This window comes from Bacillus sp. GW823-FHT06A10, from assembly GCF_058795375.1.
On sequence record NZ_JBXAHT010000001.1, the window covers coordinates 1,362,035 to 1,477,377 of the forward strand.

The window sequence follows — 115,343 nt, forward strand, 5'->3', positions numbered from 1 at the left end:
TAACGAAAGTTCGTAGCCAAGGCCAAATTGTAAAAACATTAGCTAAGTTATTTGAGCAAGATACAGCTGGAAAAGTTGTAAAGGCTGTTGCAATTCCGCATGCGAAAGCAATTCCTTTAGCTGAAAGTATGAAAGCGGCGGTTGAAAAAGTGAGTGGGTTTGCTCAATCAGAAATTTTCTATACAACGCCTATAATTAGTACTCATACAGGTCCAGGTGCAATCGGATTTATGTATTTAGCAGAGTAATAAAAAAGCTACTTGAAAATATATTTCAAGTAGCTTTTTTATGTAAATAGAAAGTAAGAAATAAGAAGAGCTATACAGGCACTACCGCTAATGATATAGCGAGTCTGTAAATATTCATTCATAGATAACACCCTTTATCCTGCTATTTGCGGACAGTAAAACTCCCACCTCAAAATTTAGCTGGAGCAAAGAGGTTAGGTGGCGGGCTGTCCGTAAAAGCCCGATTGGTGAAGGTTAATAATCAGTGGGGATAAAGAAACTCCCACTGATTAAAATTTCATTATAGGATTTTCTATATTATATGTTGGATATAGAAAATCAGTCGTTACGTTACACATGTAAAGTTTCAATTTTTTCATTTACTTGCTTATCATTTGTTGCGTTACTATAAATAAAAGTTTGGCCTAAAAAGAGTACATGCAGTTGTTCCCATGGTAACATGCGCAAATTCCAATTATTTCGAAGTCTAGTTATTGCTTCACGAGGTGTTTCATCGGCGAGTGCAAAAGCTCCGTAATGCATCGGTATAAAATGCGTAGCGTTTAAATCTAAATAAGCTTGCACAGCTTCTTCAGGTGAAACATGAGATACTTTCATAAACCATTCTGGTTCATAAGCGCCAATGGGCATAAGAGCAATATCAATTAAAAAGCGTTCACCGATTTCTTTGAAACCTTGGAAATAGCCACTGTCGCCACAAAAATATATGGTTTCCATAGTCGTTTCATTATCAATAATCCATCCGCCCCAGTGAGACGTATTCATATCAAATAAGAATCTTCTCGTCCAGTGCTGAGCAGGTACGAAGTGAAAAGAAACTTCGTTAATTATCGTACTTTCCCACCATTTATACTCTTCTACATGTTTAAATTTCTTACGAGTAAATAATTTTTTTAATCCGATAGGTACAAGATATAGAACATCATCATTCAACTGACGAAGAGTTGAAAAATCTAAATGATCATAATGACCATGTGAAATAAGGACAATATCAATTTTAGGCAGTGCTTCTATAGAGAGTCCAGGTTCTGTAAGTCTTGTAACTAGCTTTAATTTATTGGCCCATACTGGATCTGTTAATATATTAAGTCCATTCGTTTGGATAAGAAAAGTAGAATGCCCAATCCATGTGACAGTCGTTTTTTTTACATTACTTTGCAAAAATGCACTTTGTTTAACGGGTGATTGTTCTACTAAGAAAGAAAAATCTTTTTTGTTTTGCTTTCGTTCTTTACGCCAGCGTAAAAAAGAGCGAATTGATTTTTTTGTACTAACATTATCCATATTTTCATAGCGCTTTGCCATGAACATCACCTCATTTACAATCGTTGTATTTGTATTGTACCGAAATGTTGTTAAGGAATACAGTGTAAAACATGGATTAATGTTTAAGGAATTGTTAAAAAATAGGGAGAGGTATTTACAAAAGTAACAATAAAATTAGTTTTATCAATTCTATTTATAGAAATAATAGTAAAAAAATATATTTTGTCTAGTAATTCGCTTGAAAGAAAGAAGTAACATACGTAAATTCGTACGATTTCGTGAACAAATGTAGTAAACAATTTTCTCGTAGTGTTAACTTTTGTTATTATAAACATAACCTATTTAAATTTAGGATAGAGAAAAGAGGTTTATAAATGAAGCGTTATCAAAAAATAATTGGTCTTATGGTTGTATTTTGTCTCTTTGTACTTGCTGGATGTAGTGAATCAGGTTCAAAGCTTCGTAAACCATTAAATTGGGATTTAGAAACTTTCCAATTTACAAATCAAGATGGAAAGCAATTTGGTACAAAAGATTTAAAAGGGAAAGTTTGGGTTGCAGATTTTATGTTCACAAATTGTCAAACAGTTTGTCCACCAATGACTGCAAATATGGCCAAGCTGCAAAAGATGGCAAAAGAAGAGAAGATAGACGTTCAGTTTGTTTCATTTAGTGTAGATCCAGACCTTGATAAGCCGGAAAATCTGAAAGCTTTTATTCAAAAGTTTACAGAGGATACTAGTAACTGGAATTTATTAACGGGATATTCGTTAGAAGATATTACGAAGTTTTCAAAAGATAATTTCCAATCACTTGTAGATAAGCCGGAGAATGGTCAGGTCATGCATGGTACATCATTTTATTTAATTGATCAAAACGGAAAAGTAATGAAAAAGTATAGTGGAATTAGTAATACGCCATATGAAGACATTATACGTGATATGAAGCGATTAGTGGATTAAAAATAAGGGTGCTATGCACCCTTATTTTTTTGCATTAGTCTATGGATAAAATGTCATGTTGTTGGGGAAGTTTCGGCGCCCGAATTTCTAATACGCCGTTTTGATAAGAAGCTTTTGCTGCTTTTTTATTAATTGAATACGGCAACTTAATCAATCTTGATGCTTCTGAAATGGAACGTTCCCGGCGATAATAGTTATGGGATGTTTCTTCTTCTTCTTCGAGTATCTCTTCTTTTACAGAGACTTTTAAGTATTCACTTTGTATTTCAATTTGAATTTGCTCTTTTTGTATACCTGGTAGTTCAGCTGTAACAACGAGTTCTTCACCAACTTCATATAAATCTACAGGGAATGTTAATAAACGGTTTCCTTTTTGGAAAAAATGATTTAAATCAGCGATTACATTGCGAAGAGGTGTTTGCTCGAAGAAATCATCAATTTGCTTTAAGTAATTACGAACCGGTGGGCGAGAAGAATCTTTTTTTTCTTCACTCATGGTATTCCCTCCTAGAAATCAATTTGCAATATCATATGACAAAAGCGGAGAAAGGTGAGTGCCTAGTTTTCATGTTTTCATAAAAAATTGTTAAAAATGTGAAATGGAGTGATTTTTTTATAGTTTTTGGTCGCCATATTCAGTTGATTATGCTAGTATAAATAGGGTTGATATAGTAGTATAGAAACAGAATGAAAACCGAAAGAGGGTAAGAAGTATGTGTGGTTTTGTAGGATGTTTATGTGAAAACCCTAGAGAGTTTTCAGAAACAGAAAAACATCAATTTGAAAATATGAACACGATGATTTTCCACCGTGGTCCAGATGACGAAGGATATTTTCGTGATGAACATGTACAATTTGGCTTCCGCCGTTTAAGTATCATTGACTTAGAGGCAGGACATCAGCCGCTAACTTATGAAAATGATCGATATGTAATTATTTTTAATGGTGAAATTTACAACTATGTAGAATTACGTGAAATGTTACTTGAAAAAGGTGCAACGTTTGCAACACAATCTGATACAGAAGTTATCATTGCATTGTATGCACATATGAAAGAAAAATGTGTAGACTATCTTCGTGGTATGTTTGCATTTATGATTTGGGATCGTGAAGAGAAGAAACTTTTCGGTGCACGTGACCACTTCGGTATTAAACCTTTATACGTCGCACAACAAGGTGATACTACATTCTTCGCATCTGAGAAGAAAAGTATTATGCATGTGATGGAAGATAAAGGAGTTAATCCAACGTCACTACAACATTACTTTACGTACCAATATGGTCCAGAGCCAGAAACATTAACAATTGATGTTAATAAAATTGAGCCTGGTCATTATTTCGTAAAAGAAATCGGTAAAGAGATGGAGATCCATCGCTACTGGAAACCTTATTTCAATGCTTCAAGCGCAACGAAAGAGGAGCATATCCAAGCAATTCGTGATGTGTTATACGATTCAGTAAAAGTGCATATGCGCAGTGATGTACCAGTAGGTTCATTCTTATCTGGTGGTATCGATTCATCTATTATCGCTTCTATCGCAAGAGAAATGAATCCAAATCTTTTAACATTCTCTATTGGTTTTGAACAACGTGGTTTCAGTGAAGTTGATGTTGCCAAAGAAACTGCTGAGAAATTAGGCGTTAAAAACCATAACGTATTCATTTCAGCGAAAGAGTTTATGGATGAGTTCCCAAAAATCATTTGGCATATGGATGATCCTTTAGCAGATCCAGCAGCTGTACCATTGTACTTCGTTGCAAAAGAAGCACGTAAGCATGTAACAGTTGTTCTTTCAGGTGAAGGTGCAGACGAGCTATTTGGTGGTTATAACATTTATCGTGAGCCAAACTCACTAAAAATGTTCTCTTACATTCCTAGCCCAGGTAAGAGCGTTCTAAAAGCATTAAGTGGTGCTCTTAAAGAAGGATTTAAAGGTAAGAGCTTCCTAGAGCGTGGATGTACGCCAATTGAAGAGCGTTACTATGGAAACGCGAAAATCTTCCGTGAAGAAGAGAAAGTTGAATTAATGAAGTATTACAATGAAAGTGTTAACTATATGGATATCACGAAACCATTGTATAACGAGATTAAAGATTATGATGATGTAAGCAAAATGCAGTACATTGACATGTTCACATGGTTACGTGGTGACATTTTATTAAAAGCTGATAAAATGACAATGGCAAACTCATTAGAACTTCGTGTACCGTTCTTAGATAAAGAAGTATTCGATGTTGCATCTAAAATTCCAACTGAATTTAAGATTGCTAACGGAACTACGAAAGCTATTTTACGTGAAGCAGCACGCGGAATCGTTCCAGATCACGTATTAGATCGTAAAAAACTTGGATTCCCAGTACCAATTCGTCACTGGTTAAAAGACGAAATGCATGATTGGGCTATCAATATTATAAACGAGAGTAAAACAGAGCATTTAATCGACAAACAGTATGTATTAAACTTACTGGAAGCACATTGTGCAGATAAAGGCGATTATAGCCGTAAAATTTGGACTGTCCTTGCGTTTATGGTATGGCACCAAATTTATGTTGAGCATAAATACGATACGAATAAGTTCCATGAAGAAACAAAACGTGCGTATAGCTTAGTTTAATTAGAAAAACCTTAAGATCGCATACGGTCTTAAGGTTTTTTTCATAAATAGGAAATATTATTGATACAATAATAGTAAAAGGATGGACGACATATGATTACGTTTGAGAAAGTTACTGTAGAAAATGAAAGCGTTGTTAAAGAAATGTTTAAATCGCATAGTTTAGGTGAGAAAAAGGTACAGTACTGTGTGAAAGTTGATGATACATATATTGGTGTAATAGATTATAGTGTTCAAGAGGAACGAGCTGTTTTATCACAGCTAATTATTCATTTTGATTACCAAGGTTACGGTTATGGTGCAAATACGTATTTTACATTTGAAGAAATGATGAAACAAAGAAATGTGAAAGAAATAAAAGTGCTACAAGAGGAATTAACAGAAAAGGCGAAGTCTTTCATAGAGAGTTTTGGTTTTACTTCAGAAGATGAAGAGTATGTAAAGAAAATATAACGATGATTACTTATGCGATAAAATAAATATAAGGCAGGTGGATGTATGACGATGACTTCTGGTCTTGTATTAATTGGAGGGTGCTTTATAGTAGCAGAATTATGTCATATACTCATTCGGAAAAGAATGAGTAAGAAAAAAAAGCCGTATGAATTACAATACGTCCCTGTCTTTTTCATTATGTTTTGTATGCTTAGTACATTACAAAATCTAATGAACTTTCCACCACTTGTGAATGTTTTTTTAAAGTTCGGTTTACTTTATAGTGGTGCTGGAATAACACTTTTATTTATTTTATTTTGCATACGTTATGTTCACTATCAATCGTATATATTTATTTTAAATTGGTTAAAGCAAGATGATAGAAAACGCCTTACATAAGGCGTTTTTTTTATTTGTAATTGTAACAGAACTTGTACATTTCACATAAAATAGGACGAGTAGCAATGCAAACATATTACAAGAAAGGGGCGGGGCAATAAAATGAAACTTGTTATAGACGCAGGGCACGGTGGATATGATTCTGGTGCTGTTGGTAATGGTTTAGTAGAAAAAAACTTAACACTTCAAATTGCTAGACGCGTTCGAGACATTTTAACGGTAAATTACCCAATTACAATTAAAATGACACGTGATAGTGATGTGTTTATTTCTTTATCGGAACGTGCTAATATTGCCAATGCTTTTGGTGCGGATTATTTTATTTCATTTCATATTAATAGCGGCGGGGGTACAGGTTTTGAAAGCTATATTTATAATGCGTTATCCAACAGCAGCACTGCATATGCAAAGCAACAAAAGATGCATACAGCAGTAAATCCTGTATTAACAAAATACGGTCTTCGTGATCGAGGAGCAAAAAAAGAAAATTATGCGGTATTAAGAGAAACCACAATGGATGCAATTTTAACTGAGACTGCCTTTATTGATACAACGTTTGATGCAAATTTATTAAAAAATCCACAATTTATTGAAGATCTAAGTCAAGCGTATGCGAATGGAATAGCGGCTATTTTTGGAGTAGCTCCAAATCCACAACCTCCTAACCCACAACCGACACCTCAAACGAAGGGAATCGCTTATATCCTTGGGAAAAATGTAAATTTAAGAAATGGTCCATCAACTTCTTCCTCAGTTATTCGTCAATTAAATTCTCCAGAATCTTACGTTGTATATCAGGAAAGTAACGGATGGTTAGATTTGGGGAATGGACAATGGGTGTATAATGATCCTTCTTACATTAATTTTGTAAAGACAAGTAATAGTGATGGAAGTCCGATTGGGGTTGCATATATACAAGGGATGAATGTAAATTTAAGAAGTGGTCCATCAACTACATCTGCAGTTATCCGCCAATTAAATTCTCCAGAATCTTATTTAGTATATATAAATGAAAATGGTTGGTTAAACCTTGGTGGAAAGCAGTGGGTATATAATGATCCATCGTATATTAAGTATACTCAATATTAGCAATTAAAATGATAATGCAATATGGATGCGTATCTTTGTTATGTATAACAAGGGTACGCATTTTAATAACAACATTTATTTTCATACTTATGCACTATGTTTTAAAAAGAAACATTAGAAAAGCGGATAGAATCTAAATAGTATATATTAAAAAAGTTTTCTGATATACATTGACAATGTATGTAGGATACATTAATCTTTAATTGTTAATGATAATCGATTTCATCTAGGGAGGACATATGATACATACTAAAAAACTAATTATGTTCTGCATTATGATACTCATGGTTGTAATTGCAGGATGTAGTAAAGAAGAGAAAAAGGAAAATGATATATCAGCGAAAGCAAAAGATTCATATACGGTAAAGCATGCAATGGGCGAAACGACAGTAAATGGTACACCTAAAAAAGTTGTTGTTTTAACGAATGAAGGTGCAGAGGCTCTTCTAGCTGTGGGCGTAACTCCAGTGGGGACTACAAAACCACGTGCTGGTGATGAATGGTATCCTCATGTAGCGAAAGAGTTAAAAAATACGGAAGTTGTAGGAACTGAACGTGATATTAATTTAGAGGCTGTAATGAAGCTTAAGCCAGATTTAATTATCGGAAATAAAATGCGTCACGAAAAAATATATGATCAGCTAAAAGAAATCGCACCAACTGTTTATGCAGAAACATTACGCGGTGATTGGAAAGAAAACTTTACGCTTTATACAAAAGCTGTAAATAGAGAAAAAGAAGGGCAAAAAGCTCTTGATGATTATAAAAAACGTATTGAAGGAATGAAAGAGAAGTTAGGCGATAAATTGAATTCTAAAGTTTCTATTATTCGTTTCGTGCCAGGTGATGTTCGTATTTATCAAAAAAACTCATTCTCGGGAGTTGTGTTAAATGATATTGGGTTTAAACGACCACCATTACAAGATAAAGATGATTTTGCGATAAAAGGAATTACAAAAGAGCAAATTCCAAATATGGACGGAGACTACTTATTCTATTTCACGTCTGATAAAGATGCAGATAAGAATAATGAAGGAAATTCGTTAGCAAAGGAATGGACAGAAGATCCACTCTTTAAGCAACTACAGGCTTCTAAAAATAATAAAGTATTCCAAGCAGATGAGATAATCTGGAATACAGCAGGCGGTATTAAAGCTGCGAACCTTATGTTAGATGATATTGAAAAATATTTCCTTAAATAAATGATAAAATACATCACTTTTACGAAGTGATGTATTTTTTGTTTGTGAAAATACAGAAAATTCCTTCTTTCGGGGTGACATAAGTTGTACAATAAAATCAATCATGTGATAAAGGAGTGGGGAAGAATGAAAGCTACTCATAAAGATTGGATCTTGTTTAATGGGAGAATGATTAATACGAAGGAAGAACAGCCGATGGTCGCATTAGAAGAGCGCGGTTTCCAATTTGGTGATGGTATTTATGAAGTATTTAGACTATACGATGGCAAGCCTCATTTATTAGATTTACATTTAGAACGATTCTTTAACTCTATGGCAGAAATAAAACTAATTCCACCATTTACGAAGGAAGAATTAGTAGAAGAGTTATATCAAATGATTGAAAAAAATCAATTTCAAGAAGATGGGAATGTATATTTACAAATATCAAGAGGTGCACAACCGCGCAATCATGTATATGAATCAGATTTACAACCGACATATTTTGCAAATCTTGTTTCGTTCCCAAGACCAGTTGCTTCAATGGAGGCAGGGATTAAGGTAACAGTAGAAGAGGACATCAGGTGGAAGTTTTGCCATATAAAATCTTTAAATTTACTTCCTAATATTATGATCAAAAACAAAATAAATGAACAAGGATATCAAGAAGCAATATTAGTACGGGATGGCATTGTGACTGAAGGGTGTCATTCCAATTTCTTTATTGTGAAAAATAATAAGTTAATTACACATCCAGCGGATCATTTCATTTTACATGGTATTACACGTCACTACGTGATTACATTAGCGAAAGAGTTACATATCGAAGTAGAAGAACGAGAGTTTTCGTTACAAGAAGTATATGAAGCTGATGAGTGCTTCTTTACAGCGACGCCACTTGAAATATTCCCAGTCATTCAGATTGGTGATGAACAGTTTGGAGCTGGTGAAAGAGGACCAATTACGAAAAAATTACAAGCTGCATATGAAGAGAGTATTCGTTTGTTTAAAGTGACAAATTAATCATGAAGAAAAAAGCTGGTATTCTTCCGGCTTTTTTTCATGATATAATTCAAGCATAGGACAAGTTTTGAAAACGCTGTAAAAAGGGGATTTAATATATGAATTATGAAGATTTTAAAGAAGTAATTCACGGAAGACGAAGTGTTAGAAAGTTTAAAGATCAAGAAGTATCTACTAATGATATAAAAGAAATAATTGATTGTGCGCGTTACGCACCGAGTGATACGAATTCACAAACGTGGGAATTCTTAGTTATCATGAATCGAGAGAAGATTAAAGAAATTGAACAAATGACATGGGATGCATTACATAAACTTGCGGCAAAAGCAGCAGAAAATGGAGAAGAGAAAGCAGGGAAATTACTTACACGTTCTTTCGGACCATATGCAACAGCTTTCTCGGAGGCACCAGTATTAATCGTATGTTTGGCAACACCATATGAATCAAAGTTCCGTGAAAAGATATTTGATCCAATTGCTTTTGTTCCAGATTCAGTTTGGGAAGAAGAAGGGATTAAGAGTAGCTGTTTAGCGGCACAAAACTTAATGTTAGCTGCACATGCAAAGGGACTTGGTACTTGTCCAATGACAGGGCCAGTATTGCTAGCTCAAGATGAACTGCGCCAATATTTACAAATTGAGCCTGAAAAACAAATAAATATGGTTATTTCACTAGGATTTCCGAAAGATAAGCCAAAAAAACTTCCAAGAAAAGAAGTAGAAGAAATCACAACATTTGTTTTTTAAAGTGCTACATAGAAAAGACATTGGACATATCAATGTCTTTTTATTTTTGAGGGGGTATTATATCGATTTGTTGGGCTAAAATGATAAATAAGAAGGAATTACTATTTATTTCATAAAAAAAATTAATGTTCTATTAAGGAAAGTATGATACATTAATCGTGAGCAAGCTTCTATATGTTCATAAAAGTTTTAAAAGTTGTCTTAAAATTTAAAAGTTATTTTTGTATAATAAATTATAATCAAATGACAGGGGGGATGAATTTTGAAAAAATTCATAATCACTGGATTGTCTGTATTGTTATTAGTAGGTTGCGGTGCTCCACAGGAAAAAGAGGACGCGCAATCAAAACAGGAAGAACAAGTTGTAAACGCAAGTGATGAGAATATGGTTGTATTTCCTGAAGGTGCAATGTCAATTGGAGAAGGGAAAGTAAAAGTTATTACTCCAGATGGTACTTCTGAAAATGGCAATATACCGACTGTATTCATTAAAAAGGATACTTTAATTCAGCAAGTTGAATTAGAACTTTCTAATTTTCAAAGTGATAAAGAAACCTTCATATTTGTAGATCAAATGTATACAGATAGACATCAAGTAACTAGTACAACGCAGACAACAGTACAATTAAAAGAAAAGACGCTTGAAACAGGTAGTCATACGATTACTGCAGTTCAGTATGAAAACAATGACCCGAAAGGAAAGGTTATTAGTTTTAATCAAGCAACATTTGAGACAAAGCCTGCGTCTTAATAAGAATAAAAAGTACATTACTTAAAAAAGTAGTGTGCTTTTTTATTTGGACTAGAGTGTGCAAGAGTGAATAACTTGTTTCGTTTTCTAATACGATTAAATAGGAAGAAATCACTTGCTACTACTATGACAGAGAAAGAGGTTGAAGATGTGAATCGGTGTATTCGTATCGTCTTGATTAGTATAATGATGGCAGTAATTTGGTTTACGATACAAGAGGTGATTCAAATTACGTTTAATTACCAAATTCATGACTTAGTAATAGGAGCTAGTTGTTTTACCATTGTGTATCTATTATATCCCGCATTAATGGGCAGTAAGACCTCGCCTTAAAAATCGGTATATGTGAGGAGATTAGGTGGGAGATCAACTGTCCGATTGGTTTAACTAATAATCATTGGAGATGAACAAACTCTCCAATGATTAAAGTTTCACTTTATGATAAACTCGAATTAAGGTAAGTTTTACAAGAAAAATGTAGGTATTTCATTTGAAATGTCGAATAGTACATACGATGTCGTAATAACAAATTTTCTATTGTTTACTGTGAAACAGAAGAAGGAGAGATAGTAGTTATGAAACGAGCTCTTATTAATATTGATTATACATATGATTTTGTAGCGGAAAAAGGTGCTTTAACTTGCGGAAAACCAGGTCAAGAAATTGAGAAGGAAATTGTACATATAACGACGCAATATATTGAAAATGGAGATTACGTTGTCTTTGCGATTGATAAACATGAAAAAAATGATGTATATCATCCAGAATCAAAATTATTCCCACCCCATAATATAGCTGGTACAAGTGGAAGAGATTTGTTTGGGGAATTACAAGATGTATACGAAACATATAAAAATGCTGAAAATGTATATTACATGGATAAAACACGATATAGTGCATTTGCAGGAACCGACTTAGAAATGAAGTTAAGAGAAAGAGGAATAGAAGAAGTTCATCTTGTAGGTGTTTGTACTGATATTTGTGTTCTTCACACAGCAGTAGACGCTTATAATAAAGGATTTAAAATTGTTGTTTATGAAAAGGCAGTTGCATCTTTTAATGCGCAAGGGCATGAATTTGCACTTGGACATTTTAAATCTTGTTTACATGCAGAAGTGAAATGAAAAAGAGGCCTTTAAAAAGGTCTCTTTTTTGCGTTTAAACTGAGACGACATTTTGTTCAATTAATTTTTTTATGAATGGGCTAATATTTTGTGGTAGCTCATTTAAATTAAAAAATTGTACATGTAATGATTCGACTCCATCAGCTTTTAGCAAGCCACCTGTAATATCTTTGCAAAGGTAAGCGATTGTTATAAGGTAAAATTCATCTCCGTTCGTTAATTTCACAAAAAATTATTTACCTGAAAATACAGTTGCTAGCTGAAGTGTACCAATTTCGATTCCGGTTTCTTCAAGTACTTCTCGTTTTCCAGCTGCTTCTATAGATTCACCAAGTTCTACAAAACCTCCTGGAACGCCCCACATGCCATTTCGCCTTTGTTGTAGTAGTATTTGTCCTTGTTCATTGAAAACAGCTACCGCAACGCCTGCTAAATTAAGCGGTCTTGATCCAACAACGTCTCTTAGTTCTTCAATATATCCCATTGCTTGCAACCTCCGTGAGTAATAATATTTTCAAATGAACTATTCGATATTATGTAAATGTTTTCCTTTTATTTGGATGGGTAGTGTAGTCTTAAAGTAAAGTCATAAAAAAATTCAATTGTCAGCTCCCTTTAGGTTATGAAAAAGGGTATATTTATAGAAGAATGTCTAATGAATTTTAAAAATATAGCAGCTTTGTATAGAACTTTTATTAGTTAAGGAAGTGGATGAATGAGCTTATTAACGTATACTGAAGAATTTTTTAATTATGTAAGGGAGTTTTTACTTTTAAGATTTTTACTATTTGCTTTAGTTTTAATCATTATTTCATTTGTAATAAATCGTATTATTGATTGGTTTTTTAGGAAATCAAGCTTTTTTGATGAAGAGGTAGAGCAGACGATTCAAAGTGTAATTCGATCTATTTTTAGATATATCATTATCATCAGTCTTATCATATATTTAATTAGCCAATTTGTAGATATAAAAAGTATTATTGCAGGTGCAGGGATAGCTGGAGTTGTCATCGGTTTTGCAGCACAACAGATGCTAAAAGATGTTATATTAGGCTTTGCAAGATTAGCGGACAAAGAGTTCCGAGTTGGTGATTTTGTAACTTTTAACGGAACAAATTCAGGAACTATTGAAGAGATTAGTATTCGTTTTATGCAAATACGTGAATGGTCAGGAAAACTACTTACCATCCCGCACGGAGAGATTAGAACGGTACAAAATTTTAATAAAGGATGGATGCGTGTAATTGAACGCATCACGGTAAGTTATCAGGAAGATCCAACAAGAGTGAAGGAATTGTTAGAAGAAGTATGTGTTATATGCAATGAAAAATTGAATCAAACTCTTTATAGAGTAGAGGATGACGCTGTTGAACCATTTAAATACGTCGGTGTTACAGACTTAAATCCTAACTTGAAATATGTTGGCTATGAATTTTGTATTACAGGTTTAATAAAGCCAGAAGATTATTTTGAAACTTCTAGACAAGTAAGATTTGAATTAATGTCTATGTTTCATAAGAATCAAGTGCAAATGCCAGCAGCGAATATGGTTGTTACTACTGAAGGTTTACAGCATATCCATGGTGGACAATCTTTATCGGAAAGCTAAAGTAGAATCGTTTGTTAACAAAAATTCTGATTCCAACATTGGATAGAATAACAATAATAAAATGATTGATATAAAGAAAGGGCTGAAGGGATTCGGTTCTTTTTTTATTTATAGAATTTAGAAATTTCTTAATGTTATAATTGTAGTTGGTGATGAGAATGAACTTTGAAGAAAAAGAGATGCATCGTTTAGAAGCATTAAAAGAAATTGCTGAATTATTAAATGAAGCAACAAACTTACAGGATATGTTAGAAAAAGTGTTGCATACATTGTTACAAGTAATGAATTTACAAACAGGGTGGATATTCTTTATTGATGAAAGTGGAAAGCATAGCATGCTTGTAGACGAAAATTTACCAGAGGCTCTTACGTGGCAAGAGAAGAAGCCGATGTGTGAAGGAAACTGTTGGTGTGTAGAACGTTTTGTGAATGGGAGATTAGAAAAAGCGACTAATATTATTGAATGTAAGCGAATAGAAGATGCAATTGAATGTAATTGGGGAGAGACAGAAGATGTTACACATCATGCGACAATTCCGCTTAGGTCTGGATCAGAAAAATTTGGTCTACTAAATGTGGCTGCGCCTCATAAGACTCATTTTTCAGAGGAAGAGTTAGCATTATTAGAATCAATTGCATTTCAAATTGGAACAACAATACAACGTATTCAGTTAGTTGAGAAAGAACGTAAATATGTAGTGGTAGCGGAAAGAAATCGACTTGCACGTGATTTACATGATTCAGTAAAACAATTGTTATTTTCTATTATGCTAACAGCGAAAGGTACTTTGAATATGACGCAAGATAGAGAATTGCAAGAGATGTTAAGTTATATTGGAGAATTATCACAAGAAGCATTACAAGAGATGACTCTATTAATTTGGCAATTAAGACCTGAAGGATTAGAGAAAGGGTTAGCAGAAGCAATTCAAAATTACGGGAAGTTATTAGGAGTTCAAGTGGAAGTTCGAATTGATGGGATGGTTTCAATTGGGGATGAAATAGAAGAAGTTTTATGGCGTATTAGCCAAGAGGCGCTACATAATTGTAAAAAGCATGCTTCGTGTGAAAAGGTACATGTTCTTTTGAAAATAGAAAATAACCAGTTACATTTTTACATAGAAGATAATGGAATAGGATTTATACAAGAGCAAGTAAGGGAGTCAGCACTTGGCCTGAAAAGTATGAAGGAACGTATTCAGTTAATGAAGGGGTCGTTTCAAATTATAACAGAGCTGAGAAAGGGTACAAAAATAGAAATTCAATTGCCGATTTGAAGGGGAGAATAAGATTGAAGATTAAATTGCTACTAGTTGAGGATCATCATATCGTTCGAAGAGGACTTGTATTCTTTTTGAAAACGAGAGAAGAATTTGAAATTATTGGGGAAGCGGAAAATGGCGAAGAGGCATTACATTTCGTGCAAAAAGAAAGACCGGATGTCGTACTAATGGATGTATCGATGCCGAAAATGGATGGAATTGAGGCAACAAAACGTCTAAAGCAATACGATGAGACGATAAAGGTACTTATATTAAGTAGTTTTTCAGAGCAAGATTATGTTATACCAGCACTTGAAGCTGGAGCAGATGGTTATCAATTAAAAGAAGTACAACCTGAGCAACTTGTCGCTTCTATTATTGCAGTACATCAAGGAAATGCGAATTTTCACCCGAAAGTAACACCTGCATTAATGGGGCGTACCGCAGTAAAGAAGGAAATAGAAAATCCTTTTTCAATGTTAACGAAAAGAGAGCAAGAGGTACTTCGCGAAATTGCGAAAGGAAGAAGCAACAAGGAGATTGCAGCAGAACTTCATATTACAGAACAAACTGTGAAAACACACGTTTCAAACGTTTTAGCTAAATTGGAAGTGGATGATCGTACGCAAGCCGCATTATACGCAGTGAAACATGGGGAGGATTATTCATAAGTATGAATAATTCTGTTATATCGTATGACAGAATACATAGGAGCAATTAAAATTTATAGTAATCCCTAATATAGGTTTTTCTTCTTTCAATAATTAGGTACAATAAAGTTAAACTAATCGGTTTTTACAGGATAAAGCTACGATAGAAGAGGAGGATATGCTATGCCTGGTACAAGGAGTGGGATTGGAAAGATTCAGGCTTCGTTAAATGGTTTATCACCGAAATTGCGAAGTATTGCCGAACATATTTTGAAACATCCACAAGATGTTGTACATAAATCTATTACAGAATTAGCTGAAGTTACGAGTAGTTCCGAAGCGACGATATTCCGCTTATGTAAACACCTTGGTTTGCAAGGTTTTCAAGATTTAAAGATTACATTAGCTCGTGAAATTGTACATACACCGATGCAAAATATTCATGAAGAGGTATCAGCAGAAGATAGTATGGTAACTGTTGCTAAAAAAGTTTTTCATTCGCATATTACAGGACTGCAAGATACTTTACATTTGCTAAATGAAACAGCACTTGAGCAGGCTGTACGAGCTTTGCAAGAAGCAAGGCGAATTGAGTTTTATGGAAATGGTGGCTCTGGTATTATTGCGATGGATGCGTATCATAAGTTTATGAGAACGGGTATTTCTTGTATCGCTCATACTGATTCGCATTTTCAAATTATGGGAGCAGGTTTACTCTCGGAAAATTCAGTTGTTATTGGCATTTCTCATTCTGGTAGCAATAAAGGGTTACTTGAAGCGTTAGAAGTAGCGAAAGCAAGAGGGGCCAAAATTATTGCGATTACGAGCTATAAGAAATCAGCATTAAGTCAGCTTGCTGATATAACGTTATATACATCAACACGTGAGACTGAATTCCGTACAGAAGCAAGTTCATCACGATTAGCACAGTTAAGCTTATTAGATACTTTGTATGTAGGGTTGTCGTTGCAGCGACAAGAAGAAACACTAAAAAATTTACAAAGTATACGTGAAACGATTTCGATGAAGCGAATATAAAAAAGCTCTTCAAATGAAGAGCTTTCAGATTGTAGACAAACTATTTTTGGAGAGTTCAAATGCTAAAAATAGTTTGTCTCGTATTTTATGGATAATTTATCTAATTGTATTTATATGTAGTGCTTTCTATATATAATTTACTATAAGTGAGGAAGGTGTCTTATGAAAATATCCGTTTATGTTGCAAGTGCATTTAGCAAGGATCATAAAGGCGGAAATAAAGCAGGAGTGGTATTTATTGAGAATACAAATACATTGACCACTACTCAAAAAATGACAATAGCGAAACAACTGGGTTATGCGGAAACCGCATTTATATCAGAATCTGAAATTGCTGATTATAAATTTGAGTATTTTACTCCAAAAGAAGAAGTTGATTTATGTGGTCATGCCACAATTGGCTCTTTCGCGATACTGATGCATTTAAATAAAATTTTCAAGAATCGCTATACGATTGAAACGAACAGCGGTGTTCTTACTATTACCATAACAGATGACATCATATTCATGGAACAAAATAAACCGATATTCTATGATTTTGTATCTCCAAATGAGTTCACCGACTGTTTTGACATTAAAGATATAGACAATAAATACCCAATCCAAATTGTCTCCACGGGCTTAAAAGATATTTTAATTCCTATAAAAAGCGAAACACAATTACATGCACTGCAACCTAATTTTGAAAAAATTAAAGAAATCAGCAAGTATTATAATGTTGTTGGGATGCATCTATATACTTTTAATGACAATCGAATTATATGCAGAAATTTTGCTCCACTATACGACATTAATGAAGAAGCAGCGACTGGAACTTCAAACGGTGCATTAGCTTGCTACCTTTATGAACAGCACTATTTGCAAAAAGAAGTCTATGTATTTGAACAAGGTTATTCTTTACACTCGCCTTCCGAAATATTAGTTAAATTAGCAACCAATAGCAAAAATAAAATAGAAAAAGTTTATGTTGGCGGTAAAGGCTATTACTGTGAAACTAAGTGTTTAAATATAGAAAATATTGAGTGAAGAGCTTTTTTATCGATGAGAAGTTTGTTACTTTATTTTCTTTTAGAAATGTATGACTTACTTATAGTCAGTGATAAACTCTCATTTTTAAAAATTTAAAATAAAGACAGGTTTGTGTAATAATTCAAATATTGTTCATAATTTCACAAATTGTTTATGAAGTGTCATGTTATGATGAAGATGTAAAGATGATTGAACACTTAAATTTGGTACAATAACTAGCCAAAGTAGTGAGGAAAGTAGTTGTGAGATAAACTCATTAAAACGCTAAAACACTAAAGGGGAGATCACATATGAAAGCAGTAGTGGTTAATAAAAACAGCAAAGCAAACATCGAAGTGATTGAAAAAGAATTACGTCCGTTACGCTCAGGCGAAGCGTTAGTAGATGTAGAGTATTGTGGAGTTTGCCACACTGATTTACACGTTGCGAATCATGATTTTGGTAACACTGATGGCCGTATTCTTGGTCATGAGGGTGTAGGTATTGTTACGAAAATAGCTGATGATGTTAATTCGCTAAAGATAGGTGACCGTGTAAGTATTGCATGGATGTTCCAATCTTGTGGACGTTGTGAATATTGCGTAACTGGTAGAGAAACATTTTGCCGTGAAGTTAAAAACGCAGGTTATTCAGTAGATGGTGGTATGGCTGAACAATGTATCGTTACAGCTGATTATGCGGTAAAAGTACCAGAAGGATTAGATCCTGCTCAAGCATCATCAATTACATGTGCTGGTGTAACTACATATAAAGCTATTAAAGTATCAGATATTAAACCTGGTCAACCTATTGTAATCTATGGCTGCGGTGGATTAGGTAACTTAGCTATCCAATATGCTAAAAATGTATTTGGTGCAAAGGTAATCGCAGTAGACATTAATGACGACAAATTAGCCTTAGCGAAAGAAGTTGGTGCTGATATGACTATCAATCCAATTTCTCAAGGTCCTGCTGATAAAATTGTTCAAGAGGAGCTTGGTGGCGCTTATGCTGCGGTAGTAACAGCAGTCTCTAAAGTAGCCTTTAACTCAGCAGTTGATGCAGTACGTGCTTGCGGTAAAGTAGTTGCAGTAGGGCTACCAGTAGAAACAATGGACTTAAACATCCCGCGACTTGTACTGGATGGAATTGAAGTAGTTGGTTCTCTAGTGGGTACTCGTAAAGATTTGGAAGAGGCGTTTATGTTTGGGGCAGAAGGAAAAGTAGTGCCGGTTGTTCAAACTTGTTCGCTAGATAAAGTACAAAATGTATTCGAAGAAATGGAACAAGGTAGAATTCAAGGGCGTATGGTAATTGATTTTAAAAAACATAATTGTGATTGCAAATAATTCACTTTAAATATAAAAAGCATGAGTCTAGCAAAGGACATGTAAAAAAGTTAAACAGCATAAGAAGATGATCCCTGTATTTAATAGGGATCATCTTCTTTATTTTCTACTAATATCGATGCCAATTAATACTTGATTAATGAGAAATGATTAAAGGTTTACTTTATTTGCAAACGAAAAGGAATCTTTATGTTTAACAAATTTTTTATGATCTGGAACGTTTTGAATTGCTACAATTTGCGAATCTCTTGCTTTCAGTGCATCTTGAATCCCGATGGTCATAAGCTTAATAAATAGAATCGTAATAAAGAATGAAGCGAGAGTATAAAAAATAATCCACCATGAAAGATTCATTTCATTACGATTTAATCCAATAAGACCTGCCCAATCATTAGATAGAGAAACAGGTTTGAGCACTCCGTCATAGAGTTCACGCATTTGTATGCCGCCAATTACAATGTTAAGCAACGCTAAATGGATAACGAGTATGAGTGTTTGGACGATATGTTCCATAAATAATACAAATAAGCGGTCAAGTAATAAGACTCGTAAGTGTTTTTTAATAATATGAAAACGACTAGCCCCCAGTAATTGTGAACTTAAGATGTAATCTTGTTTCATAAATTCATCAACCTCTGAGGATATGTATAAAGAAAGTGTAGGCAGAGCGACGAAAATAAGTACGAGTACTTGATAAAACGTAAATGAAATATTTGGATCTACCCCATCAGCATTTGATGTGATTATAATATTAACGGGCGTGATGAGTATGAATGCGATAAATAGAGTTGGAATATAATAAAAAACTTCTGAGCATGACTGGAAAAATCTCTTGAGTTTTGGAGCATATAAACTTAAGAGGATTCCTATACATGTTCCGCATAAAATTCGAAAGAAGCTAATTGCTACGGCTAATAAAATAGTGAATTTTGCTCCTTCTACAATTTGTAAGAAAACAGACTCTCCAAAACGATCAGATCCAAAAGGTGGAATTAACGATGGCGGAAAGGGGGCCTTTCCAAGTAATTCGTTATTGTCATTGTAAAGTAACTGAGGAGGTTTTGGGATGTTATCTTTAAAGAACCAACTATAAATAAAACTAGCTGAAATAAGTATGAATAGATAAGTAAAGCCGATTAAAAAGCGTTTTGATTTCCAAATAGATTTCATAATGATACTCCTTTCAATTGCTTTTTCCATCTATTCATCATGAATGAGACTATTTGGAAAATGGCATAAAACGGTAAAATAATCATAACAAGTATGATAAATGCAGCGGGAGGTGAAACAAACGCCTTATTAAATAGAAATTGAATAATGCCTTCCATATTAAAAACAAATTCTAAAATGAATAAATTAGAAAGTAAGAAAACAAAAATCGTTTTTAAATGGTGAAAGAAGTGGATAGATATATTTTTGAATAAATGAATGCAGAGTATATAACTTGATGAAAGACCTTTTCCATATGCAACCTCTACGTAATGTTTTCCTTCTTCTTCTTTTATGTATAACACCATCATCCGAAACATTTGTAATGTAGGTAAGACAGCTAATGATAAAATAGGGAGTAAATAAGCTCGATTTTCATTAAAAGAAATAATAGTGACAGGAGATTCCCCGAATTTTTGAAGTACCCATATGAAGAATATTTGCAAACAAATCATCATCATCATATCAGGGACAGCTTCTAATATGAACACAATTCGGTTTATCCATTTTTTTATATAATCTTTCGCTAAAAAATAAAAAAATGCCATGCTAGATGATAGAAAGAGAGCAAGAAAAAAGGCTGAAAATAATATAGTAAATGAATATAGGTAAGGTTCTAAAACAGTTGGAAATAATGGTGTTTTTTTGAAATGGCCAAACTTCGGGTCTGATCCTATAATCACTAATGATTCAGGGGAGAAGACCTGTTTTAACATGGTAACGATCTGATTAAAAAAATAAATTGGTTGAAAGGTAAACCCTTGTTGAGTGATAAATAAATAAGGTAAATTTAATAATAGTAAGAGTGATAAAAGAATTGATGAAAGCTTAATTGTGAATTGAGATATTTTATTTAACATTAAATCCCTCCGACATCTTTTTACAACATTATACAATAAATTCTATATTATTGTTTTATTTTTCTGAAAAATAAAAATACTATTAAATTTTATAGTATGTAAGATATATTTACAAGATAAAAAAGTGATAGCAGGGGGGCCGCGCTCTATGTTTATCAAGATAAAAGGACTAGTGAATCTAAAACAATAAACAAGAGCAAAATGCACAGAATTCTCATTCTGCGGGTAGTTACTTTTCTTGGCTTGATGGTTATGTAACGTGATCCCTAAAAATGAATATTGCTTTTCAACGCTTTTTCATGCAAATGAGTAGAACGTATGGAGGACTATGTATGTGTTGTTAATGAGAGGAAAGAGTGTATTGCGTAAAGAAGATAACGTAATTTTACCGCACGGAAAAGCTAAATTTAGTATATAAGTGAAATGGAATGAGGGGATTTACTTTTTGTTGTGAAAAAAATTTTCTTTTTATAACTTGATAAATGAAAAAATATTTTATATACTAATTCATGTAAACGGTTTACTAAATCGTATTTTGCTAGAAATGAAGGGAAGATTCGCATGGAAACAAGGGGGAGAGTAATCGGGATTGATATCGGTACCACAAGTACAAAAACGGTTGTGTTCACAGAAAAAGGAAAAGTCATTGCATCACATGCAATCGATTACCCAATTATTCAACCGAATGTAGGATGGGCTGAGCAAGATCCTGATGTAATATGTGCCGCTGTATACAAAAGTGTAAGCGTTGCCATTGAAAAAGGTAATGTATTACCAGAAGATATTTCTTCAATCGGTATTAGTACAGCTATGCACGCATTAATTGCAGTAGATGAAAATGGTGCGCCATTAACGCGTTCTATCATTTGGGCAGATAATCGAAGTACGAAGCAATCAGAAAAATTATTACAACAAATGAATGGGCATGAAATTTATAGACGTACAGGTACACCGATTCATCCGATGTCACCACTTTCTAAATTGTTATGGATGAAAGAAGAGGAACCAGAGTTATATACAAGTGCCTATAAATTCATTTCCATTAAAGAGTATGTGATTTACCAATTATTTTCACGCTACGTAGTTGATTATTCGATTGCTTCTGCTACAGGGTTATTTAAATTAGAAACATTAAACTGGGATGAAGATGTTTTGACTATGTTACATATGTCACCAGAACAATTATCAACCCCTGTACCCACTACATATATTTTATCAGGTATGAAGCCAGAATTAGCACAGAAGATGGGGATAAGTGCAGAAACACCAATTGTCATCGGAGCAAGTGATGGGGTTCTTGCAAATGTAGGAGTTGGTGCGATATCACCGGGTGCGGCTGCAATTACGATTGGAACGAGTGGTGCGGTTCGAACAATCTCATCAAATATAAATACAGATGAGAAAGGGAGAACGTTTTGTTACGCATTAACAGATGAGCACTGGGTAATCGGTGGTCCAACGAATAACGGCGGAATATTACTGAGATGGTTACGTGATGAATTTGGTAGTCCAGAGCAAGAAGTAGCAAGAAAGCTCGGCATTGATCCTTATGATTTATTAATTAAATATGCAGAAAGCGTACCAGCTGGAGCGGATGGGCTATTGTTCTTACCTTTCTTATCTGGAGAACGCGCACCTTACTGGAATGCAAACGCTCGTGGTACATTCTTTGGAATCAATCTTCAACATAAACGAGAACATTTTATACGTGCAGTGATGGAAGGTGTTTGTATGAGTGTATATTCAGTAGCACTCGCAATCAGGGATTGTACAGGGCCACTTACTGAAATACGAGTTTCAGGAGGGTTTGCAAAATCTGCATTTTGGAGACAAATGTTGTCCGATATGATGGGAAAAGAATTGCTTGTACCTGAAAGTCATGAAGCATCTGCGCTTGGGGCAGCGGCAGTTGCTTTATATGCTGTAGGAAAAATTGATTCTCTTGAAGAGGTAAAGGATTGGATTGATATTGTCCATCATCATGTACCGAATAAAGAAAATACGGCTATATATTTAGAAATGTTTTATATGTATGAACGACTTTACAATCGCTTGAAAGAAGAATTTGATTGTATAGCTGCTTTCCAACGTAAACAATAGGGGGATTGGGAGAAATGGTAGTTGGGATCGTACTAGCGGCAGTTGTCATACTACTTTTACTTATTACGGTAGTAAAATGGCATCCATTTGTCGCATTAATTTTAACAGCAATTGGTGTAGGTTTAGCAATGGGAATGCCTTTAATTGGAACTTCACCAAAAGATCCAGGGATTATTGATTCTATTAAACTAGGGCTTGGTAATACGTTAGGCTTTTTAGCGATAGTTTTAGCACTAGGAACGATGCTTGGAAAAATGATGGCCGAATCTGGCGGTGCTGAACGTATCGCTAACACATTAATTAATCGTTTTGGGAAGAAACGAGTTCACTGGGCGATGATGTTCGTTGCATTTTTAGTAGGGATTCCGGTATTTTTCCAAGTTGGATTCGTCCTATTAATTCCGTTAGTATTTACAATTGCGTTAGAAACTGGGGTATCACTTATTACAATCGGTATTCCGCTAGTAGCAGGACTGTCAGTCGTACACGGACTTGTCCCACCGCATCCAGCGGCAATGGCGGCAGTGGGTATTTTTAAAGCAGATGTAGGGAAGACAATTTTATATGCGTTAATTGTCGGACTTCCAACTGCAATTATTTCAGGTCCACTTTACGGGAAATGGATTGGTGCTCGTATACATAAGGAAGTACCATTAGATATAGCGGAGCAATTTATTGAAAGAGATAAGAAGAAAGAACTTCCTAGCTTCGGAAATACATTGTTTACTATTTTACTTCCAGTATTTCTTATGCTTGGTGCATCCATTGCTGAAGTAGCGTTACATAAAACGAGTCAACTTGCACAAGTGTTACACTTTATTGGAGATCCAATAGTCGCTTTATTAATTGCAACGATTTATTCTTTCTTTAGCCTTGGTTATGCAAAAGGATTTTCTAAAGATAAAGTATTACAATTTACAAATGATTGCCTTGGGCCAATTGCAAACATACTGTTAGTAATTGGTGCTGGTGGTGCATTTAATAAGGTATTATTAGATTCTGGAATTGGTACTACAATTGCTGAAATGGCGAAAGAATCACATATTTCACCAATATTACTTGGATGGGGAATTGCTGCACTTATCCGAGTTGCGACAGGATCGGCAACTGTTTCTATGATGACAGCAGCTGGTATTGTTGCGCCGATTGCAGCAAGTACACCAGGTGTAAATGTTGAATTATTAGCACTTGCAACAGGTGCAGGGTCATTAATTTTATCACACGTGAATGATTCAGGATTTTGGATGATTAAAGAGTATTTCGGAATGACTGTGAAAGAAACGTTATTAACATGGACTGCAATGGAGACTATATTATCTGTAGTAGCACTTGGGCTAATTTCGATATTAAATATATTTGTATAGAATAGGAGATTGATTAATATGAAACTAGGATTAATTGGATTAGGAAAAATGGGATTCCCATTAGCTGAACACTTACATGAAGACAAGCATGAAGTAGTTGTATACGATGTAAATAAAGAGCTTGTAGAAAAGGCAGGAAAACTAGGAATTACTGCACGTCATACATTAAAAGAAATGATCGCTGAATTAGAAGCTCCTCGTACGATCTGGGTAATGGTGCCTGCAGGAGAAGTTGTAGAGTCAGTATTAAAAGATGTGTATCCGTTATTAGATGAAGGTGATATCGTTATTGAAGGTGGAAATTCATTCTATAAAGATACGTTACGCCGTGCTGAAGAAGCAAAAAGCTTCGGATTACATTATGTAGATATCGGTACATCTGGCGGTGTAGAAGGAGCTAGATACGGTGCTTGTTTAATGGTTGGTGGAGAAAAAGAAATTTACGACCAATTAGAACCTTTATTTAAAGATTTAGCAGTAGAAAATGGCTATTCTTATGCTGGCCGCGTTGGTAGTGGTCATTTCTTAAAAATGGTTCATAACGGTATTGAATACGGCATGATGCAAGCAATTGCTGAAGGATTTGAAGTACTAGATAAGAGTGACTTTGATTTCAATTATGAAGATGTTGCAAAAGTATGGGCGAACGGATCAGTAATCCGCGGTTGGTTAATGGACTTAACTGAAAAAGCATTTGCAGATGATCCTAAACTTGATGGCATTAAAGGTGTAATGAACTCTTCAGGAGAAGGGAAATGGACTGTTGAAACTGCGCTTGAGTTACAAGCAGCGGCACCAGTAATCGCGATGTCATTATTTATGCGCTATCGTTCTCAGGAAGATGATACATTCCATGGAAAAGTAGTTTCAGCACTACGTAATCAGTTCGGTGGACATGAAGTTGTAAAAAAATAAGGATGTTTTTGAAAAGAAACTTGTGCATAAGCGCAAGTTTCTTTTTTATAGTTTAAGAAATTACTAATTTAAAAATACCAATCAATCATCGTTTTTTTGTCACAAATGACAGCTTCAACATTCATTGATTGAACAATATAATCTATATTTTCTTCTTTAGCTAATAATAAGGTTGTAAAGGAATCGTATATACTCATAAACGCATACTCATTGTCTTCTCCAGTAATAATTAACTCATTATTGCTAATGTCCCAAATATCTAATGGAGTAGTATTATTTACCTGTAATAATCCGTTTGTATCAAGAATTGGTTCAGAGAAATATAGATTTTTTGCACCTTTAGAACCGAGGAGTTTAAGTAATTTGTGTAATAAAAATATAGACGTATAATCTTCTGTTGGATAATAAAGATCTTTTTTTAAGTTTGAATGTAGCTTTTCAGCTAAATCCTCTCTTTTATATTCTTCTGAAAAGGCACTAATGGAAGTCAACATGGCCATTGCTAGGTCTGCGTATGAATGTAATCCACTACAAGACATCATTTCCTTCCAAGAAACGGATTTCCCATTGTGAATGATTTCTTCAGCGCTAGGATAGATGTGCTCATATGGTCTTTTTCTCACAGACTTTTCCCATCCTAAAGGCATTTGGACAAATGGACGTAGCAATATAGCTGCAGATTTAAAATTACTTGGTAGTTGTTCTAAAATTGGTGATTTGTCATTTAGCCAAATGTAATCCAACAAAATATAACCTCCTCTTATACTTTGAAATGTACGGATTCCCGTATTATGTTTTTTTGTATTGATTGTATCAAATATAAAGCGAAGCATGAAATATGTCCCAACATAAAAGTAAGAATAAATAAAATGAAGTTTTCATAAATAGTAAAAGGGTGCTTATGTCATCAGTATAGCTAAAAAATGTTGTTACATATGAGAAGAGCGTGTTAATAAAATATGAGGTGGTTAAATGGGAAATGAGCAAGTGAAGTCTGTAAAGGAAGAAAAAAAGTTATGTCTTTGTATGATTGTCAAAAATGAGTCTAGAATTATGGAAAGATGTTTAAATGCAACAAAATCAATTGTAGATTATGTTTCTATTTGTGATACTGGATCGACGGATAATACGCCTGAAATTATAGAAAATTGGTGTAAGGAAAATGAGATACCTGGGACAGTTCATCATGAGCCGTTTAAAAACTTTGGTTATAACAGAAGCTTAGCAGTTTCATTAGCGCAAAAAACATATCCAGAAGCGGATTATTTATTAATATTAGATGCGGATATGATTTTAGAGGTTGATCCGAATTTCGATAAAACGAGCTTAACGGAAGATCATTATCTTACATTGCAATATGATGTTCATATTAAATATTGGCTTACACGTCTATTAAAAGCTTCTTTACCATGGAAATCTGTCGGTGTTACTCATGAGTATTGGGATATAGATCGCTCAAAAGTTGGAGCGAATTACAATACGAGGGTAGATCGGTTAGAGACTCTTGTCGTGAATGATCCCGGAGATGGCGGGAGTAAAGCTGATAAATTTGAAAGAGATGAGAGGTTGTTGTTACAAGGAATAAACGATTCAGAAACAACGCCAGATTTGCATATAAGATATTTATTTTATTTAGCCCAAACTTATTTTCATTTAAGTCAATTTGAAGATTCGATTAAATGGTATAAAAAACGAGTGGAAGCAGGGGGTTGGGTTGAAGAGGTATTCTATTCGTTATTGCGAATAGGGTTTTGTTATGAGCAGTTAGCAAATCGTTCAGCAAATAAACAAAATGAAGTGACAGATGCTGATGAAAAAGAAACTGTTAAAGGGCAAGAAGAGAAATATTTAGCATTAGCTGTTTTTTATTTTCAAAAAGCGTGGGAATATAGACCAACTCGGGCTGAACCATTATACCAACTTGCAAGGTTGTATCGATTACGATCTCAAAACAATATTGCTTTGATGTATGCTCTGCAAGGCAAGGAAATTCCTTTTCCAAAGGATGATCTTTTATTTGTAGATTATCATGTGTATGATTACTTATTTGACTATGAAATTTCTATTAGTGCTTTCTATATACCTCATAAAAAACATTTAGGGGCCGTGTCGCAAAAGTATTTGGAATCGATTAAAGAAGAGATTCCATTTCATATAGCAAATGTAGTAGAGAATAATGCGAAATTTTATTAAATACATTTTCGATTAAAGGAGTAGTGGAGTAATCATGGAATTAATGCGATGGGCGATTGAACTAGGAGAATCGGTGCATGGAAATACGTATGAAGAATTGATGCCACTACTAGACTATTATTATGATCGTGATCATTTAAAAGCGTATTGTATCGCAAATCTTCTTTTAAACATGGATGTATTAGATGAACATCGTGAAAGAATCGAATTAAGAAGATGCATCGCTGCTTATTATGCTGGATTATATAAAGTAGCAAGAAAACATGCAAATGAGTTAGTACTTAAACATCCGGATGTAGATTTATATAAAAATAATTTAAAATTAATGGAAGCTTATTTGAATAAAGAATATGATTATTGTCTTTTTATATGCCCAAAGACATACGGTAGTTTCATAGATGTTGCGCGAGCTTTAAAGTGGCGGTTGGAGCAGGAGGGAAATACAGTAATTATATCAGAAACAATACTGGAAAATGTAAAGAATACAGTTGTTTTTGGAGCACATACATACGCATATAACCCGAATCTTCTTCCGAAAGATGCAATTATTTATAATTTAGAACAGCTATACGAAGGAAGTCCATATGCGCACCCCCTTTATTTAATATTATTAAAAGATAGAGTGATTTGGGATTATAGTAAACAAAATATAGAATGGCTAAAACAAAAAGGGGTAGGAAAAGAAATAAAACATGTAAAAATGAACTATGCTCCAACTTTGGAAATAAAAAAAGGTGCATTTGAAGATGACATTACTGAAGATATTGATATTCTGTTTATAGGTGCTCTTAATCCGAGGCGGCAAGCTATTTTTGATCATCTAAAAGCGATTGCCCCAAATTTAAATATAGTTTTTAAAAATAATGCGTGGGGAATTGTTAGAAATGAATTGATTGCTAGAGCTAAAATTATATTAAATATTCATTTTTACTTATCAGGAATTCTTGAAACACCTCGCGTGTCTTATGCAGTCGCAAATAAGAAATTTATTATTTCCGAAAATAGTAATCCAGAAGATGAGGTAGAGTGGCCGGGAATTGTATTTACTCCGTACGAAAAAATAATTGAAAACGTAATGAAATATATAGAATTACCAGAAGAACGGAAAAAATTAGCGGGAAAAGCATATAATCATTTTGAAGCAAATGAAAGTTTAGGTACATTGAGTCTGAGAGATGAAACGAAGTAATTGTGCGAAACTCATACGAAAGTATGAGTTCTTTTTTGTTTATCATACTATTTTATGAAACAAGTTAACTCTTTATATTGTGTTTTGTATAGAAATTTCTGATAATATATAAGTAGAACTTGAAAACAAAGGGGAGAAATAATCATGAAACTAGTCGTTATTAACGGTACACCAAGAAAATTTGGTAGAACTCGCGTTGTGGCAAAATATATTGCGGATCAATTTGAAGGGGAATTATATGATTTAGCAATTGAGGAGTTACCTTTATACAATGGAGAAGAGTCACAACGTGATTTAGAGGCAGTAAAAAAATTGAAAACGTTAGTGAAAGCTGCGGATGGGGTTGTATTATGTACACCAGAATATCATAATGCGATGAGCGGTGCGCTGAAAAACTCTTTAGATTACTTAAGTAGTAGTGAATTTATTCATAAACCAGTTGCGTTGTTAGCGGTTGCTGGTGGCGGTAAAGGTGGAATAAATGCATTAAACAGCATGCGAACGGTCGCTAGAGGTGTTTATGCAAATGCCATTCCAAAACAAGTTGTGCTTGATGGATTACATGTGCAAGATGGTGAACTTGGGGAAGATGCCAAACCATTAATTCATGATGTAGTTAAAGAATTAAAAGCATATATGAGCGTATATAAAGAGGTGAAAAAGCAACTAGGAGTGGAGTGATATGTCCTCACTTTATCATGATTCTCGATTGTATTACATTCTAGGGGCCAATAGTCTATCTGCTATTGGTTCCGGAATTGTTATGATAACGATTCCGTGGCTGTTAATTAAAGAGAGTGGAGGAGAGACAACGTTTGGTTATGTTTCTATCATTGCAACCCTCATTATGTTTTTATTAACACCATTCATTGGGCAAAGTATTGATCGTTTTTCAAGAAAATCTTTATTGCTATGTAACGAAGGAATCGGAATTGCCGTAATTGGAATAATGGTTATATGGGGATTTGCTGGGCAACCTTATCATTCTATTCACTATATTCTTATTTATATAGCCGGATCATTCTACTATTTATTATTTTATCCTACAATATTTGCGTTCAACCAAGAGATATTTCAAGCGGAACATTATAAAAGTTTAAGTGGAACGATGGAAATACAAGGACAGTTAACACAAGTTATTTCTGGAGCGGCCGCGAGCTTCTTGATTGAAATTGTATCTTTGAAGTGGATTTTGTTAGTAGACATGTTAACTTTTGCTGGAGCATTTTTTCTTTTCTTATGTATACCGTACGTAAAGAAAAAAGAAGTGAAAAGAAAAATAACATTTAAGAAGCAATTGTTTGAAGGAATTCACTTTATGAAAAAACGTCCTAAGCTCTTTTGGTTCTTACTGGCTACTTATATGCCGTTTATAGGTGTCATGATGGCAAATTATTTAATACCCGTGTATATTTCGGATATACTCAAAGCCAATGCCTCTGTATACGCAGTAGAGGGCACGATGTACGGTGTCGGAGCGGTTGTTGCAGGAATTTGTATTCCACTCATAATGAAATATGTCAAAACAGAAGTTTCAATCGTTATGACGATGTTCATTTATGTAATTTCAATTACCGCAATGAGTATTGAACCTTCCGTAATGTTGTTATATGGACTAGCGATTTTTCATGCAATTGGAAATGCGGGGACAAGAGTGGCGAGAAATGTATTGATGATGGAGGAAATTCCAAATGAAGTAATGGGACGTGTAGACAGCTTATTTCGCCTAATTGGTACTGGAATACGAATTTTATTATTAATGTTGTTTACAGCGGGTGTATCTAAAGTGGGAGTCATGCTGCCGTTTTACGTACTAAGCTGCATATTGATCTTCTCATTAGGAATCGCTATTTATTATGTACTATCACAACGTAAAGTAGCGGCGCATGTTTCTAATAAATCAATCGTTTGAAAAAACACTTCTGCCTCCCTTTCTTTTTCTATATAATAACAAGAAAGGGAGTGAATACTTATTTATGAACAAATGGATCTTTCTTATAATTTTATTATTACCGCCACTATACATCATTTATATGACGTTTCGAATGAACAAAGTTGCTCGTGAAAAGTTGAGCTATCACTCTCCGTACGTTCTTATACTGGGTGCAAAGTTATTTGGAGATAGACCGTCTTTATCTCTTCAAAATCGTTTGGATGTAGCGTTGGAGTATTTATTTTCCCATCCTGAAGCGAAAGTAATTGTTTCAGGTGGTCAAGGAGAAGATGAAGATATACCGGAAGCTCATAGCATGAGAAATTATTTAATGGTACACGGTATAGATGAGAGTCGTATTTTAATAGAAGATCAATCTACAAATACGTATGAAAACTTAAAATTTAGTATGGATTTATATAATGTGAAACATGCGGTAGTTGTAAGTAATACATATCATTTATATCGAACGAAAATAATTGCAAAGCGTTTAGGCATGAAGATGGAGGCGCTAGCTGCTGAAACACCAATTCGTTCTAAGAGAAAAATGTATGTTCGCGAATATGCTGCTATTATGAAAACAATATTGTTCGACCGTTAGAGCTCAAATGCGAGCTCTTTTTTAATTTAAAAGCGTATCATTTGAAATGAATGCCATATTCCATCAAAATAAAGGAAACAACAGTAAAGGAGTTGTGTTTGTGATTCAATTTAATCATGTGTCAAAATCGTATGAAGATGGCACGAAAGCAGTGGATTCATTACATTTAGAAATTAAAAAGGGAGAATTTTTCGTTCTCATCGGTCCGAGTGGTTGCGGGAAAACAACGACAATGAAGATGATTAATCGTTTAATCGAAACGACTGAAGGATCGATTTTAATCGATGGAAAAGATATTCAACAATATAATATAAACGAATTACGTTGGGATATAGGATACGTGTTGCAGCAAATCGCTTTGTTTCCTCATATGACAATCGCTGAAAATATTGCAGTTGTTCCTGAAATGAGGCAATGGAGCAAAAAGGAAATAAAAGCACGCGTCGATGACTTGTTACATATGGTTGGATTAGATCCGGATATATATCGAGATCGTATGCCTGATGAATTGTCAGGAGGACAAAAACAACGTGTCGGTGTCGTGCGAGCATTAGCCGCAAACCCGAAAATCGTTCTTATGGATGAACCATTTAGTGCGTTAGATCCATTAAGTAGGGAACAGCTTCAGAAGGATATTGTACAGTTGCAAAAAAAGATTCAAAAAACAATCGTGTTCGTAACACATGATATGCAAGAAGCATTATCACTTGGAGATCGCATTTGTATTATGAAAGAAGGAAAAGTTGTTCAACTAGATACACCAGAAGGAATTATACATAATCCGAAAAATGAATTTGTAGAGGAGTTCATTGGAAATCGTGGACGAACTTGGTATGAGGAGAAAAGTGTAGCAGATGTATTGCCGCTTGATCAAAGTGTGCAATTAGAAGGGCAGGCACTATCATTACATTCTTCTTTACAAGAAGCGTTAGTTCGTGTGCGTGATGAGGAAATCGTTCCAGTTGAAGAAAACGGTCAATATATTGGAGCGTTAACAAGTCGTCATATCGTCAATTACATTGTTGAACAAATGAAGGAAAGAGGCTAAACAGTGACTAATTTTATACAAACGTTCCAAGAACGAAAAATAGAATTACTAACTGCATTAAGTGAGCATTTACAAATATCGCTTATTTCATTATTTTTTGCAGTAATTATAGCGGTGCCACTTGGCATTTTATTAACAAGAAAAGAACGAATGGCTGAATTTATAATAGGAACTTCTGCAGTAATGCAGACAGTGCCATCACTTGCATTACTCGGACTATTAATTCCGTTAGTAGGAATCGGAAAACTTCCAGCGATTATTGCATTAGTTGTGTATGCACTATTACCTATTTTACGAAATACATATACAGGAATAAGGGAATTAGATGAATCACTAATAGAAGCCGCGAGAGCTATGGGGATGAATAGTTGGAGAAGGCTGTGGAAGGTAGAGCTTCCTCTTGCATTGCCTATCATTATGGCCGGTATTCGTACAGCGATGGTATTAATTGTTGGAACGGCTACATTAGCAGCTCTCATTGGTGCTGGTGGGCTCGGTAAGCTTATCTTATTAGGCATAGATCGAAATGATCATGCACTTATCATTTTAGGGGCCGTACCAGCCGCGTTACTCGCTTTATTCTTTGATATAGTACTTCGCATACTTGAACGACCGAAACGCTCTTCTAAGCGTGTTATATTGACGATATGTATAGTTGTAGTAATGATTGCTTCTCCATTTCTTTGGAGTACAGAAAAGAAAGATATTGTTATTGCGGGCAAACTTGGATCAGAACCTGAAATTTTAATTCAAATGTATAAGCAGCTTATTGAACAAGATACCGATTTAAACGTACAATTAAAACCAGGTCTTGGAAAAACAGCATTTGTATTTGAAGCGTTGAAATCCGGGGAAGTAGATATATACCCAGAATTTTCAGGAACAGCTTTATCTACTTTCGTGAAAGAAGAACCAAAGAGCACAAATCGTGATGAAGTATATGATCAGGCTCGCATTGGAATGGAAAAGAAATATAATATGGTTATGTTGAAGCCAATGGAGTATAACAATACATATGCACTAGCCATGCCGAAAAAAATAGCAGATCAAAAGAATATAAATACAATTTCTGATTTAGGGAATGTTGCGCAGGAAGCCAAAGTAGGGTTTACATTGGAATTTGCTGATCGTGAAGATGGTTATAAAGGAATGCAAAAATTATATAACTATAAGTTCTCGAATGTTAAAACGATGGAGCCGAAGCTGCGTTATAGCGCAATTCAATCTGGAGATGTTAACGTAATTGATGCATATTCAACAGATAGTGAATTGGAGCAATACGGACTGAAAGTGTTAAAAGATGATAAAGGGTTATTCCCACCTTATCAAGGGGCACCATTATTAAGAAAAGAAACGTTACAGAAATATCCTGAACTTGAAAAGGTATTAAATAAATTATCTGGAAAGATTACAGATGAAGAAATGCGAAAAATGAATTATGAAGTTAACGTAAATGGTAAAAGTAGTGAAGAAGTCGCAAAACAATTTTTAGAAAAAGAGAATTTACTTCGTTAAATTTACAAGAAATATACAAATTTATATGTTTGAAATGACCGTTCATTACAAAATGAGCGGTTTTTTTGTGCATACTTATACATTTTTTCAAAAAAGTATTCCATTTTTGTTCATTTTCTTTTAGAATAAGTAATGTTTTCCTGAAAAAATATAAGAGAAACGTCTATTAGAGAAAAAGGTGACTTTAATAGTTGAACGAACATAACACCTAGAATGACAGATGGGGTGGTACAAATAGAAAAGAAGTTAGGATTTTTTCCGTTAATCGCATTAGTAGTTGGAACAATGGTTGGTGGAGGTGTTTTTAGTTTACCGCATGATTTAGCAGTAGGAGCAAACAGTGGTGCAATAATAATTGGCTGGTGTATTACAGCGATGGGAATGATTCCACTTGCGCTCGTATATCAAACGTTAGCAAGACAAAAACCGGAACTTGAAGGTGGAATTTATAGTTATGCACGTGCTGGTTTCGGTGAATATATTGGATTTAATAGTGCTTGGGGATATTGGCTAGCAGGAATCTTAGGTAATGTCGCAACAATTATGTTACTGTTTAGTACATTAGGTTATTTCTTTCCAATTTTCAAAGGAGGAAATAATGTTGCATCTATCGTTGGGGCATCACTTTTATTATGGACACTTCATTTTCTAATTTTATTTGGAATCCGTGAAGCTTCTATTATGAATGTTATCGCAACAATAGGGAAGTTAGTTCCAATCGTTTTATTTATTGTTGTAATGGTAACAGCCTTTCGCTGGGACACATTTACACATGATTTTTGGGGAGAAGGAACCTTCTCACTTTCCGCTATACTTGGTCAAGTGAAAAATACAATGCTTGTAACACTTTGGGTTTTCATTGGAGTTGAAGGAGCGGTTGTATTATCCGGAAGAGCGAAGAATAGCCGAGATGTTGGTAAGGCAACAGTAATGGGACTTATTTTAGTAATGTCCATATATATTTTAATTTCTGTTCTGTCAATGGGAGCGATGACAAGAAGCGAACTTTCTGTGCTAGAAACTCCGTCAATGGGACATGTATTAGAGCATGTTGTTGGTCCATGGGGTGCAGTTGCGATTAACATTGGGTTAGTTGCTTCACTTGTCGGTACATTAATTGGCTGGTTTTTACTTGTTTCTGAAATTTCTCATGTAGCCGGAAAAGATGGCGTATTTCCGAAAGTCTTTACGAAAACAAATAAAAAGCAAACACCGCACATGGCATTATGGATTTCAAATGGTGTTGCCCAAATTATATTTATCATCGTTCTGTTTTCAGAATCAACATATCAAATTATGTATTTCATTGCATCAACATCAATTTTATTACCATATTTATTATCAGCGTTATTCCAATTTAAATTAGTCATTACAAACGAGCTAAAAGACGCTAAATTAAAAAATGGAGCGTTAGCTTTAATTGCTTCTATTTACTCTGTATGGCTTCTTTATGCAGCTGGTTTAAAGAATTTACTACTAGTTTCAATTGTGTATGGAATTGGAATTATTGTTTACACGTTTGCAAGAAAAGAACAAGGGAACCGTTGCTTTGCAGGTGCAGAGAAATATGTGATGTGGGCAATTATTATTGCGGCTATCACATCACTGTATATGTTATTAACTGGAAATATAAAAATGTAAAAAGTCCTTTTCATTTAAAGGGCTTTTTTCTTTGTTTAGAGAATATTTACTACATAAGATATTCAGGAGGGATGAGAATGGAAGAAAAAGAACAGCTGTCTAGAATAATTGATTTAGCTAGTGAGTTAAGGAAAGTATTAGTGCAAGAATCTTTTTTTAATCATCATCCTGAGCTGAGAGGAGTCATTGAGAATTTAGCAAGTTCTGTTGAAAATTTGGCGGAATTGCAAAAAAGTAAAGATGAAAATGCTGAAGATCGATTACGTTACGTACTTGCTAAAATGAAAATTGCTCATAATGCAATTTTACAAGAGAAAAAAGCATTTCCTTCTCATTAATATACGTTTTAATTTTGAACCTGGCGGATAACGTCAGGTTTTTTATTTCTAGTTTTTCGTTTCTTTCATACACTAAGAATAGTATGAAAAAAGAAGGTGACTAAGGTGAAATTACATAAAGCTCTTCAGCCAAGTTTTATAAAACGAATGTACTATATGAGATTTTTAGGGAAATTTACAAAAGCTGAAAAAGAGAAGAGTGGAGAGAATTTCTTTGTACAATGCTTATCGCCAATACCATTCACTTTACAGGAACAATTTGCAAATGAACCCTATGTATTTGAAGGATTATGTAGTAATAAAAAGAATGAAAAAATCTTTTTGGAATTAAAGAAGAGGAAATTAGAAAAGCAATTAGTGATGTTTCGTCTTTATTATGAAAGAGGAAATGTATACGTGGAGTTAATATGTACAGAAGAACCGAAAGAAATAGCAAGCAGCTATAAAATGATTCCGGCACCTAAAGTTACAAATAATAAAAAAAGAGAATCTTTAGAACGAAAACTTAGCAACGGTTATTTATCATTTCTTATGCCAAAATTTCCGAAAGACTTTGAGCCTCCCGAATTATTGTGGCACGATGGAAGACTGTATGGAAACATATCCTTAAAGTCATCAATTAGCTCAATCGCATATTTTGAACAGAAACGTGAATGTAAATATATAAACTGCAGTGACTGGACGAAGTATGTAGAAATAGCGGTAGAAGATCAATTATATTTTGTAAGTGATCATGTGTATGAGCAATTAAAAAAACGAATGCATGAAGAAGGTAAGCTAGTTGAAGTAGAGGATATAAAAGTGCAAAAAGATGAATGGGAATGGGATGAGCGTGAATCGTCTTTTTTACAGTATGTACAAAGTATGGTGCATAATAAAGGGCTATATTTGGATGCAACGGATATATATAATTTCCATATAAGTGTAAAAACAAATATGTTAACGATTCTTGGTGGTATACCGGGCGTTGGGAAATCACGTTTTGTGCAAACTTATGCAGAAGCATTAGGATTACAGTATGGGGAAGAATTGGTTTGGATTCCAATTTCACCATCGTATCAAGAACCACATGATTTACTTGGTTACCTTCATCCAAATGGTACTTTTATTGAAAGTGAAACGAAGTTAGTTAGGACGTTAATGAAGGCGAAAGAAAATCCCAATCAACTGTATATAATCGTTTTTGATGAAATGAACATGTCACATATTGAGCATTGGTTTACTCCATTTTTATCTGTTCTTCAACTTGAAACAAAAAATCGTATTTTAAACTTGTATGAGGGTGTTCAGGACATTGAGAATTCAATTCCATCAACAATTGAAATTGGAGAAAATATTATATTTGTAGGTACTGTGAATTTTGATGAAACAACGAAAGAGCTCTCCGATCGATTATTAGACCGAACGAACTTAATAACGTTACAAAAAATTCCGTTTTGTGAGATGGGCATGGAACTGGGGAAAGTCGTATTACACCCACCTTTGAAAGTAACAGCGGGAGAATTTCGGATAAATTGGATGAGAAATAAAGCGATGATTGAAGTGTTTTCTGAAGAAGAATTAGAGCTATTAGATAAGTTGCATGTCGTATTGTCATCACATGATGCGTCTAAGGGAATTTCTTTCCGATGTGCAAACGCAATTGCGACTTATTTGCAAAATATACCGTTCCAAAATAACCATACCTATATGATTAGTAGAGAAGAAGGGTTTGATTTACAAATAAAGCAGCGTGTATTGACGAAAATCAGAGGGACCGAAATGATGGTTGGTTCTTTACTTTCTGAAGAAGCAAAAAGGGGAGCGACCTTAGTACCTCTTTTGCAATCTGCACTTGCAAACAGAGTATCTACATTTGAACACTCTTTAGCATATATACGAGAAAAACGTAGGGAACTGGAGCTGTATGGATATGCAAAATGAAGGGCGTTACGAAACAAAAATCGTTGATACGAATGAAACGCTCCCTTTTGTATTAAAGTTAATCATTGGAAATGAGGGGAAAGGAGATTATATTTTATTAAATCGTCTTTGTACATCTACTACAGCATTAGTTCAATGCATTTATAAAGTACAAGAATTAAAACCGATTAGATTGCAGTACAATTATGAAATCCCAATGAATATTACTTTTATATGGAATAAAGTATATGAGGGACAGAAAAATATAAAAGAGGCTCAATATGAAATAAATGAAAAAAAACAAAGAGTATTAATATATGAACATGGGAAAACAGAATTCTTTTATCCATGGCGCTGTGGTTTATACCATTTTGAAGTTCGTATAGAAGATACAACGTATTATGGTGCTTTTCAAATCGTACCGAAAAACTTTTTTGATGATCAATTTGAAATGATTCAAGACTATGTGAAGTCAATTTTAAATGAGTTGATTTTGGATAGAGGTTATTATAAAAAGACTTTCTCTGCACTTAGCGATATTGAGGATTCTTCTTATTTAGTGTTGCTTAGAAAGTTACCCCAAAAAATGAAGATGATAAAGCAAATCTTTAAGAAAATAGAATCAAGCTCAAAATTTATAAATGCATATAAATGGGAAGGAAAAGAGAGAAAGCCAACAAGAAAAGGAACCATAGTGGCAGAAAGAAAACCTTATGCAAAACATTATAATCGTAAGTTTATGGAACAAAAAAATAGTAAGGAAAATGCATTTCTTAAATATAAATCGATGCAATTTTATCATTATTTAATTGAAGCTAAAAGTTTTTTACGTCAAACAATTGAAATATTAGAAAGAGAAAAAAAGAAAAAATCAGAAGAGTTTCAAGCCGTAAAAACAATTATACAAACAATTGAGCGTAATGGATCAGTAACCGATAGAGAGAAGCAAAAATATAAAAATATACATTTACTAAAAGAAGCCGATTTACGAAAGAGCTCAATGAAAATACAAGAATATAAAATATTGGCGCACATTGTTCATGAAAATGTACAATATTTTCAAATGTTAATGCACTCCTCGTTTTGGAGGGAAGTTACTGAAACAAGTAACATGAACTTACATGATTTACCGATACCACATCAACAATTACTACATCATTTAGAAGTACTCCCGCAATATACGGATCAATCTCCATCGTTATTATTTGTTTATAAGCCAACGTTTTTAGTGTATGAATATTACGCTTTTTTTATCGTTATTTCAATTTTAGAGCAAATTGGTTTTGAGGCTAGAAATTCCATTCGTCAACAAATACAAGAACATTTTTATGTAGATGGATTACAAGATGGAACGACAGTAGTTTTACAACGAGATGATTTAAAGGTGCATGTCGCATTTAATGACTTAATTGAAACACATCCTCTTATTGCATTAAGTAAAGGGAGTAATTTTTACAATGGTGAGGATACGAAGAAGCCAGATATTCGCTTAGACTGTTATGTAAAAGAAGATGGGAAATACGTATATAAATCTTCTATTATTATTGAAGTGAAGTATAGTCCAATGTACAATATTTTTCAGCACGTCGGAAATACGAAAGCAACTGAGCAAATGTATAAGTATTGGTCTATAAAGTATGTAGAAGAACAGGATGGAAAGCGAGTCTATTATCGAAGGTCAATTTATGAAGTCATTTGTGTATATCCAGGAAGCCATATGCATAGTAAAAAAATTGAGTCTGGATGCGGTGTTTTCTTGCAGTTATATCCATATAAGACGAAACAAGGGGAAGAGAAATTAGCTGGAAAACACGGGATGGTACAAATTTTTGAAAAGTGGTTAAAAAGCATTGAGAAGTAAAAGAAATCCTTTTTCATAAAGGATTTTTTTAGATTAAGAAGAATTATATGCTGTATGGAAAGAAACATATTGTAAGTTAGATTTGAAAAGTGATACAAATGTGTTATTAAAAGGAATGTGAGCGCGGGATAAAAGTCGATTAAATTGGAATCTAATTCATTTTGCAGAATATAATAAGTAATAAATATTTTTAGTTGCATACGAAGATTTGTTCTTATATGATAGATAGTGAAAGCGTTATCAAAAAACAGAGCGACGATGGGAAAGGCGGTTAAATATGTTCCAGCGTGTTCAAACAAAGGAAGAACATTTTGGGTTCGAGCAACTATGGGGAGATTTTTGTGAAGAAAGAAACTTAATGTTCGTAGAACGTAATTTAAATCCATCACGATTTTTATTAATAGAAGATGAACATCCTATTGGTACAGTAGAATGTATTAAGTATACGGTGCCTGAACAATCAAATTCTGAGTTTTTCTATCCGTTTTCTAAAAATGATTTAGTAAAAGATTTGAAGAATGTGTATGAAATAGGCAAGTTAAGTATTTCGAAAACGTCTCGTGGGAGAGGACATTTTAAAAGGTTAACAGCTATTTTATTTATACATGCGTTAGAAACAAAAGCTGAATGGTACATTGCAGCAGTAACAAAAAGAATGTATATGTATTTACTTACACTCGGTTTTCCAATTGAACCGATAGATAATCCATTTCAGTTTCATGATACTTTACAAGGTGTACCAGTAAGAATTCATGCTCGAAAAGGGGTTACGCATTTGTATTCTTTAAAAGAATTTCGTGATGTGATTCAAGGGAATGCTCATGCACAGGCATTAATTGCAGAATACAGTAAAAATATTATGTTAATGAAATAAAACGAAGTGAATATGTATAATAAAGAGAATAATATTTTTATAAGATATAACTCTTCATTAAAAAAGACCCTTATTATTTTAATAAGGGTCTAAAAATTATAATCCAAATATACTAAAAATCATTTTGCGGCGCTTCGGTTTCTTTTCTCGTTCGTATGTTGGTTTTGAATCAGGAGTAATATAAATGGGTTCTTCTTTCGTTAGGGCAGCTTCTAACTTTTGAATTCGTTCTAACATTTCCTCCATTTCACGACGGTGTTGTAAAAGTTGGTACGTGACGACATCATTTGCCTTATCTTGCATTTGTTCTTCCATTCGATCGAGTCTTCTCGTAATAGTGTTTAATTGATCAGCTAATTGTTCAAAATCATTCGATGATATGTTTTGAACAATTGTATTGACTTGAGTTTTTAATTCTTCAACCTCATTTGAGGAAGTCTTTTGAGTAGGTTGAGGATTTTGAGACTGCTCTATTTGAAATAGATGGTGTTCTAACATTTGATCGACATCATCTTGTGTAAAAATAAAGTGGCCATATTTGTTTTTTTCTATCGTAAGATTTAATTGTTGCGCGATCCGGACAACAGCCTTTGGGCTAACACCTAATTTTTTTGCGATAAATGGTGTTTTATATTCCAAAATAATCCCTCCTATATATATCCTGTTGAATGATTTCGAGCTATGAAGTAAGTTCCCTTCTAGTGCGACAAAAGAAGTGTGGAATCGGCAAAGAAAGTGTTTTTTCACGAAATTGAGTTGAGAAGAATAGTTCGTTTAAATAAAAAAATTTTATCGTAACATTCAGAATAATTTGACGAGTGTAAATGAATTAGATTATCATAATGATAAATATCTTTTTTATGTATGCATATAATATATAAAAAGGTGGTTGCTAATGTAGAATTTTGTTAGAGTATTAGAATGCTTACTTCACTTGAATAAAATTAAGTAGGAGGTGGCTTCCTTGCTTACAATGTAAGTAAGGAAAAGTATTTGGACATATATAGTATAAGTATAGTGATTGTTTTAATTGCCTTAACGGCATTTTTCGTTGCAGCAGAATTTGCAATTGTTAAAGTGAGAAGTTCACGAATTGACTATTTAATTGCAGAAGGAAATAATCGTGCAACATCGGTCAAAACAGTCATTACAAACTTAGACGAATATTTATCTGCTTGTCAGTTAGGAATTACTGTTACAGCTTTAGGAATTGGGTGGTTTGGTAAACCTGCGTTAAAGCAAATGTTTGATACGCTTTTTGCAAATTGGAATATCTCTACTCAACTAGCAGACATTTTTGCTGTAACTTTAGTATTTTTGTTAATTACTTTTTTACATGTTGTAATAGGGGAATTGGCCCCAAAAACATTTGCAATTCAAAAATCTGAACAAGTGAGTTTGCTTGTTTCTAAGCCGTTAATTTTCTTTTATCGTATTGCATTCCCATTCATTTGGCTATTAAATGGTTCAGCTCGAATCATTACGAAGCTGCTAGGGCTGAAACCGCCGAAGGGGCATGATGAGGTTCATTCAGAAGAAGAATTACGGTTGTTAGTTTCAGAAAGTTATAAAAATGGTGAGATTAATCAATCTGAATATAAATATGTAAATAAAATTTTTGAATTTGATGATCGGATTGCAAAAGAAATAATGGTACCTCGAACTGAAATGAATATTATAAGTAAAGAAATGCCTGCTGAAGAAGCTTTGCAAAAAATGTCTCGCGAAAAATATACAAGGTATCCAGTTGTTGATGGTGACAAAGACCACGTAATAGGTTTTGTGAATTTTAAAGATATTTTTACTGAGTTTGTACAACATAAAGCTGTTAATAAGAAGACAGTAGAGCAATATATGAGACCAATTATTTTAGTTATCGATTCTATTCCAATTCATGATTTGTTTTTAAAAATGCAAAAAGAAAGAACACATATTGCTATATTGATAGATGAATATGGTGGGACATCTGGACTTGTTACTGTTGAAGATATTTTGGAAGAAATTGTTGGAGATATTCAGGATGAGTTTGATACGGATGAGCAGCCAGAAATTCAAAAGGTTAGTGAAACGAAGACGATACTAGAGGGAAAAGTACTTGTTAGTGAAGTGAATACGTTATTTGGTTTAGGGATTGATGATGATGGTGTTGATACAATCGGTGGTTGGATTTTAACGAAGAATATAGAGATTGCTGAAGAGGATTCCGTTGAAATTGAAAATTATAAGTTTTGTGTGAAAGAATTAGATGGACATTATATAAAAAGATTAGAAGTTACAAAGATAGTAGAATCGATTGTTATTTTAGAAGATGAAAAACAAATTTCGTTACAAGAGCAAATTAGCTCGTAAACTCTGCTATATAGCAGAGTTTTTTTGAGCATAATGTTTTTTGAGGGATAAGGGCTATGATACAATGACATAAGTTGAAACCTTCACTAGGTGAAGTATTGTTGTATACATATATTTGGAAGGAGAAGAAGTATGAAAAAGCATTTATATATAAACGGAAATTGGAAATCTGTAAACACGTATAAACCATTATACGCACCATATTCTGAAGAAACATTAGCGGAAATTGCACAAGGAACGGAAGAAGATGTAAAAGAGGCTGTTACTGCTGCAAAAAATGCAATGATAAAAATGAATAAATTATCTGCATATGATCGTGCGACTATTTTAGAGAAAGTTGCACAAAAAATGGATGAAAGAAGAGAAGAATTTGCAGAGATTATTGCAAAAGAAGCTGCAAAACCAATACGTGCTGCAAGGGGAGAAGTAGATCGTACTGTTCAAACGTACAAATTTGCAGCTGAAGAAGCGAAGCGTATATATGGTGAGACATTGCCATTAGACGCCGCACCTGGTGCGGATGGGCGTATTGCATATACAATCCGAAAGCCGATTGGGGTTATAGGGGCTATTACACCATTTAATTTCCCGTTAAATTTAGTAGCGCATAAAGTTGGACCAGCAATTGCTGCTGGAAATACAGTTGTATTAAAGCCAGCTGATCAAACGCCATTATCATCTTATGCATTAGTTGAGTTATTTGAAGAGGCAGGATTGCCAAATGGAGCTTTAAATATCATTTCTGGCCCTGGCGTCACGGTTGGTGAGGCAATCGTCAAAAATGATTACGTTGCTTCTATTACTTTTACTGGAAGTCCAAAAGTTGGAATCGGAATAAAACAAAAGGCTCGGCTAAAACGAGTTACGTTAGAACTAGGCTCAAATGCTGCTGTTATTATTGATGAAGATGTAGAGTTAACAGATGAAATAATTGAACGTGTAAAATGGGGAGCATTTGTTAATAATGGGCAAGTTTGTATTTCCGTACAACGTGTTTTTGTACATGAAACGAAAATGCATGAATTTCTCTCGAAGCTAAAGAAAGCGATGGAATCAGTTGTTGTTGGTGATCCACTGCTTGAGGAAACGGATGTATCAGCTTTAATTTCAAAAAAAGATGTAGAGCGAATTGATATGTGGGTTCAAGAAGCAATTAAGGAAGGAGCAACTGTTTTATGCGGTGGTAAGAAGCGGGATGCAAGAATTTTTGAACCAACTGTATTAACAAATGTTCCAGATCATGTATCTGTGCAGTGCCAAGAAGTATTCGGTCCACTCATGACAGTAAATACATTTAAAGAATTTGATGAAGCGATTGAGCAAGTAAATAATTCGCGTTACGGCTTACAGGCAGGAGTATTTACAAATAATTTATTTAAAGCAATGCGTGCAATTGATGAGCTAGAGGTTGGTGGTGTCATGGTTAATGATATTCCAACGTTCAGAGTAGATCATATGCCTTATGGTGGTGTGAAAGAAAGTGGCACGGGGCGCGAAGGAATTAAATATGCAATAGAAGAAATGACAGAAATGAAATTAGTATGTATTAAAAAATAAAATAGAAAACTTAAAATTTGCGCTAAAAAACGAGTAGGGAATGTTTACGATTCCATACTCGTTTTTTTACGCTTTTAGTAACTATTTAATTAAGTGTAACTTTTACTTCATTTCTTGTTTGAAAATAGTATCTTCTACATAAATTTGTTCTTTATCTACAGCAGTAGCATGAGTTAATACTAAACCGATTGGTGTTTCTGTATCTTTATTTTGAACAATTGTAAAAGGAACATTTTTTTCGTTTGCTAATTTAATGTATTTTGATAAATGTGGGTAAGCAATGCTACCATTTAGGAGGAGTTGTAATGATTGAGAAGAGCGCATGCTACCTGCCACTTCAGAGTATACATTACTTTGCATTACTTGACCGATCGTTAAAGCGATTTCTACACGCTCACGTAATGTAGTTAAATACATATTACGTTCTTCTGGTTTGTTTTGCTTTTGGCCGTAAATGCCTTCTTGGAGATAATCTTCCACATTTTTATTTACCATATTTTTCACACCTTTCATTTTCTATTGTACGCAAGAATTAAAAATGATGCAAAAAAAAGTCGTTTTGACTACGGAAATAATGAAAATATGTGAAGGAAAAAGGGAATTTGCATACAATTAGTTAAATAAGAAAGAAAAAATAATTTTATCAACAGAAATTAACAAAATGTGACAAAAATCTATTAACGAATCGTATTTTTTGTGTTAATATTCAAAATATAAAGGGTATTCGTCGTATGGAAATGGAGGGAATGGAGGTTTTTCCAATCGATAAGGATATTAAAGAAATATTTTGTTCACACTTGAAAAACAATAGGCACCAATTCGTAGAGAACTGGAAAAACAAAATGATAATTTCCGAAAAAGATCCATTTAAACTAGAAGTAGTTCAAAATGGAGAGGATTTACTAGAGTTAATTATCGAACTTACTATGGAAGATAAAGATATAAATTATCTTCAACCGTTATGCGAGAAAATTGCTATTGAACGTGCTGGAGCAGATGCGAATATTGGAGATTTTGTTTATAACGCAAACGTGGGAAGAAATGAACTTTTCGAAGCGATGTGTGAATTAGATGTTAGCGCTCGTGAATTGAAACCAATTATGGCAAAAATACATACTTGTTTTGACAAATTAATTTATTATACTGTTTTAAAATACTCGGAAATTATATCGAAGAATTTAGAGGAAAAACAGCAATATATTAACGAAACACATAAAGAAAGGCTGACGATTTTAGGACAAATGTCAGCTAGTTTTGTACATGAATTTCGTAATCCGCTTACTTCCATTATGGGGTTTGTCAAATTATTAAAGGCAGATCATCCGAGTTTATCGTATTTAGATATTATTTCGCATGAATTAGATCAATTAAATTTTCGCATTTCGCAATTTTTACTCGTATCGAAAAAAGAAATGTGGAATGAATCGGAACGGTTTTGGCTTAATGACTTGTTTCAAGACATTATACAATTCTTATATCCGAGTTTGGTCAATGCGAATGTTTTGATTGAAAAGAATTTACCGTATCCAATTCCGCTTGTTGGTTATCGAAGTGAAGTGAGACAAGTATTTTTAAACATATTAATGAATTCAATTGATGCTCTTGAATCAATGAAAGAAGAACGAAAAATTATCATTGATGTATTTGAAGAAGATCAAGCTATTCGAATTGTGATAAAAAATAATGGACCAATGATTCCAGCTGAAAATGTAGAAACGATTTTTGAACCATTTGTAACTACTAAAAAGTTAGGAACTGGTATTGGATTATTTGTATGTAAACAAATTGTGGAAAAACATAATGGATCCATTATGTGTCGATCAGATAACGATTGGACAGAATTTCAAATTGCATTTCAAAAATAAACAGTCTACACCAAATGAATGGTGTAGACTGTTTTAATTTGTAAGTATAACGGCTTCTAATTTAGGATCTTTAGTTGAATAACCTACTATTGAAATTGTATAAATAACATTTGGTTCAACATTGAATTTCGGAATAGTCAATAAAACGTTTTTATTATCTGCGAGTGAAATTTCAATATCTGCTGTACCAGGGCTAACTTGTAAAAAATCTGTTATTTGTTTAAAGAGTACATTTTCAAATAAATGATCTCCATCTTTTAAATCTACATTTACAACAGGGGTATCTGGAGAGAAATGTGCAAAGCGTATTTTAGCTTGACCAGCTGGTAAATGTGTATTATCAAGTATAGGTTGTAATTGTAGGTGATTATCACTATTTATTGCAGCAAGAGTATAAGTATGATTTCCCATTATTGGTACCAATGCTGAAAAGATTGGAGTTTCATTTCCGACAGGGACAATATCTATACGGTATTTACCTTGCACTAATGATAAATAAGGGCTGAATTGCTTAAATGAAATACTTTTAATAACTTTTTGTCCGTTTACTAAAATATCAACCGCTGATATATTTGGATCGGCATGAAAAATTCTTATATGTGACGGTAAAGCAGCTTCTTGTGAATCCCTTTTCTCATGCGCCTGTACAAGTTTTGAAAGTGCATCGCAATATTTCATATATAATTCTATATATTTTTTAGGATTACGAAACTGATAGTAACGTGCGAGCTGTTCGTATTGCGTAACTTCTTGTCCATATTTTTCAATTTCAGATTGAGACATGAACATTCCTCCTTTGTCATCATTAAAACTATATGCGAAGCAAGAAAGCGGTTATGCGAAAAAAATAATTTTATAAAGGGAAAATTAAAAATTGACAACAAATATGTTTTCATAAAGAGGTGCTGGTGCTTACGAGTATTTGGCAGAGTAAAGCAGTACATATGACTGCACGAAAGTAAAATAAATGCCAAATTGAAACTGCATTTCAATTAACATATTGAATACATGTCCAGCAATCGCTAGAAAACTAGAGTTTTTTTTAATTATAGGCAAATACACATACAAAGTGATAATTGTCCTACATAAATTATAAAGGAAAGGTAGTTTGAATCTGAGGAAAGGGGTGCCACTTCGGGATAGGGATATCCCGATAGTAATTGTGAATGAAGTTATGAAAAGGTTTTGTCTTATAGGCTGTAGGATGAATTTGTAAACATGATTTTTCTATTTATTTTAGCAATTGACAGTATTAACCCATAAGAGAGCGTCATGACGAACTGATTAGTGTGGTTAATCGGTTCTTTTTTTATAGTTTAAAAATGAAAAGTTTACATATTAAATATGAATTTGAATTGGTTAGTAAGGTGGGGTGTCGAAATTTGTTTTAAAATATGCAATTTAAAGTAGGATATTAGGAAGGAGTTTAACGGGAGTTCCGTCGAAGTGTACAGAATGTCGGCATTTAAGGGCAGCTGGCATTATGCTATAAAAACATTTGGTGATGTAGTCATTTCATATAAAAGGGAGGGTTATTTGGGCGTATAGAAAAGGATTGGTCTTCACTTTGAGTTCTGAATTTTCTGTTTTATAAATATTTTTAAGCACTCATTTGTATATTTTATAATAGTTTTTTGATAAATTCACTGCTTTTGCAGAGGATTCTTTTTTATGAAAGAAACGTCAATTTTCTTCATATATATATACAAATTGGAGAAATGGGGGAGCGCTATGCGCGATTACTTAATTAAACCACTTGTTGGTCAGCCGTATCCAATGATTTCACATGGAAAAGGTGTTTATTTGTATGATCAAAATGGTAATAAATATTTTGATGGTTCGTCAGGAGCAATTACGGCAGGTATTGGGCATGGCGTAAAGGAGATTGCAGACGTTATTAAAAAGCAAGCTGAGGAGATTGCTTTTGTTTATAGATCACAGTTTACGAGTGAACCAGCTGAAAAATTAGCAAAGAAGTTAAGTGATTTAAGTGTAGGAGATTTGAACTGGAGTTTCTTTGTAAATAGTGGTACGGAAGCAAATGAAACAGCTATGAAAATTGCAATTCAGCATTTTCAAGAGCGAGGTATTCAAGGGAAACATAAAATATTATCAAGATGGATGAGTTATCACGGTATTACGATGGGTGCGTTATCGATGTCTGGTCACCCACTACGTAGACAACGTTTCGTATCTATTTTGGAAGATTATCCGACTATACCAGCTCCATATTGTTTCAGATGCCCTGTTCAAAAGGTATATCCAACTTGTCAGCTGGCATGTGCGACTGAACTAGAAAGATCAATTGAAAGAATTGGTGCAGAGCATATTGCTGCTTTTATTGCTGAGCCGATTATCGGAGCAGCTGGAGGCGCGGTTGTTCCGCCGAAAGACTATTATAAAGTCATTAAAGATATTTGCGACCATTACGATATTTTATTTATTGCGGATGAAGTGATGACTGGGCTTGGTCGTACTGGAGCATGGTTTGCAATGGAGCATTGGGGTGTAGAACCGGATATCATGACACTTGGTAAAGGGTTAGGAGCGGGATATACACCGATGGCAGCGACAGTTGTAAGTGATCGTGTTATGGAACCAATATTACGTGGGTCACGTTCAGTAATGAGCGGTCATACGTTAAGTGCCAATCCATTGTCTGCAGCAACGGCTTTAGCTGTTATTGAATATATGGAGAAACATAATCTCCCTGAAAAAACAGCAGAAAAGGGAGAGTATTTAATAAAAGGCTTACAGAAAGTTCAGCAACAATCGACAATCATTGCTGATGTGCGCGGAAAAGGGTTGCTAATCGGAGTAGAATTGCAACCGTTTACAAAAGCGTCGGAGCTTATTTCAGTTGCAGCTAAAAATGGCCTACTTTTATACCAAGCAGTTTCAGGGCAAGCAGGAAAAGAAGATAGTGCACTGCTTGTAGCACCGCCAATGACAACTACATATTCCGAGTTAGATGAATTACTTTCAATTTTCTCTAAAAGTGTGGAAGAGATGATGCAAAAAGGAGGGCATAGTATCGCATGACAACTATTACAAATACATTCGGTAAATTAAAAGAAATTGAGGAAGTAATTTCTTTGTTCCATGATGATATGACATTAATGTTTGGGGGATTTGGAGGGATTGGATCCCCTCCATCTTTAATACAGGCAATTTTAGAAAAAGGCGTTACAAATTTAAATTTGATTGGAAATGACACTGGATTCCCTGATGTAGGTATCGGTCGTCTTGTTACAAATGAAAGAGTTAAATCACTAATTACTTCTCATATTGGCTCCAACCCAAATGCAGGAAGGCAACTAAACGAGGGAAGATTACAAATTGAGTTTTCTCCGCAGGGAACATTAGCAGAGCGCATTCGCGCTGGTGGCGTTGGTCTTGGTGGTGTTTTAGTTGATGTTGGTGTTGATACGATTGTGGAAGAGGGAAAACGAACAGTTGAAATGAATGGTAAGACCTACTTAGTTGAAACAGCATTAACTGCTGAATTTTCAATTGTATATGCGAAAAAGGCAGATCCGTTTGGTAACCTTGTATTTGACAAAAGTGCACGAAATATGAATCCTCATGTAGCGATGGCTGGGGATATAACAATTGTAGAAGCAGAAGAAATAGTCCCGCTTGGAAGTTTAGATCCAGAGGAAATTGTCGTTCCAGGTGTTTTCGTAAATTATATTGTACCGTCGGAAGGAGTGAACTGGAAATGGGTATGGGCGTAGAAGTGAGGGATAAGATTGCTAGGCGTGCGGCGAAAGAAATACAAAATGGTATGATTGTAAATTTAGGTATTGGCATACCATCGCTTGTACCAAATCATTTGCCTGACGATATAAATGTTATGTTTCATGCGGAAAATGGAATCGTCGGCATGGGACCAACGCCAAGTAAAGGGAATGAAGACGAAAATTTGTGTAATGCAGCAGGTTTACCAACTTCTCTTATAACAGGAGCGAGTTATTTCGATAGTTGCACAGCGTTTGGTATGATTCGAAAAGGTTTGCTAGATATAACGATTCTTGGTTCATTACAAGTAAGTGAAAATGGTGATTTAGCAAACTGGATTGTACCTGGAAAACGTGTTCCAGGTATTGGTGGAGCAATGGATTTAGCACAAAAAGCGAAGCGGGTCGTTGTTGTGATGAATCATGTTGATAAGTACGGAAATGCAAAAATTGTTTCAGAGTGTACATTGCCATTAACTTCAAAGAAATGTGTAGATTTAATTATTACTGATATGGCAGTCATGGAGGTAACTCCGAGTGGACTTATATTACAAGAATTAATGAGCCCATACACAGTAGAAGATATAAAACGACATACAGAAGCTGATTTTCAAATTAATTCTAACTTACTAGTAATTGAATGAAGGGAGATGTAATATATGGAGCAATTAAAAAAGCAAGTTTGTGATTATATTGAGAGCCATGAAGAGGAAAGTGTGAAATTTTTAAAACGATTAATTCAAGAAAAGAGCGTATCTGGTGATGAAAGCGGTGCGCAGGCGATTGTGATTGAAAAATTACGTGAATTAGGTTTAGACCTCGATATATGGGAGCCTTCTTTTTCTAAAATGAAAGATCATCCTTATTTTGTATCACCCCGTACAAGTTTTTCAGATAGCCCAAATATTGTAGCAACTTTAAAAGGAAGTGGCGACGGGAAATCTATGATATTAAATGGGCATATTGATGTAGTTCCAGAAGGGGATGTGAATCAGTGGGAACATCATCCTTATAGCGGTGAGAAAATAGGAAATCGTATATATGGCCGTGGAACGACGGATATGAAAGGTGGAAATGTCGCACTCATGCTTGCAATGGAAGCGATTATTGAATCTAGCATTGAATTAAAAGGAGACATCTATTTTCAAAGTGTAATAGAAGAGGAAAGTGGCGGAGCAGGGACATTAGCAACTATATTACGAGGATATAAGGCAGATGGTGTCATTATTCCAGAGCCTACTAATATGAAGTTTTTCCCGAAACAACAAGGTTCCATGTGGTTTCGTTTACGTGTAAAAGGGAAAGCTGCACACGGTGGAACGCGTTATGAAGGGGTTAGTGCAATTGAAAAAAGTATGTTTGTTATAGAACATGTAAGAAAGCTAGAGGAGAAAAGAAATAGTCGAATTACAGATCCTTTATTTAAAGGGATTCCGATTCCAATTCCAATTAACATTGGGAAAATTGAAGGAGGGAGTTGGCCAAGTTCTGTTCCAGATGAATTAATTTTAGAAGGAAGATGCGGTGTTGCGCCGAATGAGACTATAGAGGCGGCAAAAGAAGAGTTTGAGAATTGGATTGTTGAATTAAATGATGTGGACAATTGGTTTGTTGAAAATCCAGTAGAAGTAGAGTGGTTTGGAGCGAGATGGGTTCCTGGTGAATTAGAAGAGAATCATGAACTCATTACAACACTTCATCACAACTTTGTTGAAATCGAAGGGAACGAACCAATTATTGAAGCATCTCCGTGGGGGACTGATGGAGGTTTATTTACACAAATTGCAAACGTACCAACAATAGTATTTGGTCCAGGAGAGACGAAAGTAGCACACTATCCAAACGAATATATAGAAGTTGATAAAATGATAGCTGCCGCAAAAATTATTGCATGTACATTACTAGATTGGTGTGAGGTGAAAAAATGAAATACTATGAATCTTTTAGAGAACAGACGAATTGTTATACAGTAGAAGGCGTTTTAGATTATTTTAATAAGCGTATTCGGGTAGATCACTATACAGGAAATGTTGAAAGTATTATACAGACAATTGACGAACTAGCAGAGGAACATTCTTTCACTAAATGTATTATTAAAGGAAAGGGAGAGCATGTTTCAACATGGCTCTCTTTCGGTTTTTTGTTGGAAGCAACGATACCTCATTATTTTCAAGGACACGATGCATACTTTTTGGTGAAATATAATAATGATGAAAGACGAAATAGTATGCATTGGACTGAGGAAGATACTATATTAAGCGGTGTAAAAGGAAAAGAAATAAAAGAAAAAGTAGTTCCAGAGAAATTTTTGCTGAGAAAAGCGACTGAAGAAGATGCAGAAGAATTAGCAACTGTATTCGGAAAAGTATTTGAAGTGTATCCGACACCTTTAAATGAAGCGAGTTATGTATTACAGACGATGAAAGAAGACGATACAATTTACTACGTATATGAATATGAGGGAAAAATTATTAGTACAGCATCTGCAGAAATGAATATAAAAGAAGGGAATGCAGAATTAACGAATTGTGCTACTTTACCTGAATATCGTAAACATGGATTTATGAAAAGTTTACTAATTAAATTAGAGGAAGAGCTTCGAGAAAGATCTATTTTCTGCTCCTATACAATTGCTCGATCGCTTTCTTTCGGAATGAATGCTGCCTTTCATCAATTAGGTTATACGTATACAGGAAGACTGGCGAATAATTGCTACATTTTCGATAAGTTGGAAGATATGAATATATGGGTGAAAGATCTATCTAGCTATTCGAAAGCAGTAAAACTTCCGCCTCAAAATTCGGCTGTAAAGCAAAACAGTTAGGTGGAGCTGGGTGTTCGAAAAGCTGTACTAATTAGAGTTTCGAGTTATCTAATGAAAATATAAAATTGGTCAAAATTATAGAACGGAATCGTCATGCTTACAATCGCACATAGGTGTGCCGAAAATTCGGCATATAATTGCTGGATTTTCGGCAAGAGGGGGGATGACATTGCTAGCAGTTTCGACACAAGAAGTCATTGAAGCGATTTTGGGCAGTATTGATGAGGCTATACACGCTGTAGATGAGAATGGAATTACAATATTTTATAATTCTGTAGCTGCGAAACACGATGGATCGAAGATTGAAAAAGTGTTAGGGAAACATCTGTTAGAAGCGTTCCCGTCTTTATCAAGGGAAACGAGTACATTGATGAAAGTACTAGATACAAAAAAACCTATCGTACATCAAGCACAGCATTATCAAAATTTAAATGGTGAAGATGTTTGTACAGTAAATACGACGTTACCTATTTTTATAGATGGGAATATTGCTGGGGCTGTTGAAATTGCAAAGGATTACTCTACAATTCAAAAACTTACTGACACAATTGTTGACTTACAGTCGAAAATAAAGCGATCATCTAGAAAAAAAGTGATTAAAAAGCATGCTGCATTTGAGACGATAGTGACAAATGATACGCGGTTTAAACAGACGAAAGAGTTAGCACAAAAAGTAGCACCAACAGACGCAAATGTTTTAATATATGGTGAAACAGGAACAGGAAAAGAACTGTTCGTACAAGCAATTCATGAAGCTTCTAAAAGAAAAAACAAGCCATTTATTGCACAAAACTGTGCAGCTTTACCAGAGTCGCTATTAGAAAGTTTATTGTTTGGAACGACAAAAGGAAGCTATACAGGAGCGATTGAAAGAGCTGGGCTATTTGAACTTGTTGATGGTGGTACATTATTTTTAGATGAACTGAATTCAATGCCTCTTGATTTGCAGGCAAAAATGTTACGAGTGTTAGAAGATGGAGTCATTAGAAGAATTGGTGATAATAAGACGAGAAAAGTAGATGTTCGTGTTATTACCGCAATGAACCAGCCTCCAGAAATATGTTTACGAGAGAATAAAATTCGCACTGATTTATATTATCGCTTAAACGTATTTTCATTATATATCCCACCGCTTCGTGAAAGAACTGAGGATGTACTATTATTAGCATCTTATTTTTTGAAAGAATATAATAAAAGTTATAAAAAAGGTGTACTTCAAATTGATGAGGAAGCGAAAGATAGACTGCAAGCTTATCAGTGGCCTGGAAATGTCCGAGAGTTAAAACATACGATTGAACATGCTGTTATTATTGCAGAAGGGAATACATTAACAGCCAATTGTTTACCACGTACATTTCGGAAAGAGAATTTTTCGAAGAAGAAGGGTATAATGCCACTTAGAGAAGCACTTCATCAAACAGAAAAAGAATTAATAGATCAAGCGTTGATTGAAACGGAAGGGAATATATTACAAGCCGCAAAAATGTTAGGTATCCCTCGTCAAACGCTTCAATATAAACTGAGCAAGTACGACAAAACCGCCGAATAATCGGCGGTTTTTGTGTGTTTGCACGAATAAAAGAGCGTTTACATATATAAAAAGTAATGAATATGATGTTAAGTATTGATTTCATACAACGCTTAAAAATATTTTTTCGCTTATGTAATAGGGTTCTCCGCACATTTACTTATCAACAATGTAAAGTTGGCATAACTATTGCTTATATAAAGGATGAGCGTATAAAAAGGGGGAATAGCAATGTTACATGATGTATACAAACCAAATCGTCACTGGAAGGATATCGAATTATGGAAAGATGTTACTGAAGAGCAATGGAATGATTGGGTTTGGCAATTAACGAATACGATCAAAACGTTAGATGACTTAAGAAAAGTAATTAACTTAACACCTGAAGAAGAAGAGGGCGTTAAAATTTCAACGAAAACGATCCCGTTAAACATTACACCGTACTATGCTTGGCTAATGAATCCTGATGATCCACGCTGTCCGATTCGGATGCAATCAGTACCGATTTCGGAAGAGTTATATAAAACAAAATATGATTTAGAAGATCCGCTTCACGAAGATGAAGATTCACCAGTTCCAGGGCTAACACATCGTTATCCGGACCGTGTACTATTCTTAGTAACAAATCAATGTTCTATGTATTGTCGTTACTGTACACGCCGTCGTTTTAGTGGACAAATTGGAATGGGTGTACCGAAGAAACAATTAGATGATGCGATTGCTTATATTAGTGAAACACCACAAGTACGAGATGTATTAATCTCCGGTGGTGATGGACTTCTAATTAACGATAAAATTTTAGAATATGTATTAAAAAATTTACGTGAGATTCCGCATGTTGAGATTATTCGTATCGGAACGAGAGCACCAGTAGTATTCCCACAACGTATTACAGAAAATTTATGTAACATTATTAAAAAATACCATCCAGTATGGTTAAATACACATTTCAATACATCTATTGAAATTACTGAAGAATCGAAAAAGTCATGTGAAATGTTAGCGAATGCTGGTGTTCCAGTCGGAAACCAAGCAGTAATTTTAGCTGGTATTAACGACAGCGTTCCAATTATGAAAAAACTTATGCATGACTTAGTAAAAATCCGTGTACGTCCATATTACATTTATCAATGTGATTTATCTGAAGGTATCGGTCACTTCCGTGCACCAGTATCTAAAGGTCTTGAAATTATTGAAGGTTTACGTGGACACACATCTGGTTATGCTGTTCCGACATTCGTTGTTGATGCGCCAGGTGGAGGCGGTAAAATTGCACTTCAACCAAACTATTTAATCTCACAAAGTGCAGATAAAGTTGTACTTCGTAACTTTGAAGGTGTTATTACGACGTATCCAGAGCCAGAGAGCTATATTCCAGGAAGAGCGGAAGGATACTTTAAAGAGATTTATCCGAACTACGAAGAAAAACGTTCAGATGTTGGTATCGCAGGTCTTATGAGCGATAAGAAATTTAACCTCGTTCCAGACGACTTACAGCGTATGAACCGTCGTAAAGACTATGAAGATAATGATACGCATGCATCTTTAAAAGATAAACGTGATAAGCGTGATCAATTAAAAGATAAAAAATATCAAGCACAAATGGCTAAATTAGAAGAAAACGACAAAAAAACTGAGGGTGATGCAGTATGAATTGTATGTGGTGTGACAGTACAGAAGCGAAAGAAAGCTTGAATACTGTATATTGGGAATTACCAGATGGTACGAAAGCCATTGAAATCCAAAAGACACCATGTATTTCTTGTTCCTCGTGCGGGATGGACTATCAATCAGACCATACAGTAAAAGAAATTGAAGATCAATTATTTTTAATTTACACGAAAGATTTACCAAAACAACTAACGTATGAAGAATTAATGGGAAGACCGCGTCTATTAAAAAGAAATTATTTCGACTTTTAACCAGCTTTTATGCTGGTTTTTTTCTTTTTCGCCTTGTATAATGTACCCAAGTTAGAAAGGTAGGGAATATTTTTGAAAAAAACATTTTACCATTATATGATGAAGCATCGTGCAGCTTTATTTAGAAATGAAATTTCAGATTTAGCAGAGGCGATGTATGATGATTTAAGTTTTCCGAAGCAATCTGAAGACTATGATGAAATTAGTTCATACTTAGAGTTGAGCGGAATGCTAGAAAGTATGTCTATATTTGATGAAGCCTGGGATTTATACATACAAGATAGATAAAAACTATTTGAAAACATACAGAATACATTACTTTGTTTAAAGTGAAGTATTCTGTATGTTTTTTTATACGAAATTTGTTGATTTGAAGCTAGTCTAGTTACTAGCTTTTTTTTGAGTGTAACGTAAATTTTATAAGATTATAATTTTTATTGAAAAAATTTATGAATATAAGCTTCTGTGATAAGCGTTTTTATGTAGGTTGCATATACTGATATCAAAATCACGACGTCAAAAAAAGGAGAGATAGAGATGGCAAGAAAAAAACAACCTAAATACAACGTAGGGGACATAGTCGTGATTACGCTATATGGAACCGTTGGGAAAATCACAAATATGAAGATTTTAGATGGAGTTTATGTATACGAAGTCAATAATCACGATGGATTTTACGTAGAGCAAACATTGCAGCACGTTACAGAGCAAGATATGAAAAAGGGCGATACGGAGTGGATTGAATTAAATTATAATTTCACGTTTGGTGATCTTGTGCAAGTAACTGGATATGATAAAGATGTTTTCCGTATTGTTGGTTTTCGTACAGAAGTATGGAGATATAAGAATGACGCATGGGAAGATACAATTTATGAATTGTCACGGATTACGGATGGTGAATGGTTAGAAGCGGATGAGTCAGATTTAACGTTACTTGCGAATGCTCAAACGGCAAATGCAATTTTGAAGAAACTGAAACAAGATAAAGCAGGTATGAATAAATTAGATTTAGGTAAGTTAAAGTCAATTAACAACTCGAAAAAAGTGAGTGTTAAGACGAATCGTCAAGAAATCATTGATGGGTTACTTGATATTTATAACGATTATCAATTATTGTTCGATACATTTAAAGATGAAGAATATAAAATTGTAATGGATGTTGTTCATAATTATTTAGTTAAATTGACAGAGAAAAAATAGTTAACTAGAAAGAGAGAATAAATTGAACAACAACATATGCAGTATAAGGTATGCCTACAACTATTAAAAAAATAAAAAGCCACTTTATAAGAGAGTCTGCCCATTGATCTTCATGCATGAACTCTTCTTTTGTTTGTCCTACTTCATATTGATTTTCCATTATTATTTCCCCCTTTGAATAGCTTGTACTACAATCGTATGCATCTCGTCCAAAGCTTATGACCTATAAAAAAATAAAATCTATTTTTCTAATCTCATATACATAATTTTGAGATTTTTTCATAAAACAGAAATAAAGGAGTGATGCTCATGAAGGAAATTGAAGTCGTGATTGATACGGAAGAGATTGCGGAGTTTTTTTATGAGCAACTAATTGAAAGAGGGTACGTCCCAAAACGAGAAGAAATTGAAGATCTCGCAGATATTACATTTGAGTATTTATTAGAGAAATGTATGATTGATGAAGTTTTTGATGAAGAGGATGAATGAAAGTAACGACGGGCATAACTCGTCGTTTTTTACTCTTTACAAACCTGTCACAAATATAGTCAATAATTATTGGTATAATGAAAAGGAAATTTTACTCAAGAGGTGAAGGAATGTTCAAAAAAATTATTGATTCTTTATTAGGAAAGAAAAAATATCGTTCGTATTCAAGTAGTGATTATCGTCGTAGAGGGCGCTCTTATTCAAGTAGCGATTATAAACGACGTTCATCTGGTTATGGACATCAACATTATAAAAGAAAACGTAAAAGCCGTAGCTTCTTTTCAAGTAGCTGATGAAATGGCGTCGTGTACTAGCTTTATTTGATAGACCACTGCGAAAAAATACAATTGTTGCAGAACGTTATAAAATTGAATCAGTAATTGGAATGGGCAGTTATGGGGTTACATATGTCGTTAATGATTTACAAATAAATAGATATAAAGTCTTAAAACAATTAAGACAAAGTAAACAAAGATATGAGTCTGGTAGAAAATCATTTGAACAAGAGAAAATGATTTTACAAACATTGAATCATCATGCAATTCCTAGTCTATATGATCATTTCATATGGGAGAAAAAGAGCTTCTTTGTAATGGAGTACATGCCTGGTAAAAATTTTGAAGATTATATTTTCATAGATGGGTATGTATATACAGAACGTGAAGTTTTTGAGATTTTATATGAAATATTAGAAATTGTATCGGTGTTTCATAGTGAAGGCATTATTCATCGAGATTTACGCATTCCAAACATACTAATGAAAGAAAATCAAATTAGTATTATTGATTTTGGATTGGCTAAATGGAAAGGTGAGGATGATGAGCGAGCTACAACTTACGAAGGTGAACAAGCTTTGATGCGAGAAGTTCACTTTCGTAGTGACTTTTATGCGCTCGGTCATTTCTCATTATTTTTATTATATGCAGGATATGAATCTAATGAAAAAAAGGAAAAACCATGGTACGAAGAATTAACTTTGGAAAATTATAATCGCGAAATGCTTATGCGAATGTTACAAATAAAAACGCCGTACTATGAGAACGTACAAGATTTAAAACAAGATGTAGCTTCTGCTTTAGAAAGGATGAAGACTCCATGTTTCAAAAATTTTTAGCAAGCGTTGGTATTGGAAGTGCAAAGGTAGATACTGTTCTTGAAAAAGATGAGTATATTGTTGGGGAAGAAATAGTTGGAAAGGTTCATATAACTGGAGGTTCAGTTAGCCAACAAATTGAAAGCATTTACTTAACATTATCGACGTCTTATGTACGAGAAGTGGATGATAAAAAAGTAACAGCAACATATGATTTAGAGCGAGTACGCTTAACAGAACCTTTTTCTGTAGAACCGAATGAAAAAGTTGAAATTCCATTTTCTTTTCCAATGCCAATTGAAGCACCACTTACACTTGGTATGAAAACGGTTTGGATTCATACAGGTCTTGATATTAAACGTAGTATAGACCCAAGTGACCGCGACTACGTTCAAGTGTTACCCAATGCATTATTAAGTAGTGTTTTAGATAGTGTAAATGAATTAGGGTTTAAAGCACGTCATATAGAATGTGAAGAATTACCGCATCGATTATGTAAGCAAGTTCCATTCGCACAAGAATTTGAGTTTATTCCGGTTTCTGGAGAGCATTATGGGAAATTAGATGAATTAGAATTATTAATCTTGCCACGTGCATACGACCGACTAGAAATTATTATGGAAGTAGATAGAAAATCCCGTGGTTTAGCTGGATTATTCGCTGAGGCGCTTGATCTTGATGAGAAGGTGATTCGTTTTACCGTAACAAGAGAAGATATCCCTGAGATGAAGCAAAAAATTAATAATTATATTTTTTAATAAACTATGCATAAAAAAGAAATGGAGAGGAAAACTAAAACAACCGCTCCATTTTTTTGCATAGTGAGGTTATGTATGTGAAACGATATCGACATTTATACTTGCTAAGTTTTACGTTACTCATTTGTTTTGTCGTATTATCACTTTCGTATCATACCGCTTGTATTGAGAATTTCGACAATATAGTCGCACATTTTATTCAAAGCTTTCGAAACGATTATTTGACGACCTATTTTACTTGGGTGTCTTTTATCGGTTCCAAAAGAATATATTTTCCATTACTCATTATTCTTGTAATGTATTTTCTCGTTAGAAAAAAGTTGCTTAGTGCGTTACTTCTAACAATTAATTACTACGGATCTCGTTATTTAAACAGTATGCTTAAACTATGGTACGAACGAGCAAGACCTGATGTCACGCAGCTTGTTACTGCAACTGGATATAGTTTTCCGAGCGGTCATACGATGAATGCTACTGCTTTTTTAGGATTTATTGCATACGTCACAATTACTGAAGATCGTATTTCATTGCATAAAAAATTATTAATTATTCTTATAGCAAGCTTTGTTGTATTATCTATTTCAGTTAGCCGAATATATCTTGGCGTGCACTATCCATCTGACGTATTAGCAGGATGGGCAGCTGGCGGTAGCTGGCTCGTTTTATGTGTTATATTTCATAAAACGTTCATAAAAAAAGAACCTATGTCATAATAGGTTCTTTTTTCATTGGCTCAACATGAATGTGTGCATGGTAAATTCCAAACTTTTTGCGAAGCATAGCCTCGATATTGTCAGTAATACAGTGACTTTCTCCAACATCCATACGAGCATCTACTTCAATTGTAATATCAACGTACGTTTGATTCCCGTACATACGAGCTCGAATATCTACAATGTTTTCCACACCGCCAATATGCTCAATAGCATCAGCGTATTCCTCCATTTTATCAGGATCAATTCCATCTGTTAGCATATGAGAAGATTCTACGAAAATCTCCCATGCAGTTTTACAAATAATAAGACCTACAATTAAAGCGGCAATAGGGTCTAAAATAGGCATTTGGAACTGAGAACCGACAATACCTACTACAGTACCAATACTTACGAGTGCATCTGATAAATTATCCTTTGCAGCGGCTTCTAATGATTTACTTTTTGTTCGTGCTGCAATTTTTTTCGTATACAAATACACGCAGTACATAACGACAGCAGAAAATAAAGCAACCCATGCAGCGAGTACATTAGGTGCTGTTTGTTTCGGATTTAAGAAAGATTGAATGGCACTAATAACAACTTCTAATCCGACTGTTGCCATAATGAAGGACGCAACAAGTGATGCGATTTGTTCGGCCCGCGAATGCCCATACGGATGATCTGGGTCACGAGGTTTACGAGATATTTTTAGACCAATTAATATCGCTAAAGAAGCACCGATATCCGTTAAGTTATTTAAACCGTCAGCACGTAATGCACTAGAGAGGGTAATATAACTGATGATGATTTTCATAGAGGATAAAAATATGTAGGCCATAATGCTGACAATAGCACCTTTATCAGCTTCTTTATGAGAAAGAGTATCCATTTTAATCACTCACCTTTCTTTAAAGGAATTCTTTCTATAAATAGAGTATCAAACGAAAGTCGTGTGGGTCTATACAAACATTGTTGACGTTTTATAGCTTTTTAAGAAGGGGATAACAAAGTTTCGTGAAGGAAAAATATGTTGAAAAGTACAAAGTCAGGGTGTAAACCGAATTGGAGTTTATTTACTAAAGAGATAGGAGGGGAGATGGATGAAGAAACGAATACTTTTCTTACTATGTATTATTCTTATAATGACAAGGTGTAATTCATTAAACGATGAAAAACGTCAAAAGATAAGTGTGAAAATAGATGAAAGCCCTCTGAAAAATATTTTCCAGAGGGCTTTTATTTTAGTATGCTTCTAAAAACTCAGTAACTTGCTCTTCAGTTTTTGCGTTAGCACTATGTAAGTGGCCTAACTTCTCACCATTTTGGTATACAAGTAAACTTGGAATACCCATTACTTGATACTCTTCAGCGATACTTGGAAACTCATCTTTATTAATAGAATACCATTCAAATTTATTGAACTCTTCCATTACATCTCCGATAAAGTTGTCCATACGTACGCAATCTGGGCACCATGTAGTAAAGAACTTAACAACTACAGGCTCCTCGCTTGCGATGATGTCTTTGAATTCTTGTTCTGTTTTAATTTCTTTCATAAGTAAAACTCCTTTCAATATCACACGAATTTATATGCAAAATTCGTATTTGCAAACATGTTGCAAACTTATTATTTGTTTTTTAGTTTTGTAGTTCGTTCACACTTATAAAATTGTATGTAACATGACTGCGCTACTAAGTGTGAAAATAACGGAACCTCACTTTTCTTTATAAGCTTTTTCCAGGATTGTGTCAAACTTTTGAATTTTATACAGAAATTAAAGAAGCCCACACTTTGATTGAGTATGGGCAGAGGGACTAAAATTAATCGCTTATTAATTTCGAATAGATATTTAAATCGATAAGCTTTCCAGCTGATTTTTCGCTCTTTCTCAGAGTACCTTCAAAAGTAAAGTTTAATTTTTCTAATACTTTTATGGAATTTACATTTGCAGGTTCAACTTTTGCTTCAACACGATATAGTTTTAGATGTGTAAAAGCATAATCTAATAAAGAGGATATTGCTTCAGGTGCATATCCTCTACCCCAAAATGTTTTTGAAATATCATAGCCAATCTCAGTCTTTGAGTTTTCAAAATCTAAGGAATTATAGCCACATGAACCGATAATGTGATTAGATTCTTTTTCAATAATAGTAAAACGTATAGCTTTATTATTTTGAGCGAGTTCGTTAAGGAATTGAATCATATCTTTTGCCTGGTTCTCATCAGTGAAATTACTTATATTCATGAATTTAGTAACATCAGGATCAGACCATATTTTAAACATACTTAGTGAATCAGATGCTTTCATTTTCCTTAAATATAATCTCTGTGAGTGTAGTTCTGTAATCAATACTTTTACCTCCGTTATGTTGTAATGATAGGTAGATTAAAAATATTGATATCTGCGCATAATTCAGTCCCTTCTAGATTAATTAACTTTTATTATACAAGAAAATTACTACATTGAACAAAGGCGTTAATTGGAGGTAACGAAATGACAAACTCATCAATTGAATATTGCGTTCAGTGTGATTAAGAAAGTGGTGTATAAAGATGGGACGAGATGAGAGTTACTTCCAAACTAAAAAAAGAGTAGATAATTTAAAAACATTTTACATTCATTTAACCATCTACATACTAGTCAATCTGATGCTTTTTTACTTTTTAAGTAGTGAATTAGCTATTTTTTATTTTAATTACAAAAATTGAATAAGGTTAGAAATTATATGGTTGTAATGGGAATTGAGGGATATGAATAAAAAATTTTATCCCGCATTAACGGGCAGTAAGCCCCCACTGATTAAAGTTTCACTTTATTAGGGATTTGCCTTAAACATTTATTACAGTCAAGAATATTTATAATAATATGAACTAAAAAAGGTCCAATTTTTGTAATGTTGGAGGGGATTATTGTGGACATAACTCAAAGCGTGGCAAGAATAGTGGTTAATGGGAAAGACCTTTCTTTCACTTCAGTTCAAACCTCTGCATGGAATCATGGACCTGTAAATGATTTAATCATTACGACGAATCAGAGGGTGAATGAGCTTTTTCAATTCATGTGGTCACAAGTACCGGTTACGATGTCGATATATTTTCTTCAAGGGGCGGATTTACTTAGGTTCGTTAGGGTTGCGGGAATTAATGAGCGTGTAACAGGAGAATATGTATATCATTTCATTTGGTAATAAGAAGGAGTCAAAGTAGTCTAGCAGCTACTTTTTTATTTTGTCATTTGAATATAAGCGAGCGGACTAGCTTTATAGTACCCACTGAAATAAAGAATCATAATATAATTTGTAATAAATTATACGGAAGTGAGTTGAAAATCATGTTTTATTCATATTTTAATTCTCAAGCTGGCATGCGACCAGCGTATGGTACGTCTATAACGTATAGTGGAGCACAAAGTACAGTCCAAGCTATTCAACAAGCATTGCAAATGCAACAACAAATGCAAATGCAGCAGCAAGGTGTACAACCATATTACTCATCCGTAGAGTATTTTTACCCAGTACATCAAGTTACACCGTACGGAAGTTCTTTTCTGACTATTCCATATGGGACTGTATACAACTTATAACTAGTAAGGAATGAAGTGGTGTATATAAATAAGGGTGCAGGTTAATAGCGCCCTTATGAATAATAAAAATAGCTAGTCCAAACCTTATAAATCAATCTTACATAATATGTAGTAATAAGTTTGAAAGGGGAATTAGTATGTCTTGTTATTACTACTGTAAGTATTGTAAGGAGTATAAAAAGAAGCATCATGATTGTTGTAAGAACACTTGTAAGTGCCATGATAACAAGGACAATCTTGTTAGAGCATCCGCATTTAGAGCTAGAAATACAGTAAATCAAAATGTTCCTGCTAATACTTTTGTGAAAGTGTTATTTCAAAATGAACAATTTGATTTAGCGAATGAGTATAATCCAGCAACATCTATTTTTATGCCGAAGACTAAAGGAGTATATTCTATTATTGGAACGATTGGTTTCTTTCCAAACGATCCAACTTTAAATTATAGAGCGCGTGTAGAAATTCGTGTGAATGGAAACGCAGCGATAGCTATAGATAATGACTTTTTTGGTCCCATAAGTTTTGGAAATGTAGTAAGTGTTTCGACGATTGTTCAATTGAATGCAGGGGATGAAGTTGAGATTTATGCACAAAGTAGTATAGATGGAGTTTTAAGTCCTTTAGAAGATGGTGCACATTTTGAAGCAGCAAGATTTCCTTCTTCAATTAAATAAAGTCATTAAACAATGAGTTTACAGAAGCTTAAAGGTAAACCCTCACCGAAATGGTGAAGGTTTTTTACTCTATTAAAAATAGTAACAGGTCGTCCAAGCTATTCTAATCTATATAGCATACTATGTAAAAATAAGTGTAAAGGAAAGGGGGACTAGCTATGTCTTATTATTACTGTAAGTATTGTAAAGATTACAAAAAGGAAAGTCATGATTGTTATAGGAAAAGTAGTAAATGTGATAGGAAGTATGTAAAGGTGAAGTGTTGTGATGATAAGAAAGAGGAGCTTGTAAGGGCATCGGCATTTAGAGCTGTGAATACAGTTAATCAACCTGTTCTAGCAAATACTCCTGTTAAAGTATTATTTCAAAATGAACAATTTGATCTAGCGAATGAATATAATCCAGTAACATCCATTTTCACTCCGAAAACTAGAGGGGTATATAGTGTATTAGGAAATATAACATTTTCTCCAAATGATTTTAATGTGAATTACAGAGCTAGAGTAGAAATTCGTGTGAATGGAAATCCAGCAATAGCGATAGATAATGATTTCTTTGGAACAGGAGTATTTTTTAATAATGATGTTTCCGTAACTACTATTCTTCAATTAGAAGCAGGAGATGTAGTTGAAATTTTTGCAGAAAGTAGTATTGCTGGCGTAATTGTACAAAATGTTAATGGTGTAAATACGGTTCACTTTGAAGTGGCAAGATTTCCTTCTCCAATTAAATAAAACAGATCATTAAATGTTTTTTAGTAGGTTTAGTTAATCCCCTTACCAAATGGTGGGGGATTATTATTGTTTTTCTAAAATATATAAGTAAACAGGTTAAGTATAGTTTAATTTGTAAGGGTTTCAATCTTCTTCAGATAATAAACAGAATAATAAGTAACATGCTTGTACAAACTCATTGTTAGTAAGTTTACTAGTTTTCTTATAGAACAAGAAAGAAGGAATACATAAAAGATCGTATCGTTACGTTTTTTCTTTACTATATAGAAATTATATATTGAACATAGATTTGTGAAGGTAATACTAATACACTGAAAAATAACATAAAGGCGATTACACTATATAAAAACAAAATCAATCCTAAGATGAGTAGTATTGGATGCAGCTTGAACATATTTGACCTCCTTGAGTATATAAAGAATTTTAATATATTATTGGTCAATTTAGAAGGGGGACGGTTGCATAAAAAAAGAGCATACATAATAAGTACGCTCTAAAGAAAGATAGGTTTTATGAGTGGATAATCTCCATACGATAATATATGTTCTTTTAATAAAAACGTGTAAAAAATCAATGAATTATCAATGGAATATCATAAAATGTGTAATTTTAGTTTAGGAATGCATTTATTTTCTTTCTCAGTTATTTTAGGTAACAAATTTGTGAAAATCGTACATTATGCGGACTAACAACGGGATAGCGATCGTACTTCAGTCACATATTTATTAAAGTCTGGATATTGCGTGATAGTTTGACATTTAGGGGTGCATAGTTGATTAATTATAGACACATTTGTAATTACTTCGTTACAAGGACCGAAAAATGTAACTTTTAGTTTTGAATTTGGTGGGATTTTGAACACGATAGGTTTTTTTTCCATGAAATCAGCTCCTAATATTGAGTATTATAAGTTAAAGGATGTAGAGTCGTATTAGTATAATATGAAACTTCAGTGGATTTGCTTATAATAAAGAATTTCATAGTAGTAAAATTGCTTAAAGATGTAAAGGGGAAATTGAGAATGCGAAATAAAACGTTTAATTAATATAATCAATAAACACGCAAATGGTTAATGTAACTAATGCATTTTTTTATTTTCTACATATTATGTTAGTAAGAATTGTATAAGGAGGTAGTATAAAATAGTGGAAGAAAATGTACAAGCTCAGCTTTCGCCACCGTGGATCACATATTTTAATGAATTAAAAAATTCAATAGGTGCTGATCCAACTGTTACAGTTGGGCCGCTTATTCCTGTTGGTGGTAATTATATTATTTTAGTGCATGCGTTAAGTTTGGAAGTTTTAATTTAATAATGTAGGGGGATGTTTTCTAATATCCGTAAAAATGATTGATACCTGGATTGATAGGACGAGATTACATAACAAATGAATAGTAGGGTATATTTCAAATATGAGAATGTTTTATATGGTATATATGTTAAAGTTAATAGAAATATTTCTGAAAGAGAATATATTTTTTAAAACAGTAACGATTCTTTTTATTTATATTATAGATAGCTAGTTTTAGAGAGATAAGGCTTACAATAAAACAAGCTATGAATAAGACATTAAAAAGGAGCTGGAATGTATGGGGTATATTGTAGATATTTCAAAATGGAATGGAACTATCAATTGGGATATTGCAGCATCTCAGCTAGATTTAGTGATTGCTAGAGTTCAAGATGGCTCTAATACGGTGGATTTTATGTATCAAAATTATGTTAGTGAAATGAAAAAGTATAGTATCCCATTCGGTAATTATGCTTTTTGCCGTTTTATATCTATTGCTGATGCAAAGAAAGAGGCACAAGATTTTTGGAATCGTGGTGATCAATCAGCTAAGTTTTGGGTGGCGGACGTAGAAGTTCAAACGATGGCAGATATGCAAGGCGGGACACAGGCATTTATTGATGAATTACGCCGTTTAGGTGCGGAAAAAGTAGGATTATATGTAGGGCATCACATGTATTTATCATTTGGAGCACGTAATATTGAAGCTGATTTCGTATGGATCCCTCGTTATGGAGGGAATAAGCCAGCATATCCATGTGATATTTGGCAATATACGGATTCAGGGAATGTTCCTGGGATTGGGAAATGTGATCTGAATCGATTAGTAGGAAATAAGTCACTTTCTTGGTTTATAGATTCGAACAAAGCAAATCAATCTAACATAGTGTATAAACAGCAACCGAATGGCATTGGTATTGCAGTTTCGAAATATCCTGATGGATACGGAATAAATTTATATGAGAACCCCATGAATCCTCAATTTACAGGTGCACTCACTCAGAAAATTCCATATTTAATCTTAACAGGTTATTGGGGAGGCGGTGAGCAAGATATGATTTGTTTAGGGAACGATAAGCAGTGGGCATATTTAAAACATTTTAAGGTGAAATGGTTTTATGCAACTTCGAAATATCCTGTCGGCTACAGAGTAAATTATTATGAAGAGCCTGAATGTATGAATTATAAAGGAAATATAGATGGATCGACATCTTTTCGAGTGTGGGGTAGAGTGGGAAATGCGGTAGATATCGGGCAGAATAGTTGGATACCTGAAGAACATGTAAGTATTAAGTAACTATAGCAGCCGTATTGTTTTTGAGGTGTATGTAAAGAGTCTTCTTACTATACATAATAGTAAGAAGACTCTTTATGTTTAAAAATGGAAATGCATGATACATAGTCAACTCATATGAAATGAATTACATGCAGAAAACACACTGTTTTCACAATGCCTGTGTATAGTTAATTTGCATAATGATAAAAGTGAGGTATTTGAATTGAAAAAGAAAAAAATATTTATTGGAACAATTATTTCATGCGTGATGCTAGCATTATCTGCATGTGGTTCTTCAGACAACGTAGTAACATCAAAAGTAGGAAATGTTACAGAGAAAGAATTAAGTAAAGAATTAAGACAACAATATGGAGAAAGTACTTTATATCAAATGATGTTAAGTAAGGCATTGTTAGATAAATATAAAGTTTCGGATGAGGAAGCAAAAAAGAAAGTAGAAGAAGCAAAAGATAAAATGGGTGAGAACTTTAAATCAACTTTAGAACAACTTGGATTGAAAAATGAAGATGAATTAAAAGAAAAAATGAAGCCAGAAATTGCATTTGAGAAAGCGATTAAAGCAACAGTCACAGAAAAAGATGTGAAAAATAACTATAAACCAGAAATGAAAGTAAGTCACATTTTAGTGAAAGATGAAAAGACAGCTAAAGAAGTAAAGGAGAAAGTAAATAATGGTGAAGATTTTGCTGCCTTAGCAAAACAGTATTCAGAAGATACTGGTTCAAAGGAACAGGGCGGGGAAATATCTGGTTTTGCTCCTGGACAAACTGTGAAAGAATTTGAGGAAGCTGCGTATAAATTAGATGCAGGCCAAGTAAGTGATCCAGTTAAAACAACTTACGGTTACCATATTATTAAAGTGACGGATAAAAAAGAATTGAAGCCATTTGATGAAGTAAAGGAAAAAATTCGTAAAGATTTAGAACAACAAAGACTACAAGATACGACAGGTAAATGGAAACAACAAGTAGTCAATGATTTATTGAAAGATGCTGATATTAAAGTGAATAATAAAGAATTTAAAGATACATTTAAATTTCTAGAAAAGAAATAATGATTGTAATCATAATTAGAAAAGGGAACTCATATAGAGTTCCCTTTTCTAATTAGTGTGTGAGTTATAAATAGATAGTAAGACAATACAATATTACATTTAAATATTAAGAATTACAATGGGAAATAATGGATATCGAACATAATTTAAAAAATAATACATATAATGTTTTTGAATAAATATTTAATATGGATAATTAGTAAAAAGCTGAGCATTCGAATGGAAAGGATGTTCTTTTTGGTGTGAAAATTTTAGGATAAATAATGAATCGTATTAAACGCGTCATTTACCACATCAATAAATTAAGGTGGGGAGAATATATGAAAGTAATCTTTCAAGGAGAGGGCGGCGCGAAAATTTTTGAGTCATATGATGAAAATGTAAGTGATTTATTAGCTATATTAAAAGAAACGAAAGGGATTAAAATCGGGATTGTTGAGTATAAAGTGTTAAAGTACGAACTTAATTATTTTCGTCATCCGAAAAAAGCGGATACAGAGAGAGAGTTACATATAATAGTACAACCTAAGTATATGTAATGAAATATAATAATAAAAATCACTGATTCAGTTTTGTAAAGTTTCATAGAGTATGTAAGAAAAGAGAGTGTTGTAAATGCTCTCTTTTCTTATGCTTTGTGAGTTCGTTCATCATAGTATATGTGTTCAGTTATAGATGGTTAATAAACGAAAAAATTTAAAACTTTTTTGTTTAGGCAGGGATTTTATATTTGAGTAAATAAATATACTATGAAGTATTTTTTATACGAATATTGGAGGAGTATAAAATGAGTTTAGCAAGTTACATAGGCTGTAATGTAGAAATTCCGTTAACGGAGCCCGATTCTAATGATGTAATTGTTTTTGGACCATGTTTTGCAGATGAAAGTATGCTTGAAATTGTACAAGAGTATCAATTCCAAAAAAATTACATATATGAGGTTTCAACTAGTTGGGGAATTGAACTTGTCGAGTGGCAAAACGTAAAGGAAAAAAAGAAGCGAAAGAAAAACTTTTAACTTTATGCAAGATTATGGAAGGTTATTTGGAAGAAGGAGACTATTTCGAATTATTCAGTTGTTGGGTTGGTGATGAAGATAAGGAACGAGTAGGGGAATTGAAATTAAAAATAAATCATTTTAATATAGATGAATTATGTATTCCAGAAAGAACATTAGTTAGGATAGAAAAATAAACATTGAAATATTTTTTAAGAAAAGGCGATTTCACTTTGTGTGAAGTCGCCTTTTAGTTGTTATATGCATTTTACATAAGAAATGAGAAGTTTATTTGATAAAGGAAAAAAGTATGGAGATAAATAAAATTATGTTTTTTGTTAAAAAATAATAAGTATGGCTCTTCTCAAAAGAACGTAAGTTCGTGTATAATAAGAACGAATGTTCTTTTGAGAGGTAACCTAATTATAGTTTAGAAGTAAATCCGAGTTTAGTGCGTATTAAAAATAACTAAGGGATAGTATGGCTAAATAAATGTATAAATGATCAAGGAGATAAAAATGAACGATGTAAAGATACAAAAGGAAGAAAGAGAGTGGGTTCCGTTTACAGTAATATCCGAACAACTTTTAAATATGAGAAAGATTATTGGAGAGAAATTAAAAGTACAAAAACCGCTTTTAACAAACGAAGCAAAAGAGAGAATTTCTGATAAATTATTAACGTCATTACTGTCTGAGAAAGAAATATTGGTAACATATTTTGAAGATGGTTACATACTAACAAACTACATGACTGTTGTACATATCAATCCGGTAAAACAAATTGTAATTTGTACAGACGCCTTTTATAAAACTTACGTATTTAACGCTATGGATATTATTGAAATAACGTAAAAGAAGCTGAATATTAAATGGCAGCTTCTTTTATTTCTGATTTATGAGACAAATAATACAAGAAAAAGCAGCTAGCTTCGTGCTAGCTGCTGAGCCCCAGGGAAAGGGAGAAAAAGATAGGGTACTCCAAAATCAACAAGAGCTGTCAAACAGCCTGATTATAGTATAGACAAATTAAGATTTTCTATACTAAAAGTTGAACATAAGATTAGGCTGTACCCACTTGGTTTTGATCTGCAAGGTCAGAATCAAATGTATTGGTCGCGCTAACACCGCTAAAAGTATTAACAACAAAACCAACGTTTGATGCGCCAGAGCCATTATAAGCTTTCGTATTTTCTTTTGGAGAAACGTTGTAGAAATCACCTAAGTTAAATGAACCATTACTATTTTGTACAACTAAATTCCCTACAACTGATGGCATAATTTTCACCTGCTTTATAATAAGTTGTTAACATTACTATATGGAGTTATAGTCCAGATGGTTCATATAATAAAAATTGTGGAATAGTAAAACGTTTGGAGCATGGATTTCAATAAAAGTGTGTTAAAATTAATATAATAAAGTTGAGTAATTTTTTTAAAAAATTTGTATAATTGATATATACGAAAATAAAGGAGGCAAAATGTAATGAAAGATATTATGAAAAAAGTTGATTTAACAGATGCCAAATCAAGTAATCTTGTTGCACTAATTTATAGTAATGAAGTTATATTAGTTGAAGACGCATTTTGTCCAAATGAAATAAAATTAAAGTTTAATGAAATTGCAATTTTATCTGCAATTAAAACAGCTCATATTGCGAAAGTGTCTATTAGGAAAGAACTTGAAGCGCTTTTTCATGATACGGGTGTTATATTAGTGAAACAAAATGTTGATTATGGTAGTAGCCAATCTATTACCATGCATTTTGAGCAATTTAAAAAATTGCAATATGAGATTGAATATTTAAATAAAAGTATGTAATAAGGCAGCTAAATAAAGGTTCTATCATAAAGGTGGAATGTGTTGTGTTGAAAAAGTGGTTTGAAAATTATTTGGGTGAATCGCATTGTAAACATAAATATATTTTTATTAAGATGCAGGATAATGAGGATTTTAAAAAAGATACATTAGGTGTAGTTTATATTTACCAGTGTGAAAAATGTGGAAAAGAGAAGTTGAAATGTAAAAACGATAATGAAATAAACAATGAATTTTTAGATATATAGCAAAAAGTAACCATGATGGTTACTTTTTTTATTTATGTATGCAATATCAAAACCATTACTAAAGTATGAGTTGAGTTAATACTATAGTAAATGGCTGAATAAAAATGAAGAGAGTAAGATATAGGGAAGGAGGATGAGAGAAATGCAGAGAAAAGAAATTGGTAAATCTGTAATTATTACAGGTGTGACACAAGGGTTAGGACGTGCGATGGTTGACCGATTTGATGAATTAGGGTGGAACATATATGGTTGTGGACGTTCAAAAGATAAAATTGAAGAACTAAAAAAACAGTACAGTAAAATACATGATTTTCAAGTAATTGATGTTTCAGATTCTCAGCAAGTTAACAACTGGGCAAATTATATACTTAATAGACATACGGCTCCCGATATGATAATAAATAATGCATCGATTGTAAATCAAAATGCACAACTTTGGAAAATTACGGCTCAAGAATTCGAAAATGTAATGAATGTAAACGTGAATGGTGTAGTAAATGTAATAAGAGCGTTTGTTCCCGCAATGGTAGCTAGGAAAGAAGGAATTATCATTAATATGAGTTCTAGTTGGGGGAGAGAAGGTGAAGCTGAGCTTGCGCCATATTGTGCCTCAAAATTTGCAATTGAAGGTATCACTAAATCTATGGCACTGGAATTACCTCATGGCATGGCTGTAGTTGCTTTAGATCCTGGAGGGAGTATTAGTACTCCAATGCTGAAGTCATGTGCGCCACAATATATAAATGAATCACCTACACCTGAAACTTGGTCACATAAAGCAACTCAATATATATTGAATATAACAATAGATAAAAATGGAGATTCACTGACATGCCCAGCATGCATATAAAAAGCACCTTTAAGGTGCTTTTTATATTAGTAGCACATTATATCATTCACAAAATTACATTTAAAAAATAAAATAAAAGATTAAGGGTGGAATTTATTTATTCCGCTATTTGCCGATTAGTAAGACCCCTACCTCAAAATTCAGCGAAAGCAAAGAATTTAGGAGGGGGATGAAGAAAACCCCACTGATTAAAGTTTCACTTTATTTTGAAAGGTTTAGAAAATATTTAAATAGGTGATAAAAATGAATCCAAGCGGTTTAAAAGTTACAGGGGCATGGTTTCAAGTAGGTGGGAACCTTACAGCTGCAATTGGAACGACAAGAGGATTTATTGGAGAAGAGAAAGTTGAATCGGATCTCGTTATTGTAGGAAGCTCATTACAAGCCCTCGGGTATATATTACAAATCATTGCGAGCAATTATGATGATGGGGAAGAAAAAAGAGAAAATCAAAATATAGGCTTAGAGAATCAAAGTAAATTACTTGATCAAATAGGAATTGAGCTATTAGCATTAGGGAATATATCAAATGTAATAGGAACATATTTTAATATAAATGAACAATCGAAAGAAAATGATTATCTTATTATTACAGGGAACAGTTTACAATCGATCGGTGCTTTTTTAGGAGTAGAAGCAGCTTTGATGGATATAAATGTACTACAGAAAATTATTATATTAGGTAACTCCATGCAAAGTTTAGGTGCTGGATTACAAGCGTATCAAGGTGTTTCAAATGTATTGAAAGATGAGAGAGAAAATGAAGATAGTATTTTTGATAAGAAGGATGAGAGAATAATTGCACTCATTGGTATTTGGATACAAGCGATAGGAACGTTAATTTCTGCAATTGGAGTAACTGCAATAGAGGAAGAAAATAGGCTAGAAAACAATGAAAAGGTTGAAATACTTATATAAATAGAAGGAGATACATGAATTTTATAGGTACGTTAAGATTAAAATAGTAGTAGGTTTTTTTGCCTATAGATAGAATATATAAAGTAAGAGATGTTATATATACTTAATGAAAATTTATGTAACAACAACATCATAAGGTTTCTTTACGTATGTTTTGAAAAGGGATATATAAAATACAAAATAAGGAGTTTTCAAGGGATGATGTATTTATTAGCAATTTTTCTTCCACCTGTTGCTGTACTATTTTGTGGAAAACCAATTCAGGCAATAATAAATTTCATATTAACATTAATATTTTGGGTGCCAGGAGTTATACATGCAATTCTTGTAGTGCATGATAAAAAAGCTGATCGGCGTTTGAAAAAACAAATTCAAGCATATGATGAAATTAATAAGAGGAATCGAAGATAATTCATCTGTGAAATGTTTTTAAAAGAAAGGAGGATTAACCTCCTTTTTTTAGTGGGTGTTAAGTTTAAATTTTTGTGTGGCGGAAAGAATTTTTAATATAAGTTTTATGATAATAACTTTTAGATTGTGCATGTAATAGGCCAGTATAAATACTTTCTGGTACATTAAAGAAATCGTACATACCATTCTTTAATTGGATTCGCAAAATCATAGAAAAAGGATTATAGCCAACAGCAACTATATTTTTTGAAATCACGGGAGATAGCTTCATCATTACGCAACTCCTCACTTTTCATTTTTAATAATTTCTTGTAGATATTGAGGTTGTGAAGTTGAAATCCTTATAAATTAAGAGGTATTATACTTATATGCAATATATTAAATGTTTGTTATACGTAATTATAAGGAAGTTCACACGAAGTACATATCGTTGTGCTATTTTTATTTCACCTTTGATTTATAAATAAGAAAATATTGACCATTTGAAAAAAAGGTATATTATTTATACGAGGTATTAAAAATTCACTTTTTACATTCTATGCTTAAAGGGGCAGCGTTATTAGGAAAAATAGAAGTGAAAATAGTTTGTATAAGAAGTATTCTAAAATTTATAATCTGTGAATTGGGAAAATATTGAATGCTCCAGGTCAATATACTTTCTTAATCAAATGCATTTTAGAAAGTGACCTCAATATTTTTAAGTAAATCAACGGGAGAATTGAAAGGCAGGAGAAAGTAACATGTCAGAAAATTATCGTTCTCGAGAGGAACGACGACAAGTTAAAAAGAAAAAACAACCAGCTTCTAAAACACAAAAACCAAAAGGTAAAACATCATTCTTTCGCAAGTTTTTAATTACTTGTTTATTACTTGGTATTGTTGGTTTAGTGGCGGGGGTTGCTACCTTTTTCGTAATGATTAAGGATGCACCAAAACTTGAGAAAGCAAAACTTGTTAATCCGTTATCCTCAAAAATTTATGATAAAAACGGGGATTTGGTATATGAATATGGAAAAGAAAAAAGGACGAATGTTACGTATGAGCAAATACCTAAATTAGTAGAAAATGCATTTTTAGCGACAGAAGATTCACGTTTTTATGAGCATAGCGGAGTAGATTTTAAAGGTACTGCGCGTGCTGTTCTAGTAAGTCTTAAAGGAGATTACGGTTCTCAAGGTGGAAGTACGATAACACAGCAAGTTATTAAAAACTACTTCTTATCAATGGACAAAACACCAAAGCGTAAGGCGCAAGAAATATATTTAGCTTATAAGCTAGAACAACAGTATTCAAAACATGAAATATTAGAGATGTACTTAAATAAAATTAACTTAGGAAACCGTTCATATGGGATCGCAACAGCAGCACAAAACTACTATGGTAAAGAATTGAAGGACTTAACATTACCAGAAGTTGCGATGCTGGCAGGTTTACCGAAAGCACCGAATAACTATGATCCAACGAAAAAAGAAAATGTTCAAAAAGCAACAGAAAGAAGAAATGTTGTTCTAAACTTAATGAATCGACATGGATATATAACAAAACAGGAAATGGAAGAAGCATTAAAAGTTGACGTAGAAAAGGGACTCAAGCCTGCAACTCAACTACAAACAATGCCATACCCTGCATTTATGGATGCAGTTGTGAAAGAAGTAGAAAAAGAATTGCCAGATGCTAATATTGGTTCTGATGGTTTAGAAATTTATACAACGTTAGATCCGAAAGCACAGAAACTCGCTGATAATATTTTAAATAATAATATCATTGATTATCCGAACGATAAATTCCAAGGTGCATTTACATTTATGGATACGAAAACAGGAGAAGTTCGTGCTATAGGTAGTGGCCGTGGAGAAAATAAAGCTGTATTTAAAGGGCATAATATGGCAATTGAATTAGATCGTGCAGCTGGTTCAACGATGAAGCCGATTTTCGACTACGCTCCTGCAATTGAATATTTAAAATGGGCCACGTACCATCAAATTGATGACTCTCCATTTAAGTATTCAACGGGACAAGAAGTACGAAATTCAGATAGAAGTCATATGGGACCTATTACAATGCGTGTAGCATTAGAAAAGTCACGAAATATCCCAGCAATTAAGACTGCGAAAGAAGTTGGAATTAATAAATCAAAAGACTTCTCTGAGAAATTAGGCATTACATTTAATGCGGCACCGACTGAATCAACAGCGATTGGTACAAATGAAGTATCACCAACTGAAATAGCGGGCGCTTATGCGGCATTTGGTAATGATGGTAAATATACGAAACCGCATTTTGTTAAGAAAGTTGTTTATCCAGATGGTAAGTCACAAAGTTTTGGACAAAAGCCAAAACAAGTTATGACAGATTCTACGGCATATATGATTACAGATATGCTTCGTTCTGTAGTTACATCAGGTACTGGTACATCTGCAAATATAGCATCTTTAGATGTAGCTGGTAAAACGGGTACGACAAACTACTCATCAAAACAATTAGCTCAATATAAAATTCCAGAAAGTGCAACTCGTGATAGTTGGTTTGCTGGATATACACCGCAATATACGATGGCAGTATGGACGGGGTATATGAAAGATGGTAAAGACGAGTATATTAGTAGTAAAAATACGAAAATTGCACAGTTGATCTTTAAAGAAATGATGAGTGAAATGGCTACAGATAAATCACGCTTTAAAATGCCAAGTAGCGTTATTCAAGAAGGTAGTGAGCTACGTATAAAAGGTGAAAAACGTGATTCATCGCCAAATACTAGCGTACCGGATACAACGGAGCAACCAAAACAAGATCAACAGCAAAAAACTGAAGAAGAGAAAAAGCAAGAAGAATTAAAGAAACAAGAAGAACTGAAAAAACAAGAAGAGCAAAAGAAACAAGAGGAACTTAAGAAGCAAGAAGAACAAAAGAAACTAGAAGAGCAAAAGAAACAAGAAGAAGAAAAGAAACAAAATGAACAAAATAACGGAAATGGTCAAGGAACGACACCTCCAGCGAATAACGGAGGAGGCCAAGGAACGACACCTCCAGCAAATAACGGAGGAGGTCAAGGAACGACACCTCCAGCGAATAATGGAGGAGGCCAAGGAACGACACCTCCAGCAAATAACGGAGGAGGTCAAGGAACGACACCTCCAGCGAATAATAATGGAGGTCAAGGAACTCCAACCCCACCTGCAACAGTACAACCAAATAATGGTGGAAATGCAGGAGAGGTTCCTGCCAATAATGGACAATAAGAAAAATTTATAGAAAAGTTTTCAAAAGAGCACTTAAGATTTGTAGGAATTTACAATCTTAAGTGCTCTTTTCATTTTGCTACAGAAAATGTAATGTTAAGGGCTGGATAGAAAAAGAGTGAATGTAGTTTATGTGAAATATAACGTAAAGAGAGAAATGATTGTACGTGCGGGTTATCCCGGAAAGGGACTAACTGTGATGGATTACATAAACCATTAAATGAGTGGGAATTATATTCAAATCTTTAATAAATGTCTTTCTTTAACGGTTACTTTAGTTTGGAAAACAATTAAAAAGTCGAATTTCTTATTTAAGGAATTCGACTTTTTATGTTGAAACTGGATTAAAGGTTCGCCTTATTAAAATGTAGGGGTAATACAGTGATAGCTATTAAATGTTAAACGTACCATAAAAATTTTGAAAAAAAATTGAAGGGAAATGATAAAAGACTTGAGTCGGAGGTAGTGGAGGATAACTATGGCTATGAATGGGAGTACTACTGGGGTGTGTACCATGATGCCAAAATGATGGGGTAACTTGACCGGGAATTTGATATTGCTGCCAAGTTGCGGGAAGTTCAATTCCTACATCGGAGCTAGCTGTATGAACTGCAGGAACATGTATTCCAGGAGTCGAAGGAACTACGGCAGTTACTCTTAATAATACCCACATGAAATATTCACTCCTAAGTTGTGATAATAAATTAGTATATTCTTTTCACACATATAAAGGCACATATATAGGACTTTCGTTTAAAACATGCGTACAAAGTCTTAAGACTAATGTAAGCTGATGGTGGACTATTTAATATGAAAAGATACGTCTATTTGCGGAGGGAAAAGAGATAAAAAAAATGTACAATGAGGGTGTTAATCGTAATATTTTACGAGTGTATGGAGGTATTTTTATGGAACGATTATGGACGAAATCATTTATTCAAATGACTTTCGCAATGTTATTTTTATTTACAGGATTTTATTTACTTGTTCCAACGCTCCCGCTCTTTATTAAAGAGATAGGTGGCAATGAATCGCAAGTTGGACTCATGATGGGAATGTTTACAATAGCTGCTGTTGTAATACGACCGATTATTGGAGGAATGTTAGATCAATATGGTAGAAGATCCTTTATTATTTTCGGACTCATCTTTTTTGGATTAACGATGTATTCCTATAATATAGCATCGACTATTGTCCTTTTAGCTGTTTTACGTGTTATTCACGGAGTAACATGGGCTGTTTCTACAACAGCTGTTGGAACAGCAATAACGGATATTATTCCAGATTCACGCCGTGGTGAAGGTATGGGCTGGTACGGGATGGCGATGACAATTGCAATGGCGATCGGACCAATGATTGGACTATGGGTTGTACAAAATTATTCATTTCATGGTCTATTTTTATTAGCGACGTTGTTATCTTTTATGGCAGTCGTATTATCACTAATAACGAAGATGCCATTTACGCCACAAAAAGAAAAAGGGAAAATTCAGCTATTTGAGAAATCTGTATTAACAATCACGATTGTAGTATTCTTTTTATCGTTTGCATATGGAGGAATAACAACCTTTTTACCGTTATTTGCATCATCAATTCATGTGAATCCAGGAACTTTCTTTCTTGTATATGCAATTGCATTAACAATTGTAAGACCAATTTCAGGGAAACTATTAGATAAGTATGGAGAAGTATTCATCATACTCCCAGCATTATGTATTACTATTTTAGCTATAGTTGTTTTAACTATTTCAAATGGTTTGTTAGGTGTAATTATCGCAGCAACATTATACGGTATTGGATTTGGTTCAGCGCAGCCAGCTTTGCAAGCGGCAATGCTTACAATTGTCGATCCGAGTAAAAGAGGAGTTGCAAATGCTTCATTTTTTACAGCGTTTGACTTAGGAATCGGGTTAGGTGCTATTTTACTTGGAGTTGTTTCACAAATGTTTGGTTATCGTATTTTATTTTCAGGGAGTGCAATTTCGGCATTAATAGCCTTAATCATTTTCGTCTTCTTTGTAAAACAACGATTAGGAAAAAAAGAGTTTGCGTAAACTGGAGGAATAAAGATGAGAATTTCAATTGATCGTAAAGCTCTGCAATGGTTCCAGGAAGAATTACGTATAAAGCACGGTGAATCTGTACGTTTTACTGTAAGGTACGGAGGGGATAGTTCAATTCAGCCCGGATATTCTTTAGGGGTTGTTGCTGAGAAACCAGATGGGGAAATAGTGTCAGTTGAGAAGGAAGGTATTATATTTTTTGTAGATTCTGATGATCTTTGGTATTTTCAAAACTATGATTTATTTGTAAGTTATCATGAGGAAATGGAAGAAATTCAATTTAATTATGTAAAATAATAACTTTATTAAAAATGAATAAGTTTTATATAAAAATTATATTTAAGAGATAGTGAAATAAATATCATATAGTAACGAGCTGTATTTATGTACAGCTCGTTTTTTTTATTTCTCAAATAAAATTAGAATAATTGTATATTTGGCGGTGTTATATGAAAAATCTTTATATCTTGTTTTTGAAAATACGCAAAAAAGTCTATTCTTTCTTTATAAAATATAAGAATTATTTTCAAAAAATTGTATTGTTACAGTAAGAAAAGTGTAGGAAACTTATCATTATAAAATAAATTGAAATCTTCTAAAAACTCTGATACATTGAAATAGAAATGTAGTTTCACAATATTGTAAAGGCTTACAGTTATGTGCACGAAGATCTATTAGGATTGGAGGAAATAATGATGAAAGCTGAAGAAAAATTTTCCCCGGGATTAGATGGTATAGTGGCAGCGGAGACGAAAATCTCGTTTCTTGACACAGTAAAAGGTGAAATTGTAATTCAAGGGTATGACTTAATCGAACTCTCAAAAACAAAAGAGTATTTAGACATTGTGCACCTTTTATTGGAGGAACATCTACCGAATGAAGATGAAAAAGCAACACTTGAAAAGAAATTAAAAGAAGAATATGCAGTACCAGAAGGTGTATTCAACGTACTAAAGGCATTGCCTAAAGAGACGCATCCCATGGATGGATTACGTACAGGTGTGTCAGCGTTAGCTGGTTACGATAATGATATCGAAAACCGCTCGTTAGAAGTGAATAAAAGCCGAGGGTACAAGCTGTTAAGTAAAGTGCCAAACATTGTAGCGAATAGCTATCATATTTTAAATAATGAGGAGCCAATTGAACCTCTTAAAGAATTATCTTATAGTGCGAATTTCTTCTATATGTTAACTGGTAAAAAACCAACTGAACTTGAGGAAAAGATCTTTGATCGTTCCCTTGTTTTATATAGTGAGCATGAAATGCCAAACTCTACATTTACAGCGCGCGTTATTGCATCAACACAATCAGATTTATACGGTGCTTTAACAGGTGCAGTTGCATCTTTAAAAGGAAGTTTACATGGCGGTGCAAATGAAGCGGTTATGTACATGCTTTTAGAAGCTGGTAATGTTGAGAAATTTGAAGAGTTATTACAGAAGAAACTATATAACAAAGAAAAAATTATGGGCTTTGGACACCGTGTTTATATGAAGAAGATGGATCCAAGAGCACTTATGATGAAGGAAGCTTTAAAACAGTTATGTGATGTAAAAGGTGATTATACACTATATGAAATGTGTGAAGCTGGAGAAAAGATTATGGAAAAGGAAAAAGGAATTTATCCAAATCTTGATTATTATGCAGCTCCAGTATATTGGATGCTAGGTATTCCAATTCAACTTTACACACCTATCTTCTTTAGCTCTAGAACAGTGGGATTATGTGCGCACGTTATTGAGCAACATGCAAATAATCGTTTGTTCCGTCCGCGTGTAAATTATATTGGCGAGCGACATGTACTTAGTAAATAAGAACAACTGGGGAGTTGTTAGCACCGCCCGCCAGATGGGTGTTTGACCGACACCCATCATTAATAATAACGAATTTTCGACAGAAAGGGAAGGATAGCATGATTAAAACAAATGAAATTAAGCAAAAAGATGCATTATTAGAAGAGATTACGGATTATGTATTAAATAAAGAGGTTACTAGTGCAGAAGCATTCAGTACAGCTCGTTACGTATTACTTGATACACTTGGATGTGGAATTTTAGCACTACAATATCCAGAATGTACGAAATTACTAGGACCAGTTGTGCCAGGAACAGTCGTGCCAAATGGTACACGTGTACCAGGTACGTCTTATGTACTAGATCCAGTAAAAGGTGCATTTAATATCGGATGTATGATCCGTTGGTTAGACTATAACGATACTTGGCTTGCAGCAGAGTGGGGACATCCATCTGATAACCTAGGCGGAATTTTAGCGGTCGCAGATTATATTAGCCGTGTTCGTATTTCAGAAGGAAAAGAAGCTTTAAAAGTACGTGAAGTATTAGAAATGATGATTAAAGCACATGAAATTCAAGGCGTGCTTGCTTTAGAAAACAGCTTAAACAGAGTTGGTCTTGACCATGTATTATATGTAAAAGTAGCAACAACTGCAGTAGTTGCGAAAATGCTTGGCGGAACACGTGAAGAAATCTTTAATGCATTATCACATGCGTGGATTGATAATTCTAGTCTTCGTACATATCGTCATGCTCCAAATACGGGCTCACGTAAATCATGGGCTGCAGGTGACGCAACGAGCCGCGGTGTTCATCTTGCAATGACTGCTCTAAAAGGTGAAATGGGTTATCCAACAGCATTATCTGCGCCAGGATGGGGATTCCAAGATGTATTATTCAATAAACAAGAATTAAAATTAGCAAGACCACTAGAGTCATATGTAATGGAAAATGTGTTATTTAAAGTGTCATATCCAGCAGAATTCCATGCACAAACGGCTGCAGAATGTGCAGTGAAGTTGCATCCGGAAATTAAAGAGAGATTAGATGAAATTGACCGTATTACAATTACAACTCATGAATCAGCAATTCGTATTATTGATAAAGAAGGGCCATTAAATAACCCAGCTGATCGTGATCATTGCTTACAATACATTACGGCAATTGGTTTATTAAAAGGAGATATCGTTGCAGACGATTATGAAGATGCAGTAGCAAACGATCCACGTGTAGATGAATTACGTAATAAGATGGTTGTTGTTGAAAACAAACAGTACAGTTTAGATTACCTTGACCCGAACAAGCGCTCAATCGCCAACGCTGTTCAAGTTCACTTTAAAGATGGCACAGTAACAGAAAATGTGGAATGTGAATATCCACTTGGTCACCGTTTCCGTAGAGACGAAGCAATTCCAAAAGTTGTTCAAAAATTCACTGCAAATATGGCAGGTCATTATTCTAGTAAGCAACAAGAACAAATTCATGAAGTTTGTTTAAATGAAGAAAAACTAGAAAATATGAATGTAAACGAATTTGTAGATCTATTCTTAATTTAATAATAGGGGGAATTTAGAATGGCTTGGGTTGTGAAAAAGCAGTCAACACAAGAGGAGCTTGCGAATCGATTCCGAGCTTTAGTAGAAGCAAATGAAATTTTGCAAATTCCAGGTGCTCATGATGCAATGGCGGCTTTAGTTGCAAAAAATACAGGTTTTTCAGCTCTTTATTTATCAGGAGCTGCTTATACTGCAAGTAAAGGCTTACCAGATTTAGGTATCGTGACGTCTACTGAAGTGGCTGAGAGAGCAAGAGATTTAGTAAGAGCTACAGACTTACCTGTTCTTGTTGACATTGATACAGGATTTGGTGGTGTACTAAATGTAGCGAGAACAGCTGTAGAAATGGTGGAAGCGAAAGTAGCAGCTGTCCAAATTGAAGATCAGCAATTACCAAAAAAATGTGGACATTTAAATGGCAAGAAACTTGTTACTACAGAAGAATTGGTTCAAAAAATTAAAGCGATTAAAGAAGTTGCACCGAGCTTATACATTGTAGCACGTACTGATGCTCGCGGCGTTGAAGGATTAGATGAAGCAATTGAAAGAGCAAATGCATATGTAAAAGCAGGTGCAGACGCAATTTTCCCTGAAGCGCTTCAATCAGAGGAAGAATTCCGTCTATTTAATAGTAAGGTAAATGCACCTTTGCTTGCGAATATGACTGAATTCGGAAAAACTCCATATTATAGTGCAGAGGAATTTGCGAATATGGGCTTCCAAATGGTTATTTATCCTGTAACTTCACTTCGCGTTGCAGCGAAAGCATATGAAAATGTGTTTGCTTTAATTAAAGAAACAGGTTCTCAAAAAGATGCACTTTCTAATATGCAAACGAGAAGTGAATTATACGAAACAATTTCATATCATGACTTTGAAGAGTTAGATACTGGTATTGCAAAAACAGTATTATCAGAAGATCAATAGATAAAGCAGCGAAGGCGATGAAAATACATCTTTGGCAAAATAAAATGCTTGATGTGAAAAATCATCGCCTTCTATTTTCAAAAAAGATATTCCACTCATCGTAGACGAGCATAAGCAAAAAGCTATGAAAGCCGAATGATAGGGGGATACATATGGAGAAAACGAAGTTACCATGGGATGAATTTTTTTCACTTAATAAAGATATAAATCATACTTACTTTACACCAGAAGATTTTTCAGGTGATGAAGATTTAATCGCAAAAACGACAGAACAATTCGTTAAACAAGAAATTGTTCCACAAATGGAGAATATTGAACAACATAACTATAAAGTTTCTCGTCAATTATTTGAGAAAGCTGGGGAACTTGGATTATTAGGCATTGAGGTACCAGAAGATTATGGCGGGTTCGAGTTAGGAAAGGCTGTCTCAGGTCTTGTAGCAGAGAAAATGGGTTACGCTGGTGCGTTTAGCGTTTCTTTTAATATACACGCTGGTGTCGGTACATTGCCTTACATATATTATGGAACGAAAGAGCAAAAAGAAAAATATTTACCGAAAATCGCATCGGGAGAATGGATTGGGGCTTATGCTTTAACGGAGCCAAATGCTGGTTCGGATGCATTAAGTGCAAAAACAAGCGCCGTATTGAATGAAGGGGGAACAGCTTGGAAGTTAAATGGTGAGAAGCAATGGATTACAAATGCTCATATGGCAGATGTATACGTTGTTTTTGCGAAGACAAATAAAGGAATGACAGCGTTTATTGTCGAAAGAACATGTGAAGGTGTATCTATTGGATTAGAAGAAAAGAAAATGGGGATTAAAGGTTCTTCAACAGCGACTCTTATTTTAGAAGATGTTGTCATCCCTGCTGAAAATGTTTTAGGGGAAGTTGGGAAAGGGCATCACGTAGCCCTTAATATCCTTAACTTTGCTAGACTTAAACTTGCTTTTGGAAATATTGGAACAGCAAAACAAGCAATTGGTTTGTCGGTTCAATATGGAAAAGAGCGAAAACAGTTCCAAACGGAATTAGTAGACTTTACGATGATTCAAGAGAAAATTGCAAATATGATTATTGCTACATATGGAGCCGAAAGTGCAGCTTATCGTACAGCAGGTGTAATCGATGAAGCAATTCATGAGAGCGATGAAGATCTTATGAAGAAAATGTCTCAATTTGCAATTGAATGTGCACTGAATAAAGTAAATGCTTCTGAAACACTTGCTTATATCGTAGATGAAGCTGTACAAATTCATGGTGGTTACGGTTATATGCAAGAGTATGAGGTAGAACGATTATATCGTGATGCAAGAATTAGTCGTATTTTTGAAGGAACGAACGAAATTAATAGATTAACAGTTGCTAAAATGTTAATGAAACAAATCGAACAATTAGAAGATACTGAAGTAGAAAGTGATGTAGCAAATGTAGAAAGAAACCATCGTTACATTTTATTAGCGAAAAAATTGTTGAAACAATCTTTGAAAACGCTCTCTAAAACTCCAGGTCTAAAAATTGACCAAGAACAAGAATATTCACGTGTAATATCAAATATGTTGACGGACGTGTACATCATGGAATCAGCGTTTTTACGTACGAGAAAAGCGGTACGTAAAAATGGAGAGGAAAAAGAACGTACGAAGCAACTCATAACGGATGTTATTTGTGAAGAAGGATACCGTAAAGTAGAAGAAGCGGCGATTTCTGTACTTTCAGCAGCTGTCACAAAAGAACAAGATAGAAATGTGATTTTAGCTGAAATCCGTCAATTATTAGTGCCTTTATACACGAACGTATTTACGAAGAAGAGAGAAATTGCGAAAGCTATTATAAATCGCGGGAAATATATTGTGTAAATAGGAGGAAAGCGATATGAAAAAGATTGGTTTTATCGGTTTAGGTAACATGGGTCTTCCAATGTCAAAAAATCTAGTTAAATCAGGTTACACAGTATATGGCGTGGACTTAAATAAAGAGGCGGAAGCGTCCTTTGAAAAAGAAGGCGGAATTATCGGTCTATCAATCTCAAAACTAGCAGAAACATGTGATGTAGTTTTTACAAGTTTACCTTCACCTCGCGCTGTTGAAGCGGTATATTTTGGAGCAGAAGGATTATTTGAAAATGGTCACTCGAATGTAGTTTTCATTGATACAAGTACGGTATCGCCGCAGTTAAACAAACAATTAGAGGAAGCTGCAAAGGAAAAGAAAGTAGACTTTTTAGCAGCACCTGTGAGCGGTGGTGTAATCGGAGCCGAAAACCGAACATTAACGTTTATGGTTGGTGGATCAAAAGAGGTATATGAGAAAACGGAATCTATCATGGGCGTACTAGGCGCGAACATTTTCCACGTTAGTGAGCAGATTGATAGTGGTACAACTGTTAAGTTAATTAATAACTTATTAATTGGTTTTTATACAGCTGGTGTGAGTGAAGCTTTAACATTAGCGAAAAAGAACAATATGGATTTAGATAAAATGTTTGATATTTTAAATGTAAGTTACGGTCAAAGTAGAATTTATGAACGTAATTATAAAAGTTTTATAGCACCTGAAAACTACGAGCCAGGATTTACTGTGAACTTATTGAAAAAAGATTTAGGATTTGCAGTTGACTTAGCTAAGGAAAGCGAACTCCATTTACCGGTAAGCGAAATGTTATTAAACGTATATGAAGAAGCGAGTCAAGCTGGATATGGTGAAAACGATATGGCTGCTTTATATAAGAAAGTTAGCGAGCAATTAATTTCTAATCAAAAATAAATTATACAAAGGAGAGAATACAATGATTACAACTGAAATTAAACGAGTAAAAAATCACATTAACGGTGAGTGGGTTGAATCGACAGGTACGGAAGTAGAAGCAGTTCCAAATCCAGCGACTGGAAAAATTATCGCTTACGTTCCACTATCTCCAAAAGAAGATGTTGAAAAAGCTGTTGAAGCGGCAAAATCAGCATTCGAAACATGGTCTAAAGTACCAGTTCCAAATCGTTCAAGAAATTTATATAAATATTTACAGCTATTACAAGAAAATAAAGATGAGCTTGCAAAAATCATTACGCTAGAAAATGGTAAGACGCTAACGGATGCAACAGGTGAAGTACAGCGTGGTATTGAAGCGGTAGAACTTGCAACATCTACGCCAAATTTAATGATGGGTCAAGCACTTCCGAATATTGCTAGCGGAATTGATGGATCAATTTGGCGCTACCCAATCGGAGTTGTTGCTGGTATTACGCCGTTTAACTTCCCGATGATGATTCCGTTATGGATGTTCCCACTTGCAATTGCTTGCGGTAATACATTCGTATTAAAAACATCTGAAAGAACGCCACTTTTAGCGGAGCGACTTGTAGAATTATTCTATGAAGCAGGTTTCCCAAAAGGCGTATTAAATTTAGTACAAGGCGGAAAAGATGTTGTAAATAGCATTTTAGAAAATAAAGATATTCAGGCTGTTTCGTTCGTTGGCTCTGAGCCGGTAGCTCGTTACGTATATGAAACAGGTACGAAACACGGAAAACGTGTACAAGCGTTAGCAGGTGCGAAAAACCATGCGATTGTAATGCCAGATTGCAATCTTGAGAAAACAGTACAAGGTGTAATTGGATCTGCATTTGCAAGTAGTGGAGAGCGCTGCATGGCATGCTCAGTAGTAGCAGTAGTGGATGAAATTGCTGATGAATTCATTGATGTATTAGTAGCAGAAACGAAAAAATTAAAAGTAGGCGATGGCTTTAACGAAGATAACTATGTTGGACCATTAATCCGTGAATCTCATAAAGAGCGCGTTTTAGGCTATATTAATAGCGGTGTAGCAGATGGGGCAACTTTATTAGTAGATGGCCGTAAAATTAATGAAGAAGTTGGAGAAGGTTACTTTGTAGGTGCGACAATCTTTGATGGCGTGAATCAAGAAATGAAAATTTGGCAAGATGAGATTTTTGCTCCAGTATTAAGCATTGTACGAGTTAAAGATTTAGAAGAAGGTATTAAACTAACAAATCAATCTAAATTTGCAAATGGTGCAGTTATTTATACGTCAAACGGTAAACATGCCCAAACGTTCCGTGATAACATCGATGCTGGTATGATCGGTGTAAATGTAAACGTTCCAGCACCAATGGCATTCTTCGCATTTGCAGGAAATAAAGCTTCATTCTTTGGTGATTTAGGTACAAATGGTACAGATGGCGTTCAATTCTATACACGTAAAAAAGTTGTAACTGAGCGCTGGTTTTAATATAGAGTAAATAACCAAATCAGTTATTAAATGAAACCACCACTATTAATAGTGGTGGTTTTCGTCTTGTTAATTATTTTTTTCAAAAGCTAGTTTAATACCAAATCCAATTAGGACGACTCCTGTTAGCCCTTGAATATAACGTTGCGTCTTCGGTTTTTTCATAAAAGCACTAATTTTATCAATTAAAAATATATAAAATGCAAACCAAATGACTGTTAAAACGAGGTAAGTAAGGCCCATTACAAGAAGTTGAATAAATGTATTATGATTTGGATTTAAAAATTGCGGTAAAAAAGTTAAAAAGAAGACTGCAACTTTAGGGTTTAATAAATTTGTAAGAAATCCTTGGCGAAAGCAAGAAGTATGTTCGTTTTCATTATTCAAAGATAGATCATTTGTATCTAAGTTTTCTTTGTTTCTTACTGCTAAAAGGGCTTTAATACCGATATAAATTAAATAGAGAGCCCCAACGTACTTGAAAATAGAAAATAATAGAGCTGACTTTACAATAAGTGCAGAAAGACCAATTACAGCAGCTAAAGTATGAATTAATAGTGCAATACATGTACCAAACACTGTTTTCACTCCACCGACTTTACCAGCAGCCAATGTATTTTTCGTAGCCATTGCTGTATCTGGACCAGGTAAAATGATAAGGCAAATAGACATAATGATGAAAAGAAGATAATTTTCTATCATAGCCGCCCCTCCTTTTTATTTTTAGAATATTTGATTAAAAATAGTGTAGCACAAAAATGGATTTAATAAAATTAAATTTTGTTAAAAATAATTAAATAAAAAAGGCTATATAGTAGCTGTAATTACACTACTATATAGCTTCGATTTTATACCGCTATTTGCGGGTAGTAAGATTTTCACCGCACAAGATTTAGCTGAAGCAAAGAAGTTAGGTAGGGGATGAACAAAACATCCCCTCATGACAATTTCATTTTATGCATTAAGTAAGTTAAAGAAACGATTCACATCTTCTTCTGAAACGTCACTTAACTGTTTATATTTATAATTCGGATTTTGATCTTTATCAACGACAACGGAGCGTACTCCTTCGAAGAAATCTTCATGTCTCATGAAATTTTTAGCAAGTATAAGGTCCGTAGCGAAACATTCTTCAACGGATTTATCTTTTCCATCAATAAACTGTTTTAATGTTACTTTTAGTGAAATAGGGGATTTTGATAACAGTGTTTCTTTCGTTTTTAGAGCAAAGGAACTTTCATCTTTCTCCAATGAATGGATGATTTCTTCAATTGTATCGAAAGCAAAATGTGAATTGATTACTTCTAATGAAGGAGCGAGCTCGCTTTCTAAGTTTGGAGCAGTTGCAAATGTACGAATAACTTCTTTTAAATTAGTATGTACATCATCTTCTTTATGCCAATTTACACTTTCAAGTTCAGTAAGAAACTTTGGTAATGAATCAGATGTCATAAAGTAATCAGCAGCATTAATAAATAATACGTCAGAAGCTTTTAAAATAGATGCTGTTAAAGCAACGAATCGTCCTGTATATCCAGGCGCTTTATTTAAGAAATATGCAGCTCCGACGTCTGGGAAGAAGCCGATATTCATCTCTGGCATTGCCCATTTCGTACGCTCAGTTACAATGCGATACTTCGCACCATTTGTAAGACCGACACCACCGCCCATTACAATTCCATCTAAACAAGCAATAATCGGTTTTGTATATTGATAAATATATGTATCAATTTCATACTCTTCTTCAAAAAAACGTTCTGCATGTTGCAATGCCACTTCATTGGAACGCGCTTCATAAAGAGTTTTAATGTCGCCGCCTGCACAAAAACCTTTTGTGCCAGCTCCTTTTAACACGATAAGTGCAATACGCTCATCGTGTTCCCACTCTTTAAGTTTTTGTCCGATAGGTTGTAACATGTCATAAGATAAAGAATTAAGTGCTTTTGGACGGTTTAAAGTAATTGTCGCAACGCCGTTTTCACTAACAGAAAATAAAACTTGTTCAGTCATAATGCATCCTCCCTTACATATCTTCTTATTCTTAATTCTTGATATGTACTGAAATGTCCTTTATAAATTTTGTCAAAAGTTGACGGTAAATATTAATTTGGTCACCGCATATTTTGACGAGTTATCTTTGCAGGATTTCAGAGACTGAGGGGGAATATTACAACATTACTGTAAGTGTAATTATTTGAAGTTATAATGATAAAAGCGCTATTATATAGGTGTGAATTGTTCATTATCAATTCTAAAAAGAGTGTTTGAAGAAAAAATGAATCGTACAATTGTAATAAAAAATTTTACACTGAATTAGAAATAGAGAAAGGAGAAATCGGAATGCCAGGACCTTTACTATTGTCGGTTATTATTTTGTCTTCTTTAATGATAGGGATAACGCAGTATTTTCATCATACAGATACGACAGAAGAAGTGAAGGATAAAGTACGTCTCGTATTTCCGATTTTTATAATATCTATTTCATTCTGTATTTTATTAAATAAAGATGGGTACATTGTCGCAGTGTTCTCATTTTTCGTCGCAATCGTTTTAATTACCGTTTTATATTATGTAATGAAAGACTTTATACAAAAATAAAGATGTCACAATAGGCATTTTTATTTTGGAGAAAATATAAAATTTCACATACCGTATTTTATATAAAATACATAAAACATATAACCATAGAAAAGTGTGTACTTTGCTGTGTATGTACTTGTCAATCTTGCATAGCCACTATACTATTAAAATGTAGAGATTATAAAAAGGGGTTGTATCTATCATGAAATTTGAGATGCACACAAAAATTATTTCAAATGAAAAAGAAGTAAGATTACATATTGAAGAAAATATATTTCAATTAATATTGGATGGTTATCACTTATTTACAATTCAAGAAATATTGCCTTTATATAAATCAAATGAAGAAAGAATTGGAAGTGCAACGATATTGAAGCTAGAGTGGGAGAACGGAAAAACTACAATAAACTATCAACTCGTTTCACTAAAATCAGTAAATTAAAAGGAGTAGAAAAATATGAAGTTATTTCATACAGCGGATTGGCATTTAGGTAAGCTTGTTCATGGCGTGTATATGACTGAAGACCAAAAGATTGTATTAGATCAGTTTGTACAGGCTGTTGAAGAAGAAAAACCAGATGCTGTAATTATTGCAGGGGATTTATATGACCGAGCAATTCCACCTACAGAAGCAGTAGACTTATTAAATGATGTGCTGCAAAAAATAGTTATTGATTTACAAACACCAGTTATTGCAGTAGCTGGTAATCATGATAGTCCGGATCGTATCCATTTTGGGAGTAGTTTAATGAAAAAACAGGGATTACATATTGCAGGCCAATTTCAATTCCCGTATGAACCTGTTGTACTAAATGATGAATATGGAGAGGTTCACTTCCATCTAATACCGTATGCAGACCCAAGCATAGTTAGACACGTGTTGAAAAATGAAGACGTACGTTCTCATGATGATGCGATGCGCATTTTTATGAATGAGCTCTCTGAAACAATGGATAAAGAAGCTAGACATGTATTTGTTGGACATGCATTTGTAACTTCTTCAGGAGAAGCGGAGGAGAATACAAGTGATGCAGAACGACCACTTTCAATTGGTGGTGCTGAATATGTAAATAGTCATTATTTTGATAAGTTTCATTACACTGCGCTTGGACATTTACATCAAGCGCATTTCGTACGTAATGAGACCATTAGATATTCAGGTTCACCACTTGCCTATTCAATTTCTGAAGAGAAACATAAAAAAGGTTATTACATTGTAGAACTGAATGAAACTGGTGAAGTAGCAATTGAAAAAAGGTTACTTTCACCACGTCGTAAAATGCGAACAGTAGAAGCGAAAATAGATGAATTATTACAGCACCCAGTAAGTGAAGATTACGTATTTGTAAAATTATTAGATGAAAACCCTGTCTTACAGCCAATGGAGAAAATACGATCTGTATATCCAAATGCAATGCACGTTGAAAGAGCGATGCAAAGGCGAGAACTCACAGATACAAATGAAGTAACGGTTTCAAGACATAAAACGGATGATTTATCTCTTTTAAAGGCTTTCTATAAAGAAATGAAAGGGTTAGATTTATCAGAAGAGAAAGAACGCCTATTTATAGATGTATTACAAACAGTGCAAGAACGGGAAGGTGAACGAGGATGAGACCGATTCAGCTTATTATGACAGCATTCGGGCCATATAAACAGAAAGAAGTAATCGATTTTGAAGATCTTGGAGAACATCGTATTTTCGCTATTTCTGGGAATACGGGAGCTGGAAAAACAACGATTTTTGATGCGATTTGTTATGTGTTATATGGTGAGGCTAGTGGAGAAGAACGTAGTGATACGAGCATGCTTCGAAGTCAATTTGCTGATGATGATGTTTATACAAGTGTAGAATTAACCTTTCAATTAAAAGGGAAACGCTATGAAATAAAAAGACAACTTGGACATAAAAAACAAGGGAATAAGACCATTACAGGACATGCAGTAGAATTATATGAAGTTATTGATGGAGAAAACGTTCCAGCCGTCGATCGTTTTCATGTAACAGACGTAAACAAAAAAGTGGAAGATTTAATTGGTTTAAGTAAACATCAATTTAGTCAAATTGTTATGTTACCACAAGGTGAATTCCGAAAACTATTAACATCTGAGACGGAAAACAAAGAAGAGATTTTACGTCGTATTTTTAAAACGGATCGTTATAAATTAATGCGTGAGTTACTTGATCAAAAGAGAAAACAATGGAAAGATGTTTTACAAGAAAAACAAAAAGAGAGAGAGCTCTATTTCCGTAATGTTTTTAAATTACCAATCCGTGATGGAGCATTATTAGAGACATTAGCGGCACAAGAACATGTAAATACGCATCAAGTAGTAGAAGCGTTAGAACAAGAAACAACAGTGTATAAGGCAGAGGTTGAGCAATTACAAGTAGAACAAGATGTTCAAACGAAGCAATTAAAGGATGCAGAAACACGTTTTCATGCAGCAAAATCTGTAAATGAGAAATTTATAGATTTACAACAAAAGAATGAGAAATATAACACTTTACAAGAGAACCGTGCAGCAATTGAAAGGAAAGAAAAATCCTTTAAACGTGCGGAACAAGCAAAGCGCTTATTACCATTTGAACAATGGTATGAAGAAGCGATGCAAAATGAGCAGAAAGCTGAAAGTTTGTTAAAACAGATAATCGTCAAACAAGAACAGATAATGAACAGCTTTGAACTTGCTCAGGAGAAGTATGAAGTAGTAAAGAATAAAGAAGCTGAACGAGAAGAGGCTAAAAAACTTGTTCAAAGATTAGAAGAGTTACAAGCAATCATTGAATCATTAGCTGAGAGAAAGCTGAATTTACAAAATGCCGAAATTCAAATAGGGAAATTAAAAGAAAGTATGCAAAAGTTGGATCAACAACTAGAAGAGCATACAAGCCAAAAACAGAGAATGTCTGATGAATTGCATCAATTAGAACAAGCACTTGAGCAATATGTAGCTAAAGTAGAAGAACTAACGAATATGCGAGAAGATGCAAAAGTTTTAAAGCAAGCATACGATGTTTGGCAAGAAAAACAAAAATTCGAGCAAGAAAAAGAAGTGGCAAATAATAAAATGCACGTGGCAGTTCGTGCATATGAAAACATGGAGCGCCGCTGGTTAAGTGAACAGGCTGGTATATTAGCTCTTCATTTACATGACGGTGCATCTTGTCCGGTATGTGGTAGTACGAATCATCCGCAAAAAGCTACAGAGCAAAGTAATGCGATCGATGAAAAAGAGTTAAACGATTTAAGAGATAAGAAGAACATTGCTGAAAAATTACATGTGCAAGTAGAGGAGAAATGGAATTTTTATCGACTACAATATGAACAAGTGATAGAAGAAGTTGTGAAGCGTGGCTATAACTCCGAAAAATTAGTTGAAACATATAGTGCACTTGTTCAAAAAGGAAAACAATTAGCAGCAGACGTTAATACGTTAAAAGCAAGTGAAGAAACACGTAAGCAGATTGCTGCGAACATGAAAAGCGTAGAAGAAAAAATAGAAGAACTTCAGAAACAAAAACGGGAAGTAGAAACAATGCAGCACCGTACAGAAATAGAGTGCATGCAACTTCGTACGTCATATGAACATGATAAACGAAATATTCCAGAAAACTTGCAAACAGTACAAGCTTGGAAATCACAGTTTGACCAAGCTATGCACGAACTTAGGTTAATGGAGGACGAATGGAAGAAAGTGCAGGAAGCGTATCAACATTGGCAAAATGAAAATATACGTATTCAAGCAGAACAGAAAGGTGCTTCTAATCAATTTGAAAGTGCAAAATTGAAGAAAGAAGAGACTTTCGCACGCTTTATGAAAGAGCTAGAACAAAGCGGATTTACAGATCAATTCACGTATAAAGAAGCCAAATTAAGCGACGCCGAGATGGAGATGTTACAGAAAGAAATTCAAGGTTATTATTCATCTCTTGAAGTGCTTGCAAAACAAATTGAAGAGCTAAACTCAGAATTAAAAGATAAAGAGTACATGGATATTACATCTTTAGGTGAACACATAAAAGAACTAGAAATTAATCTCGATATCATTAAAGAAAAACGTCAACGTGCGCAAAATGCGGTAACATATATTTCTGATTTACATGAAAACATTAGACGTATTGACGAACAAATTCACGAGGAAGAAAAAGCCTTCCAAGAACTTGTTGATTTATATGAAGTAATGAAAGGTGATAACGAAAGTCGTATATCATTTGAACGTTACATTTTAATTGAGTATTTAGAACAAATCGTTCAAATCGCAAACGAACGACTACGTAAATTATCAAATGGACAATTTTATTTAAAACGAAGTGAACGAGTTGAAAAAAGAAACCGTCAAAGTGGATTAGGCTTAGATGTGTACGATGCATACACTGGCCAAACGCGCGATGTAAAAACATTATCCGGCGGAGAGAAATTTAACGCATCACTTTGCTTAGCGCTAGGAATGGCAGATGTCATTCAAGCATATGAAGGTGGTATTTCCATCGAAACGATGTTCATCGATGAAGGGTTCGGTTCATTAGATGAAGAATCATTAACGAAAGCAGTAGATGCCTTAATTGACCTACAAAAATCAGGCCGATTTATCGGTGTCATTTCACACGTACAAGAACTGAAAAACGCAATGCCAGCTGTATTAGAAGTAACGAAGCAGAAGGATGGATGTAGTCAGACTAGGTTTGTGGTGAAGTAAGCTTAGAAAATGGAGTAGGGAATCTACCGATACTTTTAGTGTCATATGTATGAATCATAAAACGTCGTCTCTTCATATTGGAGGCGACGTTTTATTTTATAAAATATCTATGAATTATCTGTAGAAGGCGGCGTATTCTCCAAACGATTATAAGTTTTAAAGGCTGAAATTGCTGAGATAACCCCGCCTACTAAAAATAAAGCGGATCCTCCAACTAAGATGATACGACTGACATATGTTTCCCGTGCTTCTTCGACTTCTTCTTGTAACGCTGTAGGCATATGAATTCCCCTTTATAAAAGTTGTTTTATAAATAGTATATACAAACGCCTAAAATGTGTTAAAATAACTGATGATTTTATGCAGTGGGTAATTAGATGAGTAGGATGCGAGTGGCTAAATAAATCTTCATCACAAATTTATGCGAACTTCACATAGAGCACATATTAACATTGTATTATGTATATGTACCAAATAAATAAAGTGAATGTAAGTTCTGTTTTCAAAAATTTAAAATCCTTTTATTTCTATATGAAAGTTTTAATCGAGGGTTTTAAAAATTTTGGAAATAGATCTTATAAAAATGGAATTCATATAAAAGGGGAATGTCTTATGACAACATATACAAGTGAAATGAAAAAAACTTTAGTTTCAGAAGAAGATGTAGATATTTTAAAAATTATGGCGCATCCAATCCGACTGCAAATTGTAAATGAATTAAGTACGAGAAAAACTTGTAATGTAACACAATTAACAGAGTTACTGAATATTCCGCAATCTACTGTTTCACAACATTTATCAAAAATGAAGGGTAAAGTGTTACGAGCAGAGAGAAGAGGTTTAGAAATTTATTATCATATTAACAATTTAAAAGCGAGTAAGATTGTTAATGTTTTAGGGTATATAAACTAGTGAAATATTTTTATATAAAATAGCCCCTGCTGTTGAGCAGGGGCTATTTTGTGTTGTTTTATGTATTTGCATTTAAAACTTTATAGTTTTTATGATTTACAATTGTTCGATCAAATTCAAAAGTACCACCGCTTACATTTGTAATTTCAACTAAGACCGATTCAGTATAAAGTTTTAGTACAGATCCTGTAATCTTTAAATTGTTTCGTTGAAAAAGTATAGTATCCCCTACGTTTGCTTTCATAGTACCTCCTCATTAAAGACAGAAATATTTTTTTATTATATATATTAAACCACGGATAGATATATTAGTGAATATTTAGTTTTATTTATTGGGAAAAAATTTGTGATTTTATAAAAAATAAGGTGAATCGAAGTATAAAAATTTTTTTCTATTGTATTTAATCAGTAGTTTTTTGTATTTCATCCTTCGTTTTTTGTAACTGATTCCATGTTTTTGACGCTCTATCTTGTAAGTGCTTACATAAACAAAAACATCTTATACAATGAAGGTGTCAAATCAAAAGAGGTGACCAAAATGAACATAAAAAAAGTAAATTTAGCGAATAGCATTGAAATAGAAAGAGGAGGCGGAAAGGTATGAAAAAATCAACTGTTAATCCATGGTTTGTTGTCCTTGGCACAGTCATAGTACAAATGGGGCTTGGGACGATATATACATGGAGTTTATTCAATCAGCCTTTAGTTAGTAAATACGGTTGGAGTCTTAACGCTGTTGCGATAACTTTTTCAATTACTAGTCTTTCTTTAGCATTTTCAACTTTATTTGCGAGTAAATTGCAAGAAAAATGGGGACTTCGTAAACTTATTATGATAGCTGGATTAGCATTAGGACTAGGGTTAATACTTAGTTCACAAGCTTCTTCATTAATATTGCTTTATGTACTAGCAGGAGTTGTTGTAGGTTATGCAGATGGTACAGCATATATCACTTCACTATCAAATTTAATAAAGTGGTTTCCAGAGCGTAAAGGTTTAATTGCTGGTATTTCTGTCTCTGCATATGGTTCAGGTAGCTTAATCTTTAAATACGTTAACGCACAGTTGATTGAATCAGTTGGTGTATCGCAAGCATTTATATACTGGGGTTTAATTGTTACAGCTATGATTGTAATTGGTGCTTGTTTAATCCATCAAGCTGCAGATCAAGGAGCAGTTCATGAAACAAAAACTAAGGAATACACAACGAAAGAAATGTTAGGCACAAAACAAGTATACTTATTATTTATCATGTTATTTACATCATGTATGAGTGGCTTATACTTAATTGGTATGGTAAAAGACATTGGTGTTCAACTTGTAGGACTTAGCGCAGCAACAGCAGCTAATGCGGTGGCTATGGTTGCAATCTTCAATACATTAGGTCGTATCATTTTAGGACCGTTATCGGATAAAATTGGGCGTTTAAAAATCGTTACTGGTACTTTTGTTGTTATGGCGAGTTCAGTCTTAGTTCTAAGTTTTGTAGATTTAAATTATGGTATTTACTTCGTATGTGTAGCAAGTGTAGCGTTTTGCTTTGGTGGAAATATCACTATTTTCCCAGCTATTGTTGGTGATTTCTTCGGTATGAAAAACCATAGTAAGAACTACGGAATTGTGTATCAAGGATTTGGATTCGGGGCGCTTGCAGGTTCCTTTATCGGTGCACTTCTAGGTGGATTCAAACCAACGTTCATGGTGATCGGTGTATTATGTGTCGTGTCATTCATTATCGCAATTTTAATTCAAGCACCTAAACAGAAAAAAGAACACGAAGAAGAGTATCGCAGCGTAGCGTAAGTATACAAATCTTCTATAACGCTATGATTACGAAAAAGCATCCTATTCTATTAATTAGGATGCTTTTTTTATGAGTTATTTTAACAAGGTTAAATTATTTTTGGGATTTTTATAGATGTAAAAGTGAGTGGGATATATTGGAATATAATGAATTGATATATCGCATTTGAAATATATATTAAATCTTAAATGATAAAGAAGACATTCGTTAGTATTTGTAAGATATATTTTCAGAAAAATATTGAGAAAATATATACTTGAGTTTTTCATAAAGCATTGTAAATGAACGTATCTCTAGTTTGTCTTCTTCAATTTTAAAAAGAGGATTTGGAATTTTATTTATAATATAAGTACATTTAATACGTTTACATATGATTTTATTAAGAAGCATTAAAATACTTTGTCTGAAAAATAAAAAAAGATTGACAAGTTTATTGAGAAACATTATCATTTCGATGTAAGATAGTAAATGAAAAACATTATCAATAAAATGGATTTTAAAGTAATGCGCACTTGACCAATTAGTTTAGTAAGTGTATTATTTTTTACAACACCACTGATAATGAAAATCAATATCAGTGGTGTTGCTTAATGAAATTAATGTTTATGTGAAAGGATAGAGAAAATGAACTTAGGGGAATTTGATGGGAAAACAGTTTTAGTAACAGGTGCAGCACAAGGCATAGGCAGTGTTGTTGCCAAAATGTTTTTAGAAAGAGGAGCCACAGTTATTGCGGTTGATCAAAATGAAGAGGGGTTAAATGTACTCTTAAATCAAAATGAATTAAATAATACACGTATGAAAACGTTTCGTTTAGATGTGAGTGATAGCGCTGCTGTTGAAGACATGGTAAATCATATTGCAAATGAAATAGCGCCAATAGATATTTTAATAAATGTTGCAGGGGTTTTACGTATGGGACCAATTCATTCGTTAAGTGATGAAGATTGGAATAAAACATTCTCTGTAAATACTACAGGGGTTTTCAATATGTCCCGAGCGGTAAGTAAAAATATGATGTTAAGAAAATCAGGGGCAATTGTTACAGTCGGTTCAAATGCGGCAAATACGCCGAGAATGGAGATGGCTGCGTATGCTGCGTCAAAGGCTGCAACGACAATGTTTATGAAATGTTTAGGACTAGAGCTTGCGGCATACAATATACGCTGCAACTTAGTTTCTCCAGGTTCTACTGAAACTGAGATGCAAAGATTACTATGGGCTGATGAGAATGGAGCTAAAAATATAATTACTGGTTCTCAAAATACATATAGACTCGGAATTCCATTACAAAAAATTGCACAACCTTCAGAAGTTGCTGAAGCAGTGTTATTTTTAGCCTCAGATAGAGCAAGTCATATTACAATGCACAATTTATGTGTCGATGGCGGTGCTACGTTAGGAGTTTAATAAAAATTCAGGAGGTTATTATATTATGAATGAACATATAGCTGTAAAGGAATTGTCAGAAAAACTTTTAGAAGATTATAAGACTGAATCTTCATTCTTTTTCGCTTCACCAACTCGAACTATATTAGCAGAAGGAGAGTTTACTACAGTAAAGCATCGTGAAATTGAAAATTTCCCAGAGCTTGTGCAAGCGACATTAAGTAATGCGAAACAAGCTGGAAATCCAAATCCTATCGTTGTGGGTGCTTTGCCATTCGATCGTAGAAAAGAAGTCCAACTTATCGTACCAGAATATAGTAGGATTTCTGAGCGTTTACAATTGGATACAACAAATCAGCTTGAAACAAATGAGAACGTAACATTTGAAATGACGCCAGTACCAGACCCTGAAGTTTATATGAATGGTGTGAAGCAAGGAATTAAAAAAATACAGGACGGTGATTTAAAGAAAATCGTTCTATCTAGATCGTTAGATGTTAAATCTTCGGAAAAGATTGATAAGCAAAAACTTCTGCGAGAATTAGCAGAACATAATAAGCATGGTTATACATTTGCTGTGAATTTACCGAAAGATGAAAAAGAGAACAGTAAGACGCTAATTGGAGCAAGTCCTGAATTACTTGTTTCACGTAATGGTATGCAAGTTATTTCTAATCCGTTAGCTGGTTCAAGGCCACGTAGTGAGGACCCAGTAGAAGATAAAAGAAGAGCAGAGGAATTACTTTCTTCTCCAAAAGATTTACATGAACATGCGGTAGTAGTTGAAGCGGTTGCCGCTGCACTTCGTCCGTATTGTCATACATTACATGTTCCAGAAAAGCCATCAGTTATTCATAGTGAAGCGATGTGGCATTTGTCTACAGAAGTGAAAGGTGAACTGAAGGATCCAAATACTTCTTCTTTACAATTAGCAATTGCCCTTCATCCTACGCCAGCAGTTTGCGGAACTCCGATGGAAAAAGCAAGAGAGGCTATACAGCATATTGAGCCATTTGACCGCGAGTTCTTTACAGGAATGCTAGGATGGAGCGATTTAAATGGAGATGGAGAATGGATTGTTACAATTCGTTGTGCTGAAGTACAAGAAAATACACTGCGTTTATATGCAGGAGCTGGAGTTGTTGCTGAGTCAAAACCAGAAGATGAGTTAGCAGAAACATCAGCTAAGTTCCAAACAATGCTAAAAGCTTTAGGGTTAAGAGATAGTTCACTTAATGAAAAATAGGGGGAAGAAAGAATGCTAGTAGGTTATACAGAATGGCCAAAAGAATTTGCCGATCATTATCGAGATGAAGGATGTTGGCTTGGTGAAACATTTGGAGGAGTGTTAAGAGAGCGGGCTGAGAAATATGGAGATCGAATCGCGGTTGTAAGTGGTAAGAAGCATATAACATATAGTGAACTTGATAAAAATGCAGATCGTTTAGCAGCAGGTTTACTGAATTTAGGAATAAAGAAAGAGGACAGAGTTGTAATCCAGTTACCTAACATTATCGAGTTTTTCGAAATATGTTTTGCACTATTTCGAATTGGAGCGCTTCCTGTCTTTGCACTACCTTCACATCGAAGCAGTGAAATTAGTTATTTTTGTGAGTTTGGCGAGGCGAGCGCTTACGTTATTTCAGATAAGGCTCTCGGTTTTGATTATCGAAAACTAGCAAGAGAAGTGAAAGAGAAAGTGCCAACTTTACAACGTGTAATTGTAGTGGGGGAAGAAGAAGAGTTTGTGAACATAAATGATCTGTATATGGATCCCGTCTCATTACCAGAAGTTCAGCCAAGTGATGTTGCATTTCTCCAATTATCAGGAGGGACAACAGGTCTTTCTAAATTAATTCCTAGAACACATGATGACTATATTTATAGTTTACGTGTAAGCGCTGAAATTTGTAATTTGAATGCAGAAAGCGTCTATATGGCAGTTCTTCCAGTAGCACACAATTACCCAATGAGTTCTCCAGGGACATTTGGAACTTTCTATGCGGGTGGAAAAGTGGTATTGGCAACTGGTGGTAGTCCAGATGAGGCATTTGCTCTTATTGAAAAAGAAAAAGTTACAATTACAGCGCTCGTTCCGCCATTAGCAATGATTTGGCTTGATGCTGCATCTTCTCGTAATACCGATTTATCGAGCCTAGTGGTTATTCAAGTAGGTGGTGCTAAGTTTAGCGCTGAGGTTGCAAGACGTATACGCCCTACATTTGGATGTACGTTACAGCAAGTATTCGGTATGGCGGAAGGATTAGTGAACTATACAAGATTAGACGATCCGGAAGAAATTATTATTCATACACAAGGTAGACCAATGTCTGCACTCGATGAAGTACGAGTTGTTGATGAAAATGACAACGATGTACAACCTGGCGAAGTAGGTAGTTTATTAACAAGAGGTCCATATACAATTCGTGGTTACTATAAAGCTGAAGAGCATAATGCACGATCATTTACAAAGGATGGATTTTATCGCACAGGTGATCTTGTAAAAGTAAATGAACAAGGATACATCATTGTAGAAGGAAGAGATAAAGATCAAATTAACCGTGGTGGTGAGAAAGTTGCTGCGGAAGAAGTTGAAAATCATTTATTAGCACACGATGCGGTCCATGACGTAGCAATTGTATCTATGCCTGACGATTATTTAGGTGAACGCACCTGTGCTTTTGTTATAGCTCGCGGACAAGTTCCGGCAGTAAGTGAATTAAAAATGTTTTTAAGAGAACGTGGTATAGCGGCTTATAAAATTCCAGATCGAATTGAATTTATTGAATCATTCCCGCAAACAGGAGTCGGAAAAGTCAGCAAAAAAGAACTACGTAAAGTCATTGCTGAAAAACTTATTACAGTAAAACAATAATAAAAACCGGAAGGAAGTGATTAGATGGCTATCCCATCTATTTCAGTATATAAAATGCCAATTGAATCAGAACTACCAAAAAATAAAGTGAATTGGACACCAGACCCGAAACGTGCAGTACTTTTAATTCATGACATGCAAGAATATTTTCTTGATGCATATAGCGATAAAGAATCACCAAAAGTAGAACTTATTTCAAATATTAAAATGATAAGAGAAAAATGTAAACAACTTGGTATACCAGTTGTTTATACAGCGCAACCTGGTGGACAAACGTTAGAACAAAGAGGTTTATTACAAGACTTTTGGGGTGACGGTATTCCTGCTGGACCAGATAAAAAGAAAATTGTTGATGAACTTACTCCTGATGAGGATGATATATTCCTAACAAAATGGAGATATAGTGCATTTAAAAAGACAAATCTATTAGAAATTTTAAATGAACAAGGAAGAGATCAACTCATTATTTGCGGTATTTATGCGCATATTGGATGCCTTTTAACAGCTTGTGAAGCATTTATGGATGGTATAGAGCCGTTCTTTGTAGCAGATGCAGTTGCTGATTTTTCACTAGAGCATCATAAACAAGCATTGGAGTATGCATCTAATAGATGCGCAGTAACGACATCAACAAACCTACTGTTAAAAGATTTACAAAGTGTAAAAGGTGATGAGAGTGAAGGAATCACTATACAGCAAGTACATGAACTAGTTGCACAACTACTTCGTGAGTCAGTAGAGAGTATTGATATTGATGAGGACTTATTAAATAGAGGGCTTGATTCGGTCAGAATTATGAGTTTAGTAGAGAAGTGGCGTCGTGAAGGGAAAGAAATCACGTTTGCAGATTTAGCAGAACGTCCAACTGTTGCAGGTTGGTACAGCTTATTATCTTCACAAACAGCACAGGTGCTGTAACAAATAGACTACATAATAAAGGGGTAGTAAAGAATGCCTAACAGTCAAAAGATTCGTCATTCGTTATCATCTGCGCAGTCTGGTATGTGGTTTGCGCAACAATTAGATCCGCTTAATCCGATATATAATACTGGGGAATATGTAGAAATAAACGGGAATATTCATCAAGACATTTTTGAATTAGCTGTACGTAAAGTTGTAATGGAAGCAGAAGCACTTCACGTTCGCTTCGAAGAGGATGAAATTGGCCCATGGCAAGTTATTGAAGAATCACAGTTTCATATGCATTTTATTGACGCTCGGAAAGAAGAAAACCCTGAAGAAGCTGCTAAAGTATGGATGAAAAATGATTTATCTATACCAGTCAATTTGAAAAAAGATACATTATTTACTGAAGCACTTATTCAAGTTGAAAATAATCGTTTCTTTTGGTATCAGCGCATCCATCACATTGTGATGGATGGCTATGGATTTTCACTTCTTAGCCAAAAGGTAGCGAATGAGTATACATCACTTATAGAAGAAACAAACAAGAGTGAAAAGCCATTTGGTTCTCTTGCAAAAGTCGTGCAAGAAGATATCGAGTATCGTGAGTCTAAACAATTTCAGGAAAATCGTACTTTTTGGTTAGAAAAGTTTGCAGATGCCCCAGAAGTTGTAAGTTTGGCAGAACGAGCACCGAGAACATCAAATGGATTTTCACGAGAAACAGCTTATTTATCTAGTTCTAGCACGAAAACTTTACTAGAAGATATCAATATTTCGTTAACAAGTTGGCCGGAATTCATTGTGGCTGTAACAAGTATTTATATGCATAAATTAACAGGTGAAAATGATATTGTTTTAGGTTTACCGATGATGGGACGTCTAGGTTCTGTATCTATTCATACACCAAGTATGGTAATGAATTTAGTTCCACTTCGTATTACAGTAACTCCAAATATAACTCTTGCGGAATTATTGCAGCAAGTTTCTAAAGAAATCCGAGATGTACGTCACCATCATAAATACCGTCATGAGGAATTAAGAAGAGACTTAAAGTTACTAGGTGAAAATCAAAGGTTGTTTGGACCGTTAGTGAATGTTATGCCTTTTGATTACGGGCTTAATTTTGCTGGAAATCGTGGTATTACGCATAACTTATCAGCAGGACCTGTAGATGATTTATCGATAAATGTATATAAACGTTTTGATCAAAATGAGCTAATGATTCATTTTGATGCGAATCCCGAAGTATATAATGGCGCAGAGCTAGCATTGCATAAAGAAAGATTTATGAATCTATTTGAATTAGTAATAAATAATTATGAGAAAAACGAGCCGATTGGAAAAATAAACATTACTCTGCCTGAAGAAAATCATAAAGTTTTATTGGAATGGAATGAAACGAAGGAAGACGATGAGTTAATCAGTTTACCTATATCATTTGAAAAACAAGTGCAAAAAAATCCAAATAAACTAGCGATTACTTGTGACGGTGTAATCCTTACGTATAAAGAGCTAAATGAACGAGCGAATGAACTAGCACATTATTTAGTAGAAGAAGGAATACGACCAAATCAGTTTGTAGCTTTAGTATTCCCTAGATCAATAGAAATGGTAGTTAGTATGCTAGCAGTCTTAAAGGCTGGTGCAGCGTATTTACCAATAGATCCAGAATACCCAGCAGAAAGAGTTAATTATATAGTAAATGATGCAAAACCAGTTTGTATCATAACACATTCATCTGTTTCATCTAAGTTAGTTATAGAAAAGGATATGAAAAAAATTGTATTAGATGACGAAGAAACGAAACTAGCGTTACATACATATTCTCGTATGAATATAGCATGTAAGAATGATGTATCACTTTTAAACCCAGCCTATACAATATATACTTCAGGCTCAACAGGAAACCCAAAAGGTGTAATTGTTCCTATGAGAGGTTTAAGTAACTTTTTAATGGCTATGCAGCAAAAGTTTTCATTAAATGAAAATGATCATTTATTAGCAGTTACAACGTTTGCGTTTGATATTTCTGCTCTAGAAATTTATTTACCTCTTATTAGTGGTGCAAGTTTAACAATTGCGCAAAAAGAAGACATACAAGAGCCATCAGCATTAACGACACTTTTACAAGAAGAAAGAGTGACAATTATGCAGGCTACACCGACGCTTTGGCAGGCGTTAGTAACTGATTATCCAGAGAAGCTACAAGGGCTAAATATACTTGTTGGTGGTGAAGCTCTCCCAGCGCATTTAGCAAATAAATTAAAAGAATTAGGTTGTTCAATAACTAATTTATATGGACCAACTGAAACGACGATTTGGTCTACTTTCATGAACATTGATGAAGGTGAAAAGGGTATACCACCTATTGGAAAGCCAATTTGCAATACAGAAGTGTATGTATTGGATGCAGGGCTACAACCAGTTCCACCTGGAATTATTGGTGAATTATATATTGCAGGGGAAGGACTTGCAAGCGGATATTTAGGAAAACCTGAGTTAACAGCTGAACGGTTTGTTGCAAATCCTTATGGAGAATCAGGGAAGCGCATGTACCGTACAGGAGATCTTGTGAAATGGCGTAGTGATGGTGCGTTAGAGTACATTAGTCGCGCAGATCATCAAATTAAAATTCGTGGATTCCGAATTGAATTAGCTGAAATTGAAACGGTATTACAACGACATGAAAATATTCAACAAGCGGTAGTAATGGTACGAGAAGATCGTGCAAATGATAAACGCATCATTGCGTATATCATTGCAGAAGAAAAGGAACCGATTAATCTTTCAGAAATTCGTTCTTATGTTTCAGAAAGTTTAGCGAATTATATGATACCATCGGCATTTGTTGTGCTAGAAGAATTACCATTAACGCCAAATGGTAAGGTTGACAGAAAGAAATTACCTGCTCCTGATTTTAATGGAATGAACAACGAGAGAGTTGCTAGAAATCCGAAAGAAGAAATATTATGTGATTTATTTGCAGAAGTACTTGGTGTTTCTCGAATTAGCATTGATGATAATTTCTTTGAAATGGGTGGACATTCACTTCTCGCATCTCGTTTAATGGCAAGAATTCGTGAAACGTTAAGTGTGGAATTAGGAATTGGGAAACTATTTGAATCACCAACTGTTGCCGAACTGGCGAAACAATTAAACCATGCAAAAAGCGCAAGACCAGCTATTCAGAAAGCAAGTAGGCCAAATGAAGTTCCACTTTCATTTGCACAGCGCAGGTTATGGTTCTTAAATTGTTTAGAAGGTCCAAGTCCTACTTATAATATTCCGCTAGTCATTCGTATGAATGGAATATTGAATCGGGAAGCATTACAAGGTGCTTTTTATGATGTAGTTGAGAAACATGAAACACTTAGAACAATTTTCCCTAACGTATTAGGTAGTTCCTATCAGAAAATTTTAGATATGGAAAATTTAAATCTAGAAATGGTTATAACTAATACATGTAAAGATGAATTAGAAAGTGTACTTTCAGAGGCGGTAAGATATAGCTTTAACCTCGATATTGAGCCGGCAGTTCGTTTGCAACTTTTTACAGTGAGTGAAAACGAACATGTATTATTAATTTTATTACATCATATTGTAGGTGATGGCTGGTCATTACAGCCGTTAACGAGAGATTTTACAGCGGCGTATAAAGCACGATGTCAAGGTGACAGAGTTCAGCTGGAGACACTACCAGTTCAATACGCAGATTATGCACTTTGGCAACAGCAATTGCTAGGTGATGAAACGACACCAGAGAGTCTTATTTCAACACAATTAGATTTTTGGAAAGAAGAACTTAAAGGTTTACCAGACCAAATGGAGTTACCTACAGATTTCCAGCGTCCAATTGAGACGAGTTACCGCGGGGAAACAATTCATTTTCATATAGATGAAGGTATGCATAGTAGGTTAGTAGAGCTTGCACGTAAAAATGGAGTTAGTTTGTTTATGGTATTGCAAGCAGGGCTTAGTGCACTATTTACAAGATTAGGTGCAGGCACTGATATACCAATTGGAAGTCCGATTGCTGGAAGAAATGATGATGTACTTTCAGATATCGTTGGTTTATTTGTAAATACATTAGTGTTACGTACAAATACGTCAGGAGATCCAAGTTTTAAAGAATTATTAAATAGAGTGAAGCAGGTAAATCTTGCAGCTTATGAAAATCAAGATGTTCCATTTGAAAGGCTTGTTGAAGTGTTAAATCCAGTACGTACTCGAAACAGCCACCCGTTGTTTCAAGTTATGTTAGCTTTTCAAAATACACCAGAAGCAACGTTTAATGCACCAGATTTAGAAGCGAGCCTTGAAATTCAAAGCGTTGGTTCTGCAAAATTTGATTTAACATTTGAAATTAGTGAGAGTAACGAGGTTGATGGTACTCCGAACGGTTTATATGGATTACTAGAGTTTAGTACCGATTTATATAAACGTGAAACGGTTCAAAAACTAATAGAACGATTCATTTTGTTATTAGATGATGCAGCTACAAATCCGGATCAATCAATTGGCAGATTAGAAATATTAACTGTAGCAGAGAAAAATACAGTGTTAGAAAAGTGGAATGGTGGTTTTCAAATTGCACCAGAAATGACATTGCCACAATTGTTTGAAAAGCAGGCTCATATAAATCCAAATTCTATAGCTGTTGTCTTTGAAAATAAGAAATTAACTTATGAAGAGTTAAATAGAAAAGCAAATAAAATAGCTCGATTCCTAATAGCAAAAGGGATTGGTCCTGATCAACTCGTTGCTTTAGCGATGCCAAGATCATTAAACATGGTTGTAAGCTTATTAGCTGTTCTTAAAGCTGGTGCCGGATACCTTCCGTTAGATCCAGATTACCCAGCAGACCGCATTTCATTTATGCTACACGATGCGAAACCATCATGTGTTTTAACGAATTCAGAAGTGGAAATTGAATGTGATGAGGCACTAAAAGTTTTAGTTGATGATGTGAAAGTAATAGCAGAAGTTGAGAAATATAGTGATGACAATATTGATGAAGTGGAACGAATTAAGCCATTATCTCCATCACATATTGCTTACGTTATTTATACGTCAGGCTCAACGGGTAGACCGAAAGGCGTTATGATACCTCATCAAAATGTAGTAAGACTTTTAGGAGCAACTGATCATTGGTTCCAGTTTGACGGAAACGATGTTTGGACGATGTTCCATTCATACGCTTTTGATTTCTCGGTTTGGGAAATTTGGGGACCTTTATTATACGGAGGGCGTTTAGTTGTAGTGCCACATACTGTAAGTCGCTCACCGAAAGAATTTTTACAGCTTCTTGTTAAAGAAAAGGTTACGGTTTTAAACCAAACTCCATCAGCGTTCTATCAATTGATGCAAGCAGATCGTGAAAATGAAGAGATTGGCCAAAAATTATCTTTACGATATGTTGTTTTTGGAGGAGAAGCACTTGAGCTAAGTCGCTTAGAAGATTGGTATAGTCGACATCCTCATAACGCACCAAAGCTTATTAATATGTACGGTATTACGGAGACGACAGTACATGTTAGTTATATTGAATTAGATGAAACTATCGTCTCTTTACGAGCAAATAGTTTAATTGGGTGCAGTATACCTGACCTTAAAGTGTATGTGTTAGACAACTATTTACAACCAGTGCCACCTGGAGTAGTTGGAGAAATGTATGTTGCAGGTGCAGGGCTTGCGCGTGGATATTTAGGAAGAGCAGGATTAACGGCTGAACGCTTTATCGCAGATCCATTTGGCAAGCCAGGTACAAGAATGTATCGTACAGGAGACTTAGCTCGCTGGCGTAAAGATGGGACGCTAGATTATATAGGACGTGCAGATCATCAAATAAAAATTCGTGGATTCCGAATTGAATTAGGAGAAATAGAAGCAGTCATAATGAAGCACCCTAAAGTTGAGCAAGTAGCCGTTATTGTACGGGAAGATCAACCAGGGGATAAACGGTTAGTTTCTTATATCGTTGCATCAAATAATGAAGCGATTGATACGAATGAAATGCGTCAGTTTGCTAGTGGTAGTTTACCAGATTATATGGTTCCATACGCTTTTGTAGTAGTAAATGAGTTACCTTTAACTCCAAACGGTAAGTTAGATAGAAAGGCATTGCCAGCTCCAGAATTTATCGCATCATCTTCTAGTCGTGGTCCAAGAACACCGCAAGAAGAAATGTTATGTGACTTGTTTACAGAAGTGCTAAGTGTACCTCAAATTGGAATTGATGACGGATTCTTTGATCTTGGTGGCCATTCACTCCTTGCAGTGCAGCTTATGAGCCGCATTAAAGAGGCGCTTGGAGTGGAACTAAACATTGGTACTTTATTTGCAGCACCGACTGTTGCAGGGTTAGCTGAAAGACTTGAGATGGGGAATGGTCAAAGTGCACTTGATGTGTTGCTTCCATTACGAGCAAGCGGGGAGCAATTACCACTATTTTGTGTACATCCAGCAGGTGGATTAAGTTGGTGCTATGCAGGACTTATGAAATCTTTAGGAACAGATTATCCAATCTATGGTGTACAAGCACGTGGTATCGCTAAAAATGAAGAACTTCCAAAAAGTTTAGAGGAGATGGCGGCGGATTACTTGAAACACGTTCGCGAAGTACAGCCTCATGGACCATATCGTTTATTAGGTTGGTCGCTTGGAGGAAATGTTGTGCATGCAATGGCGGCGCAACTACAAAATGAAGGGGAAGAAGTAGAATTACTCGTTATGCTTGATTCTTATCCTGGACACTTCTTACCGAATACGGAAGCGCCTACTGAAGAGGAAGCGTTAATCGCATTACTCGCTTTAGGCGGATATGACCCAGATAACATGGATGGTAAACCACTTACAATGGAAAGTGCAGTTGAAATCCTTCGTAAAGATGGAAGTGCATTAGCAAGTCTTGAAGAAGAGACTATATTGAACTTGAAAGAAACATATGTAAATTCAGTAGGGTTGTTAGGGAAATATGTACCGAAAGTTTATAACGGAGACATCTTATTCTTTAGATCTACTGTTATACCAGACTGGTTTGATCCTATTTCTCCAAATACGTGGCTAAATTATTTAGATGGGCAAATTGTGCAGCATGATATTGACTGTAGACATAAAGATTTATGTCAGCCAGGTCCACTTACGGAAATTGGACAAGTATTAGCGAAATATTTGCAGAATAAGAAAGGGGTAAGTAGAGTATGACGAATCCATTTGAAAATGATAATTACACATATAAAGTATTAATAAATGAGGAGGGCCAGTATTCTCTCTGGCCTGCTTTTCTCGATGTACCTATTGGCTGGAGTGTCGTATATGAAGAAGCTAGTAGGCAGAGTTGCTTAGAATATGTTGAATATAACTGGAAAGATTTGAATCCAAAAAGTAATCAAATTCGTGAAAAAACATTAGCAGGAAAACGATAATGAAAGCAAAACTAAATCCAAAAGTAGTCGTAAGTATCGTTTATATAACTGCGATGTTTATGGCTGCGATGGATGCAACGATTGTAAATGTAGCACTACAAACGATAAGTAAAGAACTACAAGTACCTCCATCTGCAATGGGGACGGTTAATGTTGGGTATTTAGTTAGTTTAGCTGTTTTCCTTCCGATTTCTGGTTGGTTAGGAGATCGATTTGGTACGAAAAGAGTATTTTTAATTGCTCTTTTCGTATTTACAATTGCCTCTGCTTTATGCGGAATGGCTAACGATATTACTTCATTGAATATTTTCCGTATTATTCAAGGTGCTGGTGGAGGGCTTTTAACACCGGTCGGAATGGCGATGTTATTTCGAACATTTTCACCAGAGGAAAGACCGAAGATTTCTCGGTTCATTGTACTTCCAATTGCTGTAGCACCAGCAATTGGTCCTATCATCGGTGGTTTCTTTGTAGATCAAATGTCTTGGCGTTGGGCATTTTATATTAATCTACCGTTTGGAATCGTTGCATTGCTCTTTGGACTTCTATTTTTAGGAGAGCATGTTGAAAAATCAGCTGGTCGCTTTGATTCTCTCGGCTTTATTTTATCAGCACCAGGATTTGCGATGCTCATATATGCACTCAGCCAGGGACCATCAAAAGGGTGGATTTCTCCAGAAATTATGAGTACTGGGATAGCTGGGGTTGTATTCATTACATTGTTTATAATCGTAGAACTGAAAGTAAAGCAACCAATGTTAGATTTACGCTTATTAAAAGAACCAGTCTTTAGAAAGATGAGCCTTATATCATTATTTTCATCAGCTGGTTTACTAGGAATGTTATTTGTTTTTCCACTTATGTATCAAAATGTGATAGGAGTTTCCGCGCTAGAATCAGGACTTACGACATTTCCAGAGGCGATTGGATTAATGATTTCTTCACAAATTGTGCCATGGTCATATAAGAAATTAGGAGTTCGAAAGGTAATTTCTATAGGATTAATTTGTACGGCGATTATCTTTGTTTTATTAAGTTTTGTAAATCACGATACGAATCCGTGGCAAATTCGGGCATTATTGTTTGGTATCGGTATTTTCTTAGGTCAATCTGTCGGTGCGGTTCAATTTTCTGCCTTTAACAATATCACGCCGCCTTCCATGGGGAGAGCGACTACTATATTCAATGTGCAAAATCGATTAGGTTCAGCGATAGGAGTAGCTGTTTTAGCTAGTATACTAGCTGGTTTTGGAAGTAATAACGTTCAATCCGATTTTTTACCATATCAAGCAGCATTAATTGGATCAGCAATATTTTTGCTCATAGCACTACTATTTTCTTTACGTATTTCCGATAAAGAGGTAATGTCAAATAAGAAAGAAAAAACATTATCTGTATCAAAAAAAGAGAAAGCACTCGTCAATGAATAACAATATACGTATGCTTTTTTATGAAAATTGATATTCGTTGAATAAAGGAGAGTTTACATGATAGAAAGTAAAGTTGCAGATTCTGTTCCAACTTTGAATGAGAATGATTGTCAAATATGGTGGGCAAGAATTTCAGATTTACAATCATGGCATTACAATTTACTAAATGATATAGAGCGAGAGAAAGCAAATTCGTATCATCATTCGGCAGATCGAGCTCGTTTTATAATAGGTTGCGTAATTAGTAGATTAGTTCTCGGCAAAATACTTTCTATGTCACCAGTCCAAGTACCAATTGATCGAATGTGCTCAGTATGTAAATTGCAACATGGTAGACCACAATTACCAGAAGGTATGCCGCAATTATCTGTTTCGCATTCAGGTGAGTGGGTTGTCGTTGCATTTACAAAATCTGCACCTGTTGGCATAGATGTAGAACAAATGAATCCAAATGTAGATGTTATGAAAATGGCAGAAGGTGTATTAACAGACATTGAAATAGTGCAAGTTATGAAACTACCAAATGAACAGAAAATAGAAGGTTTTTTAACATATTGGACTCGAAAAGAAGCGGTGCTGAAAGCGACAGGCGAAGGACTATTGATTCCACCAGTACATATTACAGTATCAGCTCCAAATACTCCTCCAAAATTGTTAGTTTTTAAAGATAAGCAAGAGTTGGCAGATAATACAATGATGGAAGATGTAAGGCCTAGTTTAGATTATATGGCTTCTGTTGCAGTATTCAGTAAGGAAGTGACTGAAATTACGCAATTAGACGCGGTAGCACTTTTAAATCTTAAATAAAAAAATTATAGAAGAGGTGTTCCTCATGTTAGTGGCGGAAAATAGAAAGAATGAATTCACTTATAACATACAAGCAATTAAAAATATTTTATTTTCTGGAGATACATCATCCATTCATGCTTTAGAAAAGCTTTTAAATGATACAGTTCAGTTTGATGTTCTTGAACAAGAGGCACTTGGTAGACAGTACATTCCGAAAGAAGCAAAGAATTTCTTTGATAAAGATGGAACATTTCTTTACCGTGTATCTAATGTTAGTTATAAAGGCAAGGTGTTATCTGAAAATCTAATTTTTGCAGACACTTCGTTTTTACCGGACGCAATAAAGAGTGAATTAGAGAGTGGAAATATTCCTGTTGAAAAGCTTATAGAAAAGATGGAAGTAAGAAGAAACGTATTATATGAAGGATATCAGCCATCTGGAAATATTATCGAATTGTTTGATGGATGTTCTGTTACAGCGAATGTGTATCCAACTAGAAAGTATCAAATTGTCAGTAACTGCAAATGTGTATTTTATATTTGTGAAGTGTATCATGCAGAGAATATAAAGCAATTGCTTAAATAAAAACAAGAAACCAGCCTATAAAATGGCTGGTTTCTTGTTTATTTAACAGCTTCTTTTAATTCTTTACCTGCTTTAAATGCAGGAACTTTACCAGCTGCGATTTGAATTTCTTCGCCAGTTTGCGGATTACGTCCTGTACGAGCAGATCTTTCGCGCACTTCAAAAGTTCCAAATCCGATTAATTGAACTTTATCGCCAGATTGTAATGCATTAGCAATTGTGTCAAATACGGATTGTACAGCTGCAGAAGCGTCCTTTTGAGAAATATCAGCTGATTGTGCTACGTTTTTAATTAATTCTGTTTTGTTCATGTTTTCACCTCATAAAAAAATTTTTGGAATGAATGTTTTAGTATAATAGATAGTAAAGATAAAGCTATCACTATGATTAGAAAGAATACTATATAATTATGTTAATTTCGTTGCAAGAGACTGAATCCCTTCTATTATTTGGGGATTAATTAAGAATCGATGCATATAAAAAGCTTTAGTATGAGGATGAGGGGGAGTATACGAATGATTTTTCGTGAAAAAAATGAGAAGGAAAGTATATTAATTCGTCAACATGATCATGGTTTTTTAGCTGGAGAGATTGCAAAGCATATAAAAGAACACTTTTTTGAAGGTAAAACATATTTAAAAGAAACAGTTGATGCAATATATGAGCATGACAGAGGATGGATAGAGCTTGATAAAGTACCAATTTTAAATGATGCTAAAAATATTCCATATACATTTATGGATTGTCCAAGCCCATTACGTTTTGTTTTTTATACGATTGGTTTGAATGAAATTGAAAATTCTAATCCATACGGGGCATTGCTTTGTAGTAAACATTTTTTATCATTTCCACTAAACGAGGAAGATGAAGAGATGATGTCATTTTATAAACATGAATTAGAACGACAAAAAAGAATCTTGAAAACGTTAACAAAGGAACAGTTTGCGATGTTCGATAAACATTATAGATTATTAAAGTTTTGTGATGAACTTTCTTTATACGTATGTATGAATAAGCCTGGTGTCAAAAAGAAAGATGAAATTGATTTATTTAAAGATGGTTTTGAAGGAACAGAAATGTTTAATAGTAAAGAGGAGAAACTTATTCAAGCTGAATGGGTGGATGAGGAAACAATTCGGATTACACCATTTCCATTTCAAACGGAATTTTATACGTATGTAAAATATAAAACGATAAATAAGCATGAAATGAAAGAAAAAGGGATTGCAAAGGCTGATAGAGAATCAGAAATGAAGAAACAAACCATTCGTTTCATACAATAAGGAGGTAATATAAATTGAAAGATTATATATTAAAACAGTGTGATTATCATGCTTGGGCTAATACAAGATTATTCAATCGATTAAAAGAGTTACCAAACTATGAGACCATTTTTAAGGAGCAGATACAGAGTGTATTTCCATCCATTAAGGATACTTTTGTGCATATTTATATTACAGATCAAGTGTGGTTACATATATTGCATGGTAAAAGTATGAATGAAGCAATACAAGACCGAGAAGATTTACGAAAACAAATTGAAACTAAATCGTTACATGAATTAGAAAAAATGTTTGAAAACATGGCAAATCAATATAAAGATTTTTTAATTACAATACAAGATGTGAATGCTGTATTTGTTATTGAGAATCCATATGTAGGGAAATTAGAAACTTCGATTTTAGAATTAGTGCAACATGTCGTAAATCATGGTACATATCATAGAGGAAATATAACAGCGATGATCCGTCAACTTGGTCATTCGTCGACAATGATGGATTTTGTACTGTATTTACATATGGTTAAAAAGCAGGGAGAGTAATATAGTTTGTAAGAAGGAGAGGCTTTAATTATAGAAGTCTCTCCTTCTATTTTATTCCGCATTCATGGTAGATCGACTGATTAAAGTTTTCTTAAGAAG

Annotated in this window: 115 protein-coding genes and 2 pseudogenes (2 of these 117 running past the window's edge); 94 read left to right on the forward strand and 23 right to left on the reverse strand. The window is 34.3% G+C overall.

Annotation, left to right across the window (positions count from 1 at the left end; genetic code table 11):
• Positions 1–248 carry the 3' end of a DegV family protein gene (locus AC1Q8M_RS07055; RefSeq protein WP_029948540.1) on the forward strand. Its footprint begins 595 nt before the window's first position, so only the last 248 of its 843 coding nucleotides appear in the window; the start codon falls outside the window, past its left edge; it ends in the stop codon at positions 246–248.
• Positions 249–578: 330 nt separating this feature from the next.
• Here AC1Q8M_RS07055 and AC1Q8M_RS07060 read toward each other — a convergent pair whose 3' ends face one another.
• Positions 579–1,553, reverse strand: coding sequence for an MBL fold metallo-hydrolase (locus AC1Q8M_RS07060; protein ID WP_001129640.1), 975 nt, complete (start codon positions 1,551–1,553; stop codon positions 579–581).
• A gap of 335 nt (positions 1,554–1,888) precedes the next feature.
• Here AC1Q8M_RS07060 and AC1Q8M_RS07065 point away from each other — a divergent pair, with 335 nt between their 5' ends.
• Positions 1,889–2,476, forward strand: coding sequence for an SCO family protein (locus AC1Q8M_RS07065; protein WP_000833332.1), 588 nt, complete (start codon positions 1,889–1,891; stop codon positions 2,474–2,476).
• A 34-nt stretch (positions 2,477–2,510) separates the two neighbouring features.
• Here AC1Q8M_RS07065 and AC1Q8M_RS07070 read toward each other — a convergent pair whose 3' ends face one another.
• Entirely contained in the window at positions 2,511–2,972 is a 462-nt protein-coding gene (locus tag AC1Q8M_RS07070) for an Hsp20/alpha crystallin family protein (RefSeq protein ID WP_001288086.1), read from the reverse strand.
• A 217-nt stretch (positions 2,973–3,189) separates the two neighbouring features.
• On the opposite strand from AC1Q8M_RS07070, the gene asnB reads away from it, so the two are divergent.
• The 10 genes from asnB (at position 3,190) to AC1Q8M_RS07120 (ending at position 11,839) form a co-directional block, all read left to right on the forward strand.
• Positions 3,190–5,091 (forward strand): asparagine synthase (glutamine-hydrolyzing), encoded by a 1,902-nt coding sequence (gene asnB, locus AC1Q8M_RS07075; protein WP_000333826.1) that lies wholly within the window; start codon positions 3,190–3,192, stop codon positions 5,089–5,091.
• 93 nt (positions 5,092–5,184) lie between these two features.
• A complete protein-coding gene (locus tag AC1Q8M_RS07080; protein ID WP_000627519.1) occupies positions 5,185–5,544 on the forward strand; it encodes a GNAT family N-acetyltransferase in 360 nt (119 codons plus the stop codon).
• Between the two features lie 51 nt (positions 5,545–5,595).
• Positions 5,596–5,925: a hypothetical protein gene (locus AC1Q8M_RS07085; protein ID WP_000200465.1), complete on the forward strand. Its 330-nt coding sequence runs from the start codon at positions 5,596–5,598 to the stop codon at positions 5,923–5,925.
• 102 nt (positions 5,926–6,027) lie between these two features.
• On the forward strand, positions 6,028–7,014 hold the full coding sequence (locus tag AC1Q8M_RS07090) for an N-acetylmuramoyl-L-alanine amidase (RefSeq protein WP_000779888.1): 987 nt from the start codon (positions 6,028–6,030) through the stop codon (positions 7,012–7,014).
• A 239-nt stretch (positions 7,015–7,253) separates the two neighbouring features.
• Positions 7,254–8,216 (forward strand): ABC transporter substrate-binding protein, encoded by a 963-nt coding sequence (locus tag AC1Q8M_RS07095; RefSeq protein ID WP_098855549.1) that lies wholly within the window; start codon positions 7,254–7,256, stop codon positions 8,214–8,216.
• A 126-nt stretch (positions 8,217–8,342) separates the two neighbouring features.
• Positions 8,343–9,218: a D-amino-acid transaminase gene (dat, locus tag AC1Q8M_RS07100; protein ID WP_000648384.1), complete on the forward strand. Its 876-nt coding sequence runs from the start codon at positions 8,343–8,345 to the stop codon at positions 9,216–9,218.
• Between the two features lie 98 nt (positions 9,219–9,316).
• Positions 9,317–9,964 carry a nitroreductase family protein gene (locus AC1Q8M_RS07105; protein ID WP_001105280.1) on the forward strand — a complete coding sequence of 216 codons (648 nt, stop codon included), beginning with the start codon at positions 9,317–9,319 and terminating at the stop codon, positions 9,962–9,964.
• A gap of 262 nt (positions 9,965–10,226) precedes the next feature.
• Complete coding sequence (locus tag AC1Q8M_RS07110) at positions 10,227–10,715, forward strand: putative periplasmic lipoprotein (RefSeq protein WP_000713495.1); 489 nt, start codon at positions 10,227–10,229, stop codon at positions 10,713–10,715.
• Positions 10,716–10,781: 66 nt separating this feature from the next.
• On the forward strand, positions 10,782–11,048 hold the full coding sequence (locus tag AC1Q8M_RS07115) for a hypothetical protein (protein ID WP_033667345.1): 267 nt from the start codon (positions 10,782–10,784) through the stop codon (positions 11,046–11,048).
• A gap of 242 nt (positions 11,049–11,290) precedes the next feature.
• A complete protein-coding gene (locus AC1Q8M_RS07120) occupies positions 11,291–11,839 on the forward strand; it encodes a cysteine hydrolase family protein (RefSeq protein ID WP_000816771.1) in 549 nt (182 codons plus the stop codon).
• 34 nt (positions 11,840–11,873) lie between these two features.
• Here the strand turns inward: AC1Q8M_RS07120 and AC1Q8M_RS07125 are convergent.
• Positions 11,874–12,323 (reverse strand): annotated as a pseudogene (locus tag AC1Q8M_RS07125) (NUDIX hydrolase).
• A gap of 231 nt (positions 12,324–12,554) precedes the next feature.
• Here AC1Q8M_RS07125 and AC1Q8M_RS07130 point away from each other — a divergent pair.
• From AC1Q8M_RS07130 to adhP, 6 genes are all read left to right on the forward strand, one after another.
• Positions 12,555–13,448 (forward strand): mechanosensitive ion channel family protein, encoded by an 894-nt coding sequence (locus AC1Q8M_RS07130; RefSeq protein WP_000055443.1) that lies wholly within the window; start codon positions 12,555–12,557, stop codon positions 13,446–13,448.
• Positions 13,449–13,606: 158 nt separating this feature from the next.
• Positions 13,607–14,725, forward strand: coding sequence for a two-component system sensor histidine kinase CasK (gene casK, locus AC1Q8M_RS07135; RefSeq protein WP_001008460.1), 1,119 nt, complete (start codon positions 13,607–13,609; stop codon positions 14,723–14,725).
• A 14-nt stretch (positions 14,726–14,739) separates the two neighbouring features.
• Positions 14,740–15,381, forward strand: coding sequence for a two-component system response regulator CasR (casR, locus tag AC1Q8M_RS07140; RefSeq protein WP_000694630.1), 642 nt, complete (start codon positions 14,740–14,742; stop codon positions 15,379–15,381).
• 162 nt (positions 15,382–15,543) lie between these two features.
• Positions 15,544–16,398: a MurR/RpiR family transcriptional regulator gene (locus AC1Q8M_RS07145; protein WP_001119651.1), complete on the forward strand. Its 855-nt coding sequence runs from the start codon at positions 15,544–15,546 to the stop codon at positions 16,396–16,398.
• A gap of 162 nt (positions 16,399–16,560) precedes the next feature.
• A complete protein-coding gene (locus AC1Q8M_RS07150) occupies positions 16,561–17,424 on the forward strand; it encodes a PhzF family phenazine biosynthesis protein (RefSeq protein WP_000704324.1) in 864 nt (287 codons plus the stop codon).
• Between the two features lie 293 nt (positions 17,425–17,717).
• A complete protein-coding gene (gene adhP / locus AC1Q8M_RS07155; RefSeq protein WP_000649129.1) occupies positions 17,718–18,755 on the forward strand; it encodes an alcohol dehydrogenase AdhP in 1,038 nt (345 codons plus the stop codon).
• Positions 18,756–18,905: 150 nt separating this feature from the next.
• Here adhP and AC1Q8M_RS07160 read toward each other — a convergent pair whose 3' ends face one another.
• Both AC1Q8M_RS07160 and AC1Q8M_RS07165 read right to left on the reverse strand, forming a co-directional pair.
• Positions 18,906–19,925 (reverse strand): ABC transporter permease, encoded by a 1,020-nt coding sequence (locus tag AC1Q8M_RS07160; protein ID WP_000836572.1) that lies wholly within the window; start codon positions 19,923–19,925, stop codon positions 18,906–18,908.
• Complete coding sequence (locus AC1Q8M_RS07165) at positions 19,922–20,824, reverse strand: ABC transporter permease subunit (protein WP_098855548.1); 903 nt, start codon at positions 20,822–20,824, stop codon at positions 19,922–19,924. The genes AC1Q8M_RS07160 and AC1Q8M_RS07165 overlap by 4 nt, the downstream gene beginning before the upstream one ends.
• Before the next feature lie 561 nt (positions 20,825–21,385).
• Between AC1Q8M_RS07165 and gntK the strand changes: the two genes are divergently transcribed.
• From gntK to gnd, 3 genes are read left to right on the forward strand one after another with little or no spacing between them, the layout of a single operon-like run.
• Entirely contained in the window at positions 21,386–22,924 is a 1,539-nt protein-coding gene (gene gntK / locus AC1Q8M_RS07170; RefSeq protein WP_000449995.1) for a gluconokinase, read from the forward strand.
• A 14-nt stretch (positions 22,925–22,938) separates the two neighbouring features.
• On the forward strand, positions 22,939–24,288 hold the full coding sequence (locus tag AC1Q8M_RS07175; RefSeq protein ID WP_000260205.1) for a GntP family permease: 1,350 nt from the start codon (positions 22,939–22,941) through the stop codon (positions 24,286–24,288).
• An 18-nt stretch (positions 24,289–24,306) separates the two neighbouring features.
• Positions 24,307–25,203: a phosphogluconate dehydrogenase (NAD(+)-dependent, decarboxylating) gene (gnd, locus tag AC1Q8M_RS07180; RefSeq protein ID WP_000765981.1), complete on the forward strand. Its 897-nt coding sequence runs from the start codon at positions 24,307–24,309 to the stop codon at positions 25,201–25,203.
• Positions 25,204–25,271: 68 nt separating this feature from the next.
• On the opposite strand, the gene AC1Q8M_RS07185 is transcribed toward gnd, so the two are convergent.
• Positions 25,272–26,036 (reverse strand): DUF2711 family protein, encoded by a 765-nt coding sequence (locus AC1Q8M_RS07185; protein ID WP_002093982.1) that lies wholly within the window; start codon positions 26,034–26,036, stop codon positions 25,272–25,274.
• A 139-nt stretch (positions 26,037–26,175) separates the two neighbouring features.
• Between AC1Q8M_RS07185 and AC1Q8M_RS07190 the strand changes: the two genes are divergently transcribed.
• The 12 genes from AC1Q8M_RS07190 to AC1Q8M_RS07245 all read left to right on the forward strand — a co-directional run bounded on the left by AC1Q8M_RS07190 (position 26,176) and on the right by AC1Q8M_RS07245 (position 40,298).
• Entirely contained in the window at positions 26,176–27,396 is a 1,221-nt protein-coding gene (locus AC1Q8M_RS07190; protein WP_000526231.1) for a tetratricopeptide repeat-containing glycosyltransferase, read from the forward strand.
• Positions 27,397–27,430: 34 nt separating this feature from the next.
• Positions 27,431–28,585 carry a CgeB family protein gene (locus AC1Q8M_RS07195; RefSeq protein ID WP_098361421.1) on the forward strand — a complete coding sequence of 385 codons (1,155 nt, stop codon included), beginning with the start codon at positions 27,431–27,433 and terminating at the stop codon, positions 28,583–28,585.
• 144 nt (positions 28,586–28,729) lie between these two features.
• Positions 28,730–29,266, forward strand: coding sequence for an NADPH-dependent FMN reductase (locus tag AC1Q8M_RS07200; RefSeq protein WP_000780355.1), 537 nt, complete (start codon positions 28,730–28,732; stop codon positions 29,264–29,266).
• Between the two features lies 1 nt (position 29,267).
• A complete protein-coding gene (locus AC1Q8M_RS07205; protein ID WP_000097170.1) occupies positions 29,268–30,497 on the forward strand; it encodes an MFS transporter in 1,230 nt (409 codons plus the stop codon).
• Positions 30,498–30,561: 64 nt separating this feature from the next.
• The gene (locus AC1Q8M_RS07210) at positions 30,562–31,119 is read left to right on the forward strand and encodes a YdcF family protein (protein WP_001045713.1); all 558 of its coding nucleotides are present in this window, start codon (positions 30,562–30,564) and stop codon (positions 31,117–31,119) included.
• Between the two features lie 100 nt (positions 31,120–31,219).
• The gene (locus AC1Q8M_RS07215; RefSeq protein WP_000614076.1) at positions 31,220–32,167 is read left to right on the forward strand and encodes an ABC transporter ATP-binding protein; all 948 of its coding nucleotides are present in this window, start codon (positions 31,220–31,222) and stop codon (positions 32,165–32,167) included.
• Positions 32,168–32,170: 3 nt separating this feature from the next.
• Positions 32,171–33,682: an ABC transporter permease/substrate-binding protein gene (locus AC1Q8M_RS07220; RefSeq protein ID WP_000181022.1), complete on the forward strand. Its 1,512-nt coding sequence runs from the start codon at positions 32,171–32,173 to the stop codon at positions 33,680–33,682.
• Positions 33,683–33,895: 213 nt separating this feature from the next.
• The gene (locus AC1Q8M_RS07225; RefSeq protein WP_000129441.1) at positions 33,896–35,323 is read left to right on the forward strand and encodes a basic amino acid/polyamine antiporter; all 1,428 of its coding nucleotides are present in this window, start codon (positions 33,896–33,898) and stop codon (positions 35,321–35,323) included.
• A 77-nt stretch (positions 35,324–35,400) separates the two neighbouring features.
• Positions 35,401–35,661, forward strand: a complete 261-nt coding sequence (locus AC1Q8M_RS07230) for a hypothetical protein (RefSeq protein ID WP_000391447.1) — start codon at positions 35,401–35,403, stop codon at positions 35,659–35,661.
• A gap of 105 nt (positions 35,662–35,766) precedes the next feature.
• Entirely contained in the window at positions 35,767–37,584 is a 1,818-nt protein-coding gene (locus AC1Q8M_RS07235; RefSeq protein ID WP_000766193.1) for a DUF8727 domain-containing protein, read from the forward strand.
• A complete protein-coding gene (locus tag AC1Q8M_RS07240) occupies positions 37,574–39,424 on the forward strand; it encodes a hypothetical protein (protein WP_098855637.1) in 1,851 nt (616 codons plus the stop codon). Before AC1Q8M_RS07235 ends, AC1Q8M_RS07240 begins: the two co-directional genes overlap by 11 nt.
• A 277-nt stretch (positions 39,425–39,701) precedes the next feature.
• On the forward strand, positions 39,702–40,298 hold the full coding sequence (locus tag AC1Q8M_RS07245) for a hypothetical protein (RefSeq protein ID WP_016512876.1): 597 nt from the start codon (positions 39,702–39,704) through the stop codon (positions 40,296–40,298).
• Between the two features lie 96 nt (positions 40,299–40,394).
• On the opposite strand, the gene racA is transcribed toward AC1Q8M_RS07245, so the two are convergent.
• Positions 40,395–40,937: a chromosome-anchoring protein RacA gene (gene racA, locus AC1Q8M_RS07250; protein WP_000456013.1), complete on the reverse strand. Its 543-nt coding sequence runs from the start codon at positions 40,935–40,937 to the stop codon at positions 40,395–40,397.
• A gap of 354 nt (positions 40,938–41,291) precedes the next feature.
• Here racA and AC1Q8M_RS07255 point away from each other — a divergent pair, with 354 nt between their 5' ends.
• Both AC1Q8M_RS07255 and AC1Q8M_RS07260 read left to right on the forward strand, forming a co-directional pair.
• On the forward strand, positions 41,292–42,647 hold the full coding sequence (locus tag AC1Q8M_RS07255) for a hemolysin family protein (protein WP_000356253.1): 1,356 nt from the start codon (positions 41,292–41,294) through the stop codon (positions 42,645–42,647).
• Positions 42,648–42,779: 132 nt separating this feature from the next.
• Entirely contained in the window at positions 42,780–44,204 is a 1,425-nt protein-coding gene (locus AC1Q8M_RS07260; protein ID WP_098855546.1) for an aldehyde dehydrogenase family protein, read from the forward strand.
• A gap of 102 nt (positions 44,205–44,306) precedes the next feature.
• On the opposite strand, the gene AC1Q8M_RS07265 is transcribed toward AC1Q8M_RS07260, so the two are convergent.
• Positions 44,307–44,699: a YueI family protein gene (locus AC1Q8M_RS07265; RefSeq protein WP_000247562.1), complete on the reverse strand. Its 393-nt coding sequence runs from the start codon at positions 44,697–44,699 to the stop codon at positions 44,307–44,309.
• A 236-nt stretch (positions 44,700–44,935) separates the two neighbouring features.
• Between AC1Q8M_RS07265 and AC1Q8M_RS07270 the strand changes: the two genes are divergently transcribed.
• On the forward strand, positions 44,936–46,069 hold the full coding sequence (locus tag AC1Q8M_RS07270; protein WP_000425086.1) for a BA2291 family sporulation histidine kinase: 1,134 nt from the start codon (positions 44,936–44,938) through the stop codon (positions 46,067–46,069).
• A gap of 33 nt (positions 46,070–46,102) precedes the next feature.
• Here the strand turns inward: AC1Q8M_RS07270 and AC1Q8M_RS07275 are convergent, their stop codons facing one another.
• Positions 46,103–46,852 carry a DUF4397 domain-containing protein gene (locus tag AC1Q8M_RS07275; protein WP_000083276.1) on the reverse strand — a complete coding sequence of 250 codons (750 nt, stop codon included), beginning with the start codon at positions 46,850–46,852 and terminating at the stop codon, positions 46,103–46,105.
• Between the two features lie 948 nt (positions 46,853–47,800).
• On the opposite strand from AC1Q8M_RS07275, the gene AC1Q8M_RS07280 reads away from it, so the two are divergent.
• From AC1Q8M_RS07280 to yodN, 10 genes are all read left to right on the forward strand, one after another.
• Complete coding sequence (locus tag AC1Q8M_RS07280; RefSeq protein WP_001205877.1) at positions 47,801–49,111, forward strand: aspartate aminotransferase family protein; 1,311 nt, start codon at positions 47,801–47,803, stop codon at positions 49,109–49,111.
• Positions 49,108–49,806: an acetate CoA-transferase subunit alpha gene (atoD, locus tag AC1Q8M_RS07285; protein WP_098014771.1), complete on the forward strand. Its 699-nt coding sequence runs from the start codon at positions 49,108–49,110 to the stop codon at positions 49,804–49,806. Before AC1Q8M_RS07280 ends, atoD begins: the two co-directional genes overlap by 4 nt.
• Complete coding sequence (locus AC1Q8M_RS07290; protein ID WP_000525276.1) at positions 49,791–50,453, forward strand: CoA transferase subunit B; 663 nt, start codon at positions 49,791–49,793, stop codon at positions 50,451–50,453. Before atoD ends, AC1Q8M_RS07290 begins: the two co-directional genes overlap by 16 nt.
• Before the next feature lie 15 nt (positions 50,454–50,468).
• Positions 50,469–51,737, forward strand: a complete 1,269-nt coding sequence (locus AC1Q8M_RS07295; protein ID WP_000436691.1) for a peptidase — start codon at positions 50,469–50,471, stop codon at positions 51,735–51,737.
• The gene (ablB, locus tag AC1Q8M_RS07300) at positions 51,734–52,633 is read left to right on the forward strand and encodes a putative beta-lysine N-acetyltransferase (protein WP_000878591.1); all 900 of its coding nucleotides are present in this window, start codon (positions 51,734–51,736) and stop codon (positions 52,631–52,633) included. Before AC1Q8M_RS07295 ends, ablB begins: the two co-directional genes overlap by 4 nt.
• A gap of 163 nt (positions 52,634–52,796) precedes the next feature.
• Positions 52,797–54,182: an arginine utilization transcriptional regulator RocR gene (gene rocR, locus AC1Q8M_RS07305; protein WP_023521852.1), complete on the forward strand. Its 1,386-nt coding sequence runs from the start codon at positions 52,797–52,799 to the stop codon at positions 54,180–54,182.
• 210 nt (positions 54,183–54,392) lie between these two features.
• Entirely contained in the window at positions 54,393–55,814 is a 1,422-nt protein-coding gene (kamA, locus tag AC1Q8M_RS07310) for a lysine 2,3-aminomutase (protein ID WP_492334127.1), read from the forward strand.
• Positions 55,811–56,083 carry a YokU family protein gene (locus AC1Q8M_RS07315; protein ID WP_000995766.1) on the forward strand — a complete coding sequence of 91 codons (273 nt, stop codon included), beginning with the start codon at positions 55,811–55,813 and terminating at the stop codon, positions 56,081–56,083. The genes kamA and AC1Q8M_RS07315 overlap by 4 nt, the downstream gene beginning before the upstream one ends.
• Positions 56,084–56,155: 72 nt before the next feature.
• On the forward strand, positions 56,156–56,371 hold the full coding sequence (locus tag AC1Q8M_RS07320; RefSeq protein WP_000750717.1) for a YozE family protein: 216 nt from the start codon (positions 56,156–56,158) through the stop codon (positions 56,369–56,371).
• Positions 56,372–56,620: 249 nt separating this feature from the next.
• On the forward strand, positions 56,621–57,283 hold the full coding sequence (gene yodN, locus AC1Q8M_RS07325; RefSeq protein WP_000101490.1) for a germination protein YodN: 663 nt from the start codon (positions 56,621–56,623) through the stop codon (positions 57,281–57,283).
• Between the two features lie 4 nt (positions 57,284–57,287).
• Here the strand turns inward: yodN and AC1Q8M_RS07330 are convergent, their stop codons facing one another.
• A complete protein-coding gene (locus AC1Q8M_RS07330; RefSeq protein ID WP_000431486.1) occupies positions 57,288–57,443 on the reverse strand; it encodes a DUF3930 family protein in 156 nt (51 codons plus the stop codon).
• Between the two features lie 149 nt (positions 57,444–57,592).
• On the opposite strand from AC1Q8M_RS07330, the gene AC1Q8M_RS07335 reads away from it, so the two are divergent.
• The 5 genes from AC1Q8M_RS07335 (at position 57,593) to AC1Q8M_RS07355 (ending at position 60,336) form a co-directional block, all read left to right on the forward strand.
• On the forward strand, positions 57,593–57,772 hold the full coding sequence (locus tag AC1Q8M_RS07335; protein ID WP_000658451.1) for a YozD family protein: 180 nt from the start codon (positions 57,593–57,595) through the stop codon (positions 57,770–57,772).
• A gap of 110 nt (positions 57,773–57,882) precedes the next feature.
• Entirely contained in the window at positions 57,883–58,065 is a 183-nt protein-coding gene (locus AC1Q8M_RS07340; RefSeq protein ID WP_000473371.1) for a hypothetical protein, read from the forward strand.
• Positions 58,065–58,886 (forward strand): serine/threonine protein kinase, encoded by an 822-nt coding sequence (locus AC1Q8M_RS07345; protein ID WP_000872058.1) that lies wholly within the window; start codon positions 58,065–58,067, stop codon positions 58,884–58,886. Before AC1Q8M_RS07340 ends, AC1Q8M_RS07345 begins: the two co-directional genes overlap by 1 nt.
• The gene (locus AC1Q8M_RS07350; protein ID WP_000486624.1) at positions 58,868–59,623 is read left to right on the forward strand and encodes a sporulation protein; all 756 of its coding nucleotides are present in this window, start codon (positions 58,868–58,870) and stop codon (positions 59,621–59,623) included. Before AC1Q8M_RS07345 ends, AC1Q8M_RS07350 begins: the two co-directional genes overlap by 19 nt.
• 77 nt (positions 59,624–59,700) lie before the next feature.
• Positions 59,701–60,336: a phosphatase PAP2 family protein gene (locus tag AC1Q8M_RS07355; protein WP_000833369.1), complete on the forward strand. Its 636-nt coding sequence runs from the start codon at positions 59,701–59,703 to the stop codon at positions 60,334–60,336.
• On the opposite strand, the gene AC1Q8M_RS07360 is transcribed toward AC1Q8M_RS07355, so the two are convergent.
• The 3 genes from AC1Q8M_RS07360 to AC1Q8M_RS07370 all read right to left on the reverse strand — a co-directional run bounded on the left by AC1Q8M_RS07360 (position 60,326) and on the right by AC1Q8M_RS07370 (position 62,670).
• A complete protein-coding gene (locus AC1Q8M_RS07360) occupies positions 60,326–61,207 on the reverse strand; it encodes a cation diffusion facilitator family transporter (RefSeq protein WP_141549504.1) in 882 nt (293 codons plus the stop codon). The genes AC1Q8M_RS07355 and AC1Q8M_RS07360 overlap by 11 nt on opposite strands.
• 352 nt (positions 61,208–61,559) lie before the next feature.
• Positions 61,560–61,874, reverse strand: a complete 315-nt coding sequence (locus AC1Q8M_RS07365; RefSeq protein ID WP_000658787.1) for a thioredoxin family protein — start codon at positions 61,872–61,874, stop codon at positions 61,560–61,562.
• A gap of 265 nt (positions 61,875–62,139) precedes the next feature.
• Positions 62,140–62,670: a GNAT family N-acetyltransferase gene (locus AC1Q8M_RS07370; protein WP_000627262.1), complete on the reverse strand. Its 531-nt coding sequence runs from the start codon at positions 62,668–62,670 to the stop codon at positions 62,140–62,142.
• 203 nt (positions 62,671–62,873) lie between these two features.
• Between AC1Q8M_RS07370 and AC1Q8M_RS07375 the strand changes: the two are divergent.
• From AC1Q8M_RS07375 to AC1Q8M_RS07395, 5 genes and pseudogenes are all read left to right on the forward strand, one after another.
• Positions 62,874–63,020: pseudogene (locus AC1Q8M_RS07375) on the forward strand (2TM domain-containing protein); the annotation flags it as partial.
• A 212-nt stretch (positions 63,021–63,232) separates the two neighbouring features.
• On the forward strand, positions 63,233–63,508 hold the full coding sequence (locus tag AC1Q8M_RS07380; protein WP_000355690.1) for a hypothetical protein: 276 nt from the start codon (positions 63,233–63,235) through the stop codon (positions 63,506–63,508).
• A gap of 143 nt (positions 63,509–63,651) precedes the next feature.
• Entirely contained in the window at positions 63,652–63,903 is a 252-nt protein-coding gene (locus AC1Q8M_RS07385; protein ID WP_000500102.1) for a DUF3947 family protein, read from the forward strand.
• Between the two features lie 137 nt (positions 63,904–64,040).
• Positions 64,041–64,577: a C1q-like domain-containing protein gene (locus AC1Q8M_RS07390; protein ID WP_001278087.1), complete on the forward strand. Its 537-nt coding sequence runs from the start codon at positions 64,041–64,043 to the stop codon at positions 64,575–64,577.
• A 158-nt stretch (positions 64,578–64,735) separates the two neighbouring features.
• Positions 64,736–65,311 carry a complement C1q domain-containing protein gene (locus tag AC1Q8M_RS07395; RefSeq protein WP_000122945.1) on the forward strand — a complete coding sequence of 192 codons (576 nt, stop codon included), beginning with the start codon at positions 64,736–64,738 and terminating at the stop codon, positions 65,309–65,311.
• A gap of 685 nt (positions 65,312–65,996) precedes the next feature.
• Here the strand turns inward: AC1Q8M_RS07395 and AC1Q8M_RS07400 are convergent.
• On the reverse strand, positions 65,997–66,191 hold the full coding sequence (locus AC1Q8M_RS07400; RefSeq protein ID WP_098855545.1) for a hypothetical protein: 195 nt from the start codon (positions 66,189–66,191) through the stop codon (positions 65,997–65,999).
• A 265-nt stretch (positions 66,192–66,456) separates the two neighbouring features.
• Here AC1Q8M_RS07400 and AC1Q8M_RS07405 point away from each other — a divergent pair, with 265 nt between their 5' ends.
• The 7 genes from AC1Q8M_RS07405 to AC1Q8M_RS07435 all read left to right on the forward strand — a co-directional run bounded on the left by AC1Q8M_RS07405 (position 66,457) and on the right by AC1Q8M_RS07435 (position 70,805).
• Positions 66,457–66,624: a hypothetical protein gene (locus AC1Q8M_RS07405; RefSeq protein WP_000392277.1), complete on the forward strand. Its 168-nt coding sequence runs from the start codon at positions 66,457–66,459 to the stop codon at positions 66,622–66,624.
• Positions 66,625–66,901: 277 nt separating this feature from the next.
• Entirely contained in the window at positions 66,902–67,900 is a 999-nt protein-coding gene (locus AC1Q8M_RS07410) for a glycoside hydrolase family 25 protein (RefSeq protein ID WP_000540668.1), read from the forward strand.
• 202 nt (positions 67,901–68,102) lie between these two features.
• On the forward strand, positions 68,103–68,954 hold the full coding sequence (locus AC1Q8M_RS07415; RefSeq protein ID WP_000727353.1) for a peptidylprolyl isomerase PrsA: 852 nt from the start codon (positions 68,103–68,105) through the stop codon (positions 68,952–68,954).
• Between the two features lie 320 nt (positions 68,955–69,274).
• Entirely contained in the window at positions 69,275–69,493 is a 219-nt protein-coding gene (locus AC1Q8M_RS07420) for a hypothetical protein (protein ID WP_000864277.1), read from the forward strand.
• Between the two features lie 248 nt (positions 69,494–69,741).
• Entirely contained in the window at positions 69,742–69,972 is a 231-nt protein-coding gene (locus tag AC1Q8M_RS07425; protein WP_000050521.1) for a KH domain-containing protein, read from the forward strand.
• A complete protein-coding gene (locus tag AC1Q8M_RS07430) occupies positions 69,927–70,148 on the forward strand; it encodes a hypothetical protein (RefSeq protein WP_255263009.1) in 222 nt (73 codons plus the stop codon). Before AC1Q8M_RS07425 ends, AC1Q8M_RS07430 begins: the two co-directional genes overlap by 46 nt.
• A 321-nt stretch (positions 70,149–70,469) precedes the next feature.
• Positions 70,470–70,805 carry a YolD-like family protein gene (locus AC1Q8M_RS07435; RefSeq protein ID WP_002093988.1) on the forward strand — a complete coding sequence of 112 codons (336 nt, stop codon included), beginning with the start codon at positions 70,470–70,472 and terminating at the stop codon, positions 70,803–70,805.
• 208 nt (positions 70,806–71,013) lie between these two features.
• Here the strand turns inward: AC1Q8M_RS07435 and gerPF are convergent, their stop codons facing one another.
• Positions 71,014–71,229, reverse strand: a complete 216-nt coding sequence (gene gerPF, locus AC1Q8M_RS07440; protein WP_001141569.1) for a spore germination protein GerPF — start codon at positions 71,227–71,229, stop codon at positions 71,014–71,016.
• A 207-nt stretch (positions 71,230–71,436) separates the two neighbouring features.
• On the opposite strand from gerPF, the gene AC1Q8M_RS07445 reads away from it, so the two are divergent.
• The 5 genes from AC1Q8M_RS07445 to AC1Q8M_RS07465 all read left to right on the forward strand — a co-directional run bounded on the left by AC1Q8M_RS07445 (position 71,437) and on the right by AC1Q8M_RS07465 (position 74,196).
• On the forward strand, positions 71,437–71,772 hold the full coding sequence (locus AC1Q8M_RS07445; RefSeq protein ID WP_000651909.1) for a hypothetical protein: 336 nt from the start codon (positions 71,437–71,439) through the stop codon (positions 71,770–71,772).
• 44 nt (positions 71,773–71,816) lie between these two features.
• A complete protein-coding gene (locus AC1Q8M_RS07450) occupies positions 71,817–72,017 on the forward strand; it encodes a hypothetical protein (protein ID WP_000915134.1) in 201 nt (66 codons plus the stop codon).
• Positions 72,018–72,159: 142 nt separating this feature from the next.
• Positions 72,160–72,867, forward strand: coding sequence for an SDR family oxidoreductase (locus AC1Q8M_RS07455; RefSeq protein WP_001189038.1), 708 nt, complete (start codon positions 72,160–72,162; stop codon positions 72,865–72,867).
• Between the two features lie 243 nt (positions 72,868–73,110).
• Positions 73,111–73,785 (forward strand): DUF6944 family repetitive protein, encoded by a 675-nt coding sequence (locus AC1Q8M_RS07460; protein ID WP_001069869.1) that lies wholly within the window; start codon positions 73,111–73,113, stop codon positions 73,783–73,785.
• 198 nt (positions 73,786–73,983) lie between these two features.
• On the forward strand, positions 73,984–74,196 hold the full coding sequence (locus tag AC1Q8M_RS07465; RefSeq protein ID WP_000990219.1) for a YqaE/Pmp3 family membrane protein: 213 nt from the start codon (positions 73,984–73,986) through the stop codon (positions 74,194–74,196).
• Positions 74,197–74,260: 64 nt separating this feature from the next.
• Here the strand turns inward: AC1Q8M_RS07465 and AC1Q8M_RS07470 are convergent, their stop codons facing one another.
• On the reverse strand, positions 74,261–74,470 hold the full coding sequence (locus AC1Q8M_RS07470) for a KTSC domain-containing protein (protein ID WP_000977080.1): 210 nt from the start codon (positions 74,468–74,470) through the stop codon (positions 74,261–74,263).
• Positions 74,471–74,936: 466 nt separating this feature from the next.
• On the opposite strand from AC1Q8M_RS07470, the gene AC1Q8M_RS07475 reads away from it, so the two are divergent.
• The gene (locus AC1Q8M_RS07475) at positions 74,937–77,435 is read left to right on the forward strand and encodes a transglycosylase domain-containing protein (protein ID WP_025118549.1); all 2,499 of its coding nucleotides are present in this window, start codon (positions 74,937–74,939) and stop codon (positions 77,433–77,435) included.
• Positions 77,436–77,826: 391 nt separating this feature from the next.
• On the opposite strand, the gene AC1Q8M_RS07480 is transcribed toward AC1Q8M_RS07475, so the two are convergent.
• On the reverse strand, positions 77,827–78,108 hold the full coding sequence (locus AC1Q8M_RS07480) for a hypothetical protein (protein WP_000270089.1): 282 nt from the start codon (positions 78,106–78,108) through the stop codon (positions 77,827–77,829).
• Positions 78,109–78,343: 235 nt separating this feature from the next.
• Here AC1Q8M_RS07480 and AC1Q8M_RS07485 point away from each other — a divergent pair, with 235 nt between their 5' ends.
• The 8 genes from AC1Q8M_RS07485 (at position 78,344) to AC1Q8M_RS07520 (ending at position 88,026) form a co-directional block, all read left to right on the forward strand.
• On the forward strand, positions 78,344–79,489 hold the full coding sequence (locus AC1Q8M_RS07485) for an MFS transporter (RefSeq protein WP_014482022.1): 1,146 nt from the start codon (positions 78,344–78,346) through the stop codon (positions 79,487–79,489).
• A 15-nt stretch (positions 79,490–79,504) separates the two neighbouring features.
• Positions 79,505–79,795: a HesB/YadR/YfhF family protein gene (locus AC1Q8M_RS07490; RefSeq protein WP_001222842.1), complete on the forward strand. Its 291-nt coding sequence runs from the start codon at positions 79,505–79,507 to the stop codon at positions 79,793–79,795.
• Positions 79,796–80,190: 395 nt separating this feature from the next.
• Positions 80,191–81,312 carry a citrate synthase gene (mmgD, locus tag AC1Q8M_RS07495; protein ID WP_001987369.1) on the forward strand — a complete coding sequence of 374 codons (1,122 nt, stop codon included), beginning with the start codon at positions 80,191–80,193 and terminating at the stop codon, positions 81,310–81,312.
• A gap of 98 nt (positions 81,313–81,410) precedes the next feature.
• Positions 81,411–82,847 (forward strand): 2-methylcitrate dehydratase, encoded by a 1,437-nt coding sequence (prpD, locus tag AC1Q8M_RS07500; RefSeq protein WP_000598139.1) that lies wholly within the window; start codon positions 81,411–81,413, stop codon positions 82,845–82,847.
• 18 nt (positions 82,848–82,865) lie between these two features.
• Positions 82,866–83,774 carry a methylisocitrate lyase gene (prpB, locus tag AC1Q8M_RS07505; RefSeq protein ID WP_000312639.1) on the forward strand — a complete coding sequence of 303 codons (909 nt, stop codon included), beginning with the start codon at positions 82,866–82,868 and terminating at the stop codon, positions 83,772–83,774.
• Between the two features lie 152 nt (positions 83,775–83,926).
• Positions 83,927–85,636: an acyl-CoA dehydrogenase FadE gene (locus tag AC1Q8M_RS07510; protein ID WP_016512872.1), complete on the forward strand. Its 1,710-nt coding sequence runs from the start codon at positions 83,927–83,929 to the stop codon at positions 85,634–85,636.
• Between the two features lie 16 nt (positions 85,637–85,652).
• On the forward strand, positions 85,653–86,543 hold the full coding sequence (locus AC1Q8M_RS07515; protein ID WP_016512871.1) for an NAD(P)-dependent oxidoreductase: 891 nt from the start codon (positions 85,653–85,655) through the stop codon (positions 86,541–86,543).
• A 22-nt stretch (positions 86,544–86,565) separates the two neighbouring features.
• The gene (locus AC1Q8M_RS07520; protein WP_000633363.1) at positions 86,566–88,026 is read left to right on the forward strand and encodes a CoA-acylating methylmalonate-semialdehyde dehydrogenase; all 1,461 of its coding nucleotides are present in this window, start codon (positions 86,566–86,568) and stop codon (positions 88,024–88,026) included.
• Between the two features lie 69 nt (positions 88,027–88,095).
• Here AC1Q8M_RS07520 and AC1Q8M_RS07525 read toward each other — a convergent pair whose 3' ends face one another.
• A complete protein-coding gene (locus AC1Q8M_RS07525; RefSeq protein ID WP_000572345.1) occupies positions 88,096–88,728 on the reverse strand; it encodes a LysE family translocator in 633 nt (210 codons plus the stop codon).
• Positions 88,729–88,980: 252 nt separating this feature from the next.
• Positions 88,981–90,036: an enoyl-CoA hydratase/isomerase family protein gene (locus AC1Q8M_RS07530; RefSeq protein WP_000139782.1), complete on the reverse strand. Its 1,056-nt coding sequence runs from the start codon at positions 90,034–90,036 to the stop codon at positions 88,981–88,983.
• A 330-nt stretch (positions 90,037–90,366) separates the two neighbouring features.
• Between AC1Q8M_RS07530 and AC1Q8M_RS07535 the strand changes: the two genes are divergently transcribed.
• The 4 genes from AC1Q8M_RS07535 (at position 90,367) to AC1Q8M_RS07550 (ending at position 95,307) form a co-directional block, all read left to right on the forward strand.
• On the forward strand, positions 90,367–90,624 hold the full coding sequence (locus tag AC1Q8M_RS07535; protein ID WP_001119409.1) for a hypothetical protein: 258 nt from the start codon (positions 90,367–90,369) through the stop codon (positions 90,622–90,624).
• A gap of 184 nt (positions 90,625–90,808) precedes the next feature.
• Entirely contained in the window at positions 90,809–91,048 is a 240-nt protein-coding gene (locus tag AC1Q8M_RS07540) for a DUF2584 family protein (protein WP_000667344.1), read from the forward strand.
• 15 nt (positions 91,049–91,063) lie between these two features.
• Positions 91,064–92,221, forward strand: a complete 1,158-nt coding sequence (locus tag AC1Q8M_RS07545) for an exonuclease SbcCD subunit D (RefSeq protein ID WP_000765150.1) — start codon at positions 91,064–91,066, stop codon at positions 92,219–92,221.
• A complete protein-coding gene (locus tag AC1Q8M_RS07550) occupies positions 92,218–95,307 on the forward strand; it encodes an AAA family ATPase (protein WP_001247451.1) in 3,090 nt (1,029 codons plus the stop codon). Before AC1Q8M_RS07545 ends, AC1Q8M_RS07550 begins: the two co-directional genes overlap by 4 nt.
• A gap of 107 nt (positions 95,308–95,414) precedes the next feature.
• Here AC1Q8M_RS07550 and AC1Q8M_RS07555 read toward each other — a convergent pair whose 3' ends face one another.
• On the reverse strand, positions 95,415–95,588 hold the full coding sequence (locus tag AC1Q8M_RS07555) for a hypothetical protein (protein ID WP_001141667.1): 174 nt from the start codon (positions 95,586–95,588) through the stop codon (positions 95,415–95,417).
• Between the two features lie 331 nt (positions 95,589–95,919).
• Between AC1Q8M_RS07555 and AC1Q8M_RS07560 the strand changes: the two genes are divergently transcribed.
• Positions 95,920–96,219, forward strand: coding sequence for an ArsR/SmtB family transcription factor (locus AC1Q8M_RS07560; RefSeq protein ID WP_000214794.1), 300 nt, complete (start codon positions 95,920–95,922; stop codon positions 96,217–96,219).
• A 58-nt stretch (positions 96,220–96,277) separates the two neighbouring features.
• Here AC1Q8M_RS07560 and AC1Q8M_RS07565 read toward each other — a convergent pair whose 3' ends face one another.
• A complete protein-coding gene (locus AC1Q8M_RS07565; RefSeq protein WP_000646792.1) occupies positions 96,278–96,463 on the reverse strand; it encodes a YkvS family protein in 186 nt (61 codons plus the stop codon).
• Between the two features lie 356 nt (positions 96,464–96,819).
• Here AC1Q8M_RS07565 and AC1Q8M_RS07570 point away from each other — a divergent pair, with 356 nt between their 5' ends.
• From AC1Q8M_RS07570 to AC1Q8M_RS07615, 10 genes are all read left to right on the forward strand, one after another.
• Positions 96,820–98,022 carry an L-lactate MFS transporter gene (locus AC1Q8M_RS07570; RefSeq protein ID WP_000750109.1) on the forward strand — a complete coding sequence of 401 codons (1,203 nt, stop codon included), beginning with the start codon at positions 96,820–96,822 and terminating at the stop codon, positions 98,020–98,022.
• 625 nt (positions 98,023–98,647) lie between these two features.
• Entirely contained in the window at positions 98,648–99,433 is a 786-nt protein-coding gene (gene dhbA / locus AC1Q8M_RS07575; RefSeq protein WP_001048431.1) for a 2,3-dihydro-2,3-dihydroxybenzoate dehydrogenase, read from the forward strand.
• Positions 99,434–99,458: 25 nt separating this feature from the next.
• Positions 99,459–100,658: an isochorismate synthase DhbC gene (gene dhbC, locus AC1Q8M_RS07580; protein WP_001002071.1), complete on the forward strand. Its 1,200-nt coding sequence runs from the start codon at positions 99,459–99,461 to the stop codon at positions 100,656–100,658.
• 12 nt (positions 100,659–100,670) lie between these two features.
• Positions 100,671–102,287, forward strand: a complete 1,617-nt coding sequence (locus AC1Q8M_RS07585) for a (2,3-dihydroxybenzoyl)adenylate synthase (protein WP_000960111.1) — start codon at positions 100,671–100,673, stop codon at positions 102,285–102,287.
• Positions 102,288–102,311: 24 nt separating this feature from the next.
• Positions 102,312–103,205, forward strand: a complete 894-nt coding sequence (locus AC1Q8M_RS07590; RefSeq protein ID WP_016512869.1) for an isochorismatase family protein — start codon at positions 102,312–102,314, stop codon at positions 103,203–103,205.
• Between the two features lie 33 nt (positions 103,206–103,238).
• Positions 103,239–110,396 carry a non-ribosomal peptide synthetase gene (locus tag AC1Q8M_RS07595; RefSeq protein ID WP_001133889.1) on the forward strand — a complete coding sequence of 2,386 codons (7,158 nt, stop codon included), beginning with the start codon at positions 103,239–103,241 and terminating at the stop codon, positions 110,394–110,396.
• Positions 110,393–110,617: an MbtH family protein gene (locus AC1Q8M_RS07600; protein WP_097821724.1), complete on the forward strand. Its 225-nt coding sequence runs from the start codon at positions 110,393–110,395 to the stop codon at positions 110,615–110,617. Before AC1Q8M_RS07595 ends, AC1Q8M_RS07600 begins: the two co-directional genes overlap by 4 nt.
• On the forward strand, positions 110,617–112,047 hold the full coding sequence (locus AC1Q8M_RS07605) for an MDR family MFS transporter (RefSeq protein WP_098855542.1): 1,431 nt from the start codon (positions 110,617–110,619) through the stop codon (positions 112,045–112,047). Before AC1Q8M_RS07600 ends, AC1Q8M_RS07605 begins: the two co-directional genes overlap by 1 nt.
• Positions 112,048–112,104: 57 nt before the next feature.
• On the forward strand, positions 112,105–112,854 hold the full coding sequence (sfp, locus tag AC1Q8M_RS07610) for a 4'-phosphopantetheinyl transferase Sfp (protein ID WP_000572987.1): 750 nt from the start codon (positions 112,105–112,107) through the stop codon (positions 112,852–112,854).
• Positions 112,855–112,879: 25 nt separating this feature from the next.
• On the forward strand, positions 112,880–113,422 hold the full coding sequence (locus tag AC1Q8M_RS07615) for a hypothetical protein (protein ID WP_000959120.1): 543 nt from the start codon (positions 112,880–112,882) through the stop codon (positions 113,420–113,422).
• Positions 113,423–113,460: 38 nt separating this feature from the next.
• On the opposite strand, the gene AC1Q8M_RS07620 is transcribed toward AC1Q8M_RS07615, so the two are convergent.
• Positions 113,461–113,733, reverse strand: a complete 273-nt coding sequence (locus tag AC1Q8M_RS07620) for an HU family DNA-binding protein (RefSeq protein ID WP_001043905.1) — start codon at positions 113,731–113,733, stop codon at positions 113,461–113,463.
• A 204-nt stretch (positions 113,734–113,937) separates the two neighbouring features.
• On the opposite strand from AC1Q8M_RS07620, the gene AC1Q8M_RS07625 reads away from it, so the two are divergent.
• Together AC1Q8M_RS07625 and AC1Q8M_RS07630 are read left to right on the forward strand one after the other, a co-directional pair.
• A complete protein-coding gene (locus AC1Q8M_RS07625; protein ID WP_000577301.1) occupies positions 113,938–114,705 on the forward strand; it encodes a DUF3891 family protein in 768 nt (255 codons plus the stop codon).
• Between the two features lie 14 nt (positions 114,706–114,719).
• Positions 114,720–115,244 carry a DinB family protein gene (locus AC1Q8M_RS07630; protein WP_000656263.1) on the forward strand — a complete coding sequence of 175 codons (525 nt, stop codon included), beginning with the start codon at positions 114,720–114,722 and terminating at the stop codon, positions 115,242–115,244.
• A 91-nt stretch (positions 115,245–115,335) separates the two neighbouring features.
• Here AC1Q8M_RS07630 and AC1Q8M_RS07635 read toward each other — a convergent pair whose 3' ends face one another.
• Positions 115,336–115,343, reverse strand: the end of a protein-coding gene (locus AC1Q8M_RS07635) for a S8 family peptidase (protein WP_000790932.1). The gene runs 1,186 nt beyond the window's last position; only the last 8 of its 1,194 coding nucleotides appear in the window; the start codon falls outside the window, past its right edge — the gene reads right to left on this strand; its stop codon occupies positions 115,336–115,338.

Coding starts and splice junctions, on each gene's coding strand:
- AC1Q8M_RS07385 (WP_000500102.1), top strand. CDS start 63,652: ATGTTTTATTCATATTTTAATTCTCAAGCTGGCATGCGACCAGCGTAT.
- AC1Q8M_RS07590 (WP_016512869.1), top strand. CDS start 102,312: ATGGCTATCCCATCTATTTCAGTATATAAAATGCCAATTGAATCAGAA.
- AC1Q8M_RS07205 (WP_000097170.1), top strand. CDS start 29,268: ATGTCCTCACTTTATCATGATTCTCGATTGTATTACATTCTAGGGGCC.
- AC1Q8M_RS07550 (WP_001247451.1), top strand. CDS start 92,218: ATGAGACCGATTCAGCTTATTATGACAGCATTCGGGCCATATAAACAG.
- AC1Q8M_RS07145 (WP_001119651.1), top strand. CDS start 15,544: ATGCCTGGTACAAGGAGTGGGATTGGAAAGATTCAGGCTTCGTTAAAT.
- AC1Q8M_RS07210 (WP_001045713.1), top strand. CDS start 30,562: ATGAACAAATGGATCTTTCTTATAATTTTATTATTACCGCCACTATAC.
- AC1Q8M_RS07615 (WP_000959120.1), top strand. CDS start 112,880: ATGTTAGTGGCGGAAAATAGAAAGAATGAATTCACTTATAACATACAA.
- AC1Q8M_RS07175 (WP_000260205.1), top strand. CDS start 22,939: ATGGTAGTTGGGATCGTACTAGCGGCAGTTGTCATACTACTTTTACTT.
- AC1Q8M_RS07120 (WP_000816771.1), top strand. CDS start 11,291: ATGAAACGAGCTCTTATTAATATTGATTATACATATGATTTTGTAGCG.
- kamA (WP_492334127.1), top strand. CDS start 54,393: ATGTTACATGATGTATACAAACCAAATCGTCACTGGAAGGATATCGAA.
- AC1Q8M_RS07420 (WP_000864277.1), top strand. CDS start 69,275: ATGAAAGTAATCTTTCAAGGAGAGGGCGGCGCGAAAATTTTTGAGTCA.
- dhbA (WP_001048431.1), top strand. CDS start 98,648: ATGAACTTAGGGGAATTTGATGGGAAAACAGTTTTAGTAACAGGTGCA.
- AC1Q8M_RS07480 (WP_000270089.1), bottom strand. CDS start 78,108: ATGTGGGTATTATTAAGAGTAACTGCCGTAGTTCCTTCGACTCCTGGA.
- AC1Q8M_RS07230 (WP_000391447.1), top strand. CDS start 35,401: ATGGAAGAAAAAGAACAGCTGTCTAGAATAATTGATTTAGCTAGTGAG.
- AC1Q8M_RS07265 (WP_000247562.1), bottom strand. CDS start 44,699: ATGGTAAATAAAAATGTGGAAGATTATCTCCAAGAAGGCATTTACGGC.
- AC1Q8M_RS07620 (WP_001043905.1), bottom strand. CDS start 113,733: ATGAACAAAACAGAATTAATTAAAAACGTAGCACAATCAGCTGATATT.
- AC1Q8M_RS07560 (WP_000214794.1), top strand. CDS start 95,920: ATGACAACATATACAAGTGAAATGAAAAAAACTTTAGTTTCAGAAGAA.
- AC1Q8M_RS07605 (WP_098855542.1), top strand. CDS start 110,617: ATGAAAGCAAAACTAAATCCAAAAGTAGTCGTAAGTATCGTTTATATA.
- prpD (WP_000598139.1), top strand. CDS start 81,411: ATGATTAAAACAAATGAAATTAAGCAAAAAGATGCATTATTAGAAGAG.
- AC1Q8M_RS07240 (WP_098855637.1), top strand. CDS start 37,574: ATGCAAAATGAAGGGCGTTACGAAACAAAAATCGTTGATACGAATGAA.
- AC1Q8M_RS07065 (WP_000833332.1), top strand. CDS start 1,889: ATGAAGCGTTATCAAAAAATAATTGGTCTTATGGTTGTATTTTGTCTC.
- AC1Q8M_RS07425 (WP_000050521.1), top strand. CDS start 69,742: ATGAGTTTAGCAAGTTACATAGGCTGTAATGTAGAAATTCCGTTAACG.
- AC1Q8M_RS07365 (WP_000658787.1), bottom strand. CDS start 61,874: ATGAAAGAAATTAAAACAGAACAAGAATTCAAAGACATCATCGCAAGC.
- AC1Q8M_RS07085 (WP_000200465.1), top strand. CDS start 5,596: ATGACTTCTGGTCTTGTATTAATTGGAGGGTGCTTTATAGTAGCAGAA.
- AC1Q8M_RS07445 (WP_000651909.1), top strand. CDS start 71,437: ATGAAAGATATTATGAAAAAAGTTGATTTAACAGATGCCAAATCAAGT.
- dat (WP_000648384.1), top strand. CDS start 8,343: ATGAAAGCTACTCATAAAGATTGGATCTTGTTTAATGGGAGAATGATT.
- AC1Q8M_RS07525 (WP_000572345.1), bottom strand. CDS start 88,728: ATGATAGAAAATTATCTTCTTTTCATCATTATGTCTATTTGCCTTATC.
- ablB (WP_000878591.1), top strand. CDS start 51,734: ATGAAATACTATGAATCTTTTAGAGAACAGACGAATTGTTATACAGTA.
- AC1Q8M_RS07565 (WP_000646792.1), bottom strand. CDS start 96,463: ATGAAAGCAAACGTAGGGGATACTATACTTTTTCAACGAAACAATTTA.
- gntK (WP_000449995.1), top strand. CDS start 21,386: ATGGAAACAAGGGGGAGAGTAATCGGGATTGATATCGGTACCACAAGT.
- AC1Q8M_RS07595 (WP_001133889.1), top strand. CDS start 103,239: ATGCCTAACAGTCAAAAGATTCGTCATTCGTTATCATCTGCGCAGTCT.
- AC1Q8M_RS07190 (WP_000526231.1), top strand. CDS start 26,176: ATGGGAAATGAGCAAGTGAAGTCTGTAAAGGAAGAAAAAAAGTTATGT.
- casK (WP_001008460.1), top strand. CDS start 13,607: ATGAACTTTGAAGAAAAAGAGATGCATCGTTTAGAAGCATTAAAAGAA.
- AC1Q8M_RS07515 (WP_016512871.1), top strand. CDS start 85,653: ATGAAAAAGATTGGTTTTATCGGTTTAGGTAACATGGGTCTTCCAATG.
- AC1Q8M_RS07345 (WP_000872058.1), top strand. CDS start 58,065: ATGAAATGGCGTCGTGTACTAGCTTTATTTGATAGACCACTGCGAAAA.
- AC1Q8M_RS07545 (WP_000765150.1), top strand. CDS start 91,064: ATGAAGTTATTTCATACAGCGGATTGGCATTTAGGTAAGCTTGTTCAT.
- AC1Q8M_RS07290 (WP_000525276.1), top strand. CDS start 49,791: ATGGGTATGGGCGTAGAAGTGAGGGATAAGATTGCTAGGCGTGCGGCG.
- AC1Q8M_RS07095 (WP_098855549.1), top strand. CDS start 7,254: ATGATACATACTAAAAAACTAATTATGTTCTGCATTATGATACTCATG.
- AC1Q8M_RS07460 (WP_001069869.1), top strand. CDS start 73,111: ATGAATCCAAGCGGTTTAAAAGTTACAGGGGCATGGTTTCAAGTAGGT.
- AC1Q8M_RS07395 (WP_000122945.1), top strand. CDS start 64,736: ATGTCTTATTATTACTGTAAGTATTGTAAAGATTACAAAAAGGAAAGT.
- AC1Q8M_RS07295 (WP_000436691.1), top strand. CDS start 50,469: ATGGAGCAATTAAAAAAGCAAGTTTGTGATTATATTGAGAGCCATGAA.
- AC1Q8M_RS07360 (WP_141549504.1), bottom strand. CDS start 61,207: ATGGATACTCTTTCTCATAAAGAAGCTGATAAAGGTGCTATTGTCAGC.
- AC1Q8M_RS07260 (WP_098855546.1), top strand. CDS start 42,780: ATGAAAAAGCATTTATATATAAACGGAAATTGGAAATCTGTAAACACG.
- AC1Q8M_RS07475 (WP_025118549.1), top strand. CDS start 74,937: ATGTCAGAAAATTATCGTTCTCGAGAGGAACGACGACAAGTTAAAAAG.
- mmgD (WP_001987369.1), top strand. CDS start 80,191: ATGATGAAAGCTGAAGAAAAATTTTCCCCGGGATTAGATGGTATAGTG.
- AC1Q8M_RS07225 (WP_000129441.1), top strand. CDS start 33,896: ATGACAGATGGGGTGGTACAAATAGAAAAGAAGTTAGGATTTTTTCCG.
- dhbC (WP_001002071.1), top strand. CDS start 99,459: ATGAATGAACATATAGCTGTAAAGGAATTGTCAGAAAAACTTTTAGAA.
- sfp (WP_000572987.1), top strand. CDS start 112,105: ATGATAGAAAGTAAAGTTGCAGATTCTGTTCCAACTTTGAATGAGAAT.
- AC1Q8M_RS07625 (WP_000577301.1), top strand. CDS start 113,938: ATGATTTTTCGTGAAAAAAATGAGAAGGAAAGTATATTAATTCGTCAA.
- AC1Q8M_RS07080 (WP_000627519.1), top strand. CDS start 5,185: ATGATTACGTTTGAGAAAGTTACTGTAGAAAATGAAAGCGTTGTTAAA.
- gnd (WP_000765981.1), top strand. CDS start 24,307: ATGAAACTAGGATTAATTGGATTAGGAAAAATGGGATTCCCATTAGCT.
- AC1Q8M_RS07315 (WP_000995766.1), top strand. CDS start 55,811: ATGAATTGTATGTGGTGTGACAGTACAGAAGCGAAAGAAAGCTTGAAT.
- atoD (WP_098014771.1), top strand. CDS start 49,108: ATGACAACTATTACAAATACATTCGGTAAATTAAAAGAAATTGAGGAA.
- AC1Q8M_RS07195 (WP_098361421.1), top strand. CDS start 27,431: ATGGAATTAATGCGATGGGCGATTGAACTAGGAGAATCGGTGCATGGA.
- AC1Q8M_RS07270 (WP_000425086.1), top strand. CDS start 44,936: ATGGAAATGGAGGGAATGGAGGTTTTTCCAATCGATAAGGATATTAAA.
- AC1Q8M_RS07185 (WP_002093982.1), bottom strand. CDS start 26,036: ATGCTTCGCTTTATATTTGATACAATCAATACAAAAAAACATAATACG.
- AC1Q8M_RS07490 (WP_001222842.1), top strand. CDS start 79,505: ATGAGAATTTCAATTGATCGTAAAGCTCTGCAATGGTTCCAGGAAGAA.
- AC1Q8M_RS07585 (WP_000960111.1), top strand. CDS start 100,671: ATGCTAGTAGGTTATACAGAATGGCCAAAAGAATTTGCCGATCATTAT.
- AC1Q8M_RS07410 (WP_000540668.1), top strand. CDS start 66,902: ATGGGGTATATTGTAGATATTTCAAAATGGAATGGAACTATCAATTGG.
- AC1Q8M_RS07465 (WP_000990219.1), top strand. CDS start 73,984: ATGATGTATTTATTAGCAATTTTTCTTCCACCTGTTGCTGTACTATTT.
- AC1Q8M_RS07165 (WP_098855548.1), bottom strand. CDS start 20,824: ATGTTAAATAAAATATCTCAATTCACAATTAAGCTTTCATCAATTCTT.
- rocR (WP_023521852.1), top strand. CDS start 52,797: ATGACATTGCTAGCAGTTTCGACACAAGAAGTCATTGAAGCGATTTTG.
- AC1Q8M_RS07130 (WP_000055443.1), top strand. CDS start 12,555: ATGAGCTTATTAACGTATACTGAAGAATTTTTTAATTATGTAAGGGAG.
- AC1Q8M_RS07540 (WP_000667344.1), top strand. CDS start 90,809: ATGAAATTTGAGATGCACACAAAAATTATTTCAAATGAAAAAGAAGTA.
- AC1Q8M_RS07070 (WP_001288086.1), bottom strand. CDS start 2,972: ATGAGTGAAGAAAAAAAAGATTCTTCTCGCCCACCGGTTCGTAATTAC.
- gerPF (WP_001141569.1), bottom strand. CDS start 71,229: ATGCCATCAGTTGTAGGGAATTTAGTTGTACAAAATAGTAATGGTTCA.
- AC1Q8M_RS07600 (WP_097821724.1), top strand. CDS start 110,393: ATGACGAATCCATTTGAAAATGATAATTACACATATAAAGTATTAATA.
- AC1Q8M_RS07555 (WP_001141667.1), bottom strand. CDS start 95,588: ATGCCTACAGCGTTACAAGAAGAAGTCGAAGAAGCACGGGAAACATAT.
- AC1Q8M_RS07105 (WP_001105280.1), top strand. CDS start 9,317: ATGAATTATGAAGATTTTAAAGAAGTAATTCACGGAAGACGAAGTGTT.
- AC1Q8M_RS07530 (WP_000139782.1), bottom strand. CDS start 90,036: ATGACTGAACAAGTTTTATTTTCTGTTAGTGAAAACGGCGTTGCGACA.
- AC1Q8M_RS07245 (WP_016512876.1), top strand. CDS start 39,702: ATGTTCCAGCGTGTTCAAACAAAGGAAGAACATTTTGGGTTCGAGCAA.
- AC1Q8M_RS07200 (WP_000780355.1), top strand. CDS start 28,730: ATGAAACTAGTCGTTATTAACGGTACACCAAGAAAATTTGGTAGAACT.
- AC1Q8M_RS07160 (WP_000836572.1), bottom strand. CDS start 19,925: ATGAAATCTATTTGGAAATCAAAACGCTTTTTAATCGGCTTTACTTAT.
- AC1Q8M_RS07350 (WP_000486624.1), top strand. CDS start 58,868: ATGTTTCAAAAATTTTTAGCAAGCGTTGGTATTGGAAGTGCAAAGGTA.
- AC1Q8M_RS07485 (WP_014482022.1), top strand. CDS start 78,344: ATGGAACGATTATGGACGAAATCATTTATTCAAATGACTTTCGCAATG.
- AC1Q8M_RS07535 (WP_001119409.1), top strand. CDS start 90,367: ATGCCAGGACCTTTACTATTGTCGGTTATTATTTTGTCTTCTTTAATG.
- AC1Q8M_RS07330 (WP_000431486.1), bottom strand. CDS start 57,443: ATGGAAAATCAATATGAAGTAGGACAAACAAAAGAAGAGTTCATGCAT.
- prpB (WP_000312639.1), top strand. CDS start 82,866: ATGGCTTGGGTTGTGAAAAAGCAGTCAACACAAGAGGAGCTTGCGAAT.
- yodN (WP_000101490.1), top strand. CDS start 56,621: ATGGCAAGAAAAAAACAACCTAAATACAACGTAGGGGACATAGTCGTG.
- AC1Q8M_RS07455 (WP_001189038.1), top strand. CDS start 72,160: ATGCAGAGAAAAGAAATTGGTAAATCTGTAATTATTACAGGTGTGACA.
- asnB (WP_000333826.1), top strand. CDS start 3,190: ATGTGTGGTTTTGTAGGATGTTTATGTGAAAACCCTAGAGAGTTTTCA.
- AC1Q8M_RS07335 (WP_000658451.1), top strand. CDS start 57,593: ATGAAGGAAATTGAAGTCGTGATTGATACGGAAGAGATTGCGGAGTTT.
- AC1Q8M_RS07570 (WP_000750109.1), top strand. CDS start 96,820: ATGAAAAAATCAACTGTTAATCCATGGTTTGTTGTCCTTGGCACAGTC.
- AC1Q8M_RS07060 (WP_001129640.1), bottom strand. CDS start 1,553: ATGGCAAAGCGCTATGAAAATATGGATAATGTTAGTACAAAAAAATCA.
- AC1Q8M_RS07340 (WP_000473371.1), top strand. CDS start 57,883: ATGTTCAAAAAAATTATTGATTCTTTATTAGGAAAGAAAAAATATCGT.
- AC1Q8M_RS07275 (WP_000083276.1), bottom strand. CDS start 46,852: ATGTCTCAATCTGAAATTGAAAAATATGGACAAGAAGTTACGCAATAC.
- AC1Q8M_RS07150 (WP_000704324.1), top strand. CDS start 16,561: ATGAAAATATCCGTTTATGTTGCAAGTGCATTTAGCAAGGATCATAAA.
- adhP (WP_000649129.1), top strand. CDS start 17,718: ATGAAAGCAGTAGTGGTTAATAAAAACAGCAAAGCAAACATCGAAGTG.
- AC1Q8M_RS07400 (WP_098855545.1), bottom strand. CDS start 66,191: ATGGAAAAAAAACCTATCGTGTTCAAAATCCCACCAAATTCAAAACTA.
- AC1Q8M_RS07280 (WP_001205877.1), top strand. CDS start 47,801: ATGCGCGATTACTTAATTAAACCACTTGTTGGTCAGCCGTATCCAATG.
- AC1Q8M_RS07470 (WP_000977080.1), bottom strand. CDS start 74,470: ATGATGAAGCTATCTCCCGTGATTTCAAAAAATATAGTTGCTGTTGGC.
- AC1Q8M_RS07520 (WP_000633363.1), top strand. CDS start 86,566: ATGATTACAACTGAAATTAAACGAGTAAAAAATCACATTAACGGTGAG.
- AC1Q8M_RS07435 (WP_002093988.1), top strand. CDS start 70,470: ATGAACGATGTAAAGATACAAAAGGAAGAAAGAGAGTGGGTTCCGTTT.
- AC1Q8M_RS07090 (WP_000779888.1), top strand. CDS start 6,028: ATGAAACTTGTTATAGACGCAGGGCACGGTGGATATGATTCTGGTGCT.
- AC1Q8M_RS07390 (WP_001278087.1), top strand. CDS start 64,041: ATGTCTTGTTATTACTACTGTAAGTATTGTAAGGAGTATAAAAAGAAG.
- AC1Q8M_RS07510 (WP_016512872.1), top strand. CDS start 83,927: ATGGAGAAAACGAAGTTACCATGGGATGAATTTTTTTCACTTAATAAA.